We start from the raw sequence: 115,343 nt of genomic DNA, 5'->3' as shown, positions 1-115,343 counted from the left end.
GGGCCCCTGCGCCGTGTTGGTGTCGGTCGGATCGGTCTGCGAAAGGTCGAGCAGCAGCGACGCCGTGCCCATATATTGCCGCGGTTGCAGAAAAGCGGTGATCGCGACGAGCAGGAACAATATGCCCCCGATCATCGCCGCCGTGCGCCAGCGCGCCTGAAGCGCGGCCAGCAAATCCATCGGGTTCATGGTCATAGCCCGTCCACTCCCTTGAGCAGCGCGCGCATCTCCTCCGCGGGCGATTGCACAGGCGGTGCGCTCTGCACCGGCTGCTTCGCCATCAGCAGCAGAAATTGCGGCGCCAGCGTATCCTCGAACATCCAGAGCTCGCCATTGGGCGTCGCCACCAGCGCGGGTTGCAGCCGCATCATCGCGTCGCGCGCCTGGCCTTCGTTCACCGACCCGCCACCCAGCACCTCATGGCCGAGCTTCACGAGCCGCTCATAGCTGATGGCGGACATTTGGGAGGCGACGACGGCTGCAAGAGCGATCATCCGCCGCGTGGACCCGGCTTCCCACAGGATGCGGCGGAACAGCGCATGGGTCTGGCCGCTCATTTCCTCCCAATCCTCCAGCGCGGAGAGCAGCCCCTGCTCGACATCGGACAGCAGCATCCGGTCGCGCGCGGCCGATTCCGTCACCAGCGCGGCCGACATGCCGAACAGCCGCGCATGATAGGGCGATCCCATGGCCGCGCTCGACAATGCGTCGAGCGCATCCTCGTCGATGGAAAGCCGGGCGTTGGAGGCGCAGGACAGCAGCAGCCGCTCCAGCTCCGGCTTGGGGATCGGCGCGACCCGCTGCGGCACCAGATGGCGGCGCAGCGAGGGGTGGGCGGCAATCAGCCCGTCAATGTCGCTGGCGATGCCGACCAGCACGACCTGTACCGGCGAGTGGATGTCGGTCAGCAGCTTCAGCAGCGTCGCGACGTCCTGCTTGGCCGTTTCCGACTGCACCCGGTCATATTCGTCGATGATGAGGATGGAACGCTCCCGCACTTCCTCCACCAACAGGGCGGAGAGGCGGGACACGTCCAGCGGCTCGCTCATCATCTTGCGCGCCCGTTCCTGTCCCGCGCTGCTCATCGGCAATTCGGTCAGGAAGGGACGGAAGAGGGAGTCGAAATCCGCTTCGCCATTGGCGGATGCATAAAGCGCGACGCATCCCGCCTCGTCCGCCAGATCCCCGAACACGCGGGCGAGCGAGGTCTTGCCCGATCCGCGCGTGCCGAAGATCACGGCATGCTTGCGTTGCACGACGATCGCCTCGACCAGCTTTTCCAGTTCGCTGTTGCGCCCTGCCAGTCCATGGCGGTCGGTCACCGGCATGGCGGTGTTGAACGCCGCATAGATGCTGTCGCGGCGCAGGCTGATGGGTTTGATCGGCGCGGCCATGGCGCTCATGGAGAGCGGCCGGTGCGCCGCTTCCTCCGGCTGCGCTTCCGGCGCGTCATGCCGGAAGCCGGGCAGGGCGGGCACGTCCAGATGCAACGGCACGTCGTCGGGTATGACGCGCTCGTTGCGCTTTTCGCCGCTGCGCGTAAGGGACAGAAACCTGTCGAAAATACCGGATTTCTGGCTGGAGCGTGAGTGCGCGAAGCCTTGATCGAGTGTCGTCAAAACAGCTTCTCCCGGATGATGAGGACGTCTTCAGGCTTGACCGGATCGTCCAGCTTGGCCTGTATTTCCTTCCCCTCCCGCCGGACTTTTATCCTTTTGGTCGAACCCGCCAGCGTCGGTCCGCCCGCCAACGCCAATGCCTGCCGGAAGCTTTGCCCCGGCACATAGGAGAAGGCGCCGGGCTGCTGGACCTGGCCGTAGACATAGACTTTTTCTGCCGGCGGCACGAACAGCGTGTCGCCCGCCTTCAGCGGCCGCATCGCGCCCGCGCCCATATCGGCCAGCGAAATGCGTACTGGCCCGCTGCCGTCCGCAGGCGTCAGGATGACGGCATTGGCGCCGTCCTTGGTCGAACCGCCGGCCTTGGCGAGCATCGACGCCACCGTATAATCCCGGTCGAGCGGATAATTGCCCGCTTCCGGCACATTGCCGAGCACGGTGACGAACCGGCTGACATAATTGCTGACCTCCACGCTGACGGACGGCTTGGTCAGATAGCCGCCGCTGGCATAGCCGGCCGCAATGTCCTGCGCCAGTTGCGAGGTCGTCTTCCCCTTGGCGGAAACCGGCCCGACCAGCGCGAGCAGGACGGTGCCGTCCTCCTTGATGCGCGTGGTCGTCGACAGGTCGGGCTGTCCGAAGACGGAGATTTTCAGCTCGTCATTCGGACCGAGCTGATAGCCTGCGCCTGCCGCCTGCGCGGCAGTTGCAGTCGCCGCCGCGTTTCCGGCGGCGGTCTGGGCAGTCGCGGCCATCGGACCTGCAATGATGAGCAGGGTCGAGATGGATTTCAGGAGAGTATCGGCTTTCACAGCTCATGCTCCCAATATATTGAGGGTCTAGAAATGCAGGGCAGCGCCCAACGTTACTTGCGTGCCGTTATAGTTGGAGACGCTGGTGTCCGTTCTGCGGGTGTAATGCTGGGCATCCAGCGTAAGATCGAAACGATCCGAAAGTTTCCTGGTCAACAGCCCGCCAAAGCGACGATTGCGGTCGGCCGTTATCGAATAGGGACGAAGCGCCGCATCCTGACGGAACTTTCTGCGGTCCCATTCCGCATAAAGGCCGGCGGACGTCAGTTCGGAAATCGAAAATTCGCCCTGGATGCGGTAGCTGGTATCGATGGCGAAACCGCTGGCGATCAGGCTGTCGTTGACGATTGCGCGCTCTGTCATGGCCGTCAGCTTCAGGCGCGGAATGGCTTGCGTCGACAGGCTGACTTTCCAGCCCATCCCGTCATAGCCGCCCACCGCCGCGCTGTCGCTGCTGACGTCGAGCCAACGGACATCCGCGTCGATCTGCGTGATCGGCGTCACCGCGCGCTGGAACCGCAGGCCATAGCTGTTGATGCGGTTCTCTATGCCCAGCGTGTCGCGCTTGCTGTTCACCCGCTCATAATAAGCGGTCAGCGTGCCCAGGCTGGGCATGGCATAGCCGATCCCGCCCATGAACATATCGCTGGTCTGGTCGGCATAGTCGAACTGGTCGGCATTGCGCGTCCTGTCATGCTCATAGCTCGCCACAGGGAACAGCCCCGGGCGCTCGCAGGTGAAATCCGCGCCGACCGTGGCGAACTTCTGGAGGTTTTCAGTCGCGGAATTGATGTCGCCATAATCGGCACGCTGTTGGCGATAGGAGGCGCGAGGGGTGATCAGGCAGGTCGCGCCGAAGCGGATGTTGGCCTTCGCCTCCGTATCCAGACGCAACTTGCTCCGCTGTCCTTCGGAAATGAAACGGTCATAGCCGATCTTCCCGCGCAGCTGGATGTCGTGACGGCCCACCGGCATGCCGTAGGTCGCCTCCAGAGAGGGCGTGACGATCAGGTCGTCGGTGGGGTTTTCGACGCGGTCGTCCACGCGATAGACGTTGTCGTCATAGAGTAGATCGAGGCCGGCCGTCAGATGAAGACCGTAATCCCTGATCCGCTTCTGCTCCATGGCATTGTTGATGCGCTTTGGCTCAGTCGTACCGCCATTATCCTGCGCCTGCGAAACTGTCGGCATGGCCGCGACCATTGCGGCACCACTTAGCGCTGCCGCAAAACAGGTGCGCGACCATGAAGTCTGTCGATCGCAGGGCGCAGAAATGCGGCCCCGCAATCGCGGATTATTATATTTGTTCAAAACCAATCGACCCTTATTGCATTGCAGCAATCAGGGCATGCTAGAAGTATTTCTACGTAAAACCACTGCCCGAAAAGCAGCTTGTCGCGTCAAAACAACGGCTCGGTTCATCGCAAACAGGGCGCGGCGGGACCAGTCCCGGCGCACCCTGCAGCTGTTAATCTGGGAGAAAGCTTGAGCCTTGCGAGTCCGGTCAGAAGATCAGCCAGGCGATGGCTGCGACCGCGCCGACGAAGGCCACGATGCCGGCCCAACGTGACAGGAGCTGTACGCCGCTTTCGGCGTGATCGGCAAACGTCATGCCGTCGATGCGAGCGGGAAGCTCACGGCGCGCCTCCGCCGTTTCGATCAAAGAGGGTGCCGTCGCAACTGCTGCAAATTCTTCCGCCACGTCGATATTCCCGCCGCCCGATTGGTGATGGCGTTAATATCCGATTTTGCGGTTAACAAATAGTTGGGAAGGAAGGCGCACTGACATCGATTCGTCGCATATGACCATGCGACAGCGCTCAATTCTTAATCTGGGATAAGGTTTTTTGCGACGAAGCGTTCTTAGCAACATTTCGTCGCAAATATCATTTTTTCGGCGGAACCTTTTTTGCTCTCCCGCGTCTTGGCCGCTCCGCCGATTCGCGCTCCAGATTTGGCATTGGGCGGGCGCTAATAAGCGTTCTTGTGGACCAGCACGTTCAGCGTTCCGAACAGGATCGCAATGTCGCGGGTCAGGCTCCAGCCATGCAGATATTCCAGATCCGCCTCGACCCGGTTCAATATGTCGCGGCGCGTTTCCGTCGCGCCCCGGAAGCCGCGGATCTGCGCCAGGCCGGTAATCCCCGGCTTCAATGCATGGCGGTGCCAATATTGCCGGTCCACCTGCCAGAATAGCTGTTCCTCCGCCGTCGATCCCAAGGCGTGGGGGCGGGGGCCGACCAGGCTCATCTCTCCCAGCAATACGTTGATGAGCTGCGGCAGTTCATCGATGCTGGTCTTGCGGATGAATGCGCCGACGCGCGTGATGCGATTGTCGTCCCGCTGCGTCGAAGTCGCGCCCGCGCTGTCGCACTGCTCCACCTTCATGCTGCGGAATTTCAGGATGTGGAACAGCATGTTGCCGCGCCCGATCCGTTCCTGCTTGAAGAAGACGGGGCCCGGGGAGTCCAGCTTGATGAGGATCGCCACCACCGCCATCAGCGGCGCGAGAAGGATCAGCACCGGTACGGTCAGGGCGATGTCCAGCAGGCGCTTCTTGGCTCGGTTGGCGAGGTTCAACGGCCCGCGCGACACCACCAGCGTGGGCGTGCCGCGGTAAGACTGGACCGCCAGCGGCGCCATCAGGTCCAGTTCGGGCACGATGATCTCGCCCAATATGTTGCCGCCTTTCAGCATCTGGGCCCAATCCGCCTTGCGTTCGGCAGGGCAGGAGATCACCGCGCGATCATAGTCGCGGAGCAGGGTGCCCAGGCGATGCAGCATATAGGGATCGTCCAGATCGGCCTTCAGCCCGATGGCCGCCGCATCGACGATCACCATGCCGCTGACGTCGTCGGGAATGGCGCCGTCATCGATGATCAGGAGCTGGGCGAACAGGCCGTCGGCAAAGTTGCGGCGCACCATATGCACGATCATCAGCCGCTGTAGGACGAGCAAGGTGCCGCTGCACAAGATACCGGCCGAAATGCCAAGCCGCGACAATTGTCCCATCGCCTTCAGCGAAAAGACAACCAGCAGGAAGATCAGCAATGTTCCTGCGAAAGCCATGGTGGCGCTGCGGCAGGACTGCGTCATGCGCATCAGGCAATGAGGATTATAGGCCTGGTTATGGAAAGCCAGGACCGCGTACACGATCATGCCGCCCGCCAGCGGCTGCCACTGCCCGTCCGCCAGCCATTGCAGGCCGGCGGCGCGCAGCCCGAAGGCGAAGCCCGTGGCAAGCGCGGCCATATCGGCAACCAGCAGGAGCAGGCACAGCCAAAGCCGCGCATTCCGCTGCCCTGAGGCCGTAGCGGGCTGGCGACTGGGAACACCTTCGATCGCCAGATCAATTTTCGACATCTGCAACCCTTTTTATGTCTTGACGTCAAGCCGGGCACCGCCGCGCGGCAGTGTGTTAACCATCAGACATCCGCAGCGTTTTGATTTATGTTGCGCAGCAGCAGGGCATAAATGCCGTGGACTGACAATCGGGCTTGGGGTGCGCGGACCCGCTTTTCCGATGATCCGTTTGTCCTGGAAGATGCTCTGCCCCAGATTTGCGACGACCTGAAATGGCGAGCGTTGCCATGCGGCGCTTCCGGGGCGCGAAGAACGCCGCCCGATCCGAATCACCAGCAGGATCAGCCTATTATCCACCACCCCAATAAAAACAGCGTGGCAAGCAGCGCGAAGGGGCCTGCCCAGCGCGACAGGCGCTGGATCGCGCCCTCCATCTGCTCTTGCTGAATATGCCACCAGGAGGCAGGATTTCCATCCTCCCGGCTGTTCGTCTGCACAGGATCATGCTGGGGCGCGGCAGGAGCGGCTTTTGCGCCGCTGCCCTTGTCCTGTGGTTGGGGAGAAAGGTCGATCATGTCCGCAGTCCCAACCATCCCTGATGCGACCTGTCGACAGAATAGCCCGGCTGGCCGAAAAGGAAAGCGGATTCAGGCTTTTCGTTTCGGCAAAATCATCCGCGTCGGACCGTTCAACTGGACCCTTGGATGAAAGGGATGCGGCGATTATCGTACCCCTCATGAAACAGGACCGACAGATCGATGCCGTCGACCGAAAGATCATCGCAGCCCTGCAGGAAGATGCGACGCTCAGCCATGCCGAGCTGGCGGAGCGGGTTGGGGCTTCCAGCGCTTCCTGCTGGCGTCGGATCAAGGCGCTGGAGGCTGCGGGCGTCCTCGCCGGGACGGTCAGGCTGGTCGATCCGGAAAAGGTCGGGCGGGGCGTCAACGTCCTTTGCAACATCCGCATGCGAAGCCACGCGCAGGAGGCCCGCCGCGCCTTCGAGCAGTTTGTCGAGGGTCGCCCGGAAATCGTCGAATGCTTTTCGATGTCGGGGGAATGGGACTATCTGATGCGCATCGTGGTCGCGGATGTCGCGGACTATAATCGCTTCCTGATGATGACCCTTTTGGGGCATCCCTCGGTCGCCGGTGCTGCGTCGCACTTCGCCCTGTCCATGACGAAGTTCACCACCGCCCTGCCGGTCTGACCTTGAGGGCGACGGGAGAAGCCGTGCGGCGATGCATCAAGGGTGGGGAGGATCTGGTGGACGCAGTTTTTTGGTGGACGCACTAGGGCTCGAACCTAGGACCCGCTGATTAAGAGTCAGCTGCTCTACCAACTGAGCTATGCGTCCACGCCCGCTTTCGGCTTGCGCCTCGATCGCCGGGAATTTGGTGGACGCACTAGGGCTCGAACCTAGGACCCGCTGATTAAGAGTCAGCTGCTCTACCAACTGAGCTATGCGTCCACATCCGCTTTCGGCTAGTCCCGGATGGGCCGTCGCTTTGGCGTGGGCGGGCTGTTAGCAGCCGCATCGGACTTTGCAAACAGGAAATCGCGTCTGCCGGCAAATTTTTGCGCTCAGGCCTGTTTCATCCCCAGTTTCCCGGCCTGCTGCGCCGCCGGCCCGAACGCTCAATGGCCATGATGATTCCGACGCACAGCATGACCGTCAGCATGGACGACCCGCCATAGGACATGAAGGGCAGGGGAATGCCGACCACCGGCGCCAGTCCCATGACCATCATCAGGTTGATCGCGACATAGAAGAAGATCGTCGTCGTCAGCCCCGCCGCCACCAGCCGCGCATATTTGTCCTGCGCGCGGAGAGACACGCCGATGCCCCAGCGGAACAGCAGCATGAAGGCCCCGATCAGCAGCACGCCGCCCATCAGCCCCCATTCCTCCGCCATGGTGGCGAAGACGAAATCGGTATGCCCCTCCGGCAGATAGTCCAGATGGCTCTGCGTCCCCTTGAGGAATCCCTTGCCGAAAATGCCTCCGGACCCGATGGCGATCTTCGATTGGCTGATATGATAGCCGGCGCCCAGCGGATCGCTTTCCGGGTCCAGGAAGATGAGGACGCGGTTCTTCTGATAATCGTGCAGGAAGCTGAAGGCGATGGGCACGATGGCGGCCAGCGTCAGTCCCGATCCCACGAACAGCCGCAGCGGCAGACCGGCGAGGAACATCACCGTCACCCCGCCCGCGGCGATCATGGTCGCGGTGCCGAGGTCAGGCTGCACCAGCACCAGCGCCCAGGGAATGCCGATCAGCACCAGTGCCGGCCAGATCGCGTTCCAGCGCCTGATCTCCCCCACCGGAAGCAGCGCGTAGAAGCGCGCGACCGCCAGCACGATCACCGGCTTCATGAACTCGGAAGGCTGCAACTGCATGAAGCCCAGGTTGATCCATCGCTGGCTGCCACCCGCCACCCCGCCGATCAGTTCGACCAGGAACAGAGCGGTCAGCACGACGCCATAGGCCGGGAAGGCGAGGCGTGCGAAGGTCTCCAACGGTATCCGGCTCAGCACCAGCGCCATGCCCGAAAAGATGACGAAGCGAACGCCCTGGTTGATCGCCCAGGGGGTGATGCTGCCGCCGGCGGCGCTGTAGAGCACCAACGTCCCGAACCCGGCGATGGCGAGCAATATGCCCAGCACGCGCCAGGGGAATTCGGTCAGGGGTTCGGGAACGATGCTCATGGCGCGCTGTCCGCCGGGGGCGGGGCGTCGTCCGCTTCGGCAGCCGGTGCCGGAGGCGGGGCGGCGGTCGCGGTCGCGCCATTGCCGGTGGATGCGTTCATCGCATTGGCGGCTTCGGGAAGAGGCGCCTCGCCCTTCTCGATCGCCTTCGCCAGCCTGTAGGCCGCCATCTGCCGCGCCAGCCGTTCGGCCGGCGGACCGCCCCAGTCCTTTTCGATGGTCTCCAGCTTCTCGACAGCCTTCGCTTGGTCGAACAGGAAAGTCATGGTGTCCGCCGCGATCATGGGCGCGTCCTCGATGCGGTTGACGTGGCCGCCATGCTCGATGATGCAGGCAATGGCATAGCGGGGATTGTCGAACGGCGCGAAGCCCTGGAACAGCGCATGGTCGCGCAGCTTGAACGGCAGCGATGCGTTGCTGCGCACGCCGCCCCCACGTTCAGCCATGGTGATACGGCGGACCTGCGCCGTGCCGGTCTTGCCGGCCATCATCACGCCGGGCAGCGGAATGCGCGCCGCGCCGCCCGTGCCGCCGCCGTTCACCACCGCGCTCATCGCGTCGCGGATGGTCACCAGATGCTCTTCATTCACCCCCACGGACGCAGGCGTGGGCCGCTGCGCGCCGAAGATGAAGTTGGGCATCAACTGCCGGCCCGTCGCCAGCCGCGCCGCCATTACAGCCATCTGCAACGGGTTGATGAGCATATAGCCCTGGCCGATGGTCGCGTTGACCGTGTCGTAGACCTGCCATTTCTGGTTGTATTTCTTGAGCTTCCACGCCGGATCGGGAACGGTGCCGAAACTCTGGCTGGGGAAGGGAAGGGCGAATTTCTGCCCCATGCCCACGCGCCGCGCCATGCTGGCGATCCGGTCCATGCCGATCCGCTGCGCCATCTGGTAGAAGTAGATGTCGCAGCTTTGGGCGATGGCGCCCCGCATGTTGAGCCCGCCATGGCCCCGCCGTTTATGGCAGTGGAACAGCGTGTTGCCGACCCGGATCGCACCCGCGCAGTTCACCGTCTCCATGGGTGAAACTCCCGCCTCCAGCAGCGCGAGCGCCACCATCGGCTTCACCGTCGATCCCGGCGGGTACAGCCCCTGCAACGTCTTGTTGCGCAACGGGACATGGTCGTCCTTCGACAGCATGTCCCATTCCAGATGGCTGATGCCATCGGAAAAGCTGTTCGGATCGAAACTAGGCATGGACGCCATGGCCAGCACGTCGCCATTATGGCAGTCGATCACCACCACCGACCCGCTCTGCGTCGCCAGCCGCCGCCCGGCATATTCCTGGAGGCCCGCGTCGATGGTCAGCTTGATCGCGTTGCCCGGCGTGTCGGGCCGGGTGGTGAGTTCCCGCACGATCTTGCCCCGCGCCGTCACCTCCACCCGTTTCGCGCCGGGCTTGCCCGTCAGTTCCTTGTCGAAAGACCGCTCCAGCCCATCCTTGCCGACCTTGAAGCCGGGCGTGATCAGCAGCGGGTCCTTGCGCTCCTCATAGTCCTTGGCCGAAGCTGCGCCGACATAGCCGAGCAGGTGCCCGACGGTCGCACCTGCCGGATAATTGCGGGAAAAGCCCTGGCTCGGGGCCACGCCCGGCAGGTCGGGCAGCCGGACGCTGACCGCCGCGAACTGATCGTAGGTCAACTTTTCCGCCACCTGCACCGGGCGGAAACCTGCCGACTTGTCCAGTTCCTCCTTGATCCGATCCACTTCGTCATCGCTGAGCGCCAGCAGATGGGCGAGGCTGCGGATGGTGTTCTCCGCGTCCGTCGCCCGCTCCGGGATCAGGTCGACGCGGAAGTCCGTGCGATTGTTCGCCAGCGGCCGTCCGTTGCGGTCGATGATCCACCCGCGTCGCGGCGGGATCAGCGTCAGGTTGACGCGATTGCTTTCCGACAGCAGATTATATTTCTCATTCTCGGCGACGCTGATCCAGCCCATGCGCCCGACCAGCAGCGCCCCGATCGCCCCTTGCAGGCCCCCCACCACCATCGCCCGGCGCGTGAAGGTGAAGGACAGGGAGGCTTCGGTGACGGTCTTCTTCTTGAGCAGGGGCAGCTTCATGCCATCACGCGCCAACGGTCGATCCGGGCGCATTGCCGGACGACAAAGGGAAAGAGCAGGACCGTCCAGAGAATTTGCGGCGCGACCAACAGCAGCTTGATGTCTCCTCCGCCGGTGATCCGCGCGAAGAAAACGCCGCCGGCGATGCAGAAGATAATCGCGAAGGAGGCGATTAACCAGTCCTGCCGATAGCTGCGCCAGACCATGCGATGTTCGATGGCGTCTATGCCGATCAGCGTGACGGTCCACAGGCACATGGCCGATCCGATGGGCTGGCCGCTGGCGATGTCGTCGAACAGGCCGAGCGGCACGCCGATCCAGGTGCGCCATAATTCGGGGCGCAGCAGCCGCCAGGACAGAAGCAGCAACAGGCCGAAGGGCGGCATGACCGGCGATTGCGCGATCACCGGCAGCGTCGTCACCAGAGATCCCAGCATCACCGTGATGACCGGGGTTCCCGCCAGCCGAAATCGCGAAGGATGACGGCCAAGGCGCGGCACATGCTGCAAATGGGGATCGATCATGGCGTGACCGAATTCTGCGCGGCGCCCGGTTCGACAGGAGCCGGCGGGCCATTGCCCTCCGGCCGGGTCACAGCCTCCTCGAAGGAGCGCTCCACCACAACCGCATCCACTCTGGAGGGGTTGGCGAGCGGCACGCCATAGGCGATCTCGCCCGCGATGCGCACGATCACCGCCACGGGAATATTGGGTTGATAGACCCCGCCGACGCCGGAGGTGACGAGCAGGTCGCCCGGCTTGAACGGATTACGCCCGGCCGCCAGCGCGCGGACCTCCAGCGTGCCGTCGCCAAGTCCCGTCGAAATCGCGGGTACGCTGTCATTGGCCCGCCGCACCGGCACGATATTGCTGGTGTCGGTCAGCAGCAGCACTTCGGCCGTGTTGGGCGTGGTGGTATGGATGCGCCCGATCAGCCCTTCCGGCGCGCGCACCGGCATGCCCGGGCGCACGCCCTGCCAGCGTCCCGCGTTCAGTCGCGCCAGCCGACGGGTGCTGGTGGAGGAGGACGCGATCAGCCGCGCGGTCAGCAATTCGCTGCCGTCATCCTCGACCAGCTTCAACAGCTTCTTGAGGCGAAGATTTTCCTGCGCCACCGCCTTCGCCTCTATGATGCGGTTGCGGTCGGCCTCCACCTGCCGCCGCAGCGCGACGTTCTGGGAACCTGCACGCCAGTAGCTGGCCAGCACCTCGTCGATGGAGGCGACGCCGCTCACCATATTCTTGAGCGTCACCGACGCGGGGCGCGTAATCTCCGCCGTCGCGATGCGGATCGCGGCGAAGCCGGTGGGATCGAAAATGGCGACGACCACCAGAAGCAGGCCCACGGCGGCGCCCGTCATCGCCACGACATAGCTGGCGAAGAGGCTATATTGCGCCTTCCGGTTATGCCCGGGGCGTCGGCTGGGTGGCCGCGCCATCTTGTCCCCTTAAGCGGTTTGCAGCACGCCCCGGAAGATCGGATCCTCCATTGCGCGGCCGGTGCCGATCGCAACGCAGGTCAACGGATCTTCAGCGATGGTGACGGGCAGGCCGGTCTCGTCGCGCAGCTCGTCGTCCAGCCCCTTGAGCAGCGCGCCGCCGCCGGTCAGAACGATGCCCTGGTCGACAATGTCCGCCGCCAGTTCCGGCGCGGTATTCTCCAGCGCGATGCGCACGCCCTCGACAATGGTGCTGATCGGCTCCGCCAGCGCGTCGGCAATCTGGCCTTGGTTGATCGAGATTTCCTTGGGAACCCCGTTCACCAGGTCACGGCCCTTGATATGGATCGTCTCGCCCACGCCGTCTTCGGGCGGTTGGGCGACGCCGAACTGCTTCTTGATCCGCTCGGCGGTCGCTTCACCGATGAGCAGATTATGATGACGGCGCACGAAGGAGACGATCGCCTCGTCCATCTTGTCGCCGCCGACGCGAACCGAAGTGGTGTAGGCCAGACCGCGCAGCGACAGCACCGCGACCTCGGTCGTACCGCCGCCGATGTCGACCACCATCGAACCGATGGGCTCCGTCACCGGCATGTCGGCGCCGATGGCGGCCGCCATGGGTTCCTCGATCAGGAAGACCTGGGATGCGCCCGCATTGCTCGCCGCATCGCGAATCGCACGGCGCTCGACGCTGGTCGAACCCGAAGGCACGCAGATCACGATCTCCGGGAAGCGCCACGGCCGCGACTTGCCGCCGTGCACCTTGGTGATGAAATGCTTGATCATCTGCTCCGCCACGTCGATGTCCGCGATCACGCCGTCCCGCAGCGGACGGATCGCCTCGATCGAATCGGGGGTCTTGCCCATCATCAGCTTGGCGTCGTCGCCGACCGCCTTCACCCGCTTCACGCCGTTCAGCGTCTCGACCGCCACCACGGACGGTTCGTTGAGCACGATGCCGCGCCCCCGCACATAGACCACGGTGTTGGCCGTGCCGAGGTCGATGGCCATGTCCTGGGAGGAGAGTTTGAAGAGACGCGAGAAGATCGACATGCCTGTTCCTGTTCAGCCCGCATGCCCCGGCGAAGCGAACCGGGACAGTCGGAAAGTTCGCCCCACGTTCCACCCGCCCCCTGGATGTCAATTTTTATAAGGCTTGTGTCTCGCGGAAAGCGCTCGCTTGGGCTAGTCACTAATCAATGTCAATACGCCGTCTGCCCGAACATCTGGTCAATCGCATCGCCGCGGGCGAAGTGGTCGAAAGGCCCGCCAGCGCGCTCAAGGAAATCGTGGAAAATGCGCTGGATGCCGGATCTCTCCGGATCGCCATCCGCATCTCCAACGGCGGGCTCGACCGGATGGAGGTGAGCGACGACGGCTGCGGCATGACCCGGGATGATATGGCGCTGGCGCTGGAACGCCACGCCACGTCCAAACTGCCCGACGACGCCATCGAAAATGTCGCTACGCTGGGTTTCCGGGGCGAAGCGCTGCCCTCCATCGCCAGCGTCGCGCGTCTTTCCATCGACAGCCGGCCGCAGGGGCAGGACGGTTGGAACCGAACCGTCGACAATGGCGTGGTGGTGAGCGAAGGTCCCGCCGCGCTGCCCCCCGGCACGCGCGTCACGGTCGAACAGCTTTTCGCCCGCGTCCCCGCCCGCCGCAAGTTCCTGCGCTCCGCCAAGGCGGAATATGCCGCCTGCCTCGATGTCATCCGTCGCCTTGCCATGGCGCATCCGTCCGTGGCCTTCAGCATGGAGCATGACGGACGGCGCGTGCTGGGCGTGCAGGCGGGGGAGGCGCGGGAGGATCGCGTCGCCGCGCTCACCGACCGGGCGCTGGCCGACAATCATGTCATCGTGGCGCTGGAAAGAGAGGGGGTGCGCCTGTCGGGCGTGGCCTCGCTGCCGACCTATAATCGGGGGGTGGGCGATCATCAGTTCCTGTTCGTGAACGGCCGTCCGGTGCGCGACCGGCTGCTGGTCGGGGCGGTGAGGGGCGCCTATGCCGACATGCTGGCGCGGGATCGGCATCCTGTGGTGGCGCTGTTCCTTGACGTTCCGCCGCTGGAGGTGGACGTCAACGTCCATCCCGCCAAGACGGAGGTCCGCTTTCGCGATCCGGCGCTGATCCGGGGCATGATCGTCTCCGGCCTGCGCCGCGCGCTGGATGCGGAGGGTTTCCGCGCTGTCCAGCATGCCGACCCCGCCGGCCTTTCGGCGTGGAAGCCCGAACCGGTTTCCCCCACGCCGATCGGCGCCATGCCGATATTCGAAGCCGCCGGCGCGTCCGTTCCGACCTATTCTGTGGCCGAGCGCCGTCCCGGCTTCCTGACGCCCCCGCCTCAGGCCCGCGCCGAACCTGCCGCCGCACCCGCGCCTGAAGGAACCAGCTTCCCGCTGGGCGTCGCCCGTGGGCAGGTCGCCCGCACCTATATCGTCGCGGAAGCAGAGGATGGGCTGGTCATCGTCGATCAGCATGCCGCGCACGAACGGCTGACCCTCGAACGCATGCGCCGCGCCATGGAAGGGCAGGGCGTCGCCGCCCAGACGCTGTTGCTGCCCGAAGTGGTCGAACTGGACGAGCCCGCCTGCGACCGGCTGGAGGCGCGGATCGAGGAACTGAAGGAATTCGGGCTGGAACTGGAGCGCTTCGGTCCCGCCGCCATGCTGGTGCGCGCAACGCCTGCGATGCTGGGGCAGGGGGATGTGCAGGGACTGGTGTCCGATCTGGCCGACGACCTCGCCGCCTATGACAGTGCGCTCTCCCTGAAGGAACGGTTGGATCTGGTGGCCGCCACCATGGCGTGCCATGGCTCCGTCCGCGCCGGGCGGGTGCTGAGCGTCACGGAGATGAACGCCCTGCTCCGCGAGATGGAGATCACCCCCCGCAGCGGCCAATGCAATCATGGCCGCCCGACCTGGGTGAAGCTGGGCCATGGCGACATAGAAAAGCTGTTCGGGAGGAAATAGGATGACAGGGATCGACCATTCAGCGCAATGCGTGCGCGCGATAAATCCGGTCCGGACGCCATCCCATCGCTTGTGAAGGAAGCACCGATGAAGCGGCTTCTCCTCCTTCTTGCCTTCGCCCCGCTACACGCCCAAGCCGCAGCTGATCCCTGCGCCGGTGCGCCATCCCTGCCCGAACCCTGGACAAGCTGGACCCAGAGCGGCACCGTGACCGCGGGCGCGACGGCATCCACCGCGCCGCGCATCATCCTGGGCAAGCCTGTCGTCGCAGAGTTGCGACCCGGTCCGCAGGTTCAGTTCATCGTCCCGCCCGGCAAGGTCCTTCCGAAAAGCCATGCCGGCCTCTTCACCCTGGCCGTGAAGGATGCGGCGCGCATCGGCATCGCTCTGTCGGAAGGCGCCTGGGTGGACGCCGCCACCGGCACGACCGCACTGACCTCCGTCGCCCATGAGCATGGGCCGGCCTGTTCCGGCATCCGCAAAATCCTGTGGTTCGACCTGTCGCCGGGCCTTCACACCATCCAGATCGCCAGCGCCTTAAAGCCTTCGATCCGCATCATGGCCGCCGACGCCCGCGCCAACCAGCCCCGTTGACTCAAGCCGGGCGCGTCCGGAACATGGCGATGGGCTTCATCGACAACACCGGTTCGTCGCGTTGGTTGAAGAGCGTGATGTGGGTCTTCACGATCCCCATTTCGGGGCGGCTGCGCGACGCCTTGACCTCTATCACCTCGGAAACGCCGCGCAGCGTGTCGCCCGGACGAACCGGCTGCAACCAGCGCAGTTCATCCACGCCCATCGCACCCAGGCTGGCGGCCTGAATGCCCGGATTGCGCTGCCATTCCGCCACCATCATCTTCATCGACAGGGCCGTGGTATGCCACCCGCTGGAGGCCAGGCTGCCGAAATGCGTGCCCGCCGCGGCCTCGTCGGACAGATGAAAGGGCTGAGGGTCGAATTCGCTGGCAAAGGCGACGATCTCCTCCCGGCTGATGGTGAGCGGACCGAATTCGTTCCTGTCACCTACCTGCACATCTTCGAAATAGACGATCTCGCTCATGCCCGTTCCTTCCGCAACGGGTGAAGGAGTAGTTTCCGTTTACGCGAACGTCAATGCCTGACAAGGCCTGCCAATGTGGCGGAATTGCCGTCGCCCGGGCGGGGCGCGATTCCCAGCAGCCTTGCCAGCAGCGGATAGACGTCGACATTGTCGAAACCCGAAGGCGGCGTGAACCCTCTGTCAAAAGCCGGGCCATTGGCGATGAACAGGGCCTGCATTTCCGGCGCCTGATTGTCCCAGCCATGATCGCCGCCGACGAACGGTTTGACGGGACCGCTCGGCTGTATCACCCAGCCGGTTTCGGCAAGGCAGAAATAAGGCGGGATGCGCCGATGCGCGCCATAATGGAAACGCGCTGGGATCGCGCTTTTCCGCCAGCATTGCATATGCGCATGGGGCTTCAGCAGGTCCGTTTCCAGCGCCGCCTCATGACCCGGTTGCGCAGCCAGGCTGGCATAAGGTCCGCTCTCGACGATGCGGTAGTCGGCCGGGTCCGCCACCTTGTCCAGCGCGACCACACGCTCGCTCGATTTCTGCGCCATGCCATGGTCGGACAGGATCAAGAGATTGGCCGGCTGGCCCATGGCCTTCAGCCCGTCGACCAGCATGCCGATCTTGCCATCGACCTCCGCCGCCGCCTGCGTCGTCTCGGCCGCTTCCGGTCCGGCTGCATGGCCCGCCGTGTCCACCGCATCGAAATAGAGCGTCAGGAAGCGCGGGCGGATCGCCGCCGGCCGCCGCAACAGGTCCAGCACGCCGTTCACCCGCTGCGTCCCCGAAATCTCCTGGTTGAACTGTGCCCAGTCGCCTGGCCGGATGCCGCCGCTGATCCTGTGCGGCCACTCCGCCGCTTCAGTCCCGCCCCAGGCCACGTTCGACCCGGGCCAGAACAATGTCCCCGTCCGTACGCCGGCCTTCTCCGCCGTCACCCAGATCGGCTCGGCCCCGTTCCACCAGAAGGGATCGTCGGTCGCCATGGTGAAGGTCTCACCGGGGCGCGCCGCATCCTCCATCCTGTTGGCGACGATGCCGCTGCGGTCGGGACGCTGGCCGGTCACTATGGCCCAATGATTGGGGAAGGTCTTGGTGGGGAAGGAGGGGCGCATCGCCGCCTCCACCCCGCTCGCGGCCAGCGCGGATAAATGCGGCGTTACGCCTCGTTTCAGATAATCCGGGCGGAAGCCGTCGATGGATACCAATATCGTGACCGGTTCCCGCCGCTCGGCCGGTGCGGAACTGGACACCGGCCGCTCGTCCGGTCGCGCGCAGCCGCCGAGCACCTGAAGAAGGAGAAGGCCGGCGAAGGAAAAGCGGCGGAAAAACATGCCCCTGCCTTAGCAGAAGGACCATGACGGTAAAGTGACGAGCGCCCTATGCCCCGCTCACATAGGGCATCATCGCCATCCAGGCGTTCCGCTTCGCCTCCCGCGACATGCTGGCGAAAGCGCCGCTGGAGGAGGGGAGGTCGATCAGAGCCAGTCCCGGTCGCGCACCGATCTGGCGCCGCCCATGCAGCGCGGCGGTCTTGCCGTTGAAGGCCACAGCCTCCAGCGCGGGAAGCCGATCCACGAAGGCCGACAGGTCGCGCAACTCCGCGCCCCGGATCGCGCTGTCCAGGCTGCCCTCCCGGTCAGCGCTTTCGATCACGTCCCAAAGGCCCACTGCCCTTGCCTTCAGCCGCTTCAACCGCATCGCATAGGGCTGGCCGCGCAGATCCTCGCCCAGCACATCGCCCATCAGCGCCCAAAAGGCGTTGCCCCGATGCGCATAATATTCGCCCTGCCTGATCGATACGTCACCCGGCAGGCTGCCCAGGATCAGCAGCCGCGTCGTTTCGTCGACGCTGGGGGGAAAGGCCGCCTTGCGTCGCGCAGCCATCTGTCCCGGACGCAGCATCGGCCCTCAGACGTTGAACCGGAACAGCATGATGTCGCCATCCTGCGTCACATATTCCTTGCCTTCGGAACGCCACTTGCCCGCTTCCTTGGCCCCGGCCTCGCCATTATACTGGACATAATCCGCATAGGCCATGGTTTCCGCCCGGATGAAGCCCTTTTCGAAGTCGGTATGGATCGCACCTGCCGCCTGGGGCGCCTTCGATCCCTTGGCCACTGTCCAGGCGCGCGCCTCCTTCGGTCCAACGGTGAAGAAGGTGATGAGGCCAAGCAGTTCATAACCGGCACGGATGATGCGGGCGAGGCCGGCTTCCTCCAGCCCCAGAGCCTCCAGATATTCAGCCCGCTCCTCGACCGGCATGGTGATGAGTTCGGCTTCGATCGCGGCCGAGACGATCACCGCCTTCGCACCTTCCGCCGCCGCCTTTTCGAACACGCGGGCCGAATGGGCGTTGCCTTGCGCCGCGCTTTCTTCCTCGACATTGCAGACGTAGAGCACAGGCTTGGCCGTCAGCAGTTGCGCCTGGCGGAAGATGCGTTCCTCCTCATCGTCGCCTGGCCGGGTCAGCCGCGCCGGCTTGCCCTCGCGCAGCAGGTCCAGCGCCTTGCCCAGCACGGACGCCGCGGCCTTCGCCTCCTTGTCGCCCTGCGCCGCCTTCTTGGCGAAGTTCGGCACGCGCTTTTCAAGGGATTCGAGGTCCGCCAGCATCAACTCGGTCTCGACCGTCTCGGCGTCGGCAATGGGGTCCACCTTGCCCTCGACATGGGTGATGTCGTCATCCTCGAAGCAGCGCAGCACATGGACGATGGCGTCCACCTCGCGGATGTTCGCCAGGAACTGGTTGCCCAGGCCTTCGCCCTTGGATGCGCCGCGCACCAGCCCTGCAATGTCGACGAAGGCAAGCTGTGTCTCGATGATCTTGGCCGAACCGCCGATCTTGGCGATGGTCTGCAGGCGCTGGTCGGGCACGGCGACCTGCCCGACATTGGGCTCGATCGTGCAGAAGGGATAGTTCGCCGCCTGCGCCGCCTGCGTCTCCGTCAGCGCATTGAACAGGGTGGACTTGCCCACATTGGGAAGCCCGACGATACCGCAACGAAAACCCATGATACTGCCTTCACGTCAAATCCGATGGCCGCGCCGATAGCGCTTTCCCGGCGGCTTGGCCAGAGTCCGTGCGGTCTCAATGACGGAAGAAGAGCGTGACGGAAGCGACATGGTTCACGCGCGCATTGCCGCCGCGCCGGTCGATCCACTGGTTGAGATAGCCGATCTCGGCCGTCGATGCGCCGCCCAGCCCGATCTCGGCCCCGATGAAGCTGCGCAACTGATCGAACCCGCCCTTCGCGCCCCAGTCGGTGCTGTTGAGCGCCACAAAGCCCTCGCCATAGACGAGAGCGCTCACCGCCTTGCTGCCCAGCGGCTTTTCGTAGCGCAGCATCTCCCGCAGTCGCCAGCCCATGTCGTCGCCGTCGGAACGCCAGCGCTGCTCCAGCCGGGTCCGCGACGAAAGCTCACCGCCCCAGGGCTTGCCGATGGTCCAGTTGACCTGCTGGAAGCTTCGCTCCTCATTCACGTCGCGCCCATTGTCGACCGGCAGCACGACATGGGCATAGCCCTGATAGACGGTCACGCTGGGGGACAGTTTCCAGCCCAGACCACCGCGCAGGATGGTCTGGTCGACCCCTGAAACGCCATCCCCGAAGCGTGGCTGAATCTCCGCGAAATAGACGAGATCGCCGGAGATCGGGCCCATGGCGGTGAGGTTCAGCCAGAATTGCTCATCCTCCGCCGTCCGGGCCTGGGCAGGGGCGGCCATGGCGATCAGCGCGCAGGAGAGGGCAGGCAACAGGCGACGCATCACGTCCTCGCAAAAAAAGCGCCGCTCTTGATGATGCTGCTCCTGTGGAGGCAGGAGCCCAGTTCAGACGTTTATTCGTCTTCCAAATGGCCGGACTGGGCTACTGCCTTCGCAGAGGAGCAAGAAGAGCGTCGGTCGATCGCCCGCCCTTTAGCGTGCCCTCATTTCCGGTCCATTTCCCCATGGTAAGCTTTGGCGACTGTCCTCAGGTAATCACGCTCGGCCGCTCCATCCCGGTAAAGCCCGAAATGTCCGCAATTTCCTGCGCCGCCTTCACCAGCGGTGCGAGCGCCTCGCTCGTCTCCAGCGCCAGATCGCCATCCGCGCCCACATAGCGCTCGATATAGACGCGCAGGGTCGCGCCCTCCGTACCCGTCCCCGAAAGCCGCAACACCACCCGAGAACCATCCTCGAACAGCACGCGCACGCCCTGGTTGCGGCTGACGGACTGGTCGGTCGGATCGCTATAGGCGAAATCGTCGGCGCTTTGCACCGCGCCGCCGCTGTTTGTCGTGCCCGGCAGCGCCTCCAGTCGGTCCCGCAACGCCGCCATCAGCGCATCGGCCCTGTCCTTGGCAATCGCTTCATAATCATGCCGCGCATAATAGTTGCGGCCATAGGTCGCCCAATGTTCGGCCATGATCTGCGCCACGCTTTGCCGCCGGACGGCCAGGATGTTGAGCCACAGCAGCACCGCCCAGATGCCGTCCTTTTCCCGCACATGGTCGGACCCGGTGCCGGCGCTTTCCTCCCCGCAGATGGTTGCCATGCCGGCATCCAGCAGATTGCCGAAGAATTTCCATCCCGTCGGCGTTTCATAAAGCGGAATGCCCAGCTTTTCCGCCACGCGATCGGCCGCGCCGCTGGTCGGCATCGAGCGCGCAATGCCCTTGAGGCCCGCCGCATAGCCCGGCGCCAGATGCGCATTGGCCGCCAGCACGGCGAGCGAATCCGAAGGGGTGACGTAACAATGTCGCCCGATGATCAGGTTGCGGTCGCCATCGCCGTCCGAAGCGGCGCCGAAATCCGGCGCGTCCGGCGCCATCATCCGGTCGTACAGCTCCCTGGCGTGAACCAGATTGGGATCGGGGTGATGATGGCCGAAGTCGGTCAGGGGGGTGGCGTTGCGCACGGTTCCCGCAGGCGCGCCCAGCCGTTTTTCGAAAATCTCGACGGCATAGGGGCCCGTCACCGCGCTCATCGAATCGAAGGAAAGGGTGAAGCCGTCCGCGATCATCGCCCGGATCGCGGTAAAGTCGAACAGCTTCTCCATCAGTTCGGCATAGCCCGCGACCGGATCGACCACCTCGACGGTCATGTCGCCCAGGGTCGTGCTGCCCAGCGTGTCGATGTCGACATCGTTCGCCTCGAAAATGCGATAGCTGTCGATGGCCAGGGTCCGCGCATGAATGGCGTCGGTCACCGTCTCCGGCGCCGGGCCACCGTTCGAGACATTATATTTGATCCCGAAATCCTCGTCCGGCCCGCCCGGATTGTGGCTGGCGGACAGAACCAGTCCGCCAAAGGCCCCCGACGACCGGATCAGATGCGAGGCCGCCGGAGTGGAGAGAATTCCGCCCCGCCCCACCAGAACACGGCCGAAACCATTGGCGGCCGCCATCTTCAAAACGGTCTGGATAACCTCCCGATTGAGGTAGCGGCCGTCGCCGCCGACCACCAGCGTCTGGTCCTCGTACCCCTCAAGGCTGTCGAAGACCGACTGGACGAAATTTTCGGCATAATGGGGCTGCTGGAAGACCCGCACCTTCTTGCGCAGGCCGGACGTGCCCGGCTTCTGGTCGTCGAAAGGCTGCGTCGCGAAGGTCTGTATCACCCGGATCCCCTTGGTCAGTGGAAAGTCAGGCCTACTCTATGGCGTGGGACTGCGACAGTCCGCAATCCACCCTGGCCATTTCACCGTGAGGGCAGGGCGGACGGACGCGCAATTCGCCCGTCTCAGTCCGCCAGCCGCAGCGCCACCTCATTCATGAACCGCGCATCCTCTCCCTTGGCGAGCCACTCCGCCTCCGCCCCGATCGCGCCCAGCATATCGGCCAGCGCGTCCATCTCGCTCTTGTGATAATTGCCCAGCACATAGCCGTGCACCCGGTCCTTGTGCCCCGGATGGCCGATGCCGATCCTCACCCGGCGAAACTCCGCCCCTATATGCGCATCGGTCGAACGCAGGCCGTTATGTCCCGCATTGCCGCCGCCGCGCTTCACCTTGACCTTCATGGGCGCAAGGTCCAGTTCGTCGTGAAAGACCGTCACATCCTGCGGCGTCAGCTTGTAGAAGCGCATGGCTTCCCCAACCGAGCGTCCGCTCTCGTTCATGAAGGTTGCCGGTTTCAGCAGGACGATCTTCTCAGGACCGATGCGTCCTTCCTGCACCCAGCCCTGGAACTGCTTCTTCGGCGGAGAGAAGCGATGCATGTCCGCGATCAGGTCGACCGCCATGAAACCGACATTATGCCGGTTCATCGCATATTGGGTTCCGGGATTGCCCAGGCCCACCCAGATCTGCATCGTGTCGATACTCCCGATAAGCAAAACCCCGTTCGTCCTGAACCTGTCGAACGGCCTCACTTCTTCGAAAAGAGCGGGGCTTCGACAAGCTCAGCCCGAACGGGGGTTGAGCGAACCGATAAAACGGTCAGCCAGACTAGGGGCTTATTCGCCCTGAGCCGGCGTCTCATTGTCGCCTTCGGCGCTCTTCAGAGCCGAGGGGGCAACGATGGTCGCGACGGTGAAGTCGGTTTCGTCATGGGCAGCCTTGGCGCCCTTGGGCAGCTTCACGGCGCCGATGTGGATCGACTCACCGACATCCAGGCCGGTCAGGTCGACGACGACATCGTCCGGAATCTCGGCCGCATCGACGATCAGTTCGATCTCGTGCGCGACGATGTTGAGCACGCCGCCCTTCTTCAGGCCGGGCGAAGCGTCTTCATTGCTGAAGACAACCGGCACGTTGACGTGGACGGTGGCATGTTCCGAAACGCGCAGGAAGTCGGCGTGCAGCGGACGGTCGGTCACGGGGTGGAAAGCCACATCCTTGGCGAGGGTGCGGACCTTCTTGCCGCCCACTTCGACGAAGACGACCGAATTGAAGAAATGGCCGGTGCCGAGCAGCTTGTTGAGAAGCTTTTCCTCGACATGGATCGACTGCGGTTCTTCATTGTTACCATAGATGACGGCGGGTACGCGGCCCTCACGGCGGAGAGCGCGGGAGGCTCCCTTGCCTGCCCGATCGCGTGCCTCTGCCGACAGCGTAAGCTGCTCGCTCATTGCGTGTCTCCAAAAGCAAATTGATGTAGGTGCCCGCCACGCCTCCAGGGATGACCATGTCGGGACCGCGGCCCAATAGCAGAAAGGCGCTGGAAAGCAAGGGCCGGGGAGCGGGATGGGTGCTACTGCATCCGCGTCACCCTGTATCCACCGGCCCGAAGCAGGTCGACCAGATTGTCCTTGCCCGCCAGATGTCCCGCGCCCACCGCGATGAAGGGCCGCCCCTTGAGCGTCTCCACCGACTTCACCCAGTCACGGTTCCGGTCCACCAGCACCGCCTGTTCCACCACTGGATCGGGCGTCTCGCCCAACCTGCCGTCCCGCGCAAGGGTGGCGAGATCGCCCCTGATCCAGGCGTTGAGGATATGGTCGTAAAGCCGCCGCATCTCCTTCGCCTCGCGCACCGTATCGACCAGCAGCCGCCGCTGCGCATCCGGGGGGAGCGTATCGAACGCCCGAAACTGCCGCTCCACGGTCTCCAGCCCGCTTATGGGCTTACCCGCCTTTCCGAATGTCGCGATCAGCGCGGGTTCGACGCCATGATCCTGGCTGACATGCAGGGCCTGTTGCGCCGCCGCCGACAGCAGCATCGCCGCCGCCCAATCCTCATAAGCGGAGAGAGTTTGCGTATTGGTGCCGCCATTCTCGACGATCTCCTCCAGCGCCGCCTTGTCTCCCGCCGGAACGCGCGTCTCCAGCAGGGGCAGCCCCGGACTGCGCCCCATCCTCTCGAACTGCGCCAAAGTGCCCGCCTGATCCTGTATCCCGGCCGATTCCAACACCAGCCTGTCCGCTCGTCCGATCGCCTCCCCGATCGGCCCGGTCCGCCATTCCACGCCGCCCGGCAATATATGGATGGTGCCGAACAGCCAGCCGTCGACGCCCTTGCCCTCCACCCGCCAGAGCGCGGGCCCTCCACCGGGCGGCGGGGCAGGGGGATTCTCCCCGCAAGCGGCAGTCAGGCATAGGACGGCCAGCCCCAGCCAGCGCGCCAGAAGGCCGATCATCCTATTGTTTCACCCGTGCCGACGCGATGCCCAGCGCCGCCAACTGGTCCTGCACGCTGCCTTTGCCCGCCAGATGCCCGGCGCCGACGGCAATGAACAGGGTGCCCGGCTGGTCGAGCCGCTGCTTGATCCATTTCGCCCAGTTGGCGTTGCGCTGGATCAGCAGCACCTGGGCCAGTTCCGGCGTCGCCTCCAGCGATTCGTTCATCTCCGCCGCCAGCTTGTCCGGCTCCCCGCCCTGCCAGTGCGCGACCAGGCTGGCGAACTCCCGGTCCATGTCCGGCAGGCCCTCTATGGTCGCGGTCAGGAAGTTCACCTGCTGCTCCATCGGCAGGCCGGCGAAATAGCCGAGCTGCTGTTCCACCGTCTCCAGCGCGCCGACCTTCTTGCCCGAAGCCCTGGCGGCCGCCGTCAGCACCTTCTCCGCGCCCAGGTCCGACTTGTAGCCCAGCGCTTCGAGGGGCTTCACCGACAGCGCCATGCCCGCCATCCAGGGATTGAACATCTCGAAGGCCTGCCAGGGAAGCCCGTTCGTGCTCATCGCCGCCTGATATTTGGCGCGGTCGTCCGCGCCCAGGCGGTCCGACAGCTTCACGCCGTCCCGCGCAAGCGCCGCGCCCGCCATGGTGGACGCCAGCCCATTGGGATCTTCCGGCTCGACGATCTCCAGCACCAGCTCGTCCGACTGATCGAAGGCCGATCTGACCCCGCTCTTGAACCAGTCGACCCCCGGCTTCATCACATGGACGGTGCCGAACAGATAGATGGTGGTGTCGGCGTCCTTCACCTCCCACAGCGCCGGCGTCACATAGGCGGAGCGCGTCGCCGCACCGCGGGCGGCGGCGGGCTGTTCCAGCGCGCATCCGCCAAGCAGCATCATGGCGGGGGCCAGCCAGCGGAAAGAGGGCCATCTCATCTGAATTGCGGGTCCGTTTCCTTAAGGGTTTTCCCTTCCATGCGGGCCACCGGCCGCCAGAGCAAGCGGATTTACGGTTAAGCCCGCCCTCTTTCCCTTGACCCTGCGCCCTCGCTGCGCCAAGGCGCGCCGCAATCGATCCGTCATTTTCTTAAAGCCGTGATTTCTGGGGACCACCGGTGGCGACAAGTAAAGCGCTTTCCTTTCAGGACCTGATCCTGACCCTGCATGCCTATTGGGGACGGCAGGGCTGCGTGATCCTGCAACCCTATGACATGGAAGTGGGCGCGGGCACCTTCCACCCCGCGACGACGCTGCGCAGTCTTGGCCCCAATGCCTGGAACGCCGCTTATGTCCAGCCCAGCCGCCGTCCGACCGATGGCCGCTATGGCGAGAACCCGAACCGTCTCCAGCATTATTATCAATATCAGGTCATCATGAAGCCCAGCCCGGCAAACCTCCAGGAACTTTACCTGGGTTCGCTGGCGGAGATCGGCATCGATCCGCTGCTCCACGACATCCGCTTCGTCGAGGACGATTGGGAAAGCCCGACGCTGGGCGCCTGGGGGCTTGGCTGGGAAGTGTGGTGCGACGGGATGGAAGTCACCCAGTTCACTTATTTCCAGCAGATGGGCGGTTTCGACTGCAAACCGGTCGCGGGTGAGCTGACCTATGGCCTGGAACGCCTCGCCATGTACATCCAGGGCGTCGACAGCGTGTATGACCTGAAGTTCAACGATGCGGGCGTCACCTATGGCGAAGTGTTCCTGGAAAATGAGCGGCAGATGTCGAAATGGAATTTCGAGATAGCCGATACCGAAAAGCTGTTCCGCTGGTTCAGGGATGCGGAGGCGGAGTGCAAGGCTTCGCTGGAGGCAGGCGTTCCGCTCGCCGCCTATGATCAGGCGATCAAGGCGAGCCATGTCTTCAACCTGCTGCAAGCGCGTGGCGTCATCTCGGTGCAGGAACGTGCCAGCTATATCGGCCGCGTTCGCGACCTCGCCAAGGGCGCCTGCGAAAAGTGGATGGAAGTGAACGGGTGGGCCGCATGATGGACTCGATTATCTCCGCCATGCCCACCAAAGCCGGGATTTCGGACCCGGCGGCGTCCCACTTGCGGCGCGGCGCGCCCAACCTGGAGGAAGCCGCATGACTGATTTCCTCCTCGAACTGCGCTGCGAGGAAATCCCCGCGCGCATGCAGATCAAGGCATCGGAAGACCTTGGCCGCCTCTTCACCGAGGAACTGGCAAGGTCCGGCCTGCAGCCTGAAAGCATCGACAGCTTCGTCACCCCCCGCCGCCTGGCCCTGATAGCCCGCAACCTGCCGTTGGAAACCGCCGCTGTCAGCGAAGAATTCAAGGGGCCCCGCACCTCGGCGCCCGCGCAGGCGCTGGAGGGCTTCCTTCGCAAGACCGGCCTGACCCAGGATCAGCTTGAGGATCGTGACGGCGTCTGGTTCGCCACGGTAAACAAGCCCGGTCGCGCCACTGCCGAGGTTCTGGCCGAAGCCGTCCCTGCCATTATCCGCAGCTTCCCCTGGCCCAAGTCGATGCGCTGGGGCGCCGCCTCGCAGACCACGGAAAGCCTGCGTTGGGTCCGCCCGCTGCAAGGCATCGTCGCGATCCTGGGCGAAGATCTGGTCGACATCGAAATCGAAGGCATCCGCAGCGGCTACGCAACGCTGGGGCACCGCTTCCACCATCCCGGCGAGATCACCATCGGCGGCGCGCATGACTATGCCGAAAAGCTGCGCGCATGCCATGTGATCGCCAGCCACCAGGAACGCCAGTCGATCATCGAGGCAAGGGCTGCCGAAGCCGCGGCAGCCCGCGGCTACGCGGTGATCGAGGACAAGGGCCTCATCGCGGAAAATGCGGGGCTGACCGAGTGGCCGGTCCCGCTCTTGGGCGATTTCGACCCGGCCTTCCTTGAGGTGCCGCCTGAAGTCATTCAGCTAACCCTGCGTATCAACCAGAAATATTTCGTCCTGCGCGACGCGGACGGCAAGCTGGCCCCGGCCTTCATCTGCACCGCCAATATCGAGGCGAAGGATGGCGGCGCGGCGATCGTGGCGGGCAACCGCAAGGTTCTCGCCGCCCGCTTGTCGGATGCCCGCTTCTTCTGGGAGCAGGATCGCAGGACGAAGCTGGAGGATCACGCAAAGAAGCTGGAACGCATCACCTTCCACGAAAAGCTCGGCACCGTGGCCGATAAGGTGGAGCGTGTCGCAAAGCTGGCGCGCCGGCTGGTGGAAGAAGGCATCGTCGCCCCTGCGAAGGCGGGGCCCCATCCCCAGATCTCTCACCCGGATGCAACATCGGCGATGGATTCCCGCCATGGGAATGACGAAGGGAAAAAGGCGCTGGCGGACTTGGCCGAACAGGCTGCCCGTCTCGCCAAGGCCGACCTCGTCACCGAAATGGTGGGCGAGTTCCCTGAACTTCAAGGCATCATGGGCGGCTACTATGCCCGGGCCGAAGGCCTGCCCGATGCCGTGGCGGATGCCATCCGCGACCATTACAAGCCGGTCGGGCAGGGAGATGAAGTCCCGACCGCGCCGCTGACCGTGGCGGTATCGCTGGCCGACAAACTGGATACGCTCCGCTCCTTCTTCGGCATCGATGAGAAGCCTACCGGCTCGCGCGATCCCTTCGCCCTCCGCAGGGCAGCGCTGGGCGTCATCCAGATCGTCACCGCCAATAATTTGCGTCTGTCCGTGGCGGAGGGTGAATTGCTCGACTTCTTCGCGGACCGCCTGAAGGTCCAGCAGCGTGAAGCCGGCGTCCGCCATGACCTGATCGACGCCATATTCGCGTTGGGCGGCGAAGACGATCTGGTCCGCCTGCTCGCCCGCGTGGAGGCGCTCCAGTCCTTCATCGCCACGGACGACGGCGCCAACCTCCTCGCCGGCTACAAGCGCGCGGCAAACATCCTCAAGAAGGAAGGCGCCGAAACAGCCGGGCAGGTCGAACTCTCCCATGCCCCCGAACAGGCGGAGGCGGACCTGATCGCCGCGCTCGACGCCGCGGAGCCTCGCGCTGACGCCTCTCTGGCGGCGGAAGATTTCGAAGGGGCCATGGCAGCACTTGCAACATTGCGGGCGCCGATCGACGCCTTTTTCGAAACCGTCACCGTCAACGATGCCGATCCGGCGAAACGTTCCGCTCGCCTCGCGCTGCTTGCGCGGGTGCGGAACGCCGTCCACGCGGTGGCCGACTTCTCGAAAATTACGGGCTAATACCAAAACATACCCGCACAAGCGGGAAAATCAGTGGAATCGGAGAGCAATCGTCGTAAAAGCGGGTGCGTTTGTCGCCCGCCTGTTGTTTAAGTTTTGTTGCATCGCACAAATACACGGCAATCAGTGCAGGAGAGCCGCGATTATGTTGACAATGGAAGAGGCCAGCATGAGCACGACCGCAACCCGTTATGTTTATCGTTTCGGCGGCGGCGTCGATGATGGCGGCAAAGGGGACAAGAATCTTCTCGGCGGCAAGGGTGCGAATCTGGACGGCATGGCTGCGATCGGCCTGCCGGTGCCCCCGGGCTTCACCATCACCACGGAGATGTGCACCCGCTATTATCAGGACGGCGGCGTCTATCCTGAAAGCCTGAAAGCGGAAGTCGCCAACGGCATCGCCCATATCGAGGGCATCACCGGCAAGAAGTTCGGTGACAAGGCCGACCCGCTGCTGGTTTCCGTTCGTTCCGGCGCACGCATCTCGATGCCTGGCATGATGGACACGGTCTTGAACCTCGGCCTCAATGACGAAACCGTGCTGGGTCTGGCTGCCGCTTCCGGCGACGAACGTTTCGCCTGGGACAGCTATCGCCGTTTCATCCAGATGTATTCGGACGTGGTGCTGGAGCTCGACCATGGCGCGTTCGAGGAAGCGCTGGAAGTCGCCAAGGAAGACCAGGGCTACACGCTCGACACGGAAATGACCGCCGACGATTGGAAGGCGCTCGTCACCGAATATAAGGGCCTTGTTTCAAAACTTTGGAACAAGCCCTTCCCGCAGGATGTGAACGACCAGCTCTGGGGCGCAATCAGCGCCGTCTTCGGTAGCTGGCAGGCTGACCGCGCCAAGGTCTATCGCCGCCTGAACTCGATTCCCCATGATTGGGGCACGGCCGTGAACGTGCAGGCAATGGTGTTCGGCAATATGGGCGATACTTCCGCCACCGGCGTCGCTTTCACCCGCGACCCGGCGACCGGCGAGAATGCCTATTATGGCGAATATCTGATCAATGCGCAGGGCGAGGATGTGGTGGCGGGCATTCGCACGCCGCAGTATCTTACCAGGCAGGCGCGCGAGCGGGCAGGGGCCAAGCCGCTGTCGATGGAAGAGGCGATGCCGGAAACCTATGCCGAACTGGCGCGGGTGTTCCAGATCCTCGAAACCCATTATCGCGACATGCAGGACATCGAGTTCACGGTGCAGCAGGGCAAGCTCTGGATGCTCCAGACCCGTTCGGGCAAGCGCACCGCCAAGGCCGCGCTCAAGATCGCGGTCGACATGGCGAATGAGGGCCTGATCACCGAGGAAGAAGCGGTCGCCCGCGTCGATCCCGCCGCGCTCGACCAGCTTCTGCATCCGACGCTCGATCCCAAGGCGCCGCGCGACGTGCTGACCAAGGGCCTGCCCGCCTCTCCGGGCGCGGCTTCGGGTGCCATCGTGTTCGACGCCGACACTGCGGAGCGCCGCAACGAACTGGGCGATTCGGTGATCCTCGTTCGTGTGGAAACCTCTCCGGAGGACATTCACGGCATGCACGCGGCCAAGGGCATCCTGACCGCGCGCGGCGGCATGACCAGCCACGCGGCCGTGGTGGCGCGCGGCATGGGCCGTCCCTGCGTTTCCGGCGCGGGCAGCCTGTCGATCGACAATGCCGCCAAGACGCTGCGCATCGAAGGCCGCACGCTCAAGGAAGGCGACATCCTCACCATCGACGGTTCGACCGGCGAGGTGATGGCGGGCGAAGTGCCGACCGTGCAGCCGGAACTGGCGGGTGACTTCGGCACGCTGATGGGCTGGGCCGACAAGGTCCGCCGCCTCAAGGTCCGGGCCAATGCCGAAACGCCGCTGGATTGCCAGACTGCCCGCGATTTCGGTGCTGAAGGCGTGGGCCTCTGCCGTACCGAGCATATGTTCTTCGACGCGGCCCGCATCACCGCCGTGCGCGAGATGATCCTCGCGGACACGGAAAAGGGCCGCCGCATCGCGCTCGACAAGCTGCTGCCGGAACAGCGCGACGACTTCGCGCAGATCTTCATGGTGATGGCGGGCCTGCCCGTCACCATCCGCCTGCTCGATCCGCCGCTGCACGAATTCCTGCCGCATGGCGAAGCGGAGTTCGAGGAAGTGGCCAAGGCTGCGGGCGTCGGCGTGGAAGCATTGAAGCGCCGCGCTGCCGAACTGCACGAATTCAACCCGATGCTCGGCCATCGCGGTTGCCGTCTGGGCGTCACCTATCCTGAAATCTACGAGATGCAGGCCCGCGCCATCTTCGAAGCCGCGCTGATCATCAAGCAGCGCAGCGGCGAGGCGCCGATCCCTGAAATCATGATCCCGCTCGTTGCCACGAAGAAAGAGCTGGAACTGATGAAGGCGATCGTCGACAGCGTGGCCAAACAGGTTTTCGAGGAGCAGGGCGCCAGCGTCGACTATCTGGTCGGCACGATGATCGAACTGCCGCGCGCTGCGCTAAAGGCAGGCGAGATCGCGGAAGTGGGCGAATTCTTCTCCTTCGGCACCAACGACCTGACGCAGACCACCATCGGCATCAGTCGCGACGATGCCGGCCGCTTCCTGACGCAATATGTGGACAAGGGCATCTTCGCCCGCGACCCGTTCGTCAGCATCGACGTGGAAGGCGTTGGCGAACTGATCGAACTGGCCGCCGAACGCGGTCGAGCGACCCGTGAGGGCATCAAGCTCGGCATTTGCGGGGAACATGGCGGCGACCCGGCCTCCATCGCCTTCTGCGAGAAGACCGGCCTCGATTATGTGTCGGCCTCGCCCTATCGCGTGCCGATCGCGCGACTGGCGGCGGCTCAGGCGGCGCTGGCGAACCGGAAATGACAGGAAGGGGGCGGGAGATTATCCCGCCCCCTTCATTTTTAGACAGGCGTGGCGCGCTGGTCGTAGAGCCGCGCATGTTCATGATCCTGACGCGCATCCAGCAGGCGGGCCTGTTCCCGCCATTCCTCCCGGGAAATCACGCCGCTTCGCAGGCCGAGGCGCGTTTCAAGCGCTGCCTCCTGCTCGCTGCTGATCGCCGCGATCTGATCGTAGCGATGATAGCCCGCCTGATTGAGCGCGATCTCGTCCTGAGGGGTGATGCCCCGGATGCGGCTGAAATCATCCCGCTCATGCGCGCTTCCGGCGGTCCCAAGGGTGGCGGAGCGTGGAGGAACCGACTGACGTTCCAGTTCGGCAATCCGCTCCTGCGCCGCCGTCAGGCGGGCGTCGCGGTCCTTGACCGCCTGGGCGTGGGCAAGCTGCTCATCACGCCAGTAGCGCTTATATTTGCCGCGTCCGCTCATGATGAGGCCCAGAAGCAGCCCGATCAGCAGCGCGATCACCAGCAGCGCGATTTCGTTGGGATTGAAGGTCATCTCAGCATCCTTTCCTGCCTCTCGAACGACCGGAGCGGGACAAGGTTGCGGTACGACGCCTTCGATCAGGCAGTCCGCCAAAAAAGTGCAAAAAGGGCTTGCCCAAATGTCTGGCCGCTTCTATCTGCGCCACTCCAACGCACCCGTAGCTCAGCTGGATAGAGCATCAGACTACGAATCTGAGGGTCGGACGTTCGAATCGTTCCGGGTGCGCCATTTCCCCAAATTCCGTTTTCCCTTGCTCGCACGGGCGTGAAGCCGCTTGTCCTCAGGCTCGGTCGCACGGCATCTTTTAAATTCAAGATTGTCCAGTTTAGGGGTTGCCAGACTGCCCGCCCCCTTCTATCTGCCCCTCCACAACGCACCCGTAGCTCAGCTGGATAGAGCATCAGACTACGAATCTGAGGGTCGGACGTTCGAATCGTTCCGGGTGCGCCATTCCCTTCACATTGCCGCGAAGCCCGTTTCAAGGAACGCAGCGGTCCGGTGCGGGCCTGTCCAGGTCCACGACGGTGATGATCGTGGAGACGGTGGCGCTGGCGGACACGCTGCATGTTCTGGCGCGGTCGAAGGTTCCGGCGGGCCATTCCTCCGGATATTCGGCATTGAACGCCGGCTTGCCCGCCGCAACATAGGGCGCGCTGTCGGCACAGAAATCGCCCAGCACGCATCCTTCGAACAATATGGCGTCGAACAGCGGCGCCAGCGCCGCGGACGAACCGCTGGTGTTCTTCTGCACCGGTTTCAGTCCATAGCCGCGCGCCCGGGCGGACAGGGCGGTCACATAGGCGATCATGTCCTGTTCGGTCAGGTTGAACCCCGTCGTCGCGGCTCCATCCTCGAACGCATCCATCACGTCGAATTCGACATAGTCGAAACCCTTGTCCCGGCACATGCGCAGCCGGTCGTCCATGATCTGGATGAATTCGGGGTAGCGGCGAATGTCGATATAACGTTCGCCCGCAAAGCCGGGATAGCTGTTGCCCAATAGTCCGGATATGGCCGAGAGGCTGGCATAGTCGGGCCGGTTGCTCTCCGCCGATCCGACATCGAGATAGCAGATCGTCCTGGTTCCACGGGATTTGGCCAGCGTCACATAGGATGCAGCCGTGTCGAACCCGTCGACGTCGAGATAGGCAACGGCAGGCGGCGCCGGGGGCAGGCCCTGGCTCTGCAATATCCAGTCCCAACTGGAAAGCGTCGCGGGTGCCGGAGTGGGCGTGGGGGAAGGGCTGGGGGAGGGTGATGGTGTCGGAACCGGGGTCGGCGTGGGTGCGGGGGTTGGCGAACCTTCATCTCCGCCTCCACATGCAGCCAGCATCAGCGTTGCGACGGCAAGAAGGCCGATCGACGATAGTTTTTCGCACGCCCCAAGCACAATCCCAGTCCCTTCTCGCGGAACATCGATCCCGATCTGATGAACGGCCTCCGGCGGGACAGGTGGTCGAAGCGGAAGCGGTATAAAGTAAAATAAAGAAGGTAGGGATATGGCTATGGATATAAACCGTCAGCTATACTTAACGAAATGACGTCGTTAATTGCCGGCATATTTGCCGTTATTTTGGATTTTTCCGGGGATTCTGTTCATTGAAGTTGACATTGGAACATGCCTAACCGCAAATTAACCATGGGTAAAAACTTCAAAAACCGAGTCGCCCCAGATAGATGCGCGGTGTGACTGTAGCCTTGGGCGGAATCCCGGTCATGGGAACTGCTATGGGCATGAGAAGATGACTTCTATACCCTGATACAGCCTCATCGACATGGATAATGGCTGGGCATGTCCCGGAACGGCATCCTTTGTCTTGGGTATCGGGCAAAAGCGTTGTGCTTCATTGCCCAATTTTCAGGCGTGACTGGTTTTTACTTGGAAAAACCAAAAGATATTCGGTCGCAAACTTATGAAATGATTTCGGCATCCATAAGTTTGGGGGTTTGCCATGACCTATGGCCACAGCGTCACCATCGACGGCTCTCTGAATGACTGGCTCGCAACCGACCGGATCGACGACAACAGCGCCCCCGGCTATCAGGTTTATGCGACCCTGGACAATGACGCCTTCGTCTTCGCCCTGACGGCTCCGGTCGCCATAGGCGCGGACACCACCGTCTGGCTGAACACGGACGGCAGGACCGCCACGGGTTATCAGATTTTCGGCTTTGCCGGCGGCGCCGAATATAATGTGAACTTCGCGGCGGACGGCACGGTGAACCTCTACACCGGCGCAGCGGGGGAGACGCTGGTGCTGTCCGGGCTGCAGACGGCCTGGTCGGCTGACCGGACCACGGTCGAATTCCGCCTCCCCACTTCGGCGGTGGGCAATCCGGCGGCGATGTACACCTATTACGACATCAACAACCTGTCGAACAGCTTCATGCCGTCCAATTATCTGTCGGCGCCGTTCACGGTCTTCAACCAGACGACCGCAACCCAGGCGCCTGACATGCGGATCGGCATCGTCTTCTCCCAGACGACAGCCGACGACTATTTCAGCCCCACCGCCTATTCGCAGCTTTTCATGTCGGTTCAGGCGCAGGCGATCCAGGCCGGCATCCCCTTCGACATATTGACGGAAGCGGACCTGACCGACCTTGCCAAGCTGTCCCATTACGATGCGCTGGTGTTCCCGTCCTTCCGCAACGTGCCCGTCGACAAGGTGGAGGCGATTTCCCACACGCTGGAAATGGCGAGCAAACAACTGGGCATCGGCCTGGTCACGGCGGGCGAGTTCATGACGAACCAGCCCCATGTGCAGGGCGGTACGATCGGCGGCGATCCGCTGCCCGGCGATCCCTATGCGCAGATGAAGCTGCTGTTCGACGCAACCCGCGTCACCGGGGGCACCGGCAATGTGGTGGTGAACGCGACCGACGCGACGGGCCTCGTCCTCGACCATTATGCCAATGGCCAGCAGGTGAACAGCTACACCGGCGTCGGCTGGAACGCCTTTACCAGCGTCAGCGGCACGGGCCACCAGATCGCGACCGAGACCATCGATGGCGGCTCCGTCTATTCGGCCGCGCTGGCGACGCAGACCGGGGCGGCGCGCAACATTCTGTTCTCCAGCGAAGGCATCATGGCCGACGCCAATATGCTGCAGCAGGCGATCTCCTATGCGGCGAACGGCACCGGCCTGTCGGTCGGCCTGCACCTGTCGCGAGATTCCGGCATCGTCGCAGCCCGCGTCGACATGGATCAGAGCCAGGAACTGGAAGACGTCAATCCCGCGGGCAGCACGCCGGGCATCTACGACAAGCTGTTGCCCATCCTGACGCAGTGGAAGGCGGATTATAATTTCGTCGGCAGCTTTTATCTGAACGTCGGCGACGGCACGAACGGCACCGGTACCGACTGGGCGGTGTCCCTGCCTTATTACAAGGCGCTGCTGGACCTTGGCAATGAGATCGGCACGCACAGCCTGACGCATCCGGAAAACACCAACCTGCTCAGCGCGCAGCAGATCCAGACCGAATTCCAGAACAGCATCACGATCCTCAACCAGCAGATCGGCGCCTATCTGAACCAGCCGTTCCAGATCACGGGCGCGGCCGTGCCCGGCGCGCCGGAACTGCTGCCGACCTCGCAGGAGATCATGAAATATGTGTCGGACTATCTGACCGGCGGCTATGCGGCACAGGGGGCGGGCTATCCCAATGCCTTCGGCTATCTGACGCCGGACAATCAGAACCAGATCTATTTCGCGCCCAACACCTCCTTCGACTACACACTCATCGAATTTCAGAAGAAGACCGTGGCGGAGGCGACAGCCGCCTGGATCGGGGAGTTCGACAAGCTGGTCGCCAATGCGCAGACGCCGGTGATCGTCTGGCCCTGGCATGATTATGGCGCTGCGGATTTCCTGTCGGGCAGCCCGACGGTGGACAGTCCCTATGATATTTCGATGTTCACGAGCTGGTTGCAGCATGCGGTGGCGGCGAACATGGAGTTCGTCACCCTGGACGATCTGGCCGCGCGCATGACGGCGGTCAGGAATGCGACGATCACGACCACGGCGGCGGGCAACAGCATCACCGCCAGCGTCGGCGGCGCCAATGTCGGCAATCTGTCGCTGGACGTCGACCGCCAAGGCGCTCTGGTCATCCAGAATGTGACCGGCTGGTACGCCTATGACAGCGACAGCGTCTTCCTTCCCCAGAGCGGCGGAACCTTCAGGATCAATCTGGGAGCGGCAGCGGACGATGTGACGCACATCACCGATCTGCCGATGCGGGCCGTGCTGCTGAGCGTCGCCGGCGACGGTCACAATCTTGCCTTTTCCGTTCAGGGGGAGGGGAAGGTCGTCATCGACATCGCCAATCCGGGCACGGACGGGATCGTCGTCACCGGAGCCTTGGGCTATAGCCGGGTCGGGGAGATCGTAACGGTCGATCTGGGCGGCTATGGCCTGCACAATGTCACGCTGGAATATAAGAATCCGCCGGTGATCGTCTCCGGTGGCGGCGGTCCGACAGCGGCGCTTTCCATGGCGGAGAACGGCACGGCGGTGACGACCGTTGTCGCGACCGACGCGGATGTCGGAACGGTGATCGGCTATTCCATCTCCGGCGGAGCGGACGCCGCGAAATTCAAGATCGACAGCGCGACGGGCGCCTTGGCTTTCCTCACCGCGCCGAATTTCGAGGCGGCTACCGACGCCGGGACGAACAATGTCTACGACGTCGTGGTGCGTGCGTCCGACGGCACGCTGTACGATGATCAGGCGATCGCGGTCACGATCACCAATGTGAACGAGGCGCCGGTCATAACCTCCAACGGCGGTGGCGCGTCCGCGGCTATTTCCGTCGCCGAAAACACAACCGCCGTGACCAGCGTGACCGCGACCGATCCCGATGCGGCTACGGTTCTCGCCTATTCTATCGTCGGCGGACCCGATCGCGCGCTTTTCTCTATCGATGCATCGACCGGCGCGCTCGCCTTCCTCAGCCCGCCCAATTACGACCTGCCCGGCGATGCGAACGCGAACAATGTCTATAGCCTGACGGTAAGGGTGTCCGACGGAGCGCTGTTCGACGATCAGGCCATCAACGTCACCGTCACCAATGTGAACGAGCATGCGCCGGTGATCACTTCCGGCGGCGGCGGCGATACGGCTGCCGTTTCCGTCTCCACCGGCACGCGGCCGGTGATGAAGGTGACGGCGGTCGATCCGGATGCCAACACGACGCTGGCCTATTCCATTGCGGGCGGCGTGGATGCGAGCAAATTCACGATCAACGCTTCGACAGGGCAGCTCAACTTCGTCAACACGCCCAATTATCTGCTGCCGACAGACACCGGCAAGGACAATGTCTATGACGTCATCGTCCGCGCGTCCGACGGAACATTCTATGACGACCAGGCCATCGCCGTCACCGTCACCATCCTCAACGCCGCGCCGATCATCATCTCGAATGGCGGGGGCGCTTCCGCAACCATCCGAATGGCCGAAAATGGCACGGCCGTGACGAAGGTCGTGGCGACGGACGTCAATCTGGGCCAGACAATCACCTATTCGCTGGGGTCAGCCGTTGATGGCGCGCTCTTTTCCATCGATCCCCAGACCGGAGTCCTGACCTTCAAGAGCGCTCCGGATTTCGAAGCGCCCGCAGATTCCAACCTGGACAACCGCTATCAGGTGCAGGTGCTGGCCACGGACAGCCTGGGCGCGCAGGATTCCCAGAACCTGACGGTCGTCGTCAACAATGTCTCCGGCCTGTCGCTGACGGCGGCAAGCGGTGGATCGACGCTCATCGGTCAGGGGGAGGAAGACACGCTGAGGGGCGCCGGCGGCAACGACACGCTGATCGGCAATGGCGGGTCCGACACGCTGAACGGCGCGGGCGGCAACGACATCATCGATGGAGGGGCAGGCGCCGACCGCATCACGGGAGGGGCGGGCGCGGACATATTGACCGGCGGCGCCGATGCCGACCTGTTCATCTATAACGCCACAGGCAACAGCACGCCCGCGATCATGGACCGGCTCATGGATTTTCAGCAGGGGATCGACCGGATCGACCTGTCCGCAATCGACGCAATGCCGGCGCTGTCGGGAAACCAGGCCTTCAGCTTCATCGGCAATGCAGCCTTTTCCGGGCCGGGCCAGCTTCATGTCTATTCCAACGGTACGGACAGCTTTGTCGACGCGAATGTCGACAATAATCCGGCGACGGTGGATTTCGCGATCAGGCTGATCGGGGTGCACAACCTGACCGCGAGTGACTTCCTGCTTTAGCGACGGGGCCGGGGGAATGGCTGGCATCGGCTTCAGACTGGACCGGATAGCCCGGGAGGACGGCTTGGGCGGGATCGCCAATGCCGCCTTCCACGGGGCCGTGGTCAGTTCCGGCCCGTGGCTGATGACCGCGCTCGCGGTCTTCCTGCTACAGGGCTGGACGCGGTCCACCATGGTTGCGGCCGATCATGCGATCATCCAGACCAGCCTGGTCTATGCCTTCGGCGTTTCAACGGTGATCACCGCGCCATTGGCGATGATCGCGACCCGCATGGCGTCGGATCGCTTCTACCTGGGGGAACGCGACGCGATCCCCGCCATCCTGCTGGCGGCGCTGGTCTGGGCGACGCTGGCGTCGCTGATCGCGGGGGGCCTGCTGTTCGGCCTTGCCGGCGGGATGCGGCCGGACCTGTTCCTGCTGGCCACCGCGATCCTGACGCTGTTCTCGCAAATCTGGATCGCCAGCCCCTTCCTGCACGCGACATGGCGGCACCGGCCGATATTCCTGGCCTATCTTTGCGGGATCGCGATGGTGGCCCTGTGCCTGGCGCTGGTCCGGCCGACCGCGCCCGCCGCTGTCCTTGCGGCGATCGCGGCGGGTCTGATCGTGACGCTGGCGCTGCTGATCGCCGCGATACGGGATGATTTTCCCAACAGTCCCGAATGGCGGCCGGGCTGGATCGGCAGGACGCCCGGCGTCCTGGCGCTGGGCGCGGCGGGGTTGACCAACGCGCTGGCGATCTGGATCGACAAATGGCTGCTCTGGTGGGCGCCGGGCAGCGTCCAGGCCGTTGGCGCCCTGCGGGTCAATCCGGTCAACGATCAGGCCAGCTTCCTCGGCCTGCTCACGATGATTCCCGGCCTGACGCTGATCCTCGTCACGACGGAGACGCGGTTCGACAGGGCCTTTGCGGCGCTGATGAGCCATTGCATGGGCACGGCCAACCGGCGCCGGATCGAAAAGGCGCGGCAGAAGGTCGGCATGACGATCCGGCTGGACCTGCGCCTGCTGATGGTCGAGCAGGCGATCCTGGCCGGCTTCTGCTGGGTCCTCGCGCCGGAGATCATCCGCCTGCTCGACATGAACGCGCGCGGCATATTCGGCTTTCGGCTGACGGCGGTGGGCGTCGTCTTTCACCTCGTCGCGATCCAGATGAGCATCATCCTGTCCTATTATGACCTTGCCGGCCGGATCGTGGCGGTCTGGGGCAGCTTCCTGCTGGCGAGCGCGGCGGGCACGCTGCTGTTTCGCGACAGCGGCTTCGCGGGCTTCGGCTTCGGCTATCTGGCGGGCGCGGTGACGGCAGCCTCGCTCGCCGTCGCGCTGGTGGCGGAGGCGACGGGCAAGCTCACCTATCTGCTCTTCGTCGGCAATAATCCGGCGGTGGCGGGCAATAGCGGCCTGTGGGCGAGATTCTGGCCATGAGCGTTCTTCCCTTCCGCCGCCGCGATCTGCTGGCGCTGTCCCTCATGGTGTTCGGCCTTTCGGCCCGCGCCCTGCCCGAAATCGGCGGGGCCAACGCCTGGGGGGTGGATTATGGCGAAGCGACCGATCCCGCCATCGCCCGCCGCTTCGGCCTTCTGGTGCTGGAACCCGACTTCGCCCGCCCGCTTGCCCCGCTGCGTGGCCCCGGCAGCCGCCTGCTGGGCTATATCAGCCTGGGGGAAGTCCATGACGGTCGTCCCTTCGCCGCAGAACTGGAAAAGGCGGGCGCGCTGCGGCAGGCCAATCCGAACTGGCCGCAGGCGCGGCTCGTCGACCTGCGCGATCCGGCCTGGACCGCCCTTGTGGTCGATCGCCTGATCCCCGCCATATTGCGCAAGGGCTATGACGGCATCTTCATGGACACGCTCGACAATGCGGAGGCATTGGAGCGGCAGGATGCCGACCGCAACAAGGGCATGGTGGCCGGCGCCGCGCGGCTGGTGCAGGCCATTCGCACGCGCTTTCCGGACATGGCGATCATGATGAACCGGGGCTATGCCCTGCTGCCGCAGGTTGCGGGTCAGATCGACCTCGTGCTGGCGGAAGCCATGGCGTCGCGCTGGAACTTCGCGGAGGGGCGCTATGAGATGACCTCCGCCGACGACTGGCAATGGCAGGCGGACCATCTTTTCGCAGCCCGGCGGATCAATCCCCGTCTGGGGCTTGCCACGCTCGACTATTGGGACCCGCGCGACAAGGCCACCATCGCCAGCCTCTATGCGCGGGAGCGCGCCGCCGGATTCCAGCCCTATGTGTCCACCCTGGCCGTCGACCGGCTCATACCGGAGCCCCTGTCATGAAGATCGAAGCGCTGCGCCACCCGAACATGGCGGTCATCGGACCGATCGCGGGAGGTGGGCTGCTGCTCGCCGCTGCGGTGCTGCTGATGCCCAGCCACTGGCAGATTGCCGATGCGATCCGGCGAGCGACATTCGCGCCGCCGCCGGTCGCCATCCCCTTGCCTCCACCCGATGCGGCCATGCTGATGCAGCGCTTCGCGCAAGGGAAAAGGCTTTCTCCTCCGGACCTTCAACGGTTGTTGAACGCTTCCGTGACGACGGCCGACGCGAAGGTTCTGGGGCAACTCGCGGATGCGCTGGCGGGGAAGGGCGCGCCGGTTCCGAGCGCAAGGCTGACCTATGACATCATGGCGGGCGGCCGTCCGGAGGTCGCGCTTGCCTTTCTGGAGGGCCGTCCGGACCACGCCGCCCCCGCCCATTGGCGCCTCCGCTTCGACCTGCGTCGCAAGGCCGGCGACGCGCAGGGCGCCGCCGACATGGTTCGGGCGGCGGCCATGAATCCCGGAACGGCTCCGGCCAAGGATCTGGTCGAGGCCAGCTATGCGCTCGGCCAGCCCGATCTGCTGATCCTGGCGGCGGAGCATGGCGCCATAGCGCCGCTCGACCCGGCACAGTCGCTCGATCTGGCGTCCTGGGCGAGTGGTGCGGGGCGCTATGACCTCATCGCCCGGATAGACCGGTCCGGGACGCCGGGCTGGCGCGACCGGAACCCCTGGCTTGCCATGACGCTGGCGCAGCGGTCCGGCGACATCCGTTCGGCGCTTCGCTATGCCGCCATGCTGCCGACGGGGCGCGATGCTGCGCGGGAAAGCATCATCATGGGGTCCGGAAACAGGGATGCAATACGGCAATGGCTGCTGGGTCGGGCGGCCGAGACAGGCGCTGACCGCCCCGCCATCGCGCAACGCCTGCTGGAGAAGGGTTTCCGGTCGGACGCCATCGCGCTGCTTCGGCAGCAATCGACGGCCAAAAGCGATGACCCGTCCGATGCGCGCATGCTGTACCTCATGGGGCCGCGCCCTGTCGCGCAGGATCTTGCCTGGTTGAAGGCGCGGGCATTGGCCGATCCGAAATGGGCGCAGGCCTATGTCGAGCGGGCAAGGCCTGCGGACGCGCTGGCGTTTCTGGAAGCGACTGACGCCGCCGACAGCAGCGACATGCTCGTCCAGCGCATCGCACTGGCCAATGCGGCGCGCGACAGGGCGGCGGCGGCGCGGGCGCTCGACCGGCTGCTCGACGGCCGCACCCTTTCCGCCCTGCAGTTGAAGGCGGTAGCCGGCGCGCAGGTTCCGCCCGATAGAGCGGCCTATTATGATCTGGCGCTTGTGAACGCCCGCGTCGCCAATAGCGCCTGCGAGCCGTCGGATCGCCTTCGCCTTGCCTGGGACGGCTGGAACAGGGGGGATGCGCGGGCGACCGCCGACCAGTTGAATTTCTATCTTCGCGAACGTCCCGATGACCGGGCAGCGCTGAGCCTGATGGCCGATGCGCAGACGAAGCTGAAGGGCGAAGCCGGGGCCCGTCCCTGGATCGAAAGATCGCTGGCGCTCACCTCGCCGCTTTCGGTGGAGCGGGCGGAACTGCTGACCCGGCTGGGCCGGACGTCGGAGGCGACGGCCATGGTCGAGGCACTGCGCCGGGCCACTCCGGCAGACCGCAAGCTCGACATCATGCTGGCCCGCTTGCTTATCGCTGCGGGTGATCCGGGACGTGCGCGGAAGGTGTTGCGGCCATGACGCCACTGGCCGCCGCCTTGCTGCTGATGGGGCCGCCGCCGCTCATGGTCGCGGCATTGCCGCCCGACACGGATGTGACGGCATCGGAAGTCAGGACTGTGGACCTGCAATGGAGCGGGGACGTGCATCTCGAACTGGAAGACAGCGGCTATGAGCTGGTCGTCCGGTTCGACCGGCCGATTGCCGATGCCGTCCTCAAGGACTTCGCCGCCGCCGCCGGGGCGGACCTGGCGGATTTGCGCTGGAATGACGAGAGTCTGGTTCTGCGCGCCGCCGAGGGGCGGAAGCTGGAGGCGGTGGCGGACAAGCATGGGCTGCACGTCCGTTTCCTGCCCGATGGGGAGCCAGCGCCTGTCTCCCCCATCGCAGGCGAACCGCAAACGTCGCATCTCGACGTCGAACTCGCCATCGCCCGGGCGCAAGCCGATGCCGCCGCCGGCTATCCTGACCTGGCGCGGCGGCGGCTTGCTCCGCTGGCGGCGGCATATCCCGGCGACAAGCGAATCCAGCGCCTGCTGGGCGACATGGAGGTTGCGGAGGGCGCGCTGGCCCTTGGCGCGGCCCGTTATCGCAATCTCGCCGCGGACGATCCCTTTGCCCGGCAGACATTGGCCGAATCGGGCGGCAATGTCGCCGGGGCCGTGACGGCGCGCGGCGGCAAGGTCTTCTGGCAGGCGGAGGCGGGCCTCAATGCGCTGGTGCCGTTCAACAACCGCCTCTCGCTCGGCGCTGGCGTCCGCTGGTTCCGCTCCGAAGCGGACACCGTCCATGGCGCCAACGGCATTCTTGCCAACCGCACGTCCCGCTCCGCCATCGGGGACCTGTTCGCGACCGTCAATCTCGGCGCGGTTTCCCGCATCGAGTTTCAGGGCAGTGCCCAGTTGGACGAAAAGGTGGCGGGCGCCGGCCTTCGGCTGTTCGCCGGTCCTCCCGAAAGGCAGGGAAGGCTGGTCCTCGCCTACCGCCTGCCGGATCTCGCCACGCCTGAGCAATCGACCTTCGGCGGTCATATCAGCCGCGTGGGGATCGGGGGGACGATCCGCCTGACGCCGGAACTGGCGGTGCAGGCGGATGGCGGCTGGAATGGCTATGGATTGACCGGCACCGGCGTCCGGACGCGCAGCATCACCGTGGCGGGCGGCCTCGATTATCTGCTCCGCCGCGGATCGCCATCGCTGGCGGTCAGCTACCGGCTGGATGCGGAATATGTCGGCCGCAGGGCGCTGCGGCCCAATGGCCTTGCCTATATCCCTCTCAGCGACAGGGAAAATCACAGCTTCCAACTGCTGTCCGGCATGTCCTGGACAGGTTGGCAGCTCAGCGGCGCGGCAGGCTGGACCTTCGACCGCAAGGGCAAGACCGACGGCCCCACCGCGAACGTCAGCGCGACCGGGCGGCTGAGCGAGGGCTGGCGCCTTCAGGCGAGCGGCGGGATCAGTTCGATCAGCCGGCCGGGCATTTCGGGACGCCAACTCTATCTGCGCGTGGCGCTCACTCGCTTTCTTGGGAGGCATTGATGCTGAAGAAGCGGCCCATCCTGCTGCAATGCGCGGAAATGCTGATCCTGTTCGCCACGCTGGTGGCGATCGACCAGGGATTGATGAGCGGCAATGCCTTTTCCGACATCAACCCCAATCCCTATTGGCTGCCGGTGCTGGTCATGGCGACGACCTATGGCACCGGATCGGGGCTGGCCGCCGCCGCGATCGCCTCCGCCATCTGGTTCCGCTGGTCGAACCCATTGTCGGGCGCGACGGATCATATCGAACAGCAGCTGCGCCTCTCCATCCAGCCCATGCTGTGGATGGTGACGGCCCTGGTGACGGGCGAGGTGACCGCCAGCCGCAGGAACCGCATTGCCGATCAGGAACGGCAGCATCAGGCGATGGACCGCAACTGGCAGAAGCTGGCGGAAATCATCGCCCGTCTCACCGACACCAACCGCAAGCTGCAGGTCCGGATCGCCACCGGGCAGCGCACGATCGTACAGGCCATGGCTGCCGGTCTCGACCTTTCCAAACCCGATCCGGAAAGCCAGGCCGACGCGGTCGCCCGCCTGATCGCGCTCGCCGCGCAGACGAAGGATTTCACCTTCTACGATGTGCGCGGCGCCCAGGTGACGGCGCGATTCGGCGGCAAGACGGCCCAGGGGCAGGCCCCGGACCTTTCGCGCTCGCCGATGGCGCAGGCGATGCTGGCGACGCCCAGGCCGTTGCGGGCCGATCGTGCCGCCGACCGGCCGCTGCTGTCTGAATGGGGTCTTCTGGCCGTGCCGGTCGCGGGGGCGGAGGAAGGATTGGCGGCCATCATTCTCGTCCACAGCGCCGCCGGGATCAGGATCACGGAGGCCTATGTGGCGCAACTGCTACAGGTTGCAGACCTGCTCGGCAAATGCCCGGCGCTGTTCGGGCGTGAACAGGCCTTTGCGACGAAATGGCTGATGCCGGAAGGAAAAGTGGCTTGATCGCCCTGCTCATCCTGTTTTCGGCTGCCGATCTGTTCCTGCTGTTCACCGGTTTGGCGGTGGGAGAGGGGAGCATCCTCTGGTTCGCGCCCATCCATCTGGCGCTCTCCTGCGCCGCGCTGCTGATCATGATGAAAGGGCTGGATGGGCTGGGCGTGCGCCAGCGTTTCGCCCTGCCGATCGGTGCCGCCATTGGGCCTGCCGGGATGCTGGTCTGCCTGATTCTGGCGCCGCTGGTCCGGCCGTCGAGGCGGAAAAGGCAGATCGCCTATCGGGACGTCCGAACGGGCAAGCGGCGGGACGTCAACGACCTGTCGCCGGTAGAGCGGCTTGGCCGGATACTCGACGATCGTGTGCGTTATCCCGAAAGCGACGAGATCGGTTCACTGGCCACCATGCTCCGCTACGGAAATCTGCAGGCCCGCTACCGGGCCCTGGAAACCGCCGTGATCTCTTTCGAGCCGCGATTGTCCCCCCTCATCGTCATGGCCCTGTCGGACGAGGACCAGACCATCCGGGCGCTCGCCGCCGCTGCGGCCGCGCAGGTCAGCTATAATCTGGCGCAGCAACGCAGCGAATTGCAGGCGAGGATCGCCCCCGCCCAACATCTGGACGATCGCTATGCCCTTGCCATGCTGCTGGCCGATCATGGCTGCTTCAACCAGTTGCTGCCGCAGGGGCAGAGGCTTCGGCTCTGTCAGGACGCGAACAGGAAGCTGGATGAGATTGCCGGCTTGCTGAAGAGCGGTGACATAAGGCGTCGGTCATTGCAGGCGGCGCGCGCCCGGATAAGGCGCGCGCTGGAACGGCATCCGGCAGGCAAAGCCCGGCCCACGCGCAGGGGGGACGTGGAGCCGGCGTCATGATGTCCGAGGGGCAGGACAGCGACATATGCCTGATCGTCGAAGGCGCCTATCCATTTGTCGTCGGGGGCGTTTCCAGCTGGTTGCAGGACCTGATCCTCAGCATGCCCGACCTGCGATTTTCGCTCGTCGCCATCAAGGCGGGCAATGGCGCGCAGCCCTGGCGCATGGCGCCGCCGCCCAATGTCGTCGAAGTGGTGGAAATCCCGCTGCTGATCGAACCTTGCCTGCCGCGCCGCTATCCGGCGTCGCAGATGAAGCGGATCGGCCGCCTGCTGCTCGCCTTCCTGTCGACGGGCGGCAAGGATGAACTGATCCGTCTGCGGCAGGCGCTGGAAGGATTGAAGCCGTGCCCCGGCGCGGGCGATCTCCTCTCCAATCCGGAGATATTCGACCTCTTCACCCATTATTACGACACGGCTTTCCGCTCGGCCTCCTTCCATCATTTCTTCTGGGCGATGCGGGTGCTGCTGGGCGGGCTGCTCAAGATGCTGCTCGCGCCCTTGCCGAAAGCGCGGGTCTATCACACCATATCCACCGGCTTTGCGGGCCTGATGGCTGCGCGAGCCGCCTATGAGACCGGCCATCCCGCCTTCATCACCGAACATGGAATCTACATGCTGGAACGGCAGATAGAGATCATGATGGCCGACTGGATCGGGGACCAGATCGAAACCGGGCTGACGCTCGACCGGGAAGGGCATGATCTGCGCGACCTGTGGCTGGCGGTCTTCCAGACCTATACCCGCGCCTGCTACGACGCCTGCGACCCGATCATCGCGCTGTACGGGGCCAACAACCAGACGCAGCGCCGCCTGGGCGCCCGGCAGGAACGGCTGCGCGTCATTCCCAACGGCATCGATGCGGAGCGCTTCGCGTCGATGGAGCGCGCCTGCGATCCCGCCCGGCCGCTGGTGACGCTGATCGGCCGGGTCGTGCCGATCAAGGACGTCAAGACCTTCATCAGGGCGGCGGCGCTGGTCCTGACGGACATGCCCGAAGTCCGCTTCGCCATATTGGGGCCGCTCGATGAGGATGCGGACTATGCCGCAGATTGCGAGGCGCTGGTCGCTGAACTGGGCATCGGCAATGCGGTGCAATTTGCCGGGCGGGTCAATGTCGCGGAATGGCTGCCCCGGATCGACCTGATCGTCCTCACCAGCCTGTCGGAAGCCCAGCCGCTCGTCATATTGGAAGGGGGCGCGTGCGGGGTGCCGGTGGTCGCGCCCGATGTCGGCAGTTGCCGGGAAATGATCGAGGGGCGGGCGCCTGGGATCGACCGGCCGGGCGGCATCGTCACCGAACTGGTCAACCCGGAGGGCACGGCGGCGGCGATCCTGCATCTGCTGCGCTCGCCTTCCTTGCGCCGGGCGATGGGCGAAGCGCTGCGCGAGCGGGTCGTGCGGGATTATGACCGCAGCGCCATCATCGCGGAATATCGGCACATCTACGAGGCGCTTGGCGCGCGGGTCCGCTTTTCCGAACTGCAATGACCGTCTGGCTCAATGCTCCCGGAAGGACAGCCAGAGCGACTGGGTCAGCGGCTCCAGCGCATATTGGAGCGCGGTCCGCCGCCGCAGCGGCACCAGAACCTGCACCGGCATCCCTGCCTTCAGGCTGAAATCCTTCCCCCGCACGCTCCTGATCCTGTCCAGTTCCTTCGGCGGCACCATCACCTCTGCGGTGTAGAAGGAGACCCCCGCCTTTTCATCCTGGAAGCTGTCGGCCGAAAGCCGCGTGATCCGGCCGTCCATGATCGGCAGGTCGCGTTCATGCAGGCTGCTGAACCTGATCTGCGCCTGCTGCCCCACTTTCAGGTCGTCAATGTCTTCCGGCGAAATCCGCGCCTCTATGACGAGGCCCGCCCGGTCGGGAACGATGTCCATCAGCTTCTGGCCGGCGGAAATGACGCCGCCGACAGTGAAGACGTTGAGGCCGACGATGGTGCCGGTGGCGGGTGCGCGGATTTGCAGCCGGGCAAGCTGATCCCTGGCGGCGCGATATTTGGGCAGCACTTCGTTGAGCGAGAATTCGACGTCGCGCAATTCCGATGAGGCGCGTTCCTTATAGGCCTTTTCCGCTTCGAGCGCCTTCAGCCGGTTTTCCCCCGCTTCCGCCCCGGACCGGGCGATGCTGGCGGAAAATTGCCCCTCCTGTCCCTGAAGATCGGCCCTTGCGCGTTCCAGGGCCCTGATCCGGGATTGGGACACAAACCCCTTTTCCGCCACGCCGCGCAGGCTCTCCAGTTCCTCTCCGATCAGGCGGGCCTGCTCTGAAGAGGCCGCCAGTTGCGAACGATAGCCGCGCGCCGTCTGCTGCACCTGACTGGCCTGCTGGCGCAGCACGCCGGTCTGCGCCGCCAGTACGGAGTTGCGCGCGTCGAACTGGGTCAGCTGAAGGCGGATCGCCTCCTCCGCATCCGCCTTCAGCTGACCCTTCAGCATCGCAAATTCGGCAGGCCACAGGACATGGCTTGCGCCAAGCTGCTCGGCAATCAACCTTGCCCGCTGCGCCTTCAATTCGATATATTGCGTGCCGAATATGCGCGCCTGCGCCCGCACCTCGGCGGAGGCCAGTTCCATCAGCGGCTGGCCTTGGCTGACATGCTGGCCTTCCTTCACGAAGATCGCGCCCACCACGCCGCCGTCGCGATGCTGCACCGATTGTCGCTGGCCCGACACGGTGAGCCGCCCTGGCGCATAGGCGGCCGCATCGAGCCGCGCAAAGGCCGCCCAGCCGAGAAACAGGACGAAGAACAGCGCCGCGATGATCATGCCGGCGCGCATGTCGCGCTCAGGCCGATCATCGATGATCTCCGCGCCGTTTCCGGCGGGATAGTAAAGCTCGACGGCGCCGGCCGCATCCCTGATCTGAATAGTTCCCATGGCGCCTTACCCCTCCGCCGTCTGGGGAGCGGGACGTTCTTCCGACCGGATCGCCTTCAAACGGCCCAGCACGTCGTCGCGTGCGCCAAAGGCCTCGACCCTTCCGTCACGCATCACCATGATCTTGTCGACCACGCCCAATATCCCCATGCGATGGGCGACGATGATGACGGACGCATTCCTTTTCTTGAGGTCGGCCAGCGTCGCGACCAGCCGCACCTCTCCCTCAGCGTCGAGATGCGCATTGGGTTCGTCCAGAAAGACCAGCGGCGGCGCACCGTAGAGCGCCCGCGCAAGACCGACGCGCTGCGCCTGCCCGGCGGAAAGGCCGCGTCCGCCCCAACCGAGCGTCAGATTATAGCCGCCCGGCAGATGCTGGATCATGTCATGCGCGCCGCTCAGCCGGGCGGCTTCGATGGCGGCATTGTCTATCGCTTCCTCATCGTCCGACAGGAAATTGCCGAAGCGGGCGATATTCTCCTTGATGGTCCCGGCGAACAGGGACGTGTCCTGCGGCAGATAGCCGACGAAGCTCGCCAGTCGCTCCGATTCCCAGTCCTGGATGTCCGCGCCGTCATAGCGGATCGATCCGCGCAGCGGCCGCGCCGCGCCGGACAGCATGCGCAGCAGGGTCGATTTGCCCGCGCCGCTGGGTCCGACAATGGCGATGACCTCCCCCGGCTCCACCGTGAAGCTGATGTCGGCCAGCACAGGTCTTTCCTGGCCCGGGTTGAAACAGGTCAGATGTTCGACCGCGATGTGGCCGTTCGGCGCGGGCAACCGGGTGAGGGCGATGTCGGCATCCCTCGCGGCCAGCAGATCGTTGAGTGTCGCATAGCTCGCCCGCGCATGGACGACGCTGCGCCACGCGCCCAGCAATTGGTCGATCGGCGCCAGCGCCCGGCCGACCAGAAAGGAGGAAGCGAAGATCGCGCCCGCCGAAATCTGGTCGTTGATCGCCAGCCACGCACCCAGGCCCAGCGCCAGCGATTGCAGGGCGAGGCGGATGAACTTGCTGATGGCGACATAGTGCCCGCCCGCGAAGCTGGCATGGGCCTGGAGGTTCAGCATCGCCCGGCGTTCGAGCAGGTGCCGACGGACCAGCGCGTTCCGCATGCCGAGCGCGCGGATCACCTCCGCGCCCGCGATCGTCTGTTCCTGGCTGACATAGGCCTTGTTGGCGGCGTCATTGGCCTGCTTCAGCGGCGCATTTGTACGCCTTTCATTGCAAAGCGCGATGAAGAGGAGCGCGCCGCCGCCGGCCACCGCCATGGCCGCAATGGCCGGATGGATCAGGAAGCAGACGACGACATAGATGGGGCTCCAGGGAAAATCGAAGATCGACAGAATCGTCGGCCCGGTCAGCGTCTGGCGGAGCGTGTCGAACTCCCGGAGGGCCTGTCGGTTCATCGCCTCGCCCGTCGAGCCGCGTCCGCTCAGCGTCGTGTCGAGCAGCAGCCCCGAAAGCTGCCGGTCGAAGCGGATGCTGGCCCGCACCAACAGGCGGGAGCGCACCTGCTCCAGCAGCGCGAGCGTGCCGATCACGAAGATGATGATGATTGTCAGGAAGAACAGGGTAAGTCTGCCCTGTCCCGTCACGACCCGATCATAGATTTGCAGCATGTAGAGAACGGGTCCGATATAAAGGACGTTCATCAATGCGCTGAATATCAAGGAAGAAAGAAAGTGGCGCCTGCATGATGACAGGGCAGCCTTCATCGGAGCGGATGGTTTATGAAGGTCACGCAACATAAGTTCCGCCTCGCCCCCATGTCGCGCCATGCTGTCGGCGCTATGTCCTATGCTTTGCTTATACTATCCTGCTGATTTTCGGTAAATATAACCAATAGCATAGGTGCACATGCGTGCCGTAATGGCCCGGCCCGCCGCCAAGGCTCCAACCGGGTCAGGCGGTGGCGATCCGGATCAGCGCCTGCACATCGACATGCTCTTCCAACTGCATTGCGATCTGGTCCAGCGCTTCATGCACCGAAGCCTGATAATCCTCCGATGTGGCTTCATGCCCCAGGCGGGATAGAAAGGCGGCGCGCAGCGCGGTGCTGGCGAACAGGCCGTGGACATAGGTGCCCATCACCGTGCCGTCTCCGCTCGATGCGCCATCGGGACGACCGCCCTCCAGCATTGCGAATGGGCGCGCGCAATCGGCGCCGTCCGTCCGTCCGACATGCATCTCATAGCCCGAAAAGGCCTGGCTCATGGCGGTTCCGTCGGTCCTTTCCAATGTCTTGACCTGCGTCAGCCGGGTTTCCACGTCCAGCAGGCCAAGCCCCTCGATGCCGCCAGGCGGCCCCTCGATCCCGTCCGGATCGTCTATCCTGCGGCCCAGCATCTGGTAACCGCCGCATATCCCCAATATCGGCCGCCCGCGCCGGCGATGGGCGAGAATGTCGATGTCCCATCCCTGATCACGGACCGCCTGCAGGTCGGCGATCGTCGCCTTGGAACCCGGCAGGATGATGAGCGCGGCCTCCGCCGGAATGGGCTGGCCCGGCGGCACCATCATGACTTCGACGCCCGGCTCCAGTTTCAGCGGGTCCAGATCGTCGAAATTGGCGATCCGGGGCAGGATGGGGCAGGCGATCAGCAGCTTTTCGTGGCCGCCGCCCTGCCGGCGTTCGAGCACCACGGCATCCTCGCTGGGTAAGCGGCTGGCCTGGCCGAGCCAGGGGATGACGCCAAAGCCCTTCCAGCCGGTCAACTGCTCGATATGGCGATAACCATCCTCGAACAGCGCGGGGTCGCCCCGGAACTTGTTGATCAGGAATCCCCGGATCATCGCCGCATCGGCGGGATCGATGACTGCCCTTGTTCCGGCGACGGCCGCGATCACGCCGCCGCGATCGATGTCGCCCACCAGGATCACCGGCACATTCGCGGCCCGCGCAAAGCCCATATTGGCGATGTCGCCGGCGCGCAGGTTCACCTCTGCGGGCGATCCGGCGCCCTCCACCACGACAATGTCGCATTGCGCCTGCAAGCGGCGGTAGCTGGTCAGTACGGCCTCCAGCAATTCGCCGCGCGCAGACCGGAAATTTTCGCTGCCTAGCTTGCCGCGCACCAGGCCATGGACGACAAGCTGGGACGTGCGGTCGGCCTGCGGCTTCAGCAGCACCGGGTTCATGTCCGTATGCGGCTCGATTCCTGCCGCCATGGCCTGAAGAGCCTGCGCCCGCCCGATTTCTCCGCCATCGGCGGTGACGGCGGCATTGTTGGACATATTCTGCGGCTTGAAGGGCCGGACGCTGTATCCGCGCCGCACCAGCGCGCGGCAAAGGCCCGCCACCAGCAAGGATTTGCCGACGTCCGAACCCGTTCCCTGAAGCATGATCGCAGCCATGACGCCGCTCCTGCATGGAGCGGGCGGCAGATACAAGTTAAATGGCGCTGTGCCGCATCTCCACGGCGTCCAGGATCATGCCGCCGGCCATGAAGACGCTGCCGGTGCAGGCCAGCGCCAGCAAATGCCCCCCGGTGCCGGGATATTGCTGCATGTAGACGAAGCCGCGCTCGGTGGCGCCAAGGGCCAGGGCGTAAATCACCAGAAACGCCTCGAACTTGGTCTTGATCGTGAAGAGGCGCTTGATCCGTTCCATCCGGTCCCACTCGGCTTGCCCGCCGTCAGGGGATTAGATCGCCTGAAAGTTGCAAATGGTCAACAACCGTTAACCATGATTGTTCGATGCGGGCGATCAGCCGGGTATCGGCCAGATCCTCTGGCGCTATGGCTTCTGGCCAATAGTTGCGGACGATGTCGGCAATGCCGTCCAGCTTCGCCTCGTCCACCAGGAAGCGGGGATCGATATTGGCAGGATCGGCCACCACGCGCAGGCGCAGGCAGGCAGGACCGCCGCCATTGGCCATGGATTGGCGAACGTCGACGGGCACGAGCTTGCGAATGGGGCCGTTGCCCGCGACCATCTCCTCCAGCCAGTTCCAGATGGCGGGCATATCCCGCGCCTCCGTCGGCAGGATCAGCGCCATGCCTGTCCCGGGCAAATTCGAAGGGTCGCCCGTGGGCAAGGTGACGAGCTGCGCATTGAAGATATAGCTGCGGATCGCGTCTGACAGGCTGATGGCGCTGGCGGGAACCTCCACGATCTCCACCGACGGCAGCCTGGCGCGGAGATCGGCGTAGAAGCGCTCCTTGTCCGCAAAGGCATGTTCATGCGTGAAGAGCACGCGTTCGTTGGCGACGGCGACCACGTCATTGTGGAAGGCGCCCGCCGCGATCGCTTCCTCCGACTGCATGACGAACAGCGTGCGATCCGGATCGAGCCGGTGCAGCCGGGCGACGGCCTTGCTCGCCTCGACATGCTGGCGGGCGGGAAAGGGGCCGCCGGACTGGCCATAGACGAACACCTCGACGCCTGCCTCGCCATGGCTGTCGCACAGGCGCATGTGATTGGCCGCGCCCTCGTCGCCGAAGGGGGCGGGGACAGGGCCATGCACGGCGAAGGCGTTCCGGTCGGAAAAGGCAAGGCGCAACTGGGCCAGCGTCTGCGGCCATTCATGGCTGCGATGCGGCATGGTGACGAGATTGGCGACGGTCAGGTGCGTGCGCCCATCGGCCGTATCGGCCGCCGGCGAAACGGTCGCGGCATTGGCGGCCCACATGGAGGAGGCCGACATGGCGGCGGCGCGGATATGCGCCTCCGCATTGCCGACATCGGTCCCGAGGGCTGACAGCCAGGCGCCATCCGGCCGCCACTGGGGCAGGAACAGCCCCTGCGGCAGCCCGAGGCGAAGGTTGGACCGCATCTTCTCTATCCCCTGGAGCGCCGCCGCTCGGGGATAGGAGATGGCGCCCGCGTTGCGCGCGGAGGCAAGGTTGCCCAGGCTGAGGCCCGCATAATTGTGGCTGGGACCCACCAGGCCGTCGAAATTGATCTCCCTTGCCGTCATGCCCGTTCCGCCATGGTGAATGTCTGTCCCGGTTCCACCCCCAGCAGGTCCGCGGAAGCCCGGTCGAGCGATATGCCGCCATCCTCCCGTTCCGTCACGAAGCCATAGGTGCAGCGGAAATCCGCGAGCCGTCCGGTGGTCACCAGCATCTTGTCTCCGCCCTTTTCGTGCACCGCGCCCAGCACCGCGTCGGAGGCATGGGCGATGGTGCGCAGCGAATTGATTTGCCCCACCATCGTCGGTCCGCCGTCGAATATGTCGACATAGCCGGGATTGGTGAAGCCCTCCGTCTCCAGCATGCGCATGGCCGCGCGGCCATTGGGGTGGGGCATGCCGATGACGCCGCGCGCGGTGTCGGTCAGCATGGCGGTGTAGATCGGCGTCTTCGGCATCAGGTCGGCGATGAACTGGTTGCCGTTCACCGCGTTGAACTCGTCCGCCTCCTGAAAGCTCATGCCGAAGAAGCGCCCCGCGAGGCCGTCCCAGAAGGGGGAACCGCCTGCCTCGTCGATCACGCCCCGCAGTTCTGCGATGATCCGCTCTCCGAAGCGGGCGCGATGGTTGCGGATATAGAGATAGCGGCTGCGCGCCAGCAGCAGACCCAGCCCCTCCGCACGCTCGCGGGGGTGAAGGAACAGGCCGCCCACTTCCGTCGACCCTTCCAGATCGGTGACGAGCGAGAGCATCTCCGCCCTGAAGGTGCGCGAAAGCTCCCGGCTATGTTGGGTGAGAACGCCCAGCCGATAGGAATAGAAGGGCCAGCTTTGCCCGACCTTGCTGAATATCTGGCAGGTGCCGCGGACCTGACCCGTCTGGCTGTTTTCCAGCACCATGACGATCAGTTCGTCCTCGACCCCTTCGCCTTGCCGGGCCAGCGCCTGTTCCGTCCGCTCCAGCTTCGCGGCAAGCGACTTCCGGTCCGGCGGCAGGTTGGTGAACCCGCCCCCGGTCAGCTTCGCCATTTCATAAAGGGTCTGCAAATCGTCGGCGCGCGCTGTGCGCATGAAAAAACTCACGCCTTCATCCCCCCGGTGAAATGCCCCTGGACGATGCGGAGCAGCGCCAGGGCCGATAGTTGCGCCCGTTCGGCCAGGCTGTCGACGATCAGATATTCCGAATCGCTGTGGATATTGCCGCCCCGCACGCCCATGGTGTCGACCACGGGCACGCCGCAGGCCGCGATATTATTGCCGTCGCACACCCCGCCGGTATCCCGCCAGGCGATGGAAAGGCCCAGGTCCGCGCCGCATTGCCGGACGAGCCCGAACAAGGCTTCCGCCCGCCCATCCATCGGCTTGGGCGGCCGGCCGAAGCCGCCATGCCGATGAAGCGTCACCTCATGCTCCAGGGCGATCCGCGCCATGGCGTCCTTCAGCAGTTCGTCTGCGGCCTGCTCGTCGGCAGGCGTCTTCGGACGGAAATTGACGTGCAGAACCGCGTGGTCCGGCACGACATTATTGGGACTGCCGCCCTCGATCCGCGCGGGATTGCAGGAAAAGCCGCCGCCGCTCGCCGCCTTTAGCCGCAACGCCAGGTCGGCGGCCGCGAGCAACGCGTTGCGGCCATCCTGCGGATTGCGCCCGGCATGCGCGCTTCGTCCGGTGACGACGATGGCGAAGTTGCCGCTGCCGGCGCGGGCCCCGGCCAGCGTGCCGTCGGGCAGGGCCGGTTCATAGGTGAAGGCCGCGATCTTGCCCGTCGCGACCTGCCGCAACAGCGCCGCCGAGGAAGGGCTGCCGACCTCCTCATCGCTGTTGATGATGACGTCATAGCCCAGCCGCCTTGCATCCGGTGCGGTTTCCACCGCGCGCAAGGCCGCCAGCATGACGGCGATCCCGCCCTTCATGTCCGCGACGCCCGGTCCGTTCAGCGTCGCCGGATCGATCCACCGCAGCGCCTGAAAGCCATGGTCGGCGGGGAAGACCGTATCCATGTGCCCGGTGAGCAGGATCTGCACCGGAGCCTCCGGCCTGACCGAGAGGCGCAGGTGGCTGCCATGCGCGACCATCGCCAGACGGCCGTCGGGGCGGACGGTTTCCACCGGCTCTGGATCGACAAGGGACATCGCGCCCGGCAGGCCGGCGAAGGCATCGGCAAGCATGGCCGCCATGGCCGCAAGACCGGGAAGATTGCGCGACCCGCTGTTCACCGCCGCCCATTTTTCAGTCTGGGCGAGCATGGGCGCGTCGGCGGCGCTTTCCATGACGCTCCGTTCGAACGACGAAATGCCTCTCATCCTGACGACCCTATCAGAGCGGAGGGCGCGCCTCCACCCCTGGTCCTGAAAGTCGGCGACCGCTTAGAAATCATAGGTGAGGGTCAGGCGACTCATCGTGTCCGAATCCCGCGCCGACAGCAGCGTCTCCGATTCATATTGCACATTGTAGGAAAAGGCTGCCGACCAGCGTGTTCCCACCTTCGTCACCAGCGAGGTTAGCGAATTCAGCGTATAGACGTCGCTTTCGGCATAGCCGGAGGCTGTCTGCCTGAAGGTCAGCGCAGGGGTCAGGCGCCAGGCGAAGTCCATGGACGCACGGGCGCCCAATTTGGTCTCCCGCTCTCCGGTCACATATTTGGCATGGCGGATCGAAGGACCGGCATCCAGCGAGAGGTCGACCGGATCGCTGACGATCAGCTTGTAACCGATGCCGGCCGAGGCGGTGTAGCGCGCGTTATAGCCGATCGACGTATCCCGCTCGAACTGCGTCAATCCATAGGCGAAGCCCCGTGGATCGAATTCATAGCGGGGCTCATAGCTGGCGGTATAGCGTTCGCGCGAGGTCACGCCGTTGGCGCGCCGGTAATCGACGCTGGCGGCCAGCTTGTGCGACCATTGGATGCCGGTGCGCTTGACCGCTGCGCTGGCGCTGATGCCGATTTCGCTGGTGGAGCCGGTGGAGCGGAAGCCGCCCGCTTCGATCTTGCCCGTCCACAATTCCGTGAAGCGCGCCTCGCGGATCACGGTTTCCTGCGTCGCCTTGGTCCGTTCCTTCCAACTGTTGACCATGCGCTGAATCTCGTCGGCGGAACCGGGATTGGTCTGCTTGGCGATCTTCGCGACGGTCGCGATCTCGGTCTCATTGCCGTTGGCGATGGCCGCCTCCAGCATTTCCCGCACCGATGGCGGCAGGAGCACGGGGTAATCGGCGAGCGCCGGGGTGGAGAGGAAGAGGGGCAGAACGGCCAGCCAGTAACGCATGCGCCTTCTCATACCGGCATGGCGGCGGATTTTAACCCTTGTTTTCAGATCAAATCCCTGAATTCCTGGAGAATATCCCGATACAGCTTGCGCTTGAACGGCACGATCAGGTCAGGCAGGCTCTCCGGCTCCGTCCATTTCCATTCGCGGAATTCAGGATGCGCCGTCTGGATGTCGATGTCCTCATCCGACCCCAGGAAACGCGCAAGGAACCAATATTGCCGCTGGCCGCGATATTTGCCGCCCCACAGCTTGCCGATCAGTTCCGGCGGCAGATCGTAGAAATGCTCTTCGCGCGCCTTGGCGATGATCTCCACATGCTCGCGAACGATGCCGGTCTCCTCGTTCAGTTCCCGAAGGGCAGCCGCCTTCATATCTTCGCCGTCGTCGATGCCGCCCTGTGGCATCTGCCAGGCTTCCACCGCATTATCGATCCGCTGACCGACGAAAACCTTGCCATCCATGTTGACGAGCATGACACCGACGCATGGCCGGTAGGCGAGTTCTGAATCATTCGGCATCGAAGCCATCATAGTCCCTGGTCGTTAATCCCGACAAGCCATCCGGGGGCTCCAGCCCGCCCGTCGCTTTGTGCAGTGCAAGAATAAGCGGGGCGGGGCGGCGCGTCCATGCCGGAAAAATCCTGACGCGGCGATTTGTGCTGTGCATCGCTTCAAATGGGCGGGGGCTTGGAACATCGGGCGGCCCATGGCATGCCCGATCGCATGTCAGACCCCGTAATTCTCTGGTTTCGTCAGGACCTGCGCCTTGCCGATCAGGCCGCACTGGCAGCCGCCGTGCAGGAAGGGCCGGTGATTCCCGTCTATGTGCTGGACGATCAGGCGCCGCGCCAATGGAAGATGGGCGGAGCGTCGCGCTGGTGGCTGCACCATAGCCTGAAGAGCCTGGACGAAAATCTTCGGGAGAAGGGATCGCGCCTGATCCTGAGGCAGGGAAACTGCATCGATCAGATCGTCCAGATCGCTGAGGAAACGGGCGCCCGGCGCGTGCATGCCCTGCATCATTACGAACCCTGGTGGCGCAATGCGGAGAAGGCGCTCGCCAAAAGGCTGGAGCTGTGCCTGCATGACGGCACATTGCTGCTGCCGCCCGGCGCGGTGCGGACGGGCGAAGGAAACAGCTATCGGATCTATACCCCCTTCGCCCGCGCCGTGATGGAGCATATGCCGCCGGCCGAACCGGTTCGCGCGCCTTCGCGCATCGGTGCGCCAGGACGTTGGCCGAAAAGCGATTCGGCGGACCAATGGGACCTTTTGCCGACCAAGCCGGATTGGGTCAGGGCCTTTTCACGCGACTGGACTCCTGGGGAAGCGGGGGCGCGGGCCAATGTCGCCGCCTTTCTCGACCAGGTGGCGGATTATGACAGGGCCAGGAACCTGCCCTCGCTGGAGGGGAGCTCTCGCCTGTCGCCGCACCTCCATTTCGGGGAGGTCTCCCCCGCCTATGTCTGGCGCCGGGTTGCCGGAGCGCCCGGCGATGCGACGACCTTCCTCAAGGAACTGATCTGGCGCGACTATGCCCATACGCAGATATGGGCCATGCCCGCCTATGGATCGGAAAATGCGCGGCCAGCCTTCGACGCGATGCCCTGGCGCGATCTTCGCGAGGCTGGTGCCGATTTCAAGGCGTGGAAGACAGGGCGCACGGGCTATCCCATTGTCGATGCCGGCATGCGGCAGCTCTGGACGACGGGCTGGATGCATAATCGGGTGCGCATGATCGCGGCCAGCTTCCTGATCAAGCATCTGCTGATCGACTGGCGGCATGGGGCGCGCTGGTTCTGGGATACGCTGGTCGATGCGAGCTACGCCAATAATAGCGTCAACTGGCAATGGGTTGCAGGCAGCGGCGTCGATGCCAATATCTTCTCGCGGATCATGGCGCCCCTGACCCAGTCGGGAAAGTTCGACGCCGCAGACTATATCAGGGCCTGGGTGCCGGAACTGGCGCATCTGAACGATGACATCATTCACGACCCCGAAGCGCATGACGCGCGTCCGTCCGATTATCCGGCCAAGTGCATCGGTCATCGGGAGGGGCGTGAACGGGCTCTCGCCGCATGGCGCGGGATCAGGCCATGATTGCGACGCGGTAAACCATCGGGCAGAGTGGAAGCATGAACGCCATTGAACCCCGTCGTGGCCGGGCCGCAGTGCCGGTCAGGCGACCGCTGGAGCGCCGCAGCCATGGCTGGCCGGATCGTCTCGCCGCCCGGCAGTTCCACAAATTGCTCGACCGCATCGACCTTGGGCTCGAACAGGGTTCTTTGCTCGCCATTCTGCCGGACGGCAGCCGGCGCCTGCTCGGCGGCCGCGCAGCGGGACCGGAATGCGAGGTTCATCTGCTGCGCTGGCGGGCGCTGATTCGCCTGATCGCCGGGGGATCGGCGGGCTGGTACAGGGCCTGGGCCCGGGGAGAGTGGACTAGTCCCGATCCGGTTCCGCTCTTCGCCCTGTTCATGGCCAATGCCGCCAGCCTGGGCAATGTCGCCCGGCCGCATGGACCGGCACGCTGGATCGGGCGCGCGTTCCATTGGGCGCGCCGCAACAGCCGCAAGGGTTCGCGGCGCAACATCGCCTATCATTATGATCTGGGGAATGATTTCTACCAGCCATGGCTCGACAAGGGCATGCATTATTCCAGCGGCCTGTTCCGCGACCCGGACGACCGGATCGAAAGCCTGGAGCGGGCGCAGCAGCGGAAGGTCGACGCCATTCTCGACCGGCTCGACATCGGCGATGGCGATTCGCTGCTGGAAATCGGCTGCGGCTGGGGCGGCTTGGCCGAACAGGCGATGGCGCGTTGCCCGATCCGTTATGACGGGCTGACCCTGTCTGTGGAACAGGCGCATTTCGCACGTGACCGCCTGGGCTCGGGAGCGAACATCATATTGCGCGACTATCGCGACGCGCAGGGGCAATATGACGCCATTGCCAGCGTGGAAATGGTGGAGGCAGTCGGGCAACGTTACTGGCCGGCCTATGTCGGGGCGATCGAGCGTCTGCTTAAGCCCGGTGGGCGGGCGGCCATACAATATATATTGATCGATGACGCCATCTTCGAAGGCTACGCCCGGGGCGCGGATTTCATCCAGACCTATATCTTCCCCGGTGGCATGCTGATTTCGGAAAGCCGTTTCCGGGCCTTGGCCGAAGCGAATGGTTTGGAGTGGCGTGATGTACGCCGCTTCGGTCTGCACTATGCCGAAACGCTGCGGCGGTGGCGCGAACGCTTCGACCGGGCGGTCGACAGGGGATGGTTGCCGGCCGGTTTCGACCAGCATTTCGTCGATCTATGGCGCTATTATCTGATGTATTGCGAAGGCGGCTTTCGCGGCGGCACCATCGATGTCGCGCAGGTCACGCTGGTGAAGCCGGCTTAGGGCGGGAGGAATTCAGTTCGGCTAGAGCGTTTTCCAAGCAGATGGAATCATCTGCTGACTCGAAAAACGCGATAAAACAAAAACTTAGAGCAGTCGAGCCGATGCAATCGGATCGGAATCTGCTCTAGCGGCCTTGGCGGGTGGATGGGGGAAGTGCCATGCCCGCAACCGGCCAATCCAGTCATCCCCAAGGCTCAGCCTCTAATCGATACGCGTCCGGTATCCGTCGGGCGTGTCCGCAATCACCAGATCGAGAATCGCCTGACCCACGGCAGCCGGTTCCTTGAGCGTCGCCGGGTCTTCACCCGGAAAGACCCGCGCCCGCATCGCTGTACGGGTGGCGCCCGGATCGACGATATGGGTGCGGATGGCGGAGATGTTCTTCACTTCTTCGCCATAGGCGCCGACCAGGGTTTCGAGCGCCGCCTTCGAAGCGCCATAGGCGCCCCAATAAGCGCGCGGCGTCGCGCCGACCGAAGAGGTGATCGCCACCACGCGCGCATCGCCGCTCGCCCGCAGCATGCCGTCGAACGCCGCGATCAGCGCCTGGGGCGCGGCGACGTTGAGCGTCAGCAACCGGGCGAATTCCTTGGCGTCGATGGCTGGAACCGAAGCCAGGCTGCCCAGCGTCGCCGCGTTCAGGACCAATATGTCCAGCGCCTGCCAGCGACCCGAAATGGCATGCGCCAATCGCCCGATGCTTTCGCCGTCGATGAGGTCCAGCGGCGCGATGGTCGCATTGCCGCCGCCCTCGTGAATGCGATCCTCCACCTCTTCCAGCCCGCCCGTGGTGCGGGCGGTCAGGATGACATGGGCGCCGGCGGCGGCGAGCGCTTCCGCAGTGGCGGCGCCGATGCCGCGGCTCGCTCCGGTGACGAGGGCGAGCTTACCGGAAAGGGGTTGGCCGGAAAGGGGTTGGGTCGACATGAATATCCCTCATGGGGTCAGGAAGGAGCAAGCCCGAGGCCGCAAAGCGTCGGGCTGTCCGTCCAGCGGTAGGAAAGGCGTTCAGACCACTCGTTCGGCCAGCAGTTCGAGCTGGTTCTGAACCACGGCTTCGTCCTGGTCGGTCAGAGTGGTGGGATAGTCGCCGGTGAAGCAGGCGTCGCAATATTGCGGCCGTATGTCGGCGCGCTTCGCCTCGCCCAAGGCCTTGTACAGGCCGTCGATCGAGATGAAGGACAGGCTGTCGGCATGAATGAAGTCCTGCATCCCGCCAATGTCCAGACGGTGCGCCAGCAGCTTGGTCCGTTCCGGCGTGTCGACGCCATAGAAGCAGCTATGCTTGGTCGGCGGACTGGCGATGCGCATGTGCACTTCCTTGGCGCCTGCCTCGCGCATCATCTGCACGATCTTGAGCGAAGTGGTGCCGCGCACGATCGAATCGTCGATCAGGACGATCCGCTTGCCCTCGATCAGGGCGCGATTGGCGTTATGCTTCAGCTTCACGCCCAGATGGCGGACCTTGTCGCCCGGCTGGATGAAGGTGCGCCCGATATAGTGCGAGCGGATGATGCCCAGCTCGAAGGGAATGCCCGATTGCTGGGCATAGCCGATTGCTGCCGGAACGCCGCTGTCGGGCACGGGGATGACGAAGTCCGCCTCGACCGGATTTTCGATGGCCAGTTGTGCGCCGATCGCCTTGCGGACCGAATAGACGCTGGAGCCGTCCACGACCGAATCGGGACGGCTGAAATAGACATGTTCGAAGATGCAGGGCCGGGCATGGGTGTCGCCGAAGGGACGGTGGCTGCGCACCTCGCCGTCATGGGTGACGATGACCAGTTCGCCCGGTTCGATGGAGCGGACATGCTCCGCGCCCACCACATCGAAGGCGACGGTTTCCGAAGCGAAGATGATCGAATCGCCCAGCTTGCCCATGACCAGCGGCCGGATGCCCAGCGGGTCGCGGCAGGCGACCATGCCTTCGGGCGTCATGACGATCAGCGAATAGGCGCCCTCGACCTGCTTCAGCGCATCGATGAACTTGTCGAGCAGCGTGCGATAGGTGGACGTGGCGACCAGATGGATGATGACTTCCGTGTCCGAGGTCGACTGGAAGATGGAACCGCGGCGGATCAGTTCCCGCCGCAGCTTCATGGCGTTGGAGATGTTGCCGTTATGCGCGACGGCGAAACCGCCCGAACTCAGTTCCGCATAAAGCGGCTGGACATTGCGGAGCGATGTCTCGCCGGTGGTGGAATAGCGGACATGGCCGCAGGCGGCGGTGCCGGGAAGGCCCCGAATCACTTCGTCGCGGTCGAAATTCCCGGCCACATGCCCCATCGCCCGATGGGTGTGGAAATCATGGCCGTCCCAACTGGTGATGCCCGCGGCTTCCTGGCCGCGATGCTGGAGCGCGTGAAGGCCAAGTGCCACCATGGCGGAGGCGGTTTCAGCGTTGAAGACGCCGAAAATGCCGCATTCCTCACGCAATTTGTCGTCATCGAACGGGTTGGTCGTAAACATGGGTTTTTGATGGTCCACTGCCGATCCTGTGCGCCCTCATCGGGACGGCTTTCGCGCGCATATAGTGCGTCGGCGACGATTTGTCGCCTGCCTGTCACAAAAAAGGGACGCGATACCCACCGGCCGCTATTTTCCAGCGATGAAATTGGGAAAAAGGCCTACTGGCCTTGAGCCATTGGGGAGGCTAATAGCCTCTTCTCATGCATCGTTTCGCCAATCCTGCACGCTTCCTCAAAATTGCCCGGCCGTTGACCGCCTGGCTGTTCTGGCCGGGGCTGATCCTGCTGCTGGCCGGCGCCGGCTGCGGCCTGTTCGTGACCCCGGCGGACTATCTTCAGGGGGATACGGTGCGCATCCTCTACATTCATGTGCCGGCTGCGTGGCTGGGCATGGGCGGATGGACCGGAATCGCCGTCGCTGCCCTCATGCAGCTCGTCTGGCGCCATCCGCTCGCGGCCGTCGCGGGCCGGGCCATCGCCATGCCGGGCGCTTTCTTCACGGCGATCTGCCTTATCACCGGATCGATCTGGGGCCGGCCGACCTGGGGCACATGGTGGGAATGGGACGGACGCATGACCTCCATGCTGGTGCTGTTCTTCCTCTATCTCGGCTACATCGCGCTCGCCAATGCCAGCGCGCGGCAGGGCAGCGGCGGGGTGAGCCCGGTGACAGCCATTTTCGGGCTGGTGGGCGCGATCAACATCCCGATCATCAACCGCTCCGTCGTCTGGTGGAACAGCCTGCATCAGGGGCCCAGCATCACGCTGCGCGGGTCCAGCATCGATACCGCGCTGCTTTGGCCGCTCGGCTTCACCCTCGCCGGATTTACCTTGCTTTTCGCCGCGATCGTGCTGATGCGCATGCGCGCCATATTGGCGCAGAACAAGATCGAAGCGCGCATGCAAAGGCTGGCGCGGGGGTGAGGATATGAACCAATGGGCTTTCGTCATCGGCGCCTATGCGCTGACCTTGTCGGGCACCGGCCTCATCAGCCTGTTCAGTTGGCGCGCGATGCGCAACGCTGAACGCAGGGCGTCGGCGGACGGGGCATCGGCGGACAGGGTATCGGCGGGCAGGGCATGAAGGCAAAGCATCAAAGGCTGATCCTGGCCGTGGTGGCCCTGCTCGCGCTGATCGGCGCGGGATTGCTGGCCGCTTCCGCGCTGAAGGACGAGGCGGCTTATTTCTACGCGCCCAATGACGTTAAGACCAAGGGCGTCGAGCCGGGCAAGGCGATCCGGCTGGGCGGCATGGTGGTCAAGGGCAGCCTGAAGCGCGCCAGCGACGGCGTCACCATCCATTTCGACGTCACCGACGGCAAGGCGACCGTTCCGGCGAGCTTCAAGGGCATCACGCCCGACCTTTTCCGCGAAGGTTCAGGTGTGGTGGCAGAAGGTGCTTTCGATGCGGGCGGCACATTCCAGGCCACCAACCTGTTGGCCAAGCATGACGAACGCTACATGCCGCGTGAACTGGAAGGCATGAGCTATGATGAAAAAACCCATAAGATGAAGGCCGAAAGGTGAGCGAGAGCCAGCTTCATCGGCAAGGTCATGCTGGGGTTGGTTCAGCATCCGTCAGGCCCCGCGCTCCGCAACTCGAAGGGGCGGAGCAGGCCCGGCATCTGGTTCATGGTCACGAAGCATCCGGGGAGGAAGCGGCAGCATGATCGCTGAAGCCGGCCTTGCCGCATTATGGCTCGCCGCGTCCTTGGCGCTGCTTCAATTGGCGCTGGCCGCTATCGGGCTGGCGGGCGGCAAGAGCGAGCTGCTGGGCGCCGTCCGTCCGGTGGCGGTCGCGCAGGGGGTGCTGACCGCGACGGCCTTCGCCTTGCTGATCATGCTGTTCCTGCGGTCCGACATGTCGGTCCTGCTCGTCGCCACCAACAGCCATTCGATGAAGCCATGGCTCTACAAATTCGCTGGAACCTGGGGCAATCATGAAGGGTCGATGCTGCTCTGGGTGACGGTGATGGGCGTCGCCGGATCGGCCGTCGCCTTGTTCGAGCGGGCCTTGCGGCGTGAAACCCATATGGCGACGCTGGGCGGACAGGCGGCGATCAGTCTTGGTTTCTACGCCTTCCTGCTTTTCGCCTCCAATCCCTTCGCGCGGATCGATCCGCCGGCGGCAGACGGGCAGGGGCTCAATCCGCTGTTGCAGGACCCTGGGCTCGCCTTCCATCCGCCGACCCTCTATCTCGGCTATGTCGGCCTGTCGGTCGCCTTTTCCTTTGCCGTGGGGGCGCTTTTGACCCGGCAGGTCGACGCGGCCTTTGCGCGCGCCATGCGGCCCTGGGTATTGGGGGCGTGGATATTGCTGACGCTCGGCATCACGGCGGGCAGCTATTGGGCCTATTATGAGCTGGGCTGGGGCGGCTGGTGGTTCTGGGACCCGGTGGAGAACGCCTCGCTCATGCCGTGGCTGGCGGCGACGGCGCTGCTGCATAGCGTGACCGTGCTGGCCACCCGCGACGCCCTGCGCGCCTGGACGGTGATGCTGGCGGTCGTCGCCTTCTCCATGTCGATGGTCGGCACTTTCCTCGTCCGGTCGGGCATCCTGACCAGCGTCCACGCCTTTGCCGTCGATCCGGAGCGCGGAACCTTCATCCTGGCGTTGCTGGGCATCTATATCGGCGGGGCGCTGGCGCTGTTCGGCTGGCGCGTGGGCGCGGTCCGCGAGGGCGCGCCGTTCGAGCTGGTCAGCCGGGAAACCATGCTGGTCGTCAACAATCTGCTGCTGTCGGTCATATTGGGGCTGGTGCTGATCGGTACGCTTTATCCGCTGCTGACCGAGGCCTTCGGCCATAAGGTCTCGGTCGGCGCGCCCTATTTCGACCGCATCGCCGGGCCTGTCGCGCTTGCCTTGATGATCGTCATGGTCCTCGGGCCGCTGACCCGCTGGCGGCGCGACCGGATGCGGGAGGTGAGCCGGCGCATAGCCGTCCCGCTGATAATTGCGGGATTGGTTTTCCTCGCCTTGTCGGCATTCGCCTGGGGACGGATCGGCATATTGCCTTTCCTCGGCCTGGTGATCGCCCTGGCCGTCGCTGTGGGGAGTGTCGCGCCGCTCTGGAAGCGCAATCTGCGTCGCACGCCGCTTTTCACCTGGGGCATGGTGATCGCGCATCTGGGCTGCGCGGTCAGCCTGGCGGGCATGGCCTGCGATTCGGCCTTCACGGTGGAAAAGCTGGTGGCCGCCCGCCCCGGCGATACTGTGGAGACGGCGGGCTGGACGATCCGGTTCAAGCAGATCCTGCCGATAGCGGGCGATAACTGGACCGCGCTCCAGGCGGATATGGAAGCCAGCCGGAACGGTGGGGAGCCGGTCCTGATCTACCCGCAGTCCCGCTTCTTCGCCTCGCCGCCTACGACGACGACGGAGGCCGCTCTGCTGACCCGCTGGAATGGCCAGCTCTATGTCGTGCTGGGGCAGGAGGCGGATGAAGGCCGCTGGCAGCTCCGCATCTGGTGGAAGCCTTTCGTGACGCTGATCTGGCTGGGCGGTTTCCTGATCGCTGTGGGCGGCGCGCTGGCGCTGGTCGGGCGGGAACGGCGCGGATGGCTGCTCAAATGGCGGGCGCGCAGGGCCGTGGAGGCCGGCGCATGAGGAAGCTGCTGATCTGGCTGCCGCTGGCGCTGTTCCTTGGTTTTTTCGGGCTGTTTGCCAGCGGGCTGCTGCGTCCGGACGACCGGATCATCAATTCGAAACTGGTGGGCAAGGCGCTGCCCGCCTTTGTCCTGCCTGCCGCCGCGAGCGACCGGCCGCCGCTGGCAAGTTCGGAACTCGCGACCGGCAAGCCGCGCCTGCTCAATATCTTCGCGAGCTGGTGCGTGCCCTGCGCGGCCGAGGCGCCGCAGTTGCTGGCGCTCAGGCAGGCGGGCGTGGAGATCGACGCCATCGCCATCCGCGATGCCCGGCCCGATGTCGACGCCTTCCTCAAGCGCTATGGCAATCCCTATTCCCGCATCGGCCTGGATGCGCGGAGCGAGGTGCAGATCGCCATGGGTTCGTCGGGCGTGCCCGAAAGCTTCATCATCGATGGAAGGGGCCGCATCGCCTATCAGCATGTCGGCGACATCCGCGAGGATGATGTGCCGATGATCCTGGACCGGCTGAGGAACGCGCAATGAGGATGCTGGTCGCCCTGCTGGCGTTGATGCTGAGCGTGCCGGTCTTCGCCCAGTCCGCGCTGCCGCCGGCGCCCTATGCCGACCGCCAGATCGAAGACCCGGCCCTGGAGAAGAAGGCGCGGACGCTGATGGAGACGATCCGCTGCCTCACCTGCCAGAGTCAGTCGATTGCCGACAGCAATGCCAGCATGGCCGGCGACATGCGCTCCCAGATTCGCGAGCGCATCATGGCGGGGGAAGAGCCCGAGCATATCCGCGCCTGGCTGATCGAGCGCTATGGCGACTGGGTCAGCTATGAACCGACAGCCGATCCGATCCTCTGGCCGCTCTGGGCCGCGCCCCTGATCCTGCTGGGATTGGGGCTGCTGCTGCTGCGCGGTCGGATCAAGCGGGGGAGGCGGGCATGACCGGCTGGATCATTGCCGGCGCCCTGCTGGTCCTGGTGAGCGTGGCGCTTGTCCTTGTCGGGCGGGTGCCGCGGTCGGCCTGGGAAATCACGGCCGCTGCGCTGTTGCTGGGTTTGGCCGGCTATGCGTGGCAGGGCCGTCCCGGACTGGCCGGCTCGCCCCGGCAGGCGGCCGACAGGGGCGGCGCCGCGTTCGACGAGAAGCTGGCCGAGCAACGCCGGGGCCTTGCCGAGCGCTATGGCAAGGCGGGCCAATGGCTGATGCTTTCGGACGGCCTTGGCCGACAGGGGAAGACGAAGGAAGCGGCGAACGTCCTTTTGTCCGGACTTCGCGAGACTCCGGACGATCCCAATTTGTGGCTGGGCTTCGGCAATGCGCTGGTCGCGCATGCAGGCGGAGTGCTGTCTCCCGCCGCCGATTTCGCCTATCGCCGGTCGATGGCGATCGATCCCGAAGGTCCGGCGCCCCGCTATTTCTACGGACTGGCCCTCGCCCGGGCGGGGCAACTCAAGGAAGCCCGCGCCCTTTGGGCCCCGCTGGCCGCCAGCGCCCCCGAAGGCAGCGAGGTCAGGAAGGAACTCGAAGGCAATATCGCGCGTATCGATGCCATGCTCGGGTCCGAAGGCCGATAGACGGTCGAAGCCGCAGCGGCATCATTGCCACCACCCGGGAGCCGTGATAGGGCGCGGCGGTTTGCGGGGGCTTATGGAATGACAAGACGGGCCGCTTCCCCGTTCGGGTGTCCAAAGATCATGACAATTCGGCATTTTCTTCATGGCTGACGAGATCACCAACGGCGCCGTGCGCGTCGATGACGAGGGCGCCCATGATCACGGTCATGCCGGACAGAAGGCCACGCTGAAGCTGGTCGTCGGTGCGATCGGCATCGTCTTCGGGGACATCGGCACCAGCCCGCTTTATGCCTTCCGCGAAACATTCGCCGGGCATCATCATCTGGACCTCGATCCGGATCATATATTGGGCGTCATCAGCCTGATGTTCTGGTCGATGATGCTGGTCGTGACGCTGAAATATGTCACCGTCATCATGCGTGCGGACAACAAGGGGGAGGGAGGCAGTCTCGCCCTGCTCGCCCTGATCAACGGCCAGACCAGGACGCAGCGATGGTCGCGCGGCATCGTCCTGCTCGGCGTGTTCGCGACGTCCCTTTTCTACGGCGACTCGATGATCACGCCCGCCGTGTCGGTGCTGTCGGCGGTCGAGGGACTGGCGGTCTACAACAGCAGCCTTGCGCCGCTGATCCTGCCGGCCGCGATCGTCATCCTGCTCGGCCTGTTCTGGATACAGGGACTGGGGACCAACCGGGTCGCATCGCTGTTCGGCCCGATCATGCTGTTCTATTTCCTGACCATCGCGGTTCTGGGCATCATCAGCATCGTCAAGACGCCGGGCATCCTCCACGCCTTCAATCCCTATTGGGCGGTCATGTTCTTCGTCACCGACCCGCTGCCGGCATTCCTCGCCCTGGGCGCGGTCGTGCTGGCCGTGACGGGCGCGGAAGCGCTCTACGCCGATATGGGGCATTTCGGACGCAGCCCGATCCGCGTATCCTGGCTGACCTTCGTCCTGCCTGCCCTGATGATGAACTATATGGGGCAGGGCGCGCTGCTGTTCCGGGAGGGCGCGGCCGCCCTTCACAGCCCCTTTTATTATCTGGCGCCGCAATGGGCGCAATTGCCGCTGGTCGGGCTGGCCACGCTGGCCGCGATCATCGCCAGCCAGGCGGTGATCTCCGGCGCTTTTTCCGTCACGCAGCAGGCAATCCAGCTCGGCTTCATGCCCCGCCTACGGATTGCGCATACCAGCGCGTCGACGGCCGGCCAGATCTACATCCCCCTCATCAACTGGGGGCTGATGGTCATGGTGATCCTGTTGGTGCTGGTGTTCCAGACCTCGTCGAACCTCACGGCCGCCTATGGCATCGCCGTCACGGGCGCGATGTTCATCGACAATGTGTTGCTGACGGTGCTGCTCTACCGGCTATGGAAATGGCGCTGGTATTATTCGGCGCCTCTGCTTTCGGTGCTGTTCCTGGTGGACGGCGCCTATTTGGCCGCCAATTTCACCAAGGTGCCCGATGGCGGCTGGTTCCCGCTGCTGATCGGCTTCGTGATCTTCACCCTGCTCACCACTTGGTCGCGCGGGCGCCGTCTGGTTCAGGACCGGCTGCGCGAAGCGGCCATGCCGATTCCCGTCTTCGTCGCGTCCGCCGCGAACAGCGCGGTTCGGGTGCCCGGTACGGCGGTTTTCATGACCTCCACGCCCGATGGCGTTCCCCATGCGCTGCTGCATAATCTCAAGCACAACAAGGTGTTGCATGAGCGCGTCATCCTCTTGACCGTCAAGATCAAGGATGTGCCGGTTGTAGAAGATGACGGGCGCTTCAAGCTGGAGGATCTGGGCCGCGGATTCTTCCGGCTGGTGCTGCAATATGGCTTCATGCAGGAGCCCGACGTCCCCGCCGCGCTCAAGAATGTGACTGGTTGCGGTCAGGCGTTCAGGATGATGGACACCAGCTTCTTCCTAGCCCGGCAGACGCTGCTGCCGTCGGCCAAGCCGGGGATGCCGCTGTGGCGGGAGAAGATTTTCGCCTGGATGCTGCGCAATGCGGAAAGTGCAATGGAATTCTTCCGGCTGCCGACCAATCGCGTGGTCGAACTGGGCAGCCAGGTCGAGATCTGATCCATATAAAGGGCGCGGCAGAACCGCCGCGCCCCATCTTCCATCCAAGCGGATCAGGCCGCGTCGCGATCGGCATTGATCTCGACGAGCTGACCGCCGTTGATCGCGATCTTCTTCGGCTTCATCGCCTCCGGAACCTCACGCACCAGTTCGATCGTCAGCAGACCATCGGCCAGGTCGGCCTTTTCGACCCGCACGAAATCGGCGAGTTCGAAGCGGCGTTCGAAGCTGCGGTTGGCGATGCCGACATGCAGGAAGCGAGAGCGGTCGCCGCCCTGCGATTCTTCCTTGCGCCCGGTGACCTGGAGCAGGTTCTGCTGGGCAGTGATGTCGATCTCGTCCGTCCGGAAGCCCGCGACGGCCAGCGTGACGCGATAGCGATCTTCGGAAATCCGTTCGATGTTGAACGGGGGATAATTGTCGCCTTGCTGCAACCGGGCGTTGTTCTCGATCAGGTCGAAGAGACGATCGAAGCCCACGGTCGAGCGGCGATAGGGGGTAAGGTCAAAACCACGCATTGTCATAATCTCCCAAAGAGCAAAATGAACATGCCGGACCCAGAACAAGGCATCCGGCGGTACCATGTCCAACCCCATATGGCGGCTGGACGGCTTTGATATGGTTCGATGGAAAAGCGTTTCAAGTGGTCTGGCGACGGGATTTTGGGTGCGTGGCGGGCGCCATGCGCAGCCTTGTTCACATGCCCGGAGGCGGCCCAGCAGCTGGTCGTTCAAGCCCGAAAAGAAAAGTACCCGGGCCGTGTTTCCACGACCCGGGTACTAATGGACGATTGCTCGTCTCCCCCTTGGCCTGCCTCAACCGCTTCTCAGCCCCCTAAGCTCGAAGCGGGATGCAGTATCCCTGAACCACGGCCATTTACCTGTGCTTCGTCGCCTGTGCTATGTATAGAGCAGGCCGCTGTCACGGGCTATTTCCCAGCCTTGTGATTTTCCCCGCGAGGCTGTGGCTCCGGTGCAACAATCCGGCAATGCTTGCCGTCGGTCGATAGCATGCTAGACGGGCTGCCTGTCCAATCGAGAGGCCATTCGCGCCGTCATGATTCTATCCCGATACGAACGCATGATTGCCAAGCGTTACCTGCTGCCCGGCAAGGGGGAGGGGTTCATATTCCTGGTTGCCGGCATCAGCCTGGCCGCCGTGATGCTGGGGGTGGCGGCGCTGATCATCGTGATGAGCGTGATGAACGGCTTTCGCGCCGAACTGTTCGACAAGATCGTGGGCCTTAACGGTCATGCCGTCGTCCAGGGCTATGGCGGACGCCTGCCGGACTGGAAGGCGGTGTTGAGGGAGGCGAAGGCGACGCCCGGCGTGACCAGCGCCACGCCATTGATCGATCAGCCCCTGCTGGGCAGCTTTCAGGGGCGGGTGGAAGCGGTGCTGGTGCGCGGCATGGCCGTGAACGACATCCGCAACAATGCAACGCTGAAGGCGAAGGTCGTGGCCGGCAGCCTGAGCGCGCTGACCCCCAATGGCGGCAAGGTGGCGATAGGGTCGCGGCTGGCGGAAAATCTGGGAATCCAGTTGGGCGACAGCCTTACCATCATCAATCCCGCGGGCCGTTCGACGCCCTTCGGCACGGTGCCGCGGCAGGTATCCTATCAAGTGGCCGCCATTTTCGAGGTCGGCATCTACGATTATGACAAGGCCTTCGTCGTCATGCCGGTGGAGGACGCCCAGACATTGCTGCTGTTGGGCGACGTCGTCAGCATGATCGAGGTGGAGACCGTCAACGCCGACCAGGTGGCCGCCATATTGGAACCCTTGGCCGGCAAGGTCGCGGGCCGCGCTATCGTCACCGACTGGCGGCAGATGAATGCCTCGCTGTTCGAGGCGCTGGCGGTCGAGCGCGTCGCCATGTTCGTCGTGCTGTCGATCATCGTGCTTGTGGCGGTTTTCAACATACTCTCCTCGCTCATCATGCTGGTGCGCGCGAAGACGCGCGACATCGCCATCCTGCGGACCATGGGTGCGAGCCGGGCCGGGCTGGTGAAGATATTCATGACCGTGGGCGTGACGATCGGCGCGTTGGGCATGGCGGCGGGCATGGTGCTGGGCTTCACCTTCCTGTTCTTCCGTCAGAGCGTGGTGAACGCGATCCAGTTCATGACGGGGCAGAATCTCTGGGACCCCTCGATCCGCTTCCTTACCGAATTGCCGGCCAAGCCCGATCCGGTGGAGATCGTCATCATCTGCCTGATGGCGTTGATCTTCAGCTTCCTGGCGACGCTCTATCCCGCGTTCAAGGCCGCCAATACCGATCCCGTGCAGGTGCTGCGTTATGAATGAGATATTGAAGGTCGCAGGCCTCAAGCGCAGCTTCACCCAGGGCGGCGTCACCATAGAGGTGTTGCGCGGTGTCGAGTTGTCGGTGGCGCCGGGAGAGATCGTGGCGTTGCTCGGTCCGTCGGGATCGGGGAAATCGACGCTGCTCCAGGCGGTAGGACTGTTGGAAGGCGGCTTCGACGGATCGATCCGCATCGCGGGCGAGGAAGCGGCGAAGCTCGACAATGACGGACGGACGCGGCTTCGCAGGGATGCGCTGGGCTTCGTCTATCAGTTCCACCATCTGCTTCCCGACTTCAATGCGGTGGAGAATGTCATCCTGCCGCAGGTGATCCGCGATGCGGAGATGGCAACGGCCCGCGCTCGCGCCGAATCCCTGCTCGGGTCATTGGGGCTTGGCCATCGGCTGGAACATCGGCCCAGCCAGCTTTCCGGCGGCGAGCAGCAGCGCGTGGCCGTGGCGCGGGCGCTGGCCAACCGGCCTGCGCTGGTCCTTGCGGACGAGCCCACCGGCAATCTGGACGAACGGACCGCCGACGTCGTGCTGGCCGAATTCCTGCGGCTGGTGCGCGAGGAAGGTTCCGCCGCGCTGGTGGCGACGCATAATGAAAGACTGGCGGAGAAGATGGACCGGGTTGTCCGCCTTCATGAAGGACTGCTGGAGGAAAGTTCAGGCGGAATGTGACGCCGCATCCCGAACCGTCGCGATGACGATCTGGTTCCGTCCCTGATTCTTCGCCCGAAGCAGCGCGGCGTCCGCCGTCCGGACCAGTGTTTCCGCCCTGCCATGGTCGGGGAAGACGGCAAGGCCGAAGGAGGCTGTGATCGGCCCCAGTTCTTCGCCCCGATGCTCGACTCGCAGTTCCTGCAATTTCTGCTGCACCTGAATGGCGCGGTCGATGGCCTGGTCCTGCGCGAAGCCGGGCATCAACAGCACGAACTCCTCCCCGCCCAGACGGAAAGCGCAATCCTTTTCCCGCAACGCTTCGTCCAGCACGCCGCCCACGGCGCGCAGCACGGCATCGCCCGCATCATGGCCATGGGCGTCGTTGAACCGCTTGAAATGATCGATGTCGACCATCAGGCAGGCCAGCGGCGTCAGGGCGCTTTCGGCATGGGCCACCTGTTCGTTGAACACCGCATCGAAGCGGCGACGATTGGCCAGCCCGGTCAGCGGATCGGCCATGGCCATCTGCCGCAACGCATCGCGCAGCCGCAGATTGGCAAGAGCCAGGCCGATATTTTCCGCCAGCATCTCCAGATATTTCTCGGTGCGGCCGATCTGGTCGGCGGTACGATCCTCGGGCTGCTCGACATAGAGTAGGCCGATGCTCTCCCCCTGCGCCGTCAGCGGTATGCAGATGGTGCGGACCTGCGCATTTCCCGTCAGATGCTCGCAGGGAATGTCGACCAGATCGCCGGCCGGCTTGTGAATCTGCCCCCGCCGCAGCGCCCAACAAGCGGCGGGTGTAAAATCGCCGCCCGACTGCCGGGGCGACAGCCAGTCGCAGGCCTGCACCATCATGTTGCGGCGCGTGTCGTGAATGTAGAGCCGCCCGGCAAAACCCGGCGCGATCTCAGGCGCGAAACGCCGGACGACCTCGACCAGGTCGCTGGTGCTGCCGCATCCCTGCAGCCGTTGCGTCATGCGGGAAAGCTGGTCGCGCGTGATCCGGTCCGCATCGCGTTCCTGCTCCAGCCTTTGCCTTTCCAGGCCGTTTTCCCGGAAAATGCGGATGGCCTGCGCCATGTCGCCAATCTCGTCCACCTGGGGAAAGTCGGGCGGCACAGCGGCGTAGTCCTGCGCGGCAAGGCGCGTCACGACATCGCTCAGCCTCACCACCGGACGCAATATGCGCTGCTTCAGGATGAAGTAGAGCACGCACAGGAACAGCAGGGCGGTAGCACCCAGCATGATTTCCGACATGATGCGCCACTGCCGGGCCGCTTCGGTCGCCTGCTGGACGGTGTTTTCCGCCCGCTGATCCAGCATATACTGGAACTTGCCGATCTGGGCGGCGACGCGATCGAGTTCCCGGCCATATTCGTCCCCGAAGACTATGGTGCGCGCGGTCTCCCGGTCTCCCTTTTCGGCGGCGTTGATGGCGGCTTCCTGCTCATCGGTCAGCGCGTCGGCCCAGTGCAACCCCTGCCGCAACGCCGCCAGTTCGCTGATGCTTGCTCCCCGGTCGCGCAGATGCAGGATGCGCTGCTCGACAGAGCGGAGCGCCGCCTTCTCCCGCCGATAGGCGATGATATGCGACGGATCGCCCGTAATCACATAGGCGCGCGCCTGCTCGGTCAGCCGATAGGTGTCTTCCTCCAGCGTGGCGGTCATCTGGTCGAACACGGCCCGCTGCTCGACGGCGGCCCGCTCCTTTTCTTCCGCGCTGGAGGCCATCAGCATGACCGCCCCAGAAGCCAGGGTAAGGGCCACGGTGGCGCCATAGGCATAGTTGGTAATGGTGGATAGACGCATGATCCGCTCAGGCTAGAACTCAATAGTTGGAGATGTGTTAACCATCGGCCAGTGACGGCGCAATTTTACCCACGACTTTCTGCGTCCGGGGGCTGGCGCCGAATCGGTGGGAATGCCTAGATGAGGTCATGCCTCATGCCGGTTTCGTCCCCCTTCGCGTCTTTTCATCCTTCACCATGCTGGAGGGGGCGATCGACCCCAAGAAGATCGCGAAGCAGGCCAGGGCTCTGGGCTTTCCCGCTGCGGCCATCACCGACCGTAACGGCCTGTATGGCTCCATGGCCTTTTCCGACGCCTGCAAGGGGGAGGGGGTGCAGCCGATCATCGGCGCGATGATCGGCATTTCGCGCCCCGACCGGCCGGCCAATGCGGCGCCCGTGCACGACTGGATCGCCCTCTATGCGCAGGATGCGGTCGGCTATGACAATCTCTGTGCGCTGGTATCCATGGCGCATCTCGACCGGCCGGTCGAAGAGGTGCCGCATATCAGCCTAAACATGCTGGAGGGGCGGACCGATGGCCTGATCGCCTTGACCGCCGGAGGGGAAGGCGCGCTGGCGCGGCTCTTCGCCGAGGATCAGCCCGCTGCGGCGCTGGCCTATGCCAGTCGGCTGGAAGCGCTGTTTCCCGGAAGGCTCTATATCGAAATCTGCCGCCGTTTCGACCCCATCGAAGGGAAGGCGGAACCGGAACTGCTCGACCTTGCCTATGCCCGCGACCTGCCTCTGGTGGCGACCAACCCGACCTGCTTTGCCGAGCCGCATTTTCACGAAGCGCATGACGTGATGCTCTGCATTGCCGACAGCGCCTATGTCGAGACGCCCGACCGTCGCACCAGTTCGCCGGACGCCTGGATGAAACCGGCGGCGGAGATGAGGCGCCTGTTCGAGGATTTGCCCGAAGCGCTCGCCAATACGCTGGTGGTCGCCCAGCGCTGCGCCATTGCCGCCCCCAAGCGCAAGCCCATCCTCCCCAGCCTGGCCGGCGACATAGAGGGCGAGGCGAAGATGCTGCGCGAGCAGGCGACGGCAGGGCTGGAAGCCCGGCTGGCCAAGGCCGGCATCACCGACGAGGAAGCGCGAAAGCCCTATTTCGACCGGCTGCAGTTCGAAACCGACATCATCATCCAGATGGGATTTCCGGGCTACTTCCTGATCGTGGCCGACTTCATCAAATGGGCGAAGGATCATGACATTCCGGTGGGGCCGGGACGCGGTTCGGGCGCTGGATCGGTCGTCGCCTGGGCGCTGACGATCACCGATCTGGACCCGCTGCAACTGGGATTGCTGTTCGAGCGCTTCCTGAATCCGGAACGCGTCTCCATGCCGGACTTCGACATCGACTTCTGCGAAACGCGGCGAGGCGAGGTGATCCGCTACGTCCAGCAGAAATATGGCACGGACCATGTCGCGCAGATCATCACCTTCGGAAAGCTGAAGGCGCGCGCCGTCCTGAAGGACACGGGCCGCGTCCTGCAGATGAGCTATGGGCAGGTCGACCGCCTGGCCAAGCTGGTGCCCAACCATCCGACCGATCCCTGGACGCTGGAACGCTCGCTGAACGGCGTGGCGGAGTTCAGGGCGGAATATGACAATGACGCGCAGGTCAGGCGGCTGATCGACTATGCGATGAAGCTGGAGGGCTTTCCGCGCCATAGCTCCACCCATGCGGCGGGCGTGGTGATCGGCGACAGGCCGCTGTCGCAACTGGTGCCGCTCTATCGCGATCCGCGCTCCGACATGCCGGTGACGCAGTTCGACATGAAATATGTCGAGGGCGCGGGGCTGGTGAAGTTCGACTTCCTTGGCCTCAAGACGCTGTCCGTCTTGCAGAAGGCGGTGCAACTGCTTGCGGGCCGGGGGGTGGAGGTCGACCTCAATTCGCTCGGCTGGGACGATCCGGCAGTCTATGAACTGCTCCAGCGGGGCGATACGGTCGGCGTGTTCCAGTTGGAATCGGAGGGCATGCGCAAGACGCTGGCCGCCGTGCGTCCAACCAATTTCGGGGACATCATCGCGCTGGTGTCGCTCTACCGCCCCGGGCCGATGGATAACATCCCGATGTTCGGCCGTCGCAAGAACGGTCAGGAAGAAATTGAATATCCACATATATTGCTGAAACCGATCCTGGAAGAGACCTATGGCATCTTCGTCTATCAGGAACAGGTGATGCAGGCCGCGCAGATATTGGCGGGCTATTCGCTGGGCGATGCCGACCTTCTGCGCCGCGCCATGGGCAAGAAGATCAAGGCGGAGATGGATGCGCAACGCGCCCGCTTCGTCGAGGGGTGCGCGAACAGCGGCATCGCGGCGGGCAAGGCGAACGAACTGTTCGACTTGATCGACAAGTTCGCGGGCTATGGCTTCAACAAGTCGCACGCCGCCGCCTATGCTCTGCTCGCCTATCAGACCGCCTGGCTGAAGGCGCATTATCCGGCGGAATTCTATGCCGCGTCCATGGCCTTCGACATCCACCTGACGGACAAGCTGACCGTGTTCGTGGACGACATGCGGCGCATGGGGCTGAGCTGCCTGGCGCCGGACATCAACCGCAGCCTGGCGGATTTTTCGGTCGAGCCGGTCCAATATGAAGGCGACGACCCGCGCCTGGGCTTTGCCGTACGCTATGCGCTGGGCGGGCTGAAAGGCGTGGGCGAGAAGGCGATGGAACAGCTTGTGGCCGAGCGGGAGGTTGGCGGCCCGTTCAAGTCGCTGGACGATTTTGCCGACCGGATCGAGCCGCGTCTGCTCAACCGGCGGCAATTGGAAAGCCTGGCGGCGGCTGGCGCCTTCGACGGCGTGCATGCCGACCGGGCCGGTGTCCATGCAGCGGCGGAAACGATCCTCAGCGTCGCCTCCAGCGCTGCGGAGGCAAGGGAAAGCGGTCAGGGCGGCCTGTTCGGAGATGTGGAAACGCCGCATGCGGATGTCCGCATCCCGCCGCACCAGACCTGGTCGACGGCGGACCGCATGGCGCAGGAAAAGGATGCCTTCGGCTTCTATTTCTCCGCGCATCCGGTGGACCGCTACCGCCATCTGGCAGAGGCGCGCGGCGCGAAAAGCTATGGCGCGATTTGCGCCGAACCGGTGGCGGAGGGCGGACGTGCCACCGGCGTGATGGCGGCCATGGTTGAGGATGTGCGCTGGCGTGAAACCAAGCGCGGTGCGCGCTATGCCGCCGCAACATTCTCCGACAGCAGCGGTCAGTTTCAGGCAAGCTGCTTCGATGAGGATGCCTGCAAGGCTATCGAAGATATGGCGCGCGAAGGCGATTGCGCGTTGCTGATGGTTGAACTGGACCGCTTGCCGGGCGAAGAAACGCCGCGGGTGACAGTCCGCGGGGTGGAGCCTTTCCGCCAATTGGCCAATAGTTCCCGCATGGAACTGGTGGTCGATGTGAGCGATGCAGCCGCAATCGGGACGTTGGCGCAGCTTCTGGCGCGCGCGAAGGGAGGACGGAGCGAAGTCTTCCTGCGTGCGCCCGTGGGGGGAGGCAAGGCGGCGCGGCTGTTCCTGGGCGACGATTATCTGATCGGTGCGGACCAGGTCGACAGCATCGCGACGATTGCCGGCCTGCGCATTGGGTCGTTCGAACGGATGGAAGCCAAAGCGGACGGCTATCGCGCACGCAATCGGCGTTCGGGCTTGCGCTTGGTGGCGGGTTGAGCTTCCTCCGGTCAAGGACAGCTTGCCCTCACCGTCGCCATGTTCAAAGCTGGTCTCACCGCTCGATTTGAAGCCTGAACCCCTAGAATAGGCTCATCTGGTCACCCTCCGGCCTTCGGAACAGATCGGTGCGCAGAGTCACCCGTTCTCCAGTGAAGCCCGCCCGTTTCCGTGCCTTTTGGAAACGCGTGCGGATCAGGTCGGCCCATACTCCCTGCCCGCGCATCCGGCTGCCGAAATTCGCGTCATTGTCGCGACCGCCCCTTATGTCATGGATGATCGCCATCACCTTGGCCGCGCGGTCGGGATAATGTTCTTCCAGCCAGGCGCGGAACAGCGGGGCGACTTCATGCGGCAGGCGGACGGGAATATAGCTGGCGTCCCGTGCGCCAGCCGATGCGACGCGAGCGACAATATCCTCTATCTCATGATCGGTGATAGCGGGAACGATGGGCGATATGCTGGCGACGACCGGTATGCCCGCATCCGCCAACCGCCGGATCGCCTCCACCCGGCGAAGCGGATGCGGCGCGCGCGGTTCCAGCGTTCTGGCCGTGGCGGGATTCAGCGAGGTCACCGAAATCATCACCGCGACCAGCCCTTCCCGCGCCATGCAGGTCAGCAGGTCGATGTCGCGCAATATCCTGTCGGATTTGGTCGTGATATAGACCGGATGACGGCATTCCCATAATATTTCAAGGCATTGTCTGGTGATCCTCCAGTCCCGTTCGATCGGCTGATAGGGATCGGTATTGGTGCCCATCGCGATCGGGTTGACCTGATGGGATTTCTTGGAAAGCTCCTTGCGAAGCAACGTTGCCGCGTCGGGCTTGGCAAACAGCCGGGTTTCGAAATCCAGGCCGGGCGACAGGTCGTGATAGGCATGGGTCGGACGGGCGAAGCAATAGATGCAGCCATGTTCGCAGCCCCGATAGGCGTTGATCGACTGGCTGAAGGCAATGTCGGGAGAGTTGTTGCGGCTGATGATGGTTCGAGGGCGTTCTACCGTCACCTCCGTACGCCGCCGCGGCGGGACGCCGTCAATGTCGGTCAGGGCATCCAGCCAATCGCCGTCGGCCGTTCGTTCGGGCATGTTGAAACGCCGGCTTTCGCCGTTTACCGTCGCACCTCTGCCTTTCTCAACCGCCATCTTCTAATTAGAACATAAAGGGAACATGTTGACAAGGCCGTATCCGCCGGTTCATCTGAAGCCCATTCGAAAAGGGGGACATGATGCGGAAGATCATCGCCGCGGCAGGCTTGTGGATGGCTCTGGCAACGCCCGGCCTGGCTGCCGACACTGGGGCCTGCGGTGCGGGCCTGATATGCGCGAGCGATCCGCAAACCGTGGTGCAGGCGCTTCAGGCCGCCGGATACAAGGCGCTGTTGGGCAAGAGCAAGCAGACCGGCAATCCGAAGATCGAAAGCGCGGCGAGCGGCTATGATTACTCGATCTTCTTCTATGAATGCGAGCAGACGCGGCATTGCGGATCGCTGCAATTTCAGGTGAGCTTTGAGGATGACGGCGGCAATACGCCGGAGCTTGCCAATAAATGGAACAAGGACAAGAGGTTCGCGCAGATGTCCGTCTGGGACGACGGATCGCTAGCGGTCGCCTATGACGTGACGACCGTCGGCGGGCTTAACCAGAAGAATTTCGCGGATGTGATCGACTGGTGGACGGTCATGCTGGGTGAGGCCAGCAAATTCTTCAAGGAAAACCCTGCGCCGACCAAATGAGGCCGCAAATTGTGGCGATGTCTCAGCGTTCGGTCAGGCGCGGCATGAGTTCCACGAAATTGCAGGGCCGGAAACGACTGTCGAGTTGGCTGACGAGGATGCCGTCCCAGGCATCCTTCACCGCGCCCGTCGATCCAGGCAGCGCGAAGATATAGGTGCCCCCTGCGACGCAGGCGGTCGCCCGCGACTGGATGGTGGACGTGCCGATGCTTTGATAGCTGAGCCAGCGGAACAACTCTCCAAAGCCCGGAATTTCCTTGTCCTGCACCTGCGCCAGAGCCTCCGGGGTGACGTCGCGGCCCGTGACTCCCGTTCCGCCTGTCGTGATGATGCAGTCGATCTGCGGATCGTCGATCCAGGCATGCAGACGCGCGACGATGGCCGAGCGTTCGTCCCGCTCGATATGACGGTCGGCCAGGACATGGCCGGCGGCGGCAATGCGATCCGCCAGAATGTCGCCCGACCTGTCGTCGGCGGCCGTGCGGCTGTCCGACACTGTCAGCAATGCAATCCGAACCGGCAGGAAGGGCCGGCCTTCGTCGATCGGCATCAGTCGGAACCGCCGGCAATGCTGGCGGCGATGTTTGCGCTGGCCATCGGCTTCCTGGGAGCCAGGCGGACCAGGCGCGTGCCCTTCGTTCCCGGAAAGGTCGGCCAAAGTCCCTGCGCCATGCCGGCCAGCGATTCCGCACTGCCCTTCGCCTGGATCTGATACATCCAATAGTTGCGCATCACGATGTTCACATAGGCGCGCGTTTCGTAATAGGGCAGGGATTCGATGAACAGCAGCGGGTCGCCATTGTCCTTCACTTCGCTGTTCCAACGCTCGACGGGCATCGGCCCGGCATTATAGGCGGCCATCACCTTGGGCAGCAGCCCGCCGGTCGCGCCCATGTCGCGCAGATTTTCGAGGTAGCGCTGGCCATATTCCATATTGGTCGACGGCACGAACAGTTGATCGGACGCGGAAAGCCCCATCAGGCTGCCCGTGCTGGGCAGCACCTGCATCAGTCCGCGCGCGCCTGCGCTGCTCACGACATCCCGGCGGAAACCGGATTCCTGGAGCGCATGGGCATAGATCAGCGCCGGGTCGACCCGCCATCCACCATCCGGCCGCCAATCGGGCGCGGGGAAGCGCGCGAAACTGCCCGGCTGCTTGCCCGCAGGACCGTTATGAGCGAGCCAGAGCTGGGTTTCCGGCAGGCTCAGCGCGCCCGCCAGCCGGATCAGCGCATCATATTGGCTGGTCCCGCCGATCTTCGCCTGATAGCGCAGGATCTGGTCCGCTCGTGCCGTTTCACCAATGGCTGACAGGGTGACGGCTGCCCGCACATTAGGGCTGTCCTTAAGCTGCTGCCATTCGGTGGCGCCGAAGCGAGGTGCGGCAGGCGCGCCGCCCAGCGGCACGGCCAGCGTTTCGCGGGCCAGCAGACCGTAGAAGCTCTCTTCCGAGCGCGCAGCGGTCTTCAGCAGGGCTTCGACCCGCTCCGGTTCTCCGCACACCATATAGGCGCGCGCCGCCCAATAGGCGCCTGCTGCGCGCATGTCGCTATTGCCGGCCAGCGCCGCGACATTGCCGAAAGCGGGCGCAGCGGCCCGGCAGTCATTCTGGCGCCAGGCCGCAAGGCCGGTGGTCCAATAGGCCTGAACAGCCCAATCGCCGCCGCTCCGGCCTCCAAGGGCCTTCGCCGCCATGCGCCGGGCGTTGGCGTCGTCGCTTTCGATATAATAGGCCCAGGCGATGCGCTGCCGCACTTCGGTCAGGCCCTCCGGCGTCAGCCCCGCCTCACCGGTGGAAAGCAGGGCTTCGGCGCCGGCCGGATCGTCATTCTTGATGAAGGGCTGGATTTGACCGACCAGTGCCTGAGCCAGCGCATCGGTCTTCACCGCCGACACATATTCGCGGCGGGGCGCGCCACCCAGCCAGACCATCTTCTGCACCTGGGGCAGGGTGGGCAGGATCGTGGCGCCACGCTTCTGCGCCAGCCGGGAAAGCTGATCGGCCTTGTCCAGCCATGGCGCCTTGTTGATGAGGTCGAGCAGTTCGAACAGCTCGACCCTGGGGGAATTCCTTGCGAGGTAGAGTTCGGCCAGGGCGACCGGGCGGAAAGCGTCCTGCGCGTCCAGCGCGCCGATCATCGCCTTCGCATCCATCCATTTCTGGTCCCGCAAGGCGGCGTAAATGGCGCTGTACCGGCCCTTGTCGGCCTCGCTCAGCTGGAGAGGCGATGAGGGCAATTCCCTGGCAATCGCGGGAACAGTAACCGCCGTGTCGGCGTTTGCCGGCATGGCCGTCGCGGCGAAAGCCAGCGCTGCCAGGCATGATGAAAGGGTGGTTGCGCGAATCACTCAGTCATTTCCTCGATCAGACCTTGCAGCACACGCCAACATTCTGCCTTTGCTGCGGGTTGGCCAAGCAGCAAACGCGGGTGAAATGTGGCGAAGGCGGGTAAGGTGCCGCCATCATGGTTAAAATTCCGTAAACCTGTCTCCGGCGTTGGCAGAAGGGTGCGGATCGTTCGGTCGCCCAACAACAATAATCTTCGGGGGGAGGCAAGCATCACATGTGTGCGCATGCGCGCGGCGGCCGCCGCCAGGTCCGACGCCTCCACCATCGCGCCCGGCGGACGGGACAGGAAGAGCGACCCGAGATGGATGTCCTGCCGCTTGAGGCCGATCGTCCGCAACATGGCATCGAACAATTGACCCGCACGCTCGCTGAGCAGGGCTCCTGCCCCGATGTCTGCGGGATCGGGCATGTCGGTGATGACCATGAGAGGTGCGTTGACAGGCCCTGCGGGCATGAGCGCGGCGCCCGGCCAGCGCCGCTCCGGCTGGGCGGCATCCTCCGCAAGCCAGGTCAGGAAGGAGTCGAAAGACTGGGGCTTCGCCTGGGCGGGAGCATCGTCGGGCGCGGCGATCCGCGTTCGCGGCGGCTCCTGAACGGGACGCAACCAGTTGGTCGGTTCCTCCCCGATGGCGCAATCCACGCCGGCCAGCCTCCACCACGCCATATAGGCATTGGCGGTCTCCGCCAGATTTTCCTGCAATAATCCCCGCATCGATTGTCTTGGGCCAGAGGTTGACGCCGTGGTCAAGTTTCTTCATCGCGCTCAGTGGCAAAACGTTTGGGTAGCGCGGCGACCGGATCAGGAAGGAAAACCGGCGGCGTCGACGAAATGGAGGGAATATGAGCGAACGGGATTCGATGCCCTATGACATCGTCATCGTCGGCGGGGGACCGGCGGGGCTGTCTTCGGCCATCAGGCTGAAGCAACTCGCGAACGAGGCTGGGCAGGAATTGTCGGTTTGCGTGCTGGAAAAGGGCTCGGAAATCGGCGCCCATATCCTGTCGGGCGCGGTGGTCGATCCCAAGGCGCTGGATGAGTTGTTCCCCGAATGGCGCGACATGGGCTGCCCGATGGCCGAAGTGCCAGTGACGGACAATCAGCACTGGTTCCTCAGCAAGGGCGGCAAGATGAGCATGCCGCACATCATGACGCCGGGCTGGATGCACAACAAGGGCACCTATACCGGATCGCTGGGCAATCTCTGCCGCTGGCTGGCCGAACAGGCCGAGGGGCTGGGCGTGGAAATCTTCCCCGGCTTCGCGGCGGCGGAAATCCTCTACAATGAGGACGGGTCGGTGAAGGGCGTCGCGACCGGCGACATGGGTATCGACCGGGAGGGCAATCGCAAGCCTGACTATCAGCCTGGGCTGGAACTGCATGCGCGCTACACCTTCTTTGCGGAGGGCGCGCGGGGCCATCTCACCAAGATATTGAAGCGCCAGTTCGCGCTCGATGCCGACAGCGAGCCGCAGGTCTATGGCCTGGGCATGAAGGAATTGTGGGACATCGATCCCGCCAAGCACAAGCCCGGCCTCGTCATCCATACCCAGGGCTGGCCGCTGACCGACGCCTATGGCGGCGGCTTCCTCTACCATCAGGCCAATGGGCAGGTGGCGCTGGGCTTCGTCGTGGGGCTGGGCTATCGCAACCCCTATCTCTACCCGTTCGAGGAATTCCAGCGCTGGAAGCAGCATCCGGAGATCCGCAAATATCTGGAGGGCGGCCGTCGCGTCTCCTATGGCGCGCGGGCGATCAACGAGGGCGGCTGGCAGTCGATCCCCAAGCTCGCCTTCCCGGGCGGCGCGTTGATCGGTTGCTCGGCGGGCTTCGTCAACGTGCCCCGCATCAAGGGCACGCATACCGCGATGAAATCGGGCATGCTGGCGGCGGAGGCGGCCTTCGCTGCGATCCGGGCCGAACGGTCGAGCGATGTGCTGGACGATTATGAGGCCAATCTGCGGTCGAGCTGGATCGCGACCGAACTGCAACTGGTCAAGAATGCCGAGCCGCTGCTGTCGAAGTTCGGCAACACCATCGGCACGGTGCTGGCGGGCATCGACATGTGGATGCGCACGCTGAAGATCGGCCTGCCCTTCACGATGAAGCACAAGCCCGATGCGGAGAAGCTGTGGCGCAAGGACGTGTCGAGGAAGATCGATTATCCCAAGCCCGATGGCGTGATCAGCTTCGACCGGCTGTCGTCGGTGTTCCTCAGCAACACCAATCATGAAGAGGATCAGCCGGTCCATCTCCAGCTCAAGGACCCGTCCATCCCGATTTCCTACAACCTGCCCCTTTATGACGAGCCGGCGCAACGCTATTGTCCGGCGGGCGTCTATGAAGTGGTCGGACTGGAAGAAGGCGAACCCCGCTTCCAGATCAATGCGCAGAACTGCGTCCACTGCAAGACGTGCGACATCAAGGACCCGACCCAGAACATCAACTGGGTGGTGCCCGAGGGCGGTGGAGGACCGAACTATCCGAACATGTAGGCGCCTACCTCAACAGGCATTTGCTGCAATCATGCTGGTGCTGCCCGCCGCGGCGGGCGCATCGGTGGACCCCGGCAGCGCATTGCATGCCTATATGCGGGGGCGCCTGGCCGATGACGACGGCGCTCCCGGTCTTGCGCTGACCAGCTACCGGCAAGCGCTGGCGGGCGATCCCGCCAGCCTGGAGGTTGCCCGCCGATCCTATTTCCAGGCGGTGATCAGCGGCGATATGGCGCTGGCGCTGCGCTCCGCCGCCGTGCTGGAAAGCGACGGCATCCTGCCGCGCGACGGCACCCTGCTCCAGATCGCGGACGCGCTGAACCGGAAGGATTGGGCAGGTGCAAGGCTGATCGTCGACCGCATGGTGGCGGAAGGCAATTTCGCCTTTCTGGCGCCGATCATGCGCAGCTGGATTTCGGTGGGGGAGGGGCGCTATGCGGCGCCCGTCATCGATCCCACGGATCGTTTCGCCTCCCTCGCGAAACGTTATCTGGACGAACATCTGGCGCTGCAGGCGCTGCGTAACGGCGACCTTCAGACTGCCCGGCCATCAATCAACCAGGCGCTTGCATTGCGGACCGCAGAGGCGGACGAACTGCGGCTGCTCTTCGCCGGACAATTGGCGGCGCGGGGCGCCAGGGCGGATGCGCTGGTGCTTCTGCCCGAAACCCACGCCAATTTCGCGCAGGCCCGCGAGGATATTGCCAGGGGCAAGGCGCTTTCGTTCCATGGCAAGGCCCTGACGGCGGGGCAGGGGTTCGCCCGGCTGCTTACCCGGCTGGCCGCCGACATATCCTCGGACGGCAGCACGGGGTCGCTGGGGATCAGGCTAGCGCGCATCGCCGCCTTTGCCGATCCTGCCGGGGCCGCGCCCCGCATCGTCGCCGCCGATTTGCTGAGCCGGGGCGGTTATGCGGCCTATGCGGTCGAGGAAGCCCGCAAGGTCCCCGGAGCCGGCTGGTACGGCGCGCTGGGGCAGGCCGAACTGGTCGAGGCATTGGCGGCGGCGGGCCAGCGGCCGGAGGCAGTCACCCTTGCCCATGCGCTCGCAGCCGTCCCCAATGCGGAGCCCGAACGCCATGTCCGGCTGGGTCAGTTGCTGATGCAGGAAAAGGATTACCGGGCGGCCGCATCGGCCTTCCGCGCGGCGCAGGCCGGTTATTCGGGCGATGCCGTTCCCTGGGCGCTGCTGCTGTTCGAAGGCAGCGCGTTGGAACAGGGCGCGCAATGGGACCAAGCGCGGGCCGTGCTGGAGCGGGCGGCCAAGCTGGCGCCGAACGAACCCGCCATACTCAATTATCTGGGCTATGCGCAGATCGAGCGGCGGCAGAACATGGATGCGGCGCTGGAATTGCTGAAGAAGGCGAGCGCGCTGAAGCCGCAGGATGCATCGATCACCGACTCCCTGGGCTGGGCGCAGTTCGTGACCGGCGACATCGATGCCGCCGTGCCGATATTGGAGCGGGCAGCGGCGGGCGCGCCCTCAGACGCGACCATCAACGAACATCTGGGCGATGCGCTCTGGGCAGCCGGACGACGATATGAGGCGCGCTATGCCTGGCGCGCCGCGGCCGTCTTTGCTGAGGGAGAGACGGCGCAGCGACTGGCCGCCAAGACCAGAGAGGGGATGAAGCCGGAATATGCCGCACGTTGAAGCGGAGGATGTCGCCGCCCGCCCCGTGGACGCGGGCGAACTGGTCGAAACCGCCTTTGCCAAGATCAATCTGGCGCTCCATGTCCGGGGCAAGCGGGCAGACGGCTATCATGCGCTGGAGAGCCTGTTCGTCTTCACCGAGTTGGGCGACAGGCTGACGGGCCGCATCCGCGCGGACGGAGAAATCAGGCTGGAGATGGATGGCCCGTTCGGCCCCTTGCTGGATGGCGGCCCGGACAATCTGGTGGTGAAGGCCGCCCGCGCGTTGCAGGCCCATCTGGGGGGAAGTCCCGGCGCCGATCTGAGGCTGACCAAGATATTGCCTGTCGCCTCGGGCATTGGCGGCGGTTCCGCCGATGCCGCGGCTGCGCTGCGTTTGCTGACCAGGCTCTGGAATGCGCCGATGGCTCCGCAGGCTCTGGAGCGCATCGCCCTTTCATTGGGATCGGACGTTCCCGCCTGCATCGGCAGCATCCCGCAAATGGTGCGTGGACGCGGCGAGCTATTGCAGCCTCAGGCTGTCGAAGGCCTGACCGCCATGCCGATCCTGCTCGTCAATCCCGGCGTCGCCCTGTCGACCACGGAAGTCTTCGGACTTTGGGATCGACTGGACCGGGGTCCGCTTGCGGCAGAGGGGCTGGAACAGTTGATCATCGAGGGGCGCAACGACCTGGAGCAGGCCGCCACGGCGGCAGCGCCGGTCGTCGCGGATGTACTGGCGGCGCTGGGAGCCTGCGCCGGAGCGCGCCTTGTCCGCATGTCCGGGTCGGGCGCGACCTGCTTCGCCCTCTTCGATAGGGATCGGCAGATGGCGGAGGCGGCGGCGGCCTTGCGCGCTGGTCGGAACGGATGGTGGGTCGCGGAAACGAGGATCAGGGCGGCATGAGCGAGGCTTTCACACAGATCGATGGAGGCGACCTCAACATCCTGATCATTGCCGATCATGCCTCGGCGCATGTTCCGGCGGACATCGACCTGGGGATCGATGCCGCCTTGCTGAGCGATCATATCGCCATAGACATCGGCGTGGCGGAGGTCAGCGCGCTGCTGGCGCGGCAACTGGGCTGCACGGCGGTGCTCGGCGGCGTTTCGCGCCTCGTCATCGACCTCAACCGGGAAGAGGATGCACCCGGCCTGCTGCCCGTCATGAGCGATGGCCATGCCATTGCGGGAAACCGCCATGCCGACCTCGCCGACCGGATGATGCGGTTCCACCACCCCTATCATCATCATGTCGCGCGGCTGCTGGACGGCATGGCTTCGCCGTTCATCCTGTCCGTCCACAGCTTCACGCCGCGCCTCGCCAGCGATCCCGATCAGAAGCGGCCCTGGGACATCGGCGTGCTCTACAACCAGGATGACAGGGCCGCGCGGATCGCCATTCCCATGTTGGAGGCGGCTGGGCTCAAGGTGGGTGACCAGCTGCCCTATTCGGGCAAGGCGCTGAACGCCACGATGAACCGCCATGCGGAGAGGAACGGCATTCCCTATCTGGGCATAGAGATGCGGCAGGATCTGGTCGGCGATGAGGAAGGGCAAAGGCGATTTGCCGCAATATTGGCTCCGGTGGTTCTCGAATGCCGCAGCCGGCTCGCATGACGGGCAGCGGGCAGGAATGATGAAATCCCGCTCGTTGATGCATGATGCGCTCCTGTGTCTGGCGCTGGCGGGATGCAGCCCTCGCCCGGAGTCCGGCGAACTTGCGGGGAAAGGGCGGGAAATGATTTTCTGCGCAATCGGACCAGGCGCGGAGTGGAGCGAGGATTGTGCGGTCGAGCGGGATGGGAATATGCTGACGGTGCGCCATGCGGACGGCGGCTTCCGGCGCTTCCGGATAGTCCATGACGGACGCGGAATCGCGCCGGCGGACGGGGCGGAACAGGCCAGTATTCAGGTCGCCGGCAAGGGGGCAATCGCGTTGAGCGTCGGGCAGGACCGCTATCGCCTTCCCGCCCGCTTCTCCGAAGGGAAGAAATGATGCGGATGCATGCGATCCTGACGGCGGCCGAGATGCGGCGGGCGGAGCAGGCGGTGATCGCAGCCGGCATCGCTGAATATATGCTGATGGAGCGCGCGGGGGCCGCCGCTGCGGAGATCATCTGGCGGGCAGGTGGAAAGCGTGATTTGCTGGTCCTCTGCGGTCCCGGCAATAATGGCGGCGACGGCTTCGTGATCGCGCGGCTCCTTCGGGCGCGAGGCGTGCCGGTGCGCGTCGCCGCCCTTGGCGAAAGCCGAACGGATTCCAGCATGAAGGCGCGGGAGGCATGGGGTGGCCCCGTCGAAGCTTTCCTGGACGCGGCGCCGGCGACGCAGATCGTGGACGCGCTGTTCGGGACCGGCCTCTCTCGTGGGCTGGACGGGGCGATCGCGGCGAAGCTGCGCGCCCTTACCGAACAGGCGAGCTTCAGCTATGCCGTGGACCTGCCGAGCGGCGTGCAGACGGATAGGGGCGAACTGCTTTCCGATGTGCCTGACATGGGCGTCTGCATTGCCCTGGGTGCGCTAAAGCCGGCGCATATGTTGCAACCGGCCGCAGGATGCTGGCGGCGGCTGGTTTGCGCCGACATCGGCATTGACGCCTCCGGCGCGAAGATTCACCGGCTGGCGCCGCCGCAGTTGCATCCGCCGGCGCCCGACGCGCATAAATATAGCCGGGGGTTGGTCGCCGTGGTTGGCGGCGAAATGGCGGGCGCCGGACTGCTCGCCAGCCAGGCCGCGGCACTTGCGGGATCGGGCATGGTTCGGCATCTGGTGCAGGGTTCGGTGCACATGGGGCCGGGCGCCATCGTCACGCAGCAGGCCGACAAGGCGGGGGATGTGGCGCGTTCTCTGAACGACGATCGGGTCAGGGCCATATTGGTAGGGCCGGGCCTGGGACGTGGGAGCGAGGCTTCGGATCGGTTGAAAGCCGCGCTTGCCGCCGGGCATCCGCTTGTTCTGGACGCCGATGCGCTGGTCTTGCTGGGGGAAGAGGGGGTGGACGCCATTCCGCAGGGCTCGGTCTTGACGCCCCATGAAGGCGAATTTGTCCGCCTGTTCGGAAATCTGCCGGGCAGCAAGGTGGAGCGGGCGCTGGAGGCGGCGAAGCGGACGCGCGCGACGCTGATCTACAAGGGAAGCGACAGCATTGTCGCCTCGCCGGATGGGCGCGCTGTCCTTTCGCCGCCGGGTTCATCCTGGCTGTCGACGGCGGGGACGGGCGATGTTCTGGCGGGGCTGGTGGCTGCTCGGCTCGCTGTCACGGGGGACGGATTCCAGGCGGCATGTGAAGCGCTGTGGCTGCATGGAGAGGCGGCGAGGCGGGCGGGCGCGGCGTTCATCGCGGACGATTTGCTTGCGGAGCTGCCAGCGGCTATCGCCTCCCGCCTGTGACCGACCCTGATACCGACATCATCGTCCGCATCGCCGCGAAGGGCGATGGCGTGACCGCCCTTGGCCGCCATGTTCCGTTGACCGCGCCTGGAGACAGGATCGCGGCGGACGGCGGCATATTGCGGGGGCCGCATCATGTCGACGCGCCATGCGTTCACTTTCCGACCTGCGGCGGATGCGAGTTGCAGCATATCGACGATGCGAGCTACGCGGAGTTCGTGACGGCGCGCGTTGCAGGAGCCTTGGCAGGGCAGGGCGTGGAACCCGGCATGCTTCTGCCGCCGCATATCTCGCCGCCGAAGGTCCGTCGCCGTGCATCGCTGCGCGCAAGCAGACAGGGGCGGAAGGTCGTCATCGGCTTTGCCGAATCGGGCAGCCATATGCTGGTCGATCTCGCGATGTGCGAGATCCTCGATCCCCGGCTGTTCGCGCTGGTGGCGCCGCTGAGGAGCCTGTGCGCGGTCATCCTGCCCGAGAAGCGCGCTGCGCATGTCCGCATGTCGCTGACCGATCAGGGCGTCGATCTTTTGCTGGAGGGCGTGCGGATCGAGGGGCTTGCCGCAGACGAGGCGCTTCTGACTTTTGCGCGGGACCATGGGCTGGCTCGACTGACCATCGATGAAGGGGACGGTCCGCAGACGCGGTGGGAACCGGAGCCGGTCACGGTCAGCTTCGGCGGCGTGCCGGTTGCCTTTCCGCCCTTCGCTTTTCTTCAGGCGACACCCGATGGCGAAGCCGCGCTGGTGCGGGAAGCGCAGGCCGCCATGCCGGCGGAGGGCGCCGTTGCGGATCTCTTTTGCGGGCTTGGCACATTCGCCCTGGCTTTGGGGGATGGGCGGCCCGTCTATGCGGCGGAGGCGGCGCGTGATCTTGTCCTATCCCTCAAATCGGCGGCGAATAAGGCGCGGCGGCGCATGGTGGCGGATCATCGCGATCTGTTCAGGCGACCGCTGACGCCTGCGGAGATTGACCGGTTCGCGGGGATTGTCATCGATCCTCCGCGCGCAGGGGCGCGCGAGCAGGTGATGCAGCTCGCCGCATCGCGGGTGCCGGTGATCGCCTATATTTCGTGCAACCCTGCCAGTTTCGCGCGGGATGCCGCGCATCTGATCGCCGGCGGCTATCGGCTGGAGCGGGTTCGGCCGGTGGGGCAGTTCCGCTGGTCCACCCATGTGGAACTGGTCGGCATCTTCCGGCGCTGAGAGATTAGCCCCTCGCCGCGGGGGAGTGCGGCGAGGGGCCTTGCATCCTCTCCTCAAGGGGGAGGCCCAAGCCTCTACCCCAGCTTGATGACAGTTGCGCGACGGCGGACCGGAACCGCATCGACATAGAGGCTGGCCATCGGCTCATCCTCCACCTCCACCACGGCTTCAGATGTGAAGCCGTTGAAGCCGGTGCGCATCGCGGCGCCATAGGCGCCGAGCATCCCGATTTCGATATAGTCGCCCGCCTGCACGTCGTCCGGCAGCATGAAGGGGCCGACCATATGGTCCATGTCGTCGCAGGTGGGGCCATAGAAGGAGAAGCCGGTCAGTTCCGCCTCGCTCTCTTCCTCGCGCAGCAGGGCCACAGGGAAGCGCCAGCCGATATGCGCCGCGTCGAACAGTGCGCCATAGGCGCCGTCGTTGATATAGAGTTCCGTGCCGCGACGGCGTTCGACGCGCACGACGACCGAACTGTATTCGGCGGAAAGGGCGCGGCCGGGCTCGCACCATAGTTCGGCCGAATAGCTGATCGGCAGGCTCTCGAAACCGCGGTGAATCGCGTCGAAATAATTTTCGAGCGCGACCGGCTCCATGCCCGGATAGATGGAGGGGAAGCCGCCGCCGACATCGATGATGTCGACCGTGACAGCCGCGTCGACAATGGCGGCGCGCACGCGTTCGATGGCGTCGCTATAGGCCTGCGGGCTCATCGCCTGGCTGCCGACATGGAAGCAGATGCCCAGAGCATCGGCCGCCTGGCGGGTCGCCATCAGCAGTTCGCGGGTCTCGCCCAGTTCGGCGCCGAATTTGGACGCAAGGCTGAGTTCCGAATGTTCGGAGGAAACGCGCAGGCGCACGCACAGCTCAAGGTCGGTCGCATCATTCGTGGCGCGCATGATCTTCGCAAGCTCGTCCAGCGTGTCGAGCGAGAAGGTGCGCACGCCATGGACGTGATAGGCCTCTGCAATCGCTTCCTCGGCCTTGACCGGGTGCATGAAGCAAAGCTTGCCCTCGCCCTGCAGCGTCTCCGCCACCAGGCGCACCTCCGCGATGGACGCCACGTCGAAATGCGTGATGCCGGAAGCGAAGAGGGTGCGGATCAGATCGGGAGACGGATTCGCCTTGACTGCATAGAGCGAGCGTCCCGGAAACTTCTCAGAGAAGAATCGGGCGGCCCGGGCCGCAGCTTGGGGACGGATCAGCGTTACCGGTGCTGCCGGTTTGAGGGCGGTCGCTACCCCCAGCGCGCTATGATGCTTGTGCAACTCAAGGGACCTCCAGGGTAGTCGTTGGCAAAGAAGCTGCCTTGCGGTGGAAGTCCCATGGGGCAGCGGAAGGGCGATATATGCGGCAGGGGTCCCCCTGTAAAGCGCATGCGTAAATTTTGTTGCGCGACCGGCTATGAAATGTGCGTCAGGAGAGACGGGACTTGAAATCCTGGTAGGAAAACTCGCGGATTTGCTTGAGTTCGTCGGTTTCCGAGTTCCACAGCCAGATGGCCGGCAGCGGCACGCCGTTGAATGTGTTGGTCTTTACCATCGAATAATGGGCCTGATCGAGGAAGGCGATCCGCCGCCCCGGAGTCGCACCGCCGGGGACTCGATAGTCCCCTATGATGTCCCCGGCGAGGCAGGATGGACCACCGAGTCGGGTGACGGGGCCGTCCGCTTCCTCATGCAGCATGGCCGGGCGGTAGGGCGCCTCGATCACGTCGGGCATGTGGCAGGTGGCGGAGATGTCGGTGATCGCCACGGGCATGCCGTTGTCGATCACGTCGAGGATTTCACCGACCAATATGCCCGCGTCCAGCGCCATCGCCTCGCCCGGCTCGATATAGAGTTGGAGGCCGGTTTGCGCCTTTATCGCCCGGAGGAAGGCGATCAGGTCGTCGATCTGGTAATCCGCGCGCGTGACATGATGTCCGCCGCCGAAGTTCAGCCATTTGAGGCGGCCGACATGGGGCATGACGCGGGATTCGATGGCGGCCCAGGTACGCTGAAGCGGCAGGAAATCCTGTTCGCACAGATTGTGGATGTGGAGGCCGTCGACGCCCTCCAGATGTTCGGGGCACAGCTGGTCGATGGGAAAGCCGAGGCGGCTGTGCGGTTGGGACGGGTCATATTTGGGCACCTCCCCCTCCGCATGGAGGGGATTGAGGCGCAGGCCGATGTCGAAGTTCACACCGTTCATCCGGGCATCGTCGATGACCGGGCGCAGGCGCGCGATCTGGCCGGGGCTGTTGAAGATGACATGGTCTGAAATCCTAAGGATTTCGGCCAGATCTTCAGGCTTGTAGGCGGCGCAATAGGTGGCGACTTCGCCGCGATATTCTTCCCGGCCGAGGCGCGCTTCATATATGCCGGAGGCGCAGACGCCGTCGAGATATTCGCCGATCACGCCCCCAAGCGACCACATGGAGAAGGCCTTGAGCGCGCCCAGCACCCTGATCCCCGCGCGGTCGCGGATGTCGCGCAGGACCGACAGGTTGCGGCGCACCGCGGCCTCGTCCACCACGAAGGCGGGCGAAGGGACGCGGCGCAGGTCGAAATGGGCGAAGGCGGCGGGATCGCCGGCTTTGGTTTCCATCGGTTCATCCACGCCGCCCTGAGCCTGTTGAGGTGCGGCTTACTTTGAAGAAAAGTAAGGGGCTTCGACAGGCTCAGCCCGAACGGCGTCAGGAACGAAGCTTTTTTAGAAATCCAGTTTAGAAATCCAGCGGCGCGGGCAGTTCCTTCACCTGCCAGGGCAGGCCGTGCCGGTTCAGCATGTCCATGAAGGGATCGGGATCGAACTGTTCGATGTTGAACACGCCTTCACCCCGCCATGCGCCGGTCAGCATCAGCGCCGCGCCGATCATCGCGGGGACGCCGGTGGTGTAGCTGACCGCCTGGTTGCCGGTTTCCGCATAGGCGTCCTCATGGTCGCAGACATTATAGACATAGACCGTCTTCTGGCTTCCATCCTTGAGGCCGGTGGCGATGTCGCCGATATTGGTCTTGCCCCTGGTGGTCGAACCCAGGCTGGACGGTTCGGGCAGCACGGCCTTCAGGAACTGGAGCGGGATGATTTCCTGCCCATTGTACATCACGGGATCGATGCGCGTCATGCCGACATTCTGGAGCACTTCCAGATGCTTGAGATAAGCGTCGCCAAAGGTCATCCAGAAACGGATGCGCTTGATTTCGGGGTAGAATTTGGCGAGCGATTCCAGTTCCTCATGATACATGAGGTACATGTTCTTCTGCCCCACCTGGTCGAAATCGAAGACCTGCTTGTGTTTCAGCGCCGGGCCCTCCACCCACTTGCCGCCTTCCCAGTGGCGCGAGGGTGCGGTGACTTCGCGGATGTTGATTTCCGGGTTGAAGTTGGTGGCGAAATGCTGGCCATGGTCGCCGCCATTGCAGTCGAGTATGTCGAGCGTGTCGATCCGGTCGAGCAGATGCTTCCTGATGTAGCTGGCGAAGACGCTGGTGACGCCGGGGTCGAAGCCCGAGCCCAGCAGCGCCATGATGCCGGCTTCCTTGAAGCGCTCCTGATAGGCCCATTGCCAGCTATATTCGAACTTCGCCGTGTCGCGCGGTTCGTAATTGGCGGTGTCCAGATAGTCGGTTTTGGTCGCGAGGCAGGCGTCCATGATCGCCAGGTCCTGATAGGGCAGGGCAAGGTTCACGACCAGTTTCGGCTGCACCCTTTCGATGAGGGCGACGGTTTCGGCGACATTGTCGGCGTCGACCTGCGCCACGTCGATGGTGACGCCGGTGCGGGCCTTCACCGATTCGGCCACCTTCTCGCAGGAGACGATGCGGCGGCTGGCGAGTGTGATATGGCTGAAAATGTCAGAGTTCATCGCCATTTTGTGAACCGCGACAGACCCGACGCCACCCGCACCAATGACCAGAACCTTGCTCAATTCAACTGCTCCATAGCTGTGCCGCGCGATCCGCGCGAAAGCGCCCATATAGGGAGTTGGCGTTACAGCGCAAAGTCAGTCTGTCGAGAGGGAGCCCGGTCAGCCCCCCCCCGCACGCCATGGGCTGAATATCGACCCGTCCTAGAAACTCGCCCCATCCACCTTGCTGATCCTGAGCGCGTCGAGATCGACGGAGGGAACGCAGCGCAGGTTGATGGCCTGCATGGCCGAGCCATCGGGGCCCTGGCCCTGCGCGAAGGCCTGCGTGCCGCAGTCGGTGCAGAACTGGTGCGTGATCCTGTGCCTGTAGAATTGATAGTCGCTCAGCTTGTCCGCGCCGCTGTCGAGGGTGAACTGGTCCGCGGGGACGAAGGTCAGCATGAAGCCCTTGCGGCGGCAGTGGGAGCAGTTGCAGGTCATCGCCTCGCCGGGCGCATCGGCGGCTACGGTGAAGGTGACGGCGCCGCAATGGCAGCTTCCGGTGTAGGGCATTGGAATCTCCTTTTTTGGAGAGCCTAGAGGCATTGGGACTGGAAGGGAATTGGGGGAATCGGGTGATTTTCCGCCATAGGCCCGTCCCCTTCGGGTTCAGGCGCGTCGCGCGTCAGTTCACCAACCGTCTTAATCCCTCCACCGTATCCGCCTCATGCGCAGGCTTGTCCTTCCGGATGCGCGCGATCCGGGGGAAGCGCATGGCCAGCCCCGATTTATGCCGCTTGCTTTCGTGGATGCTGTCGAAGGCGACCTCCAGCACCAGCGACTTTTCCACCTCCCGCACCGGGCCGAAGCGGTTGACCGTGTTGGTCCGCACGAAGCGGTCGAGCCATTTCAGTTCCTCGTCGGTGAAGCCGCTATAGGCTTTGCCGACGGGCAGCAGTTCGCCGTCCGCCGTCCAGCAGCCGAAGGTATAGTCGGAATAGAAGGAGGAGCGTTTGCCATGGCCCCGCTGCGCGTACATCATCACGCAGTCGGCGGTCAGCGGATCGCGTTTCCATTTATACCAGAGCGCGGCCTTGCGCCCCGCGACATAGGGGCTGTCGCGGCGCTTGAGCATCACGCCCTCGATCGCGGCGTCGCGGGCGCCGGCGCGTATTTCCGCCAGGCTGTCGAAATCGGGTGCTTCGATGAGGGCCGAGATGTCGAAGCGGTGCGGGTCCAGCTGGGGCACGGTGGCTTCGAGGCGGAGGCGGCGCTGTTCCCAAGGGAGCGGCCGAAGGTCCTCCTCCGCGTCGAGCAATATGTCGTAGAGGCGGACGAAGGCGGGATAATCGTCCATCATCTTCGCCGTCACCGCCTTGCGGCCGAGGCGTTGCTGGAGGGCGTTGAAGCTGGCAGCCTCTCCGCCCTGAAACTCCCCTTTCACGAGCAGTTCTCCGTCCAGCACCGCATGATGGCGGAAGGCTTCGGCTATGTCGGGGAAGCTGCCGGTGATGTCGTCTCCGGCGCGGCTGTAGAGGCGGGTCTGCGCGCCCGTGCCGACGATCTGGATGCGGATGCCGTCCCATTTCCATTCGGCGGCATAGTCGGAAAGGTCGACGCTTTCGGCCTCCAGCGGATGGGCGAGCATGAAGGGGCGGAAGAAGGGCGTGCCGGCGGGATCCGGGCGGTCCGACCTGCCCTCCGCCCAGGCGAACAGGTCGGCATAGGGTGGGGCCAGTGCGTGCCAGCATTCCTCGACATCGTCGACGTCGAGCCCGAAGGCCTGGGCGAAGCCGGTCTTGGCGAGCCGGGCGGAGATGCCGACGCGCAGGCCGCCGGTTGCGAGCTTCAGCAGGGCGAAGCGGCCGGAGGCGTCGAGATGGTCCATCATCCGGGCCAGGGTCGTCGGGGCGGCGGCGCGGCTGGTGGCGTGGAGGCGGTCGACTATGGCGGATAGGGTGAGGGAGCCGTCGTCCACCTCCGGCGGCTGGTCCTCCGCCTTGGGCCAGAGGAGGGCCACGGTTTCGGCGAGGTCGCCCACATAGTCCCGGCTCATTTCGAAAAGGACCGGATCGACGCGGGCGCGGGTCATTTCCGCTATGGTGGAAGCCTTGACCGCTTTCAGGTCGAGATTGCCGGTGAGGGCGGCGAGCGCCCAGCCCCGGTCCGGGTCGGGGGCGCTGCGCATGTAGCTGGCGATAAGGTCCAGCTTGCCGTTGCGGGAGCGGGTGTAGACGAGGCCGTCGAGAAGCCGGGAGAAGGCGCGCATCAGCCTTCATCCTCGTCTTCGCGGCCCACCAGGGCGAGGGCGCGGGCGCGCATCTGGTGGGTCATGCACCAGTGGAGCAGGGCTTCCTCCCGCCCGTGGGTGATCCAGGTTTCCGACGGGGCCACCTCGCGGATGGTGTCGGTCAGCTCGTCCCAGTCGGCATGGTCGGAGATGATGAGCGGAAGTTCGACATTGCGCTGGCGGGCGCGCTGGCGGACGCGCATCCAGCCCGACGCCATGGCGGTGATCGGGTCGGGCAGGCGGCGGCTCCAGCGGTCGTTGAGGGCGGATGGGGGCGAGACGACGATGCGGCCGCGCATGTCCCCGGCGGGGAGGCCGGTCGCCGGGCGCAGCTCTCCCAGGGCGACGCCGAATTGTTCGTAGAGCGCGCACATCCTCTCCAGCGCGCCATGGATGTGGATGGGGTCGTGATGACCCCTGGCGCGCAGTTCGCAGATCAGGCGCTGCGCCTTGCCCAGGGCGTAGGCGCCGACCAGGACGCAGCGGTCGGGATGGGCGTGCAGGGCGGCGAGCAGGCGGTCGACCTCGCTGCCCGTGTCGGGATGGCGGAAGACCGGCAGGCCGAATGTGGCTTCGGTGACGAAGATGTCGCAGGGGACGGGTTCGAAGGCTTTGCAGGTGGGATCGGGGCGGCGCTTGTAGTCGCCGGTGACGACCACCCGCTCGCCAGCGTGGGACAGCAGGATCTGGGCGGAACCGAGGACATGGCCGGCGGGCACATAGCTGATCGTGACTCCGTTCATGCGGATTTCTTCGCCATAGGGCACCGCCGTGCCCGACGCGGTGCCGTAGCGCAGGGCCATGATCGCCAGCGTTTCCTCCGTCGCCCAGACATGGCCGTGGCCGCCGCGCGCATGATCGGCATGGCCATGGGTGACGAGCGCGCGTTCCCGCGGGACGGAGGGATCGATCCAGGCATCGGCCGGGCGGACATAGATGCCGGTGGGGTGGGGTTCGATCCAGTGAGGCATTGCTGTGGAAGAAGGTGGAATGCGCCGCTTGGTTCCGCAAGGGCCTTCATATTGCCGTAACCCGATCGTCATGGGTACGACATGCCGTTGCCCTATGCGCCGCCGGACGACCGGCAGCGAGGAGGCGCGGCACATGGCATCTACGGCTCACCAGAATGTTACCCGCGCGGTGCACCGGCATCGGCATCTGTCGAAACAGGGCCTGCTGGAGCGGGCCTTTACCTTTGCGTTCCGGGGCCTTGTCTATGCGCAGATCTGGGAAGATCCGGAGGTCGACATGGAAGCGCTGGCGATCGGGCCGGACAGCCATGTCGTCACCATCGCTTCGGGCGGGTGCAATGTGCTGAGCTATCTGACGGCCGATCCGGCGAAGATCACGGCGGTCGACCTCAACACCGCGCATATCGCGCTCAACCGGCTGAAGCTGGCGGCGGCGCAGGCATTGCCGGACCATCGGGCCTTCCATCGCTTCTTCGCCAGGGCGGATTGCAGGGAGAATGTGGCGGCCTATCGCACCTTCGTGGCGCCGGTGCTGGACGACGCCACGCGGCGCTATTGGGAGGGGCGGGACTTCATCGGGCGGCGGCGGATCGGCGGCTTTGCGCGGGGGATTTACAGGCATGGGCTGCTGGGGCGCTTCATCGGCGCGGCGCATCTGCTGGCGCGGTTGCATGGCGTCGATCCGCGGCGGATGCTGGATGCGAAATCGCGGGAGGAGCAGCGGGCGATCTTCGAAACGGAGCTGGCGCCGGTGTTCGACAGCCCCTTCATGCGATGGCTGACGAGCCAGCCGGCTTCGCTCTTCGGCCTGGGCATCCCGCCCGCGCAATATGAGGCGCTTGCCGGGGACGCGCGGATGGACGGCGTGCTGAAGGCGCGGCTGGAAAAGCTGGCCTGCGGCTTCGACCTCAAGGACAATTATTTCGCGGTGCAGGCTTTCGAGCGCGGTTATGCCGGCGGCGAGGGGCCATTGCCGCCCTATTTGCAGGCCGCGAACCATGCGGCCGTGGTGGAACGCGCCGGGCGGGTGGATGTCCGGCATGTGAACTTCACCGACTTCCTGGCGTCGCAGGAGGCGGGGTCCGTCGATCGCTACATCCTGCTCGACGCGCAAGACTGGATGGACGATGCGCAGTTGAACGCGCTTTGGGCCCAGATCACGCGAACGGCGAAGCAAAATGCGCGGGTGCTGTTCCGGACGGCGGGCGAACCGAGCATCCTGCCGGGGCGGGTCGACGATGCGCTGCTGTCGCGCTGGGACTATCGGGCGGAGGAATCGCGGGAATATACGGCGCGGGACCGGTCGGCCATTTATGGCGGCGTTCACCTCTATGTGCTGGGGAGGGCGTGATGACGGGCGGGCATGGCGGGCTGATGGACAGCGTCTATCGGCATCAGCGGCACATTTACGACCTGTCGCGGAAATTCTACCTGCTCGGGCGGGATGGGCTTATTGCCGACCTGGCGCCGCCGCGCGGTGGGGCGGTGCTGGAGATCGGCTGCGGCACGGGACGCAATCTGATCGCCGTGGGCAAGGCCTGGCCGGAGGCGCGGCTCTATGGCGTCGATATTTCCGAGGCGATGCTGGGGACGGCGCGCAAAGCCGTGGCGAAGGCGGGCCTGGGGGATCGCGTCGTGCTGGCGCAGGGGGATGCCTGTGCGTTCGATGCAGGGGCGCTGTTCGGGCGGGAACGGTTCGAGCGGGTGTTCATCAGCTATGCGCTGTCCATGATCCCGGACTGGGAAGCGGCTCTGGGGCAGGCGGCGGGTTGCGTCGCGCATGGCGGCAAGCTGGAGATTGTCGACTTCGGGCAGCAGGATGGTCTGCCGGGCTTGTGGAAGCGGGCGCTGTTCGGGTGGCTGGCGCGCTTTCATGTGTCGCCGCGGGCGGAATTCAGGCAGGCGATCGGCAGGGTGGCGGCGGACATGGGGGGCTTTGCGCATAGCCGGAGCCTGTATCGGGGCTATGCGGTCAGGGGTGGGTTGATCCGGCTGTGAGTTTTTGGCCGGTTCCCGGATCGGGGTTGCGAATTCCGGCCTGGCCGCTGGAAATTGCCGCTGATGTTGCGCCGACCCATCCCAGCCCCCCGCCTGCGGGAGGGGGAATGAGGGCAGCGCCTCCAGCGGAACTCGCGCGGGCGCCGGTCAGGCCGCTTTCTTGAATTCCAGTTCGAGCCGGTCCCAGATTTCCACCAGAGCATCGACCAGTTCGCGCATCATTTCTTCGGTATGCGCCGGTCCGGGCGTGAAGCGCAGGCGTTCCGTGCCGCGCGGGACGGTGGGATAGTTGATGGGCTGCACATAGGCGCCATATTCCGCCAGCAATATGTCGCTGATCCGCTTGGCCTTCACCGGGTCGCCCACCATCAGGGGGACGATGTGCGTCACCGACGGCATCACCGGCAGGCCGGCTTCCGCCATCAGGCGCTTCAGGGTCGCGGCGGACGCCTGCTGGCCCTCGCGTTCCTCGCTCGACTGCTTGAGGTGACGGACGCTGGCCAGCACGCCGGCGACCAGCACAGGGGAGAGGGAGGTGGTGAAGATGAAGCCGGGCGCATAGCTGCGGATCACGTCGACGATCATCTGGTCGGCGGCGATGTAGCCGCCCATCACGCCGAACGCCTTGCCCAGCGTGCCTTCGATGATGGTCACGCGATCGGCCACCTCGTCCCGTTCGGAAATGCCGCCGCCGCGCGCGCCGTACATGCCGACTGCATGAACCTCGTCCAGATAGGTGAGGGCGTTATATTCGTCGGCCAGGTCGCAGATCGCGGCGATGGGGGCGATGTCGCCGTCCATCGAATAGACGCTTTCGAAGGCGATCAGCTTGGGCGCTTCCGGGTCTTCGGCGGCCAGCAGTTCGCGCAGATGATCGACGTCATTGTGGCGGAAGACGCGCTTCTCGCAGCCCGAATTGCGGATGCCCGCGATCATCGAGGCATGGTTCAGCTCGTCGGAGAAGATGATGCAGCCGGGCAGGATCTTGGCGAGGGTCGAGAGCGTCGCTTCGTTCGAGACATAGCCCGAGGTGAAGAGCAGCGCGCCTTCCTTGCCGTGCAGGTCGGCCAGTTCGGCCTCCAGATCAACATGATAATGGGTGTTGCCGCCGATATTGCGGGTGCCGCCGGAGCCCGCGCCGACATCGTGCAGCGCCTCTTCCATCGCGGCGACGACCTTGGGATGCTGGCCCATGGCGAGATAGTCGTTGGAGCACCAGACGGTGATGGGCTTGGGCCCGTTATGGCCGTGGAAGCAGCGGGCGTTGGGGAAGGCGCCCTTGTTGCGCAGGATGTCGATGAAAACCCGGTAGCGGCCTTCGCTATGGAGCCGGTCGATCGCCTGCGTGAAGATGTGCTTGTAGTTCACTTGAACGCCCTGTCCCTATTCCCGCATCCCCTCTTTGAGGGGCATTTATCCGCTGTTTTGGCCTATTACCAGTGATAAACGCTCGCAGCCTTAGGGAGAATTACCTATCACACTGATAGAAGGACTTGCGATTGGACCAAAGGTCCACCCCTTCAAAGTCCTTCGATCCGTTGCAAGCCATAGCCTTCCAGCGCTGGGCGGAGTGGCTCCACGCTCTCGTCCAGGCGAGTGAAGACCGCGGTTCCGGGCTGCGGTTCGGACGGCCATGGCTGCCCCTGGGTCAGATAAGCGATGCGGCGCGCAATTCCTTCACCGCCGTGCACGAATCTGAGCGGACGGGGCGAAGCGGCGGCCAGTTCGGCCTCCACCAGCGGAAAATGCGTGCAGGCGAGGACCACTATGTCCATCCGGTCCCCGCCCGGCTGGTCGAACAGGCCGGCCAGCGCGTCCCGCGCAATGGCGGGATCGAGCGGTTCGCCGCGCAGTTTCGCCTCGGCAAGCTGGACGAGGGCGGCCGACCCATGGCGCAGGACCGTGCAGTCGGCGCCATGTTCGGCCGCGAGCCTGTCGACATAGGGCTGGCGCACCGTGGCGTCGGTGCCGAGCACGCCGAATACCCGGCTTTGCGAGAGCAGGGCGGCAGGCTTGATTGCCGGTACCGTGCCGACAACGGGGATGTCGAGCGCGGCGCGGACCGCCGGCAGGGCGATGGTGGAGGCGGTGTTGCAGGCGATGACGGCGAGGCGCGGGCGGTAGCGCTCCACCAGCCGCCCGAGCAGGGCGGGCACGCGGGCGGCGATCTCCGCCTCGCTCTTGGTGCCATAGGGGAAGCCCGCGCTGTCCGCGGCATAGACGACCGGCGCGTTGGGCAGGGCGCTTCGTGCCGGGCCAAGGATGGAAAGCCCGCCGACGCCGGAGTCGAAGAAAAGAAGGGGGGCATGGGATGCGACTGTCATCGGGCAGACATGTCGCGGCATGGGGCGGGCCTGTCAACTTCCCTCAAGAGCCCTCCCCTTGAGAGGAAGGGCTTGATGGCGGGAACCCCCATCCCCGATATTCCGACCCATATTTCGTCACCTTCGCCATTGCCCGGTTCGCCGGGAACGCTATGGTCGCGCCGCAACCAATTTGGCGAGATCATGACTCCTCCCTGGCTACTTCCCGCATTCGTCCTGCTGATCGGTTATCTGCTGGGTTCCATCCCGTTCGGGCTGCTGCTGACGCGCCTCACCGGGGCGGGCGACCTGCGCAAGATCGGGTCGGGGAATATCGGCGCGACCAATGTGCTGCGGACGGGGCGAAAGGGGCTGGCGGCGGCGACGCTGCTGCTCGATCTGCTGAAGGGCGCGGCGGCGGTGCTGGTCGGCGCGGCGCTGGTCGATGGTGGCGGGCCGATGGCCGGGGCCATGGCCTTTATCGGACATTGCTATCCCGTCTGGCTGCGCTTTGCCGGGGGCAAGGGCGTGGCGACCATGATGGGCGTGGTGACGGCGCTGTACTGGCCGGCGGGGATCGTCTTCGCGGCCGTGTGGCTGGGGGCGCTGTTCGGGACCAGATGGTCGTCGGTCGGCGGCATGTCCGCGGCGGTCAGCGCCCCTGTCGCCATGTGGTGCTTCGGCCGGATCGAGCTGGTCCCCGTTGCGCTGGCGCTCGCGTTGATCGTGCTGTGGCGGCACCGGGAGAATATCGCGCGGCTCGCCAGGGGAACCGAGCCGAAGGTGGGCGCTTCGAAAAAGGCGGCGGCCGGGGAATGAGCGAGCAGGAGCGGTTCAACCGCCTGCGCCTGATCCGTTCGCCGCGCATCGGCCCTGTCACCTTCCGCCAGTTGATGGCGCGTTTCGGCACGGCGGGCGAGGCCTTGCGCGCGGTGCCCGATCTGGCGGCGCGCGGCGGCGGCAAGGCCAGCATCGTGGACGCGAAGATCGTCGAGCAGGAGATCGCGCGCAGCCGGGCGGCTGGCGCCCGCTACCTGATCATGGGCGATGCCGATTACCCCTTCCTGCTGGAGCAGATGGAGGGCGCGCCGCCGGCCCTGATCGTGCGCGGGGACGTATCGCTGGCGGCGCGGGATTGCGTGGCGATGGTAGGGGCGCGCAACGCCTCTGCCGCGGCGTGCCGCTTCGCCCGGATGCTGGCGCAGGATCTGGGACAGCATGGGGCGGTCGTGGTGTCGGGGCTGGCGCGGGGGATCGATACGGCCGCGCATCAGGGCGCGCTGGAGAGCGGCACCATCGCCGTCATCGCCTGCGGCATCGACATCGCCTTCCCGCCCGAAAATGCGGAACTGCAGGAGCGGCTGGCCGAGGAAGGGCTGCTGGTCACGGAGCATCCGCCGGGCACGCAGCCGCTGGCCCGGCAGTTCCCGGCGCGCAACAGGATCATCGCCGGGCTGGCGCGGGGGACCGTCGTCGTGGAAGCCGCGCCCCGGTCCGGTTCGCTGATCACGGCGCGGCTGGCGGGGGAGGCGGGACGGGAGGTGATGGCGGTGCCCGGCTCTCCGCTCGATCCCCGCGCCCAGGGGTGCAACCAGTTGATCCGGGAGGGCGCGGTGCTGGTCCAGAGCGCCGCCGACGTGATCGAGGCGATCGGCGCCATCGACCCGCGCATGGTTCGGCAGCCCGGCGGCCACTTCGCGGGCGAGCCGCCGTCCGGCGACGTGGCCGAGCGGGAGCGGGCGTCGGTCGTCGCGCTGCTGGGACCGGCGCCCGTGCCGGTGGATGAACTGATAAGGCTGTCGGGCCTTGGCCCCGCCGTGGTGCAGACGGTGCTGCTGGAACTGGAACTCGCCGCCCGGCTGGAGCGGCATGCGGGTGGGAAGGTCAGCCTGTCGTGACGGGGCGTCCCGACCGTGCGGAATGCCGCCTGCATCGCTGCGGCTTGACGGAGGATGGAAACAGCTTTCAGACTCGCGCGTGTACGTGAGAGACAATTTGAACCGGGGCATGAATGCAGCTTGTCATCGTTGAATCGCCGGCCAAGGCGAAGACCATCGAAAAATATCTGGGCGGCGATTTCCATGTGCTGGCCAGCTATGGGCATATCCGCGACCTGCCGCCCAAGGACGGGTCGGTGGACCCCGACAACGGCTTTGCCATGAGCTGGGAAAATTATGGCGACAAGGGCAAGCAGCTCAAGGCCATAGCCGACGAAGCCAAGAAGGCGACCCGGCTGATCCTGGCGACCGACCCCGATCGCGAGGGGGAGGCGATAAGCTGGCATGTGCAGGAGGTGCTGCGGGCGAAGAAGGCGCTGCCCGCCAAGGTGGACCGCGTGACCTTCAACGCGATCACCAAGCAGGCGGTGACCGAGGCGATGGCCCAGCCGCGCGCGCTGGACGAGGATCTGATCGATGCCTATCGGGCGCGGCGGGCGCTGGATTATCTGGTGGGCTTCACGCTTTCCCCGGTGTTGTGGCGCAAGCTGCCGGGGGCCAAGTCGGCGGGGCGGGTGCAGTCCGTGGCGTTGCGGCTGGTCGTGGACCGGGAGCGCGAGATCGAAAGTTTCGTGGCCCAGGAATATTGGTCGGTCGCGGCCGAGATGGAGCAGGGCGGACAGGGTTTCGTCGCGCGGCTGGTGCGCTGGCGCGGCGAGAAGATCGAGCGGCTGACCATCGGCAGGGAAGGCGACGCCATGGCCGCGAAGGCGGATGTGGAGGCCGGGCGCTTCACCGTCGAGAAGGTCGAGACCAAGCCGGTTTCGCGCAATCCTCCGCCGCCGTTCACGACCTCGACGCTTCAGCAGGAGGCGGCGCGCAAGCTGGGCTTTTCGGCCAGCCATACGATGCGGATCGCGCAGCAGCTTTATGAGGATGGCGCGATCACCTATATGCGGACCGACGGCGTGCAGATGGACGGCAGCGCCATTTCCGCCGCGCGCAAGGCGATCGCGGAGCGCTATGACGGCGGCTATCTGCCCGAAAAGCCGCGCCAATATCAGACCAAGGCCAAGAATGCGCAGGAAGCGCATGAGGCCATTCGTCCGACCGAGTTTTCGCGCGACAAGGTGGGGTCGGGCGACCATGCGCGGCTGTACGACCTGATCTTCAAGCGGGCGCTGGCGAGCCAGATGGCTTCGGCGCGGCTGGAGCGGACGACCGTCGATCTGGTCGATGCGACCGGGCAGCATGGGCTGCGCGCCACCGGACAGGTGGTGATCTTTCCGGGGTTCCTGGCGCTCTATGAGGAAGGGCGCGACGATGCGGAAGACGATGATTCGAGGCTGCTGCCGCGCTTGGGCGTGGGCGACGCTCCCGCCAAGAAGAAGGTGACGGCGGAGCAGCATTTCACCCAGCCGCCGCCGCGCTATTCGGAAGCGTCGCTGGTCAAGAAGCTGGAGGAACTGGGGATCGGGCGGCCTTCCACCTATGCCTCGACTTTGCAGGTGCTGAAGGACCGCGACTATGTGCGGATCGAGAAGAACCGCTTCTTCGCGGAGGAGAGCGGGCGGCTGGTGACGGCCTTTCTGGAGCGTTTCTTCGAGCGGTATGTGTCCTACGACTTCACCGCAGGGCTGGAGGATGAGCTGGATGAGATTTCCGGCGGGCGGGCCCAGTGGCAGGCGGTGCTGGAAGCCTTCTGGCGCGACTTCAAGCCCAAGACCGCCGAGGTGATGGAGCAGAAGCCTTCCGACATCACGGCTGAGCTGGACAAGTTTCTGGAGCCGATGCTGTTCCCGCCCAAGGCGGACGGGTCCAATCCGCGTGCCTGCCCGATGTGCGGCGACGGGCAATTGTCGCTGCGCGGCGGGCGGTTCGGGGCGTTCATCGCCTGCTCCAACTATCCGGAGTGCAAATATACGCGCAAGTTCGGGCAGCCGGGCGGCGACAAGGATGGCGAGGACAAGGGGCCGGAGGTGCTGGGCCAGCATCCCGAGACCGGGCAGGATATTGTCAGGAAATCCGGGCGGTTCGGGCCCTATATCGAGATGGGCGAGGGCAAGGAGGCCAAGCGCGGCTCCATTCCCAAGGATTTGCCCGATGGCGAGTTGACGCTGGACTGGGCGGTGAAGCTGCTGAGCCTGCCGCGCGAGATCGGGCTGCATCCGGAGACGGGGAAGCCCATCGTGGCGAATATCGGGCGGTTCGGGCCCTATCTGCTGCATGACGGCAAATATGGGCGGCTGTCCTCCACCGCGGAGATTTTCGAGGTGGGGATGAACAGCGCCGTGGCCAAGCTGGCCGATGCGGCGAACAAGGGCGGGCGTGGCGCTTCGTCGCGGGAGCCGCTCAAGGTGCTGGGCAAGCATCCGCGCACCGAAGCGGAGATCAAGCTGATGGCGGGGCGCTATGGTCCCTATGTGACCGACGGCACGACCAATGCGACGCTGCCCAAGACCATCGAGCAGGATGCCCTGACGCTGGAGGAGGCTGCGCAACTGATCGATGCGCGGGCCGCGGCGGCGCCTGCGAAGAAGGGGAAGAAGGCGCCGGCGAAAAAGGGTGCGGCGAAGAAGCCTGCCGCGAAGAAGGCGTCTGCGAAGAAGAAGGTAGCGGCGGAGTAATTATGCTCGTCATCCCCGGAAAGCGGGAATCCATCTCCCATAAATTGTGCCTGGCGCAAGGTCAGGTGATGGATTCCCGCCTGCGCGGGAATGACGATGATTGATAAGCGGGTTGGCTTACTCCACCCAATCCAGGCCGATGTCGCGGTAGATGAAGCGGTCGTCTTCCCAATCTTCCTTCACCTTGACGTGGAGGTAGAGATGGACCTTGACCCCAAGCAGGCTGGCCAGTTCGGCGCGGGCCTTTGAGCCGATTTCCTTGAGGCGCTGGCCGCCCTTGCCCAGCACGATGGCGCGCTGGCTGGAGCGGCCGACGAGGATCTGCTGGTGGATTTCGACCGATCCGTCCTCGCGCTCGCTATATTTTTCCGTGTCGACGGCGGCGGCATAGGGGAGTTCGGCGTGGAGCTGGTGATAGAGCTGTTCGCGCGTGATCTCCGCCGCCAGCATGCGGTCGGTGGCGTCGGAGACCTGATCCTCCGGGAAGTGCCAGGGGCCTTCGGGCATGGCTCTGGCGAAGGCGGTCTTGAGTTCGGGAAGGCCGTCGCCGGTCGCCGCGCTGACGAAGAAGGTCTCCGCTATGTCGAGCTGTTCGTAGAGCCGCTGGGTGTGGACCAGCAGCTTTTCCTTGATGGCGATGTCGACCTTGTTGAGGATCAGCCATTTCCTCTCCGGCCGGGCGGCGAGGGCGCTGACGATCGGTTCCATCTTGGCGCCGAGGCCCGCCTTGCCGTCGACGACCAGAGCGATCAGGTCGGCGCCTTGCGCGCCGCCCCATGCGGCCTGCACCATGGCGCGGTCAAGGCGGCGCTTGGGGGCGAAGATGCCGGGGGTGTCGACCAGCACCATCTGCGCGTCGCCCTCGATCGCCACGCCCATGACGCGGGTGCGGGTGGTCTGCGCCTTGGGGCTGGTGATCGCCACCTTCTGGCCTACCAGCGCGTTGACCAAGGTGGATTTGCCTGCGTTCGGGGCGCCGACTATGGCGATGACGCCGCAATGTTGCTGAACTTCTGAACCTTCCAAATTTAACTCCGTTCGCCCTGAGCCTGTCGAAGGGCTTTACTTTTCCTGGTTCGAGCGCGCCAAGGTGGAGATGAGTTTCCAATCCTCGCGGATGAGCGCAAGTTTCTTGGCCCGGCTCCAGCCCTTGATTTGGCGCTCTGCTTCCAGCGCCTCCATACGGGTTCCGAACTCTTGCGACCAGACCAGTTTTATCGGGCGGCGGTTTTGGGTGTGGCCAGGGATTGCGCCTGCCTCATGTTGCGCGATGCGGGTTTGGAGATTGTCGGTGTGGCCGGTGTAGAAGCTGCGGTCGGCGCAGTGGAGCATGTAGGTCCAGAAGGGCAATGTCGTTCCAGAAGAAAGAAAAGCCCTTCGACAGGCTCAGGGCGAACGGGGAGGGGTTTTGGACTTAGTTGTGGGCGGTTTACGCGGTCAGTTTGTCCAGCAGGGCCTTTGCCGCTGCGGTTTCCGCTTCCTGCTTGGAACCGCCCGTCGCGCTTGCTTCGCCTGCGCCCTTGATGCTGACCGTTACCGTGAATTTCAGGGCGTGGTGGGGGCCGGAGCGGTCGGTCATCGCATATTCCGGCGGTTTGCGCTTGTTGGCGGCGGCCCATTCCTGAAGCGCGGACTTGGGGTGTTTGGGCGCGCTGGACTGGGTGTCGACGCGGTCGGCCCAGAGACGGCGGACGAGGGTGCGGGCCTCCTCCAGGCCGCCCTCCAGATAGAGCGCGCCGATCAGCGCCTCCATGACGTCGCCCAGCACATTGTCGCTGTCGGCGGCGCCATCGTCGCGGGCCTGCTTGCCGAGCACCAGATGAGCCGGAACTCCGGCGCTGCGGGCGACTTCGGCGCAGGTCTCGCCGGAAACCAGCGCGTTGAAGCGGCGGGAAAGCTTGCCTTCGGGTTCGCCCGAAAAGCGGTCGTAGAGCCACTCCGCGATCAGCAGGCCCAGGATGCGGTCGCCCAGGAATTCCAGCCGTTCATAATTCACCGCATGGGCGCTGCCATGGGTCAGCGCCTGGTTGAAGGCGGCCGGGTCCTTCGGCGCGCGGCCGATCAGGGCGCTCAGCCAGCCTTCGGTGTCGGGTTTCGTCAAAAGCCTTCCCCGATGCGGCTCCAGCGCGCGGCGGACACCCATGTCCAGGGCAGCAGCCAGTTGGCGCTGCCGTCGGTCGAGAAGACGGAGATCATCGCCTTGCCGACCAGATTTTCCTCAGGAACAAGGCCGATGCCGCCGCCGTCGACCGCCGGGAAGCGGCTGTCCGCGCTGCGGTCGCGATTGTCGCCCATCATGAAGAGATGGCCTTCGGGCACCACCACCGTGTCGCGGTCGTCGGCCGCGCCGTCCGGCACCAGGTCGAGGACATTGTAGCTTTTGCCGCCCGGCAGCGTCTCCCGATATTGGGGGTAGCGGCACTGGCGGCCGCCGGGTACGGCCTCCTCGAATTTGGGGCGGTAGCAGGGGGACGGACTGCCTTCCTTCGCTGCCGCATCCTCCATATTGGGCGTCACCGGTATGACGAGGTCGGCCACCTTCTGCTTCGGAATGGCCTGACCGTTCAGATAGACGGTGCCCCCGCGCACGGAGATCATGTCGCCGGGCAGGCCGATGACGCGCTTGATATAGTCGTTCTTCTGGTTCGGCGGCGCCTTGAACACCACCACGTCGCCGCGCTGCGGCGTCGAGGCGAAGATGCGGCCGGGGATCAGCGGCATGCCGAAGGGCAGCGAATAGCGCGAATAGCCATAGGGCCATTTCGCAACCAGCAGATAATCCCCGATCAGCAGGCGCGGCTGCATCGATTCCGACGGGATGTTGAAGGGCGACACGATGAAGCTGCGAAGGACGAAGACGAACACCGCCAGCTTTGCGAGAAACCAGAGGAAATCCCGCGTTTCGGATTTTGCGCTCATGCTTGGTCGTCTTTTCCTTCAATTCGCCCTGAAAACAGGCCGTCGCGGCTTTTGCGGGTTAGTAAAGCCGCCGTCAAGCGGGCTAGAGACCAACGGGTTGTCACTTCATGCTGCCCCGCAGCCCGATTTTTCCGTTCGAACGGTGCAATAGCGGAACGACTTGGCTAGGATGGGCAAGAATCGACAGGTGCAGCGTCGGTATCGATCAACGGCAAAACAAGAGGATATATCCCAATGTCCAGCCCTGCACTGGCAGCGCTCGCGGCTCTTCCCCAGGCCGATCTCAAGTCCATCTTCACCACCGATCCCGACCGGCTGAGCAAGTTCACCCTGCGCCAGGGGCCCGTGCGCTTCGACTGGTCGAAGACGCATCTGACCGACGAGCTGTTCGAGGGATTTCTGGCGCTGGCCGAGGAAAAGGGCTTTGCCGCGCAGCGGGACGCCCTGTTCGCGGGCGAGGCGGTGAACAACACCGAGGGCCGCGCCGCCGAGCATCCCGCCGAGCGGGGCGAGGGCAATGCCGACAGCGTGGCGCGGGCCAAGATGTTCCATGCGCGGATGCGGGCGTTGATCGACGCCATAGAGGGCGAGGCGCTGGGGCCGATCCGGCATATCCTGCATATCGGCATTGGCGGGTCTGCGCTGGGGCCCGACCTGATCGTCGATGCATTGGGCGGGGACGGAGCGCGCTATGACGTCGCCATCGTGTCCAATGTCGACGGCACGGCGCTGGAGCGGGCGATTTCGCGCTTCGATCCCGAAGCGACGCTGATCGCCGTGGCTTCGAAGACCTTCACCACCACGGAGACCATGCTGAACGCGGCGAGCGCGATCAACTGGATGGTCGAGGCGGGGGTGGATGATCCCTATGGCCGGGTGATCGCGCTGACCGCATCGCCCGACAAGGCGATCGAATGGGGCGTGGACGAGACGCGGGTGCTGCCCTTCGCGGAGAGCGTGGGCGGGCGTTATTCGCTCTGGTCCTCCATCGGGTTTCCGGCGGCGCTGGCGCTGGGATGGGATGCGTTCGAGAGCCTGCTGGAAGGCGCGGCGGCGATGGACCGGCATTTCCGGCTGAGCGACCCCAGGCAGAACGCGCCGCTGATCGCCGCCTTTGTCGACCAATATTATGCGCGGGTGCTGGGATGCCAGACGCGGGCGCTGTTCGCCTATGACGAAAGGCTGCGTCTGCTGCCCTCCTATCTCCAGCAACTGGAGATGGAGAGCAACGGCAAGAGCGTGACGCGCGACGGCAAGCCCGTCGATGGACCGACGGCGGCGATCACCTGGGGCGGCGTCGGCACGGACGCGCAGCATGCCGTGTTCCAGCTGCTGCATCAGGGGACGATCCTGACGCCGGTGGAGTTCATCGCCTCCATCGAGCCGGGCCATGCGCTCGATCCGGCGCATCATCGGGCCTTGCTGGTGAACTGCTTCGCGCAGGGGGCGGCTTTGCTGCGGGGCAAGGATAATGAGGCCGATCCGGCGCGGGCCTATCCGGGGAACCGGCCTTCGACCACCATATTGCTGGACGACGTGACGCCGGAGGTTCTGGGGGCGCTGATCGCTTTCTACGAGCATCGGACCTTTGCCAATGCGGTGCTGATGGGGATCAATCCGTTCGATCAGTTCGGTGTCGAGCTGGGCAAGGAAATCGCCAGGTCCATCGAGGCGGAGGGGCCGAAGGGGTTCGATCCTTCGACCATGGCTTTGATCGATCTGGCTTTGGGCGGGGTTTGACGGATAAGCCGCTTCTGGAGGTGGGAGGGCCCCGTTTTGCTAGCGCCCACCCCCGGCCCATCCCGCCCGCGGGAGGGGAGTGAGAAGATTCTGGTTTGTAACTCCGCTGGGGACGCTCCATATGCGGGCGCAATCTAGCGGAGGGATGGATGAGCAATTACGACTTCGACCTTTTCGTCATCGGGGCGGGATCCGGCGGCGTGCGGGCTTCGCGCGTGGCGGCGGCGCATGGCGCGAAGGTGGCGGTGGCCGAGGAATATCGGGTCGGCGGCACCTGCGTCATTCGCGGCTGCGTGCCCAAGAAGCTGCTCATCTATGGCGCGCATTTTGCCGAGGATCTGAAGGATGCGCGGCGCTTCGGCTGGAATGTGCCCGATTGCGGCTTCGAATGGACGACGCTGCGCGACAATGTGCTGGCCGATGTCGACCGGCTGGAGGGTCTCTACAAGAACACGCTGGACAGCCATGAGGTCGAACTGATCCCCGAGCGGGCGACGATCACCGGGCCGCATGGCGTGAAGCTGGCCAGCGGGCGCGAGGTCACGGCCAGATATATCCTGGTTTCGACCGGCGCCTGGCCCATCGTTCCCGACATCGAGGGGGCGGAGCATGGCGTGACGTCCAATGAACTGTTCCACCTGGAGGAATGCCCGAAGCGGATCGTGATCGTCGGCGGCGGCTATATCGCCAATGAATTTGCGGGCATCTTCCACCAGTTCGGCAGCCATGTGACGATCGTCAACCGGTCCAACACCCTGCTGCGCGGCTATGACGAGCAGATCCGCGACCGGCTGCTCCAGATTTCGACGATGAAGGGGATCAATTTCCGCTTCAACGCCGAGATGGAGAAGATCGAGAAGAATGAGGACGGCACGCTGTGCGTCCGGTTCAGGAGCGGCGATCCGATCGCCTGCGACCTGCTGGTCTTCGCGACCGGGCGCAAGCCGCATGTCGATGGGCTGGGCCTGGAGAATGCCGGGGTCGAACTGAGCGACAAGGGCGCGATCAAGGTCGATGAATATAGCCGCACGAGCTGCGCGAGCATCTATGCGGTGGGCGACGTCACCGACCGGATGCAGCTCACCCCCGTCGCGATCCGCGAGGGGCATGCCTTTGCGGATACGGTGTTCGGGGACAATCCGCGCACGGTCGATTATGATTGCGTGCCCTCCGCCGTGTTCAGCCATCCGCCGCTGGCGGGCGTGGGGCTGACCGAGGCGCAGGCGAAGAACAAATATGGGACGGTGAAGGTCTATACCTCCGACTTCCGGCCGATGAAGAATGTGCTGGCCGGGCGGGACGAGCGGGCGCTCTACAAGATGGTGGTGGACGCGACGACCAATCGCGTGGTCGGGCTGCACATGATCGGGCCGGATGCGCCGGAAATCCTTCAGGCGGCCGCGATTGCGGTGAAGGCCGGCCTCACCAAGCAGGAGTTCGACGACACCGTCGCCCTGCATCCGAGCATGGCCGAGGAGTTGGTGCTGTTGAAATAAGGCTCAGGCGTCGGCCGCGAAGGTGAGGACGAGAGCGTCGCGCCAGGCGGGTTGCGCCGGGTCGACCGCATGGATTTCGGTGACGCCGTGCATGATGCGGTGGTCGTCGATCAGCACCGCGTCGCCGGGGCGGGCAAGGGTGAATTCGCCCAATGCGCCGCCCTCCGGCGTGCCGATGCGGGTGACGCCTTCGCGGACGTTGCGGCGTTCGACCAGCATGACGAAGACCCAGTCCACGCCGTCGCGGTGCATGCCTTCCGGCGTGGGGCGGCCCAGTTCCCCGGTGCGGGCCTCTATGCGGAACTGATGGAGTTCGACATGCTGCCGTCCGGCCAGGGGGAAGCTGCGCGCGCAGAAGGCGAAGATCGCCTGCATCGCGCTATTGTCGATGGTGCCTTGCTCGACGGGATCGAACCAGCGCTGCACATCGCCATTCAGCGGATTATAGTCGCGGCTCTGGAAATGCGGCTGGTGCGGTTGGCGCGTGAAGACGCCCTGTTCGCAGGCGAAGGTCGCGTGGCGGCGGCGGCGATAGCGCCCTCCGTCCGCCATATAGAGGTCGGGGCCGAGATCGTCCCAGCTTCGCGCGAGCGCGTTCCAGCCGACGGAGGGGAGCCGTTCGAACAGGTCTGCCCCGGACAGGCGGGCATAGCCGGCTTCCGCCAGTTCGTGCCGGAGGGGCGTGTCCATGAGAATGTCCGTGTCGCTCATCCGTCCTTCCTATCCGGAGAGACAGACGAGCGACAGGGCCAGTTCCCGCAAGCAGGATATGGATCGGGCGCCCATATCGGGCGCCCCTATCAGGCTATGGTGGGAACGATCCCGCCCTCCGCCCGGATCGCCGCGCCATTGGTGACGGCGGCGAGCGGGCTGGCGAGATAGGCGACCATCGACCCGATCTCGTCCGCCTCGATCAGCCGGCGGACGAGGGAGAGCGGGCGCAGCGTCCGGAAGAATTCCGCTTCGCGTTCGGCCTCGGGCGCGTCCTTGTTCTCGACCACCGACTGGATGAAGTCGACGATCCCTTCCGAACGGGTGGGACCGGGCAACACCGAATTCACCGTCACGCCGGTGCCGCGCGTCTGTTCGGCCAGTCCGCGGGCGATGGCGAGCTGGGCGGTCTTGGTCATGCCGTAGTGGATCATCTCGCCGGGGATCACCAGCGCGCTTTCGCTGGCGATGAAGATGATGCGGCCCCAGTTCTTCGCGATCATGCGTGGGAAATAATGACGGGCGAGGCGGGCGCCGCTGACGACGTTGACCTCGAAGAAATGATGCCAGTCCTCGTCGGAGATTTCGGTGAAGGGCTTGGCTTCGTAGATGCCGAGATTGTTGACGAGGATGTCGACGTCCGGAGCGGCTTCGATGAGCGTGGCCGCGCCCTGCGCCGTCGCGGGATCGGCCAGGATCGGGCGGACCCTGCCGGACTGGGCAAGCTGCGCGGCCGCATCGTCGAGCTTGGCCTGATTGCGGCCGGTGATCACGACCTCCACACCTTCTTCGGCAAGGCGCCTGGCGATGGCAAAGCCGATCCCGGCGGTCGATCCGGTGACGAGCGCGGTCCTGCCGTTGAGTTTCAGATCCATGGGGCAACTCCTGTTCTGCGTGAGTGAACGCAGAAATAGGAGAAGGGATCATTGATGATTAGAATGATCATCGTCACTATAGAAGTGATTTCAGATCATGAGCGATGCATGGATAACCGCTTCGGGGATATAGAGACGTTTCTGGCGGTGGCGCAGGAGGGCAGCCTTGCCTCCGCCGCCAGGGCCTTGCGGCTGACGCCGTCCGCCGTCAGCCGCAGCATCGCCCGGCTGGAGCAGCGGCTGGGTGTCACCCTGCTGCGGCGGACCACGCGGTCGCTGGCGCTGACGATGGAAGGGGCCGCCTATCGCGACCGGATGTCGGCGCTGATGGCGGAAATGACCGATGTCGAAAGCAGGCTGGGGCAGGAGGAGCAGGGACCGCGAGGGCTGTTGCGGGTGAATGCCTCCGTATCCTTCGGCATCCACTGCCTGTTGCCGATCCTGCCCCGCTTTCTGGCCCGGCATCCGGCCGTGACGGTCGATCTGGCGTTATCCGATGCGGTGGTGGACCTGGTCGAGGAGAGGGCCGACATCGCCATCCGGATCGGGCCGCTGCGCGATACGCGGCTGCGCGCCAAGAAGCTGGGGCGCAGCCGCATGGTGCTGGTCGCCAGTCCCGCCTATCTGGCTGCGCGGGGCATGCCGCTCAGGCCGGACGATCTGGACGGGCATGACTGCCTGCAGTTCAGCTTTCGTCGATCGGTGGACAGCTGGGCCTTCCGGATCGGCGGGCGGACGGTGCAGCGTCCGGTGCAGGGGCGTTTCTTCGGCAATTCGGGCGAGGTCGTGCGGCAGATGGCGATCGCGGGCGGCGGCATAGCGCGGCACGGGCGCTTTCACGTCGCCGCCGACGTGCGGGAAGGGCGGCTGGTCGAGGTGCTGGGCGATTTCAGCACGGGGGAGGGCGAGGATATTCACGCGCTCTATTCCGCGCAGGACCGGCTGGCGGCGCGGGTGCGGGCTTTTCTCGATTTTCTGGAGGAGGAGCTGGAATTGCCGGATTAGCCTAGAGCCAATCGACATTCAGCCCTGACGGCCTGCAAATGACGCTTTTCCGTGCTTCCGGTGCTCACCTACTTTGAGTAGGCTGCGCTCCGGGTCACGGAAAACCACC

At 64.7% G+C, this 115,343-nt stretch carries 98 protein-coding genes and 4 tRNA genes (1 of these 102 running past the window's edge); 45 read left to right on the top strand and 57 right to left on the bottom strand.

Features of this window, described 5'->3' with window-relative positions; genetic code table 11:
• The 7 genes from A8G00_RS13075 to A8G00_RS13050 form a co-directional block, all read right to left on the bottom strand.
• Positions 1-195 carry the 5' end (the start) of a GNVR domain-containing protein gene (locus tag A8G00_RS13075; protein WP_025548795.1) on the bottom strand. 1,164 nt of this gene lie to the left of the window's left edge, so 195 of the gene's 1,359 nt are visible here — the first part of the coding sequence; its start codon is at positions 193-195; its stop codon lies beyond the left edge, outside the window.
• Entirely contained in the window at positions 192-1,619 is a 1,428-nt protein-coding gene (locus A8G00_RS13070) for an ATP-binding protein (RefSeq protein WP_025548793.1), read from the bottom strand. Before A8G00_RS13070 ends, A8G00_RS13075 begins: the two co-directional genes overlap by 4 nt.
• Positions 1,616-2,431 (bottom strand): polysaccharide biosynthesis/export family protein, encoded by an 816-nt coding sequence (locus A8G00_RS13065; protein WP_103000872.1) that lies wholly within the window; start codon positions 2,429-2,431, stop codon positions 1,616-1,618. The genes A8G00_RS13070 and A8G00_RS13065 overlap by 4 nt, the downstream gene beginning before the upstream one ends.
• A 27-nt stretch (positions 2,432-2,458) precedes the next feature.
• The gene (locus tag A8G00_RS13060; protein WP_103000871.1) at positions 2,459-3,634 is read right to left on the bottom strand and encodes a hypothetical protein; all 1,176 of its coding nucleotides are present in this window, start codon (positions 3,632-3,634) and stop codon (positions 2,459-2,461) included.
• Positions 3,635-3,935: 301 nt separating this feature from the next.
• On the bottom strand, positions 3,936-4,133 hold the full coding sequence (locus A8G00_RS24800) for a hypothetical protein (RefSeq protein WP_146032593.1): 198 nt from the start codon (positions 4,131-4,133) through the stop codon (positions 3,936-3,938).
• A gap of 269 nt (positions 4,134-4,402) precedes the next feature.
• A complete protein-coding gene (locus tag A8G00_RS25640; RefSeq protein WP_103000870.1) occupies positions 4,403-5,794 on the bottom strand; it encodes a sugar transferase in 1,392 nt (463 codons plus the stop codon).
• Between the two features lie 281 nt (positions 5,795-6,075).
• Positions 6,076-6,309 carry a hypothetical protein gene (locus A8G00_RS13050; protein WP_048575747.1) on the bottom strand — a complete coding sequence of 78 codons (234 nt, stop codon included), beginning with the start codon at positions 6,307-6,309 and terminating at the stop codon, positions 6,076-6,078.
• Between the two features lie 161 nt (positions 6,310-6,470).
• On the opposite strand from A8G00_RS13050, the gene A8G00_RS13045 reads away from it, so the two are divergent.
• Positions 6,471-6,941 (top strand): Lrp/AsnC family transcriptional regulator, encoded by a 471-nt coding sequence (locus A8G00_RS13045; protein ID WP_025548786.1) that lies wholly within the window; start codon positions 6,471-6,473, stop codon positions 6,939-6,941.
• A gap of 71 nt (positions 6,942-7,012) precedes the next feature.
• Here A8G00_RS13045 and A8G00_RS13040 read toward each other — a convergent pair.
• From A8G00_RS13040 to A8G00_RS13010, 7 genes are all read right to left on the bottom strand, one after another.
• Positions 7,013-7,088, bottom strand: a tRNA-Lys gene (locus A8G00_RS13040).
• A gap of 38 nt (positions 7,089-7,126) precedes the next feature.
• Positions 7,127-7,202: transfer RNA gene (locus tag A8G00_RS13035), tRNA-Lys, on the bottom strand.
• Between the two features lie 124 nt (positions 7,203-7,326).
• Positions 7,327-8,439 (bottom strand): rod shape-determining protein RodA, encoded by a 1,113-nt coding sequence (gene rodA / locus A8G00_RS13030; RefSeq protein ID WP_044662416.1) that lies wholly within the window; start codon positions 8,437-8,439, stop codon positions 7,327-7,329.
• Complete coding sequence (mrdA, locus tag A8G00_RS13025) at positions 8,436-10,505, bottom strand: penicillin-binding protein 2 (protein WP_025550148.1); 2,070 nt, start codon at positions 10,503-10,505, stop codon at positions 8,436-8,438. The genes rodA and mrdA overlap by 4 nt, the downstream gene beginning before the upstream one ends.
• A complete protein-coding gene (locus A8G00_RS13020; protein ID WP_025550149.1) occupies positions 10,502-11,029 on the bottom strand; it encodes a hypothetical protein in 528 nt (175 codons plus the stop codon). Before A8G00_RS13020 ends, mrdA begins: the two co-directional genes overlap by 4 nt.
• The gene (mreC, locus tag A8G00_RS13015) at positions 11,026-11,943 is read right to left on the bottom strand and encodes a rod shape-determining protein MreC (protein WP_025550150.1); all 918 of its coding nucleotides are present in this window, start codon (positions 11,941-11,943) and stop codon (positions 11,026-11,028) included. Before mreC ends, A8G00_RS13020 begins: the two co-directional genes overlap by 4 nt.
• Before the next feature lie 9 nt (positions 11,944-11,952).
• On the bottom strand, positions 11,953-12,999 hold the full coding sequence (locus A8G00_RS13010; protein WP_007685698.1) for a rod shape-determining protein: 1,047 nt from the start codon (positions 12,997-12,999) through the stop codon (positions 11,953-11,955).
• Between the two features lie 146 nt (positions 13,000-13,145).
• Between A8G00_RS13010 and mutL the strand changes: the two genes are divergently transcribed.
• Together mutL and A8G00_RS13000 are read left to right on the top strand one after the other, a co-directional pair.
• Complete coding sequence (mutL, locus tag A8G00_RS13005; RefSeq protein ID WP_061937773.1) at positions 13,146-14,918, top strand: DNA mismatch repair endonuclease MutL; 1,773 nt, start codon at positions 13,146-13,148, stop codon at positions 14,916-14,918.
• An 87-nt stretch (positions 14,919-15,005) separates the two neighbouring features.
• Positions 15,006-15,512, top strand: coding sequence for a hypothetical protein (locus A8G00_RS13000; protein ID WP_103000869.1), 507 nt, complete (start codon positions 15,006-15,008; stop codon positions 15,510-15,512).
• Position 15,513: 1 nt separating this feature from the next.
• Here A8G00_RS13000 and A8G00_RS12995 read toward each other — a convergent pair whose 3' ends face one another.
• The 10 genes from A8G00_RS12995 to A8G00_RS12950 all read right to left on the bottom strand — a co-directional run bounded on the left by A8G00_RS12995 (position 15,514) and on the right by A8G00_RS12950 (position 24,943).
• Entirely contained in the window at positions 15,514-15,978 is a 465-nt protein-coding gene (locus tag A8G00_RS12995) for a MaoC family dehydratase (RefSeq protein WP_044662412.1), read from the bottom strand.
• Positions 15,979-16,028: 50 nt separating this feature from the next.
• A complete protein-coding gene (locus A8G00_RS12990; RefSeq protein WP_103000868.1) occupies positions 16,029-17,303 on the bottom strand; it encodes an ectonucleotide pyrophosphatase/phosphodiesterase in 1,275 nt (424 codons plus the stop codon).
• Positions 17,304-17,349: 46 nt separating this feature from the next.
• Positions 17,350-17,874, bottom strand: coding sequence for a DNA-deoxyinosine glycosylase (locus A8G00_RS12985; protein WP_103000867.1), 525 nt, complete (start codon positions 17,872-17,874; stop codon positions 17,350-17,352).
• A gap of 6 nt (positions 17,875-17,880) precedes the next feature.
• Positions 17,881-18,981 (bottom strand): redox-regulated ATPase YchF, encoded by a 1,101-nt coding sequence (gene ychF / locus A8G00_RS12980; protein WP_025550155.1) that lies wholly within the window; start codon positions 18,979-18,981, stop codon positions 17,881-17,883.
• Positions 18,982-19,057: 76 nt separating this feature from the next.
• Positions 19,058-19,735 (bottom strand): DUF2490 domain-containing protein, encoded by a 678-nt coding sequence (locus A8G00_RS12975; RefSeq protein WP_103000866.1) that lies wholly within the window; start codon positions 19,733-19,735, stop codon positions 19,058-19,060.
• Between the two features lie 205 nt (positions 19,736-19,940).
• Entirely contained in the window at positions 19,941-21,569 is a 1,629-nt protein-coding gene (locus A8G00_RS12970; protein WP_103000865.1) for an alpha-D-glucose phosphate-specific phosphoglucomutase, read from the bottom strand.
• A 122-nt stretch (positions 21,570-21,691) separates the two neighbouring features.
• Positions 21,692-22,261 carry an aminoacyl-tRNA hydrolase gene (pth, locus tag A8G00_RS12965; protein ID WP_044662408.1) on the bottom strand — a complete coding sequence of 190 codons (570 nt, stop codon included), beginning with the start codon at positions 22,259-22,261 and terminating at the stop codon, positions 21,692-21,694.
• Positions 22,262-22,405: 144 nt separating this feature from the next.
• Positions 22,406-23,020 carry a 50S ribosomal protein L25/general stress protein Ctc gene (locus tag A8G00_RS12960; RefSeq protein ID WP_025550158.1) on the bottom strand — a complete coding sequence of 205 codons (615 nt, stop codon included), beginning with the start codon at positions 23,018-23,020 and terminating at the stop codon, positions 22,406-22,408.
• Between the two features lie 122 nt (positions 23,021-23,142).
• Positions 23,143-24,027, bottom strand: a complete 885-nt coding sequence (locus A8G00_RS12955) for a TraB/GumN family protein (RefSeq protein WP_103000864.1) — start codon at positions 24,025-24,027, stop codon at positions 23,143-23,145.
• A 1-nt stretch (position 24,028) separates the two neighbouring features.
• Positions 24,029-24,943 carry a TraB/GumN family protein gene (locus tag A8G00_RS12950; RefSeq protein WP_103000863.1) on the bottom strand — a complete coding sequence of 305 codons (915 nt, stop codon included), beginning with the start codon at positions 24,941-24,943 and terminating at the stop codon, positions 24,029-24,031.
• Positions 24,944-25,122: 179 nt separating this feature from the next.
• Here A8G00_RS12950 and A8G00_RS12945 point away from each other — a divergent pair, with 179 nt between their 5' ends.
• The 3 genes from A8G00_RS12945 (at position 25,123) to ppdK (ending at position 31,031) form a co-directional block, all read left to right on the top strand.
• Positions 25,123-25,995 carry a glycine--tRNA ligase subunit alpha gene (locus A8G00_RS12945; RefSeq protein ID WP_103000862.1) on the top strand — a complete coding sequence of 291 codons (873 nt, stop codon included), beginning with the start codon at positions 25,123-25,125 and terminating at the stop codon, positions 25,993-25,995.
• A 97-nt stretch (positions 25,996-26,092) separates the two neighbouring features.
• Positions 26,093-28,183, top strand: coding sequence for a glycine--tRNA ligase subunit beta (gene glyS, locus A8G00_RS12940; protein WP_103000861.1), 2,091 nt, complete (start codon positions 26,093-26,095; stop codon positions 28,181-28,183).
• Between the two features lie 145 nt (positions 28,184-28,328).
• The gene (gene ppdK, locus A8G00_RS12935; protein ID WP_044662403.1) at positions 28,329-31,031 is read left to right on the top strand and encodes a pyruvate, phosphate dikinase; all 2,703 of its coding nucleotides are present in this window, start codon (positions 28,329-28,331) and stop codon (positions 31,029-31,031) included.
• A 38-nt stretch (positions 31,032-31,069) separates the two neighbouring features.
• Here ppdK and A8G00_RS12930 read toward each other — a convergent pair whose 3' ends face one another.
• Positions 31,070-31,567, bottom strand: a complete 498-nt coding sequence (locus A8G00_RS12930) for a hypothetical protein (RefSeq protein WP_103000860.1) — start codon at positions 31,565-31,567, stop codon at positions 31,070-31,072.
• Between the two features lie 139 nt (positions 31,568-31,706).
• On the opposite strand from A8G00_RS12930, the gene A8G00_RS12925 reads away from it, so the two are divergent.
• Together A8G00_RS12925 and A8G00_RS12920 are read left to right on the top strand one after the other, a co-directional pair.
• Positions 31,707-31,783: transfer RNA gene (locus A8G00_RS12925), tRNA-Arg, on the top strand.
• A 145-nt stretch (positions 31,784-31,928) separates the two neighbouring features.
• Positions 31,929-32,005 (top strand) — tRNA-Arg (locus A8G00_RS12920).
• 28 nt (positions 32,006-32,033) lie between these two features.
• On the opposite strand, the gene A8G00_RS12915 is transcribed toward A8G00_RS12920, so the two are convergent.
• A complete protein-coding gene (locus A8G00_RS12915; RefSeq protein ID WP_253257991.1) occupies positions 32,034-32,888 on the bottom strand; it encodes an endo alpha-1,4 polygalactosaminidase in 855 nt (284 codons plus the stop codon).
• Between the two features lie 619 nt (positions 32,889-33,507).
• Between A8G00_RS12915 and A8G00_RS12905 the strand changes: the two genes are divergently transcribed.
• From A8G00_RS12905 to pelF, 8 genes are read left to right on the top strand one after another with little or no spacing between them, the layout of a single operon-like run.
• On the top strand, positions 33,508-37,803 hold the full coding sequence (locus A8G00_RS12905; protein ID WP_103000857.1) for a cadherin domain-containing protein: 4,296 nt from the start codon (positions 33,508-33,510) through the stop codon (positions 37,801-37,803).
• A gap of 16 nt (positions 37,804-37,819) precedes the next feature.
• The gene (pelG, locus tag A8G00_RS12900) at positions 37,820-39,229 is read left to right on the top strand and encodes an exopolysaccharide Pel transporter PelG (protein WP_025550062.1); all 1,410 of its coding nucleotides are present in this window, start codon (positions 37,820-37,822) and stop codon (positions 39,227-39,229) included.
• Positions 39,226-40,089: an endo alpha-1,4 polygalactosaminidase gene (locus tag A8G00_RS12895; RefSeq protein WP_172451854.1), complete on the top strand. Its 864-nt coding sequence runs from the start codon at positions 39,226-39,228 to the stop codon at positions 40,087-40,089. Before pelG ends, A8G00_RS12895 begins: the two co-directional genes overlap by 4 nt.
• On the top strand, positions 40,086-41,825 hold the full coding sequence (locus tag A8G00_RS12890; protein WP_103000855.1) for a hypothetical protein: 1,740 nt from the start codon (positions 40,086-40,088) through the stop codon (positions 41,823-41,825). The genes A8G00_RS12895 and A8G00_RS12890 overlap by 4 nt, the downstream gene beginning before the upstream one ends.
• Entirely contained in the window at positions 41,822-43,342 is a 1,521-nt protein-coding gene (locus A8G00_RS12885; protein WP_103000854.1) for a hypothetical protein, read from the top strand. Before A8G00_RS12890 ends, A8G00_RS12885 begins: the two co-directional genes overlap by 4 nt.
• Entirely contained in the window at positions 43,342-44,289 is a 948-nt protein-coding gene (locus tag A8G00_RS12880) for a hypothetical protein (protein WP_103000853.1), read from the top strand. Before A8G00_RS12885 ends, A8G00_RS12880 begins: the two co-directional genes overlap by 1 nt.
• Positions 44,286-45,155: a hypothetical protein gene (locus A8G00_RS12875; RefSeq protein ID WP_061938506.1), complete on the top strand. Its 870-nt coding sequence runs from the start codon at positions 44,286-44,288 to the stop codon at positions 45,153-45,155. The genes A8G00_RS12880 and A8G00_RS12875 overlap by 4 nt, the downstream gene beginning before the upstream one ends.
• Positions 45,152-46,645, top strand: a complete 1,494-nt coding sequence (gene pelF / locus A8G00_RS12870; protein ID WP_103000852.1) for a GT4 family glycosyltransferase PelF — start codon at positions 45,152-45,154, stop codon at positions 46,643-46,645. Before A8G00_RS12875 ends, pelF begins: the two co-directional genes overlap by 4 nt.
• Before the next feature lie 9 nt (positions 46,646-46,654).
• On the opposite strand, the gene A8G00_RS12865 is transcribed toward pelF, so the two are convergent.
• From A8G00_RS12865 to A8G00_RS12825, 9 genes are all read right to left on the bottom strand, one after another.
• Positions 46,655-48,037, bottom strand: a complete 1,383-nt coding sequence (locus A8G00_RS12865; RefSeq protein ID WP_103000851.1) for an HlyD family type I secretion periplasmic adaptor subunit — start codon at positions 48,035-48,037, stop codon at positions 46,655-46,657.
• Positions 48,038-48,043: 6 nt separating this feature from the next.
• The gene (locus A8G00_RS12860) at positions 48,044-49,756 is read right to left on the bottom strand and encodes a type I secretion system permease/ATPase (protein WP_103000850.1); all 1,713 of its coding nucleotides are present in this window, start codon (positions 49,754-49,756) and stop codon (positions 48,044-48,046) included.
• A gap of 187 nt (positions 49,757-49,943) precedes the next feature.
• Positions 49,944-51,395 carry a cobyric acid synthase gene (locus tag A8G00_RS12855; protein ID WP_103000849.1) on the bottom strand — a complete coding sequence of 484 codons (1,452 nt, stop codon included), beginning with the start codon at positions 51,393-51,395 and terminating at the stop codon, positions 49,944-49,946.
• Between the two features lie 37 nt (positions 51,396-51,432).
• A complete protein-coding gene (locus A8G00_RS12850; protein ID WP_025550071.1) occupies positions 51,433-51,651 on the bottom strand; it encodes a hypothetical protein in 219 nt (72 codons plus the stop codon).
• 25 nt (positions 51,652-51,676) lie between these two features.
• Complete coding sequence (locus A8G00_RS12845) at positions 51,677-52,960, bottom strand: N-succinylarginine dihydrolase (protein WP_048577079.1); 1,284 nt, start codon at positions 52,958-52,960, stop codon at positions 51,677-51,679.
• A complete protein-coding gene (locus A8G00_RS12840; RefSeq protein ID WP_172451853.1) occupies positions 52,957-53,976 on the bottom strand; it encodes an arginine N-succinyltransferase in 1,020 nt (339 codons plus the stop codon). Before A8G00_RS12840 ends, A8G00_RS12845 begins: the two co-directional genes overlap by 4 nt.
• Positions 53,973-55,196 carry a hydrolase gene (locus A8G00_RS12835; RefSeq protein WP_103000848.1) on the bottom strand — a complete coding sequence of 408 codons (1,224 nt, stop codon included), beginning with the start codon at positions 55,194-55,196 and terminating at the stop codon, positions 53,973-53,975. The genes A8G00_RS12840 and A8G00_RS12835 overlap by 4 nt, the downstream gene beginning before the upstream one ends.
• 63 nt (positions 55,197-55,259) lie before the next feature.
• Entirely contained in the window at positions 55,260-56,159 is a 900-nt protein-coding gene (locus A8G00_RS12830; RefSeq protein WP_103000847.1) for a YdiY family protein, read from the bottom strand.
• A 44-nt stretch (positions 56,160-56,203) separates the two neighbouring features.
• A complete protein-coding gene (locus A8G00_RS12825) occupies positions 56,204-56,689 on the bottom strand; it encodes an RNA pyrophosphohydrolase (protein WP_044663162.1) in 486 nt (161 codons plus the stop codon).
• A 195-nt stretch (positions 56,690-56,884) separates the two neighbouring features.
• Between A8G00_RS12825 and A8G00_RS12820 the strand changes: the two genes are divergently transcribed.
• Together A8G00_RS12820 and A8G00_RS12815 are read left to right on the top strand one after the other, a co-directional pair.
• Positions 56,885-58,261, top strand: coding sequence for a deoxyribodipyrimidine photo-lyase (locus A8G00_RS12820; protein WP_103000914.1), 1,377 nt, complete (start codon positions 56,885-56,887; stop codon positions 58,259-58,261).
• Positions 58,262-58,296: 35 nt separating this feature from the next.
• Positions 58,297-59,562: a cyclopropane-fatty-acyl-phospholipid synthase family protein gene (locus tag A8G00_RS12815; protein WP_103000846.1), complete on the top strand. Its 1,266-nt coding sequence runs from the start codon at positions 58,297-58,299 to the stop codon at positions 59,560-59,562.
• A gap of 201 nt (positions 59,563-59,763) precedes the next feature.
• Here the strand turns inward: A8G00_RS12815 and A8G00_RS12810 are convergent, their stop codons facing one another.
• On the bottom strand, positions 59,764-60,489 hold the full coding sequence (locus A8G00_RS12810) for an SDR family NAD(P)-dependent oxidoreductase (protein WP_103000845.1): 726 nt from the start codon (positions 60,487-60,489) through the stop codon (positions 59,764-59,766).
• 81 nt (positions 60,490-60,570) lie between these two features.
• Positions 60,571-62,031, bottom strand: coding sequence for an amidophosphoribosyltransferase (gene purF / locus A8G00_RS12805; protein ID WP_044662385.1), 1,461 nt, complete (start codon positions 62,029-62,031; stop codon positions 60,571-60,573).
• A 200-nt stretch (positions 62,032-62,231) separates the two neighbouring features.
• On the opposite strand from purF, the gene ccmC reads away from it, so the two are divergent.
• The 8 genes from ccmC (at position 62,232) to A8G00_RS12770 (ending at position 69,271) form a co-directional block, all read left to right on the top strand.
• Entirely contained in the window at positions 62,232-62,954 is a 723-nt protein-coding gene (gene ccmC / locus A8G00_RS12800) for a heme ABC transporter permease CcmC (RefSeq protein WP_048577085.1), read from the top strand.
• Between the two features lie 4 nt (positions 62,955-62,958).
• Positions 62,959-63,114, top strand: coding sequence for a hypothetical protein (locus tag A8G00_RS25170; RefSeq protein ID WP_172451852.1), 156 nt, complete (start codon positions 62,959-62,961; stop codon positions 63,112-63,114).
• Positions 63,111-63,557, top strand: coding sequence for a cytochrome c maturation protein CcmE (gene ccmE, locus A8G00_RS12795; RefSeq protein ID WP_044662383.1), 447 nt, complete (start codon positions 63,111-63,113; stop codon positions 63,555-63,557). The genes A8G00_RS25170 and ccmE overlap by 4 nt, the downstream gene beginning before the upstream one ends.
• Before the next feature lie 139 nt (positions 63,558-63,696).
• Positions 63,697-65,637: a heme lyase CcmF/NrfE family subunit gene (locus tag A8G00_RS12790; protein WP_103000844.1), complete on the top strand. Its 1,941-nt coding sequence runs from the start codon at positions 63,697-63,699 to the stop codon at positions 65,635-65,637.
• Entirely contained in the window at positions 65,634-66,161 is a 528-nt protein-coding gene (locus tag A8G00_RS12785; protein WP_082166194.1) for a redoxin family protein, read from the top strand. The genes A8G00_RS12790 and A8G00_RS12785 overlap by 4 nt, the downstream gene beginning before the upstream one ends.
• Positions 66,158-66,568 carry a cytochrome c-type biogenesis protein gene (locus A8G00_RS12780; protein ID WP_025547423.1) on the top strand — a complete coding sequence of 137 codons (411 nt, stop codon included), beginning with the start codon at positions 66,158-66,160 and terminating at the stop codon, positions 66,566-66,568. The genes A8G00_RS12785 and A8G00_RS12780 overlap by 4 nt, the downstream gene beginning before the upstream one ends.
• Positions 66,565-67,200, top strand: a complete 636-nt coding sequence (locus A8G00_RS12775) for a cytochrome C biosynthesis protein (protein WP_103000842.1) — start codon at positions 66,565-66,567, stop codon at positions 67,198-67,200. The genes A8G00_RS12780 and A8G00_RS12775 overlap by 4 nt, the downstream gene beginning before the upstream one ends.
• A gap of 142 nt (positions 67,201-67,342) precedes the next feature.
• Positions 67,343-69,271, top strand: coding sequence for a potassium transporter Kup (locus A8G00_RS12770; protein ID WP_025547421.1), 1,929 nt, complete (start codon positions 67,343-67,345; stop codon positions 69,269-69,271).
• 53 nt (positions 69,272-69,324) lie between these two features.
• Here A8G00_RS12770 and A8G00_RS12765 read toward each other — a convergent pair whose 3' ends face one another.
• Positions 69,325-69,789 carry an Hsp20 family protein gene (locus A8G00_RS12765; RefSeq protein ID WP_007685769.1) on the bottom strand — a complete coding sequence of 155 codons (465 nt, stop codon included), beginning with the start codon at positions 69,787-69,789 and terminating at the stop codon, positions 69,325-69,327.
• A gap of 538 nt (positions 69,790-70,327) precedes the next feature.
• Here A8G00_RS12765 and A8G00_RS12760 point away from each other — a divergent pair.
• Positions 70,328-71,578 (top strand): lipoprotein-releasing ABC transporter permease subunit, encoded by a 1,251-nt coding sequence (locus tag A8G00_RS12760; protein ID WP_103000841.1) that lies wholly within the window; start codon positions 70,328-70,330, stop codon positions 71,576-71,578.
• Positions 71,571-72,260 (top strand): ABC transporter ATP-binding protein, encoded by a 690-nt coding sequence (locus A8G00_RS12755; RefSeq protein WP_103000840.1) that lies wholly within the window; start codon positions 71,571-71,573, stop codon positions 72,258-72,260. The genes A8G00_RS12760 and A8G00_RS12755 overlap by 8 nt, the downstream gene beginning before the upstream one ends.
• Here A8G00_RS12755 and A8G00_RS12750 read toward each other — a convergent pair.
• Positions 72,246-74,054 carry a diguanylate cyclase gene (locus A8G00_RS12750; protein WP_103000839.1) on the bottom strand — a complete coding sequence of 603 codons (1,809 nt, stop codon included), beginning with the start codon at positions 74,052-74,054 and terminating at the stop codon, positions 72,246-72,248. The two genes, A8G00_RS12755 and A8G00_RS12750, sit on opposite strands and share 15 nt — an antisense overlap.
• Positions 74,055-74,182: 128 nt before the next feature.
• Between A8G00_RS12750 and dnaE the strand changes: the two genes are divergently transcribed.
• Positions 74,183-77,719 carry a DNA polymerase III subunit alpha gene (dnaE, locus tag A8G00_RS12745; protein WP_103000838.1) on the top strand — a complete coding sequence of 1,179 codons (3,537 nt, stop codon included), beginning with the start codon at positions 74,183-74,185 and terminating at the stop codon, positions 77,717-77,719.
• An 82-nt stretch (positions 77,720-77,801) separates the two neighbouring features.
• Here dnaE and A8G00_RS12740 read toward each other — a convergent pair whose 3' ends face one another.
• Positions 77,802-78,869 (bottom strand): PA0069 family radical SAM protein, encoded by a 1,068-nt coding sequence (locus A8G00_RS12740; RefSeq protein WP_103000837.1) that lies wholly within the window; start codon positions 78,867-78,869, stop codon positions 77,802-77,804.
• Positions 78,870-78,949: 80 nt separating this feature from the next.
• Here A8G00_RS12740 and A8G00_RS12735 point away from each other — a divergent pair, with 80 nt between their 5' ends.
• Positions 78,950-79,459 (top strand): YbjN domain-containing protein, encoded by a 510-nt coding sequence (locus tag A8G00_RS12735; RefSeq protein WP_253257990.1) that lies wholly within the window; start codon positions 78,950-78,952, stop codon positions 79,457-79,459.
• A 22-nt stretch (positions 79,460-79,481) separates the two neighbouring features.
• Here A8G00_RS12735 and moaB read toward each other — a convergent pair whose 3' ends face one another.
• From moaB to A8G00_RS12720, 3 genes are read right to left on the bottom strand one after another with little or no spacing between them, the layout of a single operon-like run.
• Positions 79,482-80,009 carry a molybdenum cofactor biosynthesis protein B gene (gene moaB, locus A8G00_RS12730; RefSeq protein WP_103000836.1) on the bottom strand — a complete coding sequence of 176 codons (528 nt, stop codon included), beginning with the start codon at positions 80,007-80,009 and terminating at the stop codon, positions 79,482-79,484.
• Positions 80,009-81,808, bottom strand: coding sequence for a lytic transglycosylase domain-containing protein (locus A8G00_RS12725; RefSeq protein WP_103000835.1), 1,800 nt, complete (start codon positions 81,806-81,808; stop codon positions 80,009-80,011). The genes moaB and A8G00_RS12725 overlap by 1 nt, the downstream gene beginning before the upstream one ends.
• Positions 81,805-82,521: a uracil-DNA glycosylase family protein gene (locus A8G00_RS12720; RefSeq protein WP_048577097.1), complete on the bottom strand. Its 717-nt coding sequence runs from the start codon at positions 82,519-82,521 to the stop codon at positions 81,805-81,807. The genes A8G00_RS12725 and A8G00_RS12720 overlap by 4 nt, the downstream gene beginning before the upstream one ends.
• Positions 82,522-82,649: 128 nt before the next feature.
• On the opposite strand from A8G00_RS12720, the gene A8G00_RS12715 reads away from it, so the two are divergent.
• From A8G00_RS12715 to A8G00_RS12685, 7 genes are all read left to right on the top strand, one after another.
• The gene (locus tag A8G00_RS12715; RefSeq protein WP_044662370.1) at positions 82,650-84,302 is read left to right on the top strand and encodes an electron transfer flavoprotein-ubiquinone oxidoreductase; all 1,653 of its coding nucleotides are present in this window, start codon (positions 82,650-82,652) and stop codon (positions 84,300-84,302) included.
• 31 nt (positions 84,303-84,333) lie between these two features.
• Positions 84,334-85,956, top strand: coding sequence for a tetratricopeptide repeat protein (locus tag A8G00_RS12710; RefSeq protein ID WP_103000834.1), 1,623 nt, complete (start codon positions 84,334-84,336; stop codon positions 85,954-85,956).
• A complete protein-coding gene (locus tag A8G00_RS12705) occupies positions 85,943-86,842 on the top strand; it encodes a 4-(cytidine 5'-diphospho)-2-C-methyl-D-erythritol kinase (RefSeq protein ID WP_103000833.1) in 900 nt (299 codons plus the stop codon). Before A8G00_RS12710 ends, A8G00_RS12705 begins: the two co-directional genes overlap by 14 nt.
• Positions 86,839-87,555, top strand: a complete 717-nt coding sequence (locus A8G00_RS12700; RefSeq protein ID WP_103000832.1) for an N-formylglutamate amidohydrolase — start codon at positions 86,839-86,841, stop codon at positions 87,553-87,555. The genes A8G00_RS12705 and A8G00_RS12700 overlap by 4 nt, the downstream gene beginning before the upstream one ends.
• A 121-nt stretch (positions 87,556-87,676) precedes the next feature.
• Positions 87,677-87,934, top strand: a complete 258-nt coding sequence (locus tag A8G00_RS12695; RefSeq protein ID WP_253257989.1) for a hypothetical protein — start codon at positions 87,677-87,679, stop codon at positions 87,932-87,934.
• Positions 87,934-89,328, top strand: a complete 1,395-nt coding sequence (locus A8G00_RS12690; RefSeq protein ID WP_103000831.1) for an NAD(P)H-hydrate dehydratase — start codon at positions 87,934-87,936, stop codon at positions 89,326-89,328. The genes A8G00_RS12695 and A8G00_RS12690 overlap by 1 nt, the downstream gene beginning before the upstream one ends.
• A complete protein-coding gene (locus tag A8G00_RS12685) occupies positions 89,325-90,530 on the top strand; it encodes a class I SAM-dependent RNA methyltransferase (RefSeq protein ID WP_103000830.1) in 1,206 nt (401 codons plus the stop codon). The genes A8G00_RS12690 and A8G00_RS12685 overlap by 4 nt, the downstream gene beginning before the upstream one ends.
• A 74-nt stretch (positions 90,531-90,604) precedes the next feature.
• Here A8G00_RS12685 and A8G00_RS12680 read toward each other — a convergent pair whose 3' ends face one another.
• The 6 genes from A8G00_RS12680 to A8G00_RS12655 form a co-directional block, all read right to left on the bottom strand.
• Positions 90,605-91,798: a type III PLP-dependent enzyme gene (locus tag A8G00_RS12680; protein ID WP_048578614.1), complete on the bottom strand. Its 1,194-nt coding sequence runs from the start codon at positions 91,796-91,798 to the stop codon at positions 90,605-90,607.
• A gap of 148 nt (positions 91,799-91,946) precedes the next feature.
• On the bottom strand, positions 91,947-93,119 hold the full coding sequence (locus A8G00_RS12675) for a carboxynorspermidine decarboxylase (RefSeq protein WP_103000829.1): 1,173 nt from the start codon (positions 93,117-93,119) through the stop codon (positions 91,947-91,949).
• 118 nt (positions 93,120-93,237) lie between these two features.
• Entirely contained in the window at positions 93,238-94,443 is a 1,206-nt protein-coding gene (locus A8G00_RS12670) for a saccharopine dehydrogenase family protein (RefSeq protein ID WP_025547389.1), read from the bottom strand.
• Between the two features lie 141 nt (positions 94,444-94,584).
• Positions 94,585-94,935 (bottom strand): GFA family protein, encoded by a 351-nt coding sequence (locus A8G00_RS12665; RefSeq protein ID WP_025547387.1) that lies wholly within the window; start codon positions 94,933-94,935, stop codon positions 94,585-94,587.
• Between the two features lie 112 nt (positions 94,936-95,047).
• Positions 95,048-96,631, bottom strand: a complete 1,584-nt coding sequence (locus A8G00_RS12660; protein ID WP_025547386.1) for a cisplatin damage response ATP-dependent DNA ligase — start codon at positions 96,629-96,631, stop codon at positions 95,048-95,050.
• On the bottom strand, positions 96,631-97,623 hold the full coding sequence (locus tag A8G00_RS12655; protein WP_044662363.1) for a ligase-associated DNA damage response exonuclease: 993 nt from the start codon (positions 97,621-97,623) through the stop codon (positions 96,631-96,633). Before A8G00_RS12655 ends, A8G00_RS12660 begins: the two co-directional genes overlap by 1 nt.
• A 133-nt stretch (positions 97,624-97,756) precedes the next feature.
• Between A8G00_RS12655 and A8G00_RS12650 the strand changes: the two genes are divergently transcribed.
• The gene (locus A8G00_RS12650) at positions 97,757-98,974 is read left to right on the top strand and encodes a DUF3419 family protein (protein WP_103000911.1); all 1,218 of its coding nucleotides are present in this window, start codon (positions 97,757-97,759) and stop codon (positions 98,972-98,974) included.
• Positions 98,974-99,621, top strand: coding sequence for a class I SAM-dependent methyltransferase (locus A8G00_RS12645; RefSeq protein ID WP_103000828.1), 648 nt, complete (start codon positions 98,974-98,976; stop codon positions 99,619-99,621). The genes A8G00_RS12650 and A8G00_RS12645 overlap by 1 nt, the downstream gene beginning before the upstream one ends.
• Before the next feature lie 147 nt (positions 99,622-99,768).
• Here the strand turns inward: A8G00_RS12645 and hemA are convergent, their stop codons facing one another.
• Positions 99,769-100,989, bottom strand: a complete 1,221-nt coding sequence (gene hemA / locus A8G00_RS12640) for a 5-aminolevulinate synthase (RefSeq protein WP_044662361.1) — start codon at positions 100,987-100,989, stop codon at positions 99,769-99,771.
• 152 nt (positions 100,990-101,141) lie between these two features.
• Complete coding sequence (murI, locus tag A8G00_RS12635; RefSeq protein WP_103000827.1) at positions 101,142-101,945, bottom strand: glutamate racemase; 804 nt, start codon at positions 101,943-101,945, stop codon at positions 101,142-101,144.
• A gap of 183 nt (positions 101,946-102,128) precedes the next feature.
• Between murI and plsY the strand changes: the two genes are divergently transcribed.
• From plsY to topA, 3 genes are all read left to right on the top strand, one after another.
• Positions 102,129-102,743, top strand: coding sequence for a glycerol-3-phosphate 1-O-acyltransferase PlsY (gene plsY / locus A8G00_RS12630; protein WP_037481602.1), 615 nt, complete (start codon positions 102,129-102,131; stop codon positions 102,741-102,743).
• Positions 102,740-103,822 carry a DNA-processing protein DprA gene (dprA, locus tag A8G00_RS12625; protein WP_065845988.1) on the top strand — a complete coding sequence of 361 codons (1,083 nt, stop codon included), beginning with the start codon at positions 102,740-102,742 and terminating at the stop codon, positions 103,820-103,822. Before plsY ends, dprA begins: the two co-directional genes overlap by 4 nt.
• Positions 103,823-103,935: 113 nt before the next feature.
• A complete protein-coding gene (gene topA / locus A8G00_RS12620) occupies positions 103,936-106,488 on the top strand; it encodes a type I DNA topoisomerase (protein ID WP_103000826.1) in 2,553 nt (850 codons plus the stop codon).
• Positions 106,489-106,605: 117 nt separating this feature from the next.
• Here the strand turns inward: topA and era are convergent, their stop codons facing one another.
• From era to lepB, 4 genes are all read right to left on the bottom strand, one after another.
• Positions 106,606-107,514, bottom strand: a complete 909-nt coding sequence (era, locus tag A8G00_RS12615; protein WP_061934228.1) for a GTPase Era — start codon at positions 107,512-107,514, stop codon at positions 106,606-106,608.
• Positions 107,515-107,550: 36 nt separating this feature from the next.
• Positions 107,551-107,838 carry a GIY-YIG nuclease family protein gene (locus A8G00_RS12610; RefSeq protein ID WP_103000825.1) on the bottom strand — a complete coding sequence of 96 codons (288 nt, stop codon included), beginning with the start codon at positions 107,836-107,838 and terminating at the stop codon, positions 107,551-107,553.
• 79 nt (positions 107,839-107,917) lie between these two features.
• Positions 107,918-108,631, bottom strand: coding sequence for a ribonuclease III (gene rnc, locus A8G00_RS12605; RefSeq protein WP_048578033.1), 714 nt, complete (start codon positions 108,629-108,631; stop codon positions 107,918-107,920).
• Positions 108,586-109,407 (bottom strand): signal peptidase I, encoded by an 822-nt coding sequence (gene lepB / locus A8G00_RS12600; RefSeq protein ID WP_103000824.1) that lies wholly within the window; start codon positions 109,405-109,407, stop codon positions 108,586-108,588. Before lepB ends, rnc begins: the two co-directional genes overlap by 46 nt.
• Positions 109,408-109,641: 234 nt before the next feature.
• Between lepB and pgi the strand changes: the two genes are divergently transcribed.
• Both pgi and gor read left to right on the top strand, forming a co-directional pair.
• Positions 109,642-111,147, top strand: a complete 1,506-nt coding sequence (gene pgi / locus A8G00_RS12595; RefSeq protein WP_103000823.1) for a glucose-6-phosphate isomerase — start codon at positions 109,642-109,644, stop codon at positions 111,145-111,147.
• A gap of 149 nt (positions 111,148-111,296) precedes the next feature.
• The gene (gene gor / locus A8G00_RS12590) at positions 111,297-112,643 is read left to right on the top strand and encodes a glutathione-disulfide reductase (protein WP_103000822.1); all 1,347 of its coding nucleotides are present in this window, start codon (positions 111,297-111,299) and stop codon (positions 112,641-112,643) included.
• Positions 112,644-112,646: 3 nt separating this feature from the next.
• Here gor and A8G00_RS12585 read toward each other — a convergent pair whose 3' ends face one another.
• Both A8G00_RS12585 and A8G00_RS12580 read right to left on the bottom strand, forming a co-directional pair.
• Complete coding sequence (locus A8G00_RS12585) at positions 112,647-113,354, bottom strand: 2OG-Fe dioxygenase family protein (protein ID WP_103000821.1); 708 nt, start codon at positions 113,352-113,354, stop codon at positions 112,647-112,649.
• Between the two features lie 89 nt (positions 113,355-113,443).
• A complete protein-coding gene (locus A8G00_RS12580; RefSeq protein WP_044662353.1) occupies positions 113,444-114,229 on the bottom strand; it encodes an SDR family NAD(P)-dependent oxidoreductase in 786 nt (261 codons plus the stop codon).
• Between the two features lie 108 nt (positions 114,230-114,337).
• On the opposite strand from A8G00_RS12580, the gene A8G00_RS12575 reads away from it, so the two are divergent.
• A complete protein-coding gene (locus A8G00_RS12575) occupies positions 114,338-115,234 on the top strand; it encodes a LysR family transcriptional regulator (RefSeq protein ID WP_025547359.1) in 897 nt (298 codons plus the stop codon).
• Positions 115,235-115,343: the final 109 nt, after the last annotated feature.

The organism is Sphingobium sp. SA916 (assembly GCF_002894065.1).
In the GTDB taxonomy this organism is placed as follows: domain Bacteria; phylum Pseudomonadota; class Alphaproteobacteria; order Sphingomonadales; family Sphingomonadaceae; genus Sphingobium; species Sphingobium fuliginis.
Note: the sequence above shows the minus strand (reverse complement) of the source record. Positions and strands in the feature narration are given on the sequence as shown.

Excerpts from the sequence above, each read along its gene's own strand:
- A8G00_RS13060 (WP_103000871.1), bottom strand. The coding sequence starts at position 3,634 with ATGGTCGCGGCCATGCCGACAGTTTCGCAGGCGCAGGATAATGGCGGT.
- A8G00_RS25640 (WP_103000870.1), bottom strand. The coding sequence starts at position 5,794 with ATGTCGAAAATTGATCTGGCGATCGAAGGTGTTCCCAGTCGCCAGCCC.
- A8G00_RS13050 (WP_048575747.1), bottom strand. The coding sequence starts at position 6,309 with ATGATCGACCTTTCTCCCCAACCACAGGACAAGGGCAGCGGCGCAAAA.
- A8G00_RS13045 (WP_025548786.1), top strand. The coding sequence starts at position 6,471 with ATGAAACAGGACCGACAGATCGATGCCGTCGACCGAAAGATCATCGCA.
- rodA (WP_044662416.1), bottom strand. The coding sequence starts at position 8,439 with ATGAGCATCGTTCCCGAACCCCTGACCGAATTCCCCTGGCGCGTGCTG.
- mrdA (WP_025550148.1), bottom strand. The coding sequence starts at position 10,505 with ATGAAGCTGCCCCTGCTCAAGAAGAAGACCGTCACCGAAGCCTCCCTG.
- A8G00_RS13020 (WP_025550149.1), bottom strand. The coding sequence starts at position 11,029 with ATGATCGATCCCCATTTGCAGCATGTGCCGCGCCTTGGCCGTCATCCT.
- mreC (WP_025550150.1), bottom strand. The coding sequence starts at position 11,943 with ATGGCGCGGCCACCCAGCCGACGCCCCGGGCATAACCGGAAGGCGCAA.
- A8G00_RS13010 (WP_007685698.1), bottom strand. The coding sequence starts at position 12,999 with ATGTCGATCTTCTCGCGTCTCTTCAAACTCTCCTCCCAGGACATGGCC.
- mutL (WP_061937773.1), top strand. The coding sequence starts at position 13,146 with ATGTCAATACGCCGTCTGCCCGAACATCTGGTCAATCGCATCGCCGCG.
- A8G00_RS13000 (WP_103000869.1), top strand. The coding sequence starts at position 15,006 with ATGAAGCGGCTTCTCCTCCTTCTTGCCTTCGCCCCGCTACACGCCCAA.
- A8G00_RS12995 (WP_044662412.1), bottom strand. The coding sequence starts at position 15,978 with ATGAGCGAGATCGTCTATTTCGAAGATGTGCAGGTAGGTGACAGGAAC.
- A8G00_RS12990 (WP_103000868.1), bottom strand. The coding sequence starts at position 17,303 with ATGTTTTTCCGCCGCTTTTCCTTCGCCGGCCTTCTCCTTCTTCAGGTG.
- A8G00_RS12985 (WP_103000867.1), bottom strand. The coding sequence starts at position 17,874 with ATGCTGCGTCCGGGACAGATGGCTGCGCGACGCAAGGCGGCCTTTCCC.
- ychF (WP_025550155.1), bottom strand. The coding sequence starts at position 18,981 with ATGGGTTTTCGTTGCGGTATCGTCGGGCTTCCCAATGTGGGCAAGTCC.
- A8G00_RS12975 (WP_103000866.1), bottom strand. The coding sequence starts at position 19,735 with ATGCGTCGCCTGTTGCCTGCCCTCTCCTGCGCGCTGATCGCCATGGCC.
- pth (WP_044662408.1), bottom strand. The coding sequence starts at position 22,261 with ATGCAGATCTGGGTGGGCCTGGGCAATCCCGGAACCCAATATGCGATG.
- A8G00_RS12960 (WP_025550158.1), bottom strand. The coding sequence starts at position 23,020 with ATGAGCGAGCAGCTTACGCTGTCGGCAGAGGCACGCGATCGGGCAGGC.
- A8G00_RS12955 (WP_103000864.1), bottom strand. The coding sequence starts at position 24,027 with ATGATCGGCCTTCTGGCGCGCTGGCTGGGGCTGGCCGTCCTATGCCTG.
- A8G00_RS12950 (WP_103000863.1), bottom strand. The coding sequence starts at position 24,943 with ATGAGATGGCCCTCTTTCCGCTGGCTGGCCCCCGCCATGATGCTGCTT.
- glyS (WP_103000861.1), top strand. The coding sequence starts at position 26,093 with ATGACTGATTTCCTCCTCGAACTGCGCTGCGAGGAAATCCCCGCGCGC.
- ppdK (WP_044662403.1), top strand. The coding sequence starts at position 28,329 with ATGTTGACAATGGAAGAGGCCAGCATGAGCACGACCGCAACCCGTTAT.
- A8G00_RS12930 (WP_103000860.1), bottom strand. The coding sequence starts at position 31,567 with ATGACCTTCAATCCCAACGAAATCGCGCTGCTGGTGATCGCGCTGCTG.
- A8G00_RS12915 (WP_253257991.1), bottom strand. The coding sequence starts at position 32,888 with ATGCTGGCTGCATGTGGAGGCGGAGATGAAGGTTCGCCAACCCCCGCA.
- A8G00_RS12905 (WP_103000857.1), top strand. The coding sequence starts at position 33,508 with ATGACCTATGGCCACAGCGTCACCATCGACGGCTCTCTGAATGACTGG.
- pelG (WP_025550062.1), top strand. The coding sequence starts at position 37,820 with ATGGCTGGCATCGGCTTCAGACTGGACCGGATAGCCCGGGAGGACGGC.
- A8G00_RS12895 (WP_172451854.1), top strand. The coding sequence starts at position 39,226 with ATGAGCGTTCTTCCCTTCCGCCGCCGCGATCTGCTGGCGCTGTCCCTC.
- A8G00_RS12890 (WP_103000855.1), top strand. The coding sequence starts at position 40,086 with ATGAAGATCGAAGCGCTGCGCCACCCGAACATGGCGGTCATCGGACCG.
- A8G00_RS12885 (WP_103000854.1), top strand. The coding sequence starts at position 41,822 with ATGACGCCACTGGCCGCCGCCTTGCTGCTGATGGGGCCGCCGCCGCTC.
- A8G00_RS12880 (WP_103000853.1), top strand. The coding sequence starts at position 43,342 with ATGCTGAAGAAGCGGCCCATCCTGCTGCAATGCGCGGAAATGCTGATC.
- pelF (WP_103000852.1), top strand. The coding sequence starts at position 45,152 with ATGATGTCCGAGGGGCAGGACAGCGACATATGCCTGATCGTCGAAGGC.
- A8G00_RS12865 (WP_103000851.1), bottom strand. The coding sequence starts at position 48,037 with ATGGGAACTATTCAGATCAGGGATGCGGCCGGCGCCGTCGAGCTTTAC.
- A8G00_RS12860 (WP_103000850.1), bottom strand. The coding sequence starts at position 49,756 with ATGAAGGCTGCCCTGTCATCATGCAGGCGCCACTTTCTTTCTTCCTTG.
- A8G00_RS12855 (WP_103000849.1), bottom strand. The coding sequence starts at position 51,395 with ATGGCTGCGATCATGCTTCAGGGAACGGGTTCGGACGTCGGCAAATCC.
- A8G00_RS12850 (WP_025550071.1), bottom strand. The coding sequence starts at position 51,651 with ATGGAACGGATCAAGCGCCTCTTCACGATCAAGACCAAGTTCGAGGCG.
- A8G00_RS12845 (WP_048577079.1), bottom strand. The coding sequence starts at position 52,960 with ATGACGGCAAGGGAGATCAATTTCGACGGCCTGGTGGGTCCCAGCCAC.
- A8G00_RS12835 (WP_103000848.1), bottom strand. The coding sequence starts at position 55,196 with ATGAGAGGCATTTCGTCGTTCGAACGGAGCGTCATGGAAAGCGCCGCC.
- A8G00_RS12830 (WP_103000847.1), bottom strand. The coding sequence starts at position 56,159 with ATGCGTTACTGGCTGGCCGTTCTGCCCCTCTTCCTCTCCACCCCGGCG.
- A8G00_RS12825 (WP_044663162.1), bottom strand. The coding sequence starts at position 56,689 with ATGGCTTCGATGCCGAATGATTCAGAACTCGCCTACCGGCCATGCGTC.
- A8G00_RS12820 (WP_103000914.1), top strand. The coding sequence starts at position 56,885 with ATGTCAGACCCCGTAATTCTCTGGTTTCGTCAGGACCTGCGCCTTGCC.
- A8G00_RS12815 (WP_103000846.1), top strand. The coding sequence starts at position 58,297 with ATGAACGCCATTGAACCCCGTCGTGGCCGGGCCGCAGTGCCGGTCAGG.
- A8G00_RS12810 (WP_103000845.1), bottom strand. The coding sequence starts at position 60,489 with ATGTCGACCCAACCCCTTTCCGGCCAACCCCTTTCCGGTAAGCTCGCC.
- purF (WP_044662385.1), bottom strand. The coding sequence starts at position 62,031 with ATGTTTACGACCAACCCGTTCGATGACGACAAATTGCGTGAGGAATGC.
- ccmC (WP_048577085.1), top strand. The coding sequence starts at position 62,232 with ATGCATCGTTTCGCCAATCCTGCACGCTTCCTCAAAATTGCCCGGCCG.
- A8G00_RS25170 (WP_172451852.1), top strand. The coding sequence starts at position 62,959 with ATGAACCAATGGGCTTTCGTCATCGGCGCCTATGCGCTGACCTTGTCG.
- ccmE (WP_044662383.1), top strand. The coding sequence starts at position 63,111 with ATGAAGGCAAAGCATCAAAGGCTGATCCTGGCCGTGGTGGCCCTGCTC.
- A8G00_RS12790 (WP_103000844.1), top strand. The coding sequence starts at position 63,697 with ATGATCGCTGAAGCCGGCCTTGCCGCATTATGGCTCGCCGCGTCCTTG.
- A8G00_RS12785 (WP_082166194.1), top strand. The coding sequence starts at position 65,634 with ATGAGGAAGCTGCTGATCTGGCTGCCGCTGGCGCTGTTCCTTGGTTTT.
- A8G00_RS12780 (WP_025547423.1), top strand. The coding sequence starts at position 66,158 with ATGAGGATGCTGGTCGCCCTGCTGGCGTTGATGCTGAGCGTGCCGGTC.
- A8G00_RS12775 (WP_103000842.1), top strand. The coding sequence starts at position 66,565 with ATGACCGGCTGGATCATTGCCGGCGCCCTGCTGGTCCTGGTGAGCGTG.
- A8G00_RS12770 (WP_025547421.1), top strand. The coding sequence starts at position 67,343 with ATGGCTGACGAGATCACCAACGGCGCCGTGCGCGTCGATGACGAGGGC.
- A8G00_RS12765 (WP_007685769.1), bottom strand. The coding sequence starts at position 69,789 with ATGCGTGGTTTTGACCTTACCCCCTATCGCCGCTCGACCGTGGGCTTC.
- A8G00_RS12760 (WP_103000841.1), top strand. The coding sequence starts at position 70,328 with ATGATTCTATCCCGATACGAACGCATGATTGCCAAGCGTTACCTGCTG.
- A8G00_RS12755 (WP_103000840.1), top strand. The coding sequence starts at position 71,571 with ATGAATGAGATATTGAAGGTCGCAGGCCTCAAGCGCAGCTTCACCCAG.
- A8G00_RS12750 (WP_103000839.1), bottom strand. The coding sequence starts at position 74,054 with ATGCGTCTATCCACCATTACCAACTATGCCTATGGCGCCACCGTGGCC.
- dnaE (WP_103000838.1), top strand. The coding sequence starts at position 74,183 with ATGCCTCATGCCGGTTTCGTCCCCCTTCGCGTCTTTTCATCCTTCACC.
- A8G00_RS12740 (WP_103000837.1), bottom strand. The coding sequence starts at position 78,869 with ATGGCGGTTGAGAAAGGCAGAGGTGCGACGGTAAACGGCGAAAGCCGG.
- A8G00_RS12735 (WP_253257990.1), top strand. The coding sequence starts at position 78,950 with ATGATGCGGAAGATCATCGCCGCGGCAGGCTTGTGGATGGCTCTGGCA.
- moaB (WP_103000836.1), bottom strand. The coding sequence starts at position 80,009 with ATGCCGATCGACGAAGGCCGGCCCTTCCTGCCGGTTCGGATTGCATTG.
- A8G00_RS12720 (WP_048577097.1), bottom strand. The coding sequence starts at position 82,521 with ATGCGGGGATTATTGCAGGAAAATCTGGCGGAGACCGCCAATGCCTAT.
- A8G00_RS12715 (WP_044662370.1), top strand. The coding sequence starts at position 82,650 with ATGAGCGAACGGGATTCGATGCCCTATGACATCGTCATCGTCGGCGGG.
- A8G00_RS12710 (WP_103000834.1), top strand. The coding sequence starts at position 84,334 with ATGCTGGTGCTGCCCGCCGCGGCGGGCGCATCGGTGGACCCCGGCAGC.
- A8G00_RS12705 (WP_103000833.1), top strand. The coding sequence starts at position 85,943 with ATGCCGCACGTTGAAGCGGAGGATGTCGCCGCCCGCCCCGTGGACGCG.
- A8G00_RS12700 (WP_103000832.1), top strand. The coding sequence starts at position 86,839 with ATGAGCGAGGCTTTCACACAGATCGATGGAGGCGACCTCAACATCCTG.
- A8G00_RS12695 (WP_253257989.1), top strand. The coding sequence starts at position 87,677 with ATGATTTTCTGCGCAATCGGACCAGGCGCGGAGTGGAGCGAGGATTGT.
- A8G00_RS12690 (WP_103000831.1), top strand. The coding sequence starts at position 87,934 with ATGCGGATGCATGCGATCCTGACGGCGGCCGAGATGCGGCGGGCGGAG.
- A8G00_RS12675 (WP_103000829.1), bottom strand. The coding sequence starts at position 93,119 with ATGGAAACCAAAGCCGGCGATCCCGCCGCCTTCGCCCATTTCGACCTG.
- A8G00_RS12665 (WP_025547387.1), bottom strand. The coding sequence starts at position 94,935 with ATGCCCTACACCGGAAGCTGCCATTGCGGCGCCGTCACCTTCACCGTA.
- A8G00_RS12660 (WP_025547386.1), bottom strand. The coding sequence starts at position 96,631 with ATGCGCGCCTTCTCCCGGCTTCTCGACGGCCTCGTCTACACCCGCTCC.
- A8G00_RS12655 (WP_044662363.1), bottom strand. The coding sequence starts at position 97,623 with ATGCCTCACTGGATCGAACCCCACCCCACCGGCATCTATGTCCGCCCG.
- A8G00_RS12650 (WP_103000911.1), top strand. The coding sequence starts at position 97,757 with ATGGCATCTACGGCTCACCAGAATGTTACCCGCGCGGTGCACCGGCAT.
- A8G00_RS12645 (WP_103000828.1), top strand. The coding sequence starts at position 98,974 with ATGACGGGCGGGCATGGCGGGCTGATGGACAGCGTCTATCGGCATCAG.
- murI (WP_103000827.1), bottom strand. The coding sequence starts at position 101,945 with ATGACAGTCGCATCCCATGCCCCCCTTCTTTTCTTCGACTCCGGCGTC.
- plsY (WP_037481602.1), top strand. The coding sequence starts at position 102,129 with ATGACTCCTCCCTGGCTACTTCCCGCATTCGTCCTGCTGATCGGTTAT.
- dprA (WP_065845988.1), top strand. The coding sequence starts at position 102,740 with ATGAGCGAGCAGGAGCGGTTCAACCGCCTGCGCCTGATCCGTTCGCCG.
- topA (WP_103000826.1), top strand. The coding sequence starts at position 103,936 with ATGCAGCTTGTCATCGTTGAATCGCCGGCCAAGGCGAAGACCATCGAA.
- rnc (WP_048578033.1), bottom strand. The coding sequence starts at position 108,631 with ATGGGTGTCCGCCGCGCGCTGGAGCCGCATCGGGGAAGGCTTTTGACG.
- lepB (WP_103000824.1), bottom strand. The coding sequence starts at position 109,407 with ATGAGCGCAAAATCCGAAACGCGGGATTTCCTCTGGTTTCTCGCAAAG.
- pgi (WP_103000823.1), top strand. The coding sequence starts at position 109,642 with ATGTCCAGCCCTGCACTGGCAGCGCTCGCGGCTCTTCCCCAGGCCGAT.
- gor (WP_103000822.1), top strand. The coding sequence starts at position 111,297 with ATGAGCAATTACGACTTCGACCTTTTCGTCATCGGGGCGGGATCCGGC.
- A8G00_RS12585 (WP_103000821.1), bottom strand. The coding sequence starts at position 113,354 with ATGAGCGACACGGACATTCTCATGGACACGCCCCTCCGGCACGAACTG.
- A8G00_RS12580 (WP_044662353.1), bottom strand. The coding sequence starts at position 114,229 with ATGGATCTGAAACTCAACGGCAGGACCGCGCTCGTCACCGGATCGACC.
- A8G00_RS12575 (WP_025547359.1), top strand. The coding sequence starts at position 114,338 with ATGGATAACCGCTTCGGGGATATAGAGACGTTTCTGGCGGTGGCGCAG.